The 115343-nt window shown below is 63.0% G+C and carries 99 protein-coding genes, 3 pseudogenes and 1 riboswitch (2 of these 103 cut by a window edge); of the genes and pseudogenes, 59 read left to right on the forward strand and 43 right to left on the reverse strand.

Going from position 1 to position 115343, the window contains the following annotated elements; translation table 11 throughout:
• Positions 1 to 41, reverse strand: the 5' portion of a protein-coding gene (locus P0D73_RS21785) for an LrgB family protein (protein ID WP_408180947.1). The gene continues 178 nt to the left of window position 1, outside the view; the window shows 41 of its 219 coding nt (coding positions 1-41); the start codon lies at positions 39 to 41; the stop codon falls past the left edge of the window.
• A gap of 101 nt (positions 42 to 142) precedes the next feature.
• On the opposite strand from P0D73_RS21785, the gene P0D73_RS21790 reads away from it, so the two are divergent.
• The 3 genes from P0D73_RS21790 to P0D73_RS21800 all read left to right on the forward strand — a co-directional run bounded on the left by P0D73_RS21790 (position 143) and on the right by P0D73_RS21800 (position 4351).
• Positions 143 to 1306: an epoxide hydrolase family protein gene (locus P0D73_RS21790; RefSeq protein WP_408180946.1), complete on the forward strand. Its 1164-nt coding sequence runs from the start codon at positions 143 to 145 to the stop codon at positions 1304 to 1306.
• Between the two features lie 263 nt (positions 1307 to 1569).
• Entirely contained in the window at positions 1570 to 2934 is a 1365-nt protein-coding gene (locus tag P0D73_RS21795) for a sigma-54 dependent transcriptional regulator (protein ID WP_408290729.1), read from the forward strand.
• A gap of 442 nt (positions 2935 to 3376) precedes the next feature.
• Positions 3377 to 4351, forward strand: a complete 975-nt coding sequence (locus P0D73_RS21800; protein WP_408180944.1) for a hypothetical protein — start codon at positions 3377 to 3379, stop codon at positions 4349 to 4351.
• A gap of 52 nt (positions 4352 to 4403) precedes the next feature.
• On the opposite strand, the gene P0D73_RS21805 is transcribed toward P0D73_RS21800, so the two are convergent.
• A complete protein-coding gene (locus tag P0D73_RS21805) occupies positions 4404 to 5489 on the reverse strand; it encodes a TIGR03118 family protein (RefSeq protein ID WP_408432818.1) in 1086 nt (361 codons plus the stop codon).
• 120 nt (positions 5490 to 5609) lie between these two features.
• Positions 5610 to 7013 (reverse strand): aminotransferase-like domain-containing protein, encoded by a 1404-nt coding sequence (locus P0D73_RS21810; RefSeq protein WP_408432820.1) that lies wholly within the window; start codon positions 7011 to 7013, stop codon positions 5610 to 5612.
• Between the two features lie 294 nt (positions 7014 to 7307).
• Here P0D73_RS21810 and P0D73_RS21815 point away from each other — a divergent pair, with 294 nt between their 5' ends.
• The 4 genes from P0D73_RS21815 to P0D73_RS21830 all read left to right on the forward strand — a co-directional run bounded on the left by P0D73_RS21815 (position 7308) and on the right by P0D73_RS21830 (position 12052).
• Complete coding sequence (locus tag P0D73_RS21815; RefSeq protein ID WP_132377305.1) at positions 7308 to 8738, forward strand: amino acid permease; 1431 nt, start codon at positions 7308 to 7310, stop codon at positions 8736 to 8738.
• Positions 8738 to 9967 carry an NAD(P)/FAD-dependent oxidoreductase gene (locus tag P0D73_RS21820; RefSeq protein WP_408432909.1) on the forward strand — a complete coding sequence of 410 codons (1230 nt, stop codon included), beginning with the start codon at positions 8738 to 8740 and terminating at the stop codon, positions 9965 to 9967. The genes P0D73_RS21815 and P0D73_RS21820 overlap by 1 nt, the downstream gene beginning before the upstream one ends.
• Before the next feature lie 137 nt (positions 9968 to 10104).
• Positions 10105 to 11256: a branched-chain amino acid ABC transporter substrate-binding protein gene (locus P0D73_RS21825; protein ID WP_132377304.1), complete on the forward strand. Its 1152-nt coding sequence runs from the start codon at positions 10105 to 10107 to the stop codon at positions 11254 to 11256.
• Positions 11257 to 11437: 181 nt separating this feature from the next.
• The gene (locus P0D73_RS21830) at positions 11438 to 12052 is read left to right on the forward strand and encodes an HAD family hydrolase (RefSeq protein ID WP_408432822.1); all 615 of its coding nucleotides are present in this window, start codon (positions 11438 to 11440) and stop codon (positions 12050 to 12052) included.
• Positions 12053 to 12075: 23 nt separating this feature from the next.
• Here P0D73_RS21830 and P0D73_RS21835 read toward each other — a convergent pair whose 3' ends face one another.
• Entirely contained in the window at positions 12076 to 12981 is a 906-nt protein-coding gene (locus P0D73_RS21835; RefSeq protein ID WP_408180938.1) for a LysR family transcriptional regulator, read from the reverse strand.
• Positions 12982 to 13141: 160 nt separating this feature from the next.
• Between P0D73_RS21835 and P0D73_RS21840 the strand changes: the two genes are divergently transcribed.
• The 6 genes from P0D73_RS21840 to P0D73_RS21865 all read left to right on the forward strand — a co-directional run bounded on the left by P0D73_RS21840 (position 13142) and on the right by P0D73_RS21865 (position 18737).
• The gene (locus P0D73_RS21840; RefSeq protein WP_132377301.1) at positions 13142 to 13477 is read left to right on the forward strand and encodes an ArsR/SmtB family transcription factor; all 336 of its coding nucleotides are present in this window, start codon (positions 13142 to 13144) and stop codon (positions 13475 to 13477) included.
• A complete protein-coding gene (locus P0D73_RS21845; protein WP_408432824.1) occupies positions 13474 to 13923 on the forward strand; it encodes an SRPBCC family protein in 450 nt (149 codons plus the stop codon). The genes P0D73_RS21840 and P0D73_RS21845 overlap by 4 nt, the downstream gene beginning before the upstream one ends.
• Positions 13924 to 13962: 39 nt before the next feature.
• Positions 13963 to 14601, forward strand: coding sequence for a glutathione S-transferase family protein (locus tag P0D73_RS21850; protein ID WP_408180936.1), 639 nt, complete (start codon positions 13963 to 13965; stop codon positions 14599 to 14601).
• Between the two features lie 9 nt (positions 14602 to 14610).
• The gene (locus P0D73_RS21855; protein ID WP_408180935.1) at positions 14611 to 14850 is read left to right on the forward strand and encodes a hypothetical protein; all 240 of its coding nucleotides are present in this window, start codon (positions 14611 to 14613) and stop codon (positions 14848 to 14850) included.
• 113 nt (positions 14851 to 14963) lie between these two features.
• Complete coding sequence (locus P0D73_RS21860; protein WP_408180934.1) at positions 14964 to 15962, forward strand: aldo/keto reductase; 999 nt, start codon at positions 14964 to 14966, stop codon at positions 15960 to 15962.
• A gap of 591 nt (positions 15963 to 16553) precedes the next feature.
• The gene (locus P0D73_RS21865; protein WP_408180933.1) at positions 16554 to 18737 is read left to right on the forward strand and encodes a M1 family metallopeptidase; all 2184 of its coding nucleotides are present in this window, start codon (positions 16554 to 16556) and stop codon (positions 18735 to 18737) included.
• 108 nt (positions 18738 to 18845) lie between these two features.
• Here P0D73_RS21865 and P0D73_RS21870 read toward each other — a convergent pair whose 3' ends face one another.
• Positions 18846 to 19592 (reverse strand): SDR family NAD(P)-dependent oxidoreductase, encoded by a 747-nt coding sequence (locus P0D73_RS21870; protein ID WP_408180203.1) that lies wholly within the window; start codon positions 19590 to 19592, stop codon positions 18846 to 18848.
• A 387-nt stretch (positions 19593 to 19979) separates the two neighbouring features.
• On the opposite strand from P0D73_RS21870, the gene P0D73_RS21875 reads away from it, so the two are divergent.
• The 4 genes from P0D73_RS21875 (at position 19980) to P0D73_RS21890 (ending at position 23885) form a co-directional block, all read left to right on the forward strand.
• Positions 19980 to 20924, forward strand: coding sequence for a metallophosphoesterase family protein (locus P0D73_RS21875; protein ID WP_408180202.1), 945 nt, complete (start codon positions 19980 to 19982; stop codon positions 20922 to 20924).
• A gap of 32 nt (positions 20925 to 20956) precedes the next feature.
• Positions 20957 to 21301 (forward strand): cupredoxin domain-containing protein, encoded by a 345-nt coding sequence (locus P0D73_RS21880; protein WP_408180201.1) that lies wholly within the window; start codon positions 20957 to 20959, stop codon positions 21299 to 21301.
• 750 nt (positions 21302 to 22051) lie between these two features.
• Positions 22052 to 22780: a hypothetical protein gene (locus P0D73_RS21885; protein WP_408432827.1), complete on the forward strand. Its 729-nt coding sequence runs from the start codon at positions 22052 to 22054 to the stop codon at positions 22778 to 22780.
• A gap of 40 nt (positions 22781 to 22820) precedes the next feature.
• Positions 22821 to 23885: a GGDEF domain-containing protein gene (locus tag P0D73_RS21890; RefSeq protein ID WP_408432829.1), complete on the forward strand. Its 1065-nt coding sequence runs from the start codon at positions 22821 to 22823 to the stop codon at positions 23883 to 23885.
• A gap of 9 nt (positions 23886 to 23894) precedes the next feature.
• On the opposite strand, the gene P0D73_RS21895 is transcribed toward P0D73_RS21890, so the two are convergent.
• Complete coding sequence (locus P0D73_RS21895; RefSeq protein WP_408432831.1) at positions 23895 to 24116, reverse strand: DUF1289 domain-containing protein; 222 nt, start codon at positions 24114 to 24116, stop codon at positions 23895 to 23897.
• Positions 24117 to 24345: 229 nt separating this feature from the next.
• On the opposite strand from P0D73_RS21895, the gene P0D73_RS21900 reads away from it, so the two are divergent.
• Positions 24346 to 25200 (forward strand): phytochelatin synthase family protein, encoded by an 855-nt coding sequence (locus tag P0D73_RS21900; protein WP_408432833.1) that lies wholly within the window; start codon positions 24346 to 24348, stop codon positions 25198 to 25200.
• Positions 25201 to 25239: 39 nt separating this feature from the next.
• Here the strand turns inward: P0D73_RS21900 and P0D73_RS21905 are convergent, their stop codons facing one another.
• Positions 25240 to 25902: a glutathione S-transferase family protein gene (locus P0D73_RS21905; RefSeq protein ID WP_408432835.1), complete on the reverse strand. Its 663-nt coding sequence runs from the start codon at positions 25900 to 25902 to the stop codon at positions 25240 to 25242.
• A 252-nt stretch (positions 25903 to 26154) separates the two neighbouring features.
• Between P0D73_RS21905 and P0D73_RS21910 the strand changes: the two genes are divergently transcribed.
• Positions 26155 to 28014, forward strand: coding sequence for an FAD-binding oxidoreductase (locus tag P0D73_RS21910; RefSeq protein WP_408432837.1), 1860 nt, complete (start codon positions 26155 to 26157; stop codon positions 28012 to 28014).
• A 71-nt stretch (positions 28015 to 28085) separates the two neighbouring features.
• Here the strand turns inward: P0D73_RS21910 and P0D73_RS21915 are convergent, their stop codons facing one another.
• The 3 genes from P0D73_RS21915 to glgA all read right to left on the reverse strand — a co-directional run bounded on the left by P0D73_RS21915 (position 28086) and on the right by glgA (position 31824).
• Positions 28086 to 29510, reverse strand: a complete 1425-nt coding sequence (locus P0D73_RS21915; RefSeq protein ID WP_408432839.1) for a DUF1254 domain-containing protein — start codon at positions 29508 to 29510, stop codon at positions 28086 to 28088.
• A gap of 262 nt (positions 29511 to 29772) precedes the next feature.
• Positions 29773 to 30162: a VOC family protein gene (locus P0D73_RS21920; protein ID WP_408432841.1), complete on the reverse strand. Its 390-nt coding sequence runs from the start codon at positions 30160 to 30162 to the stop codon at positions 29773 to 29775.
• Between the two features lie 72 nt (positions 30163 to 30234).
• Complete coding sequence (glgA, locus tag P0D73_RS21925; RefSeq protein ID WP_408285738.1) at positions 30235 to 31824, reverse strand: glycogen synthase GlgA; 1590 nt, start codon at positions 31822 to 31824, stop codon at positions 30235 to 30237.
• 590 nt (positions 31825 to 32414) lie between these two features.
• Between glgA and tssF the strand changes: the two genes are divergently transcribed.
• From tssF to P0D73_RS21945, 4 genes and pseudogenes are all read left to right on the forward strand, one after another.
• On the forward strand, positions 32415 to 34304 hold the full coding sequence (gene tssF, locus P0D73_RS21930; RefSeq protein ID WP_408180192.1) for a type VI secretion system baseplate subunit TssF: 1890 nt from the start codon (positions 32415 to 32417) through the stop codon (positions 34302 to 34304).
• Between the two features lie 175 nt (positions 34305 to 34479).
• A pseudogene (locus tag P0D73_RS21935) lies at positions 34480 to 36297 on the forward strand (type VI secretion system Vgr family protein); the annotation flags it as partial.
• A gap of 170 nt (positions 36298 to 36467) precedes the next feature.
• Positions 36468 to 36899 carry a DcrB-related protein gene (locus tag P0D73_RS21940; RefSeq protein ID WP_408432844.1) on the forward strand — a complete coding sequence of 144 codons (432 nt, stop codon included), beginning with the start codon at positions 36468 to 36470 and terminating at the stop codon, positions 36897 to 36899.
• Positions 36900 to 36986: 87 nt separating this feature from the next.
• Positions 36987 to 41135 (forward strand): glycohydrolase toxin TNT-related protein, encoded by a 4149-nt coding sequence (locus tag P0D73_RS21945; RefSeq protein WP_408432846.1) that lies wholly within the window; start codon positions 36987 to 36989, stop codon positions 41133 to 41135.
• Positions 41136 to 41431: 296 nt separating this feature from the next.
• Here the strand turns inward: P0D73_RS21945 and P0D73_RS21950 are convergent, their stop codons facing one another.
• Entirely contained in the window at positions 41432 to 41653 is a 222-nt protein-coding gene (locus P0D73_RS21950; RefSeq protein ID WP_408180189.1) for a SymE family type I addiction module toxin, read from the reverse strand.
• Between P0D73_RS21950 and P0D73_RS21955 the strand changes: the two genes are divergently transcribed.
• From P0D73_RS21955 to P0D73_RS21965, 3 genes and pseudogenes are all read left to right on the forward strand, one after another.
• On the forward strand, positions 41553 to 41786 hold the full coding sequence (locus P0D73_RS21955) for a tyrosine-type recombinase/integrase (RefSeq protein WP_408180188.1): 234 nt from the start codon (positions 41553 to 41555) through the stop codon (positions 41784 to 41786). The two genes, P0D73_RS21950 and P0D73_RS21955, sit on opposite strands and share 101 nt — an antisense overlap.
• A gap of 261 nt (positions 41787 to 42047) precedes the next feature.
• Positions 42048 to 42113, forward strand: a pseudogene (locus tag P0D73_RS21960) (hypothetical protein); the annotation flags it as partial.
• 316 nt (positions 42114 to 42429) lie between these two features.
• Complete coding sequence (locus P0D73_RS21965; RefSeq protein ID WP_408285747.1) at positions 42430 to 43068, forward strand: immunity 26/phosphotriesterase HocA family protein; 639 nt, start codon at positions 42430 to 42432, stop codon at positions 43066 to 43068.
• A gap of 59 nt (positions 43069 to 43127) precedes the next feature.
• Here the strand turns inward: P0D73_RS21965 and P0D73_RS21970 are convergent, their stop codons facing one another.
• The 3 genes from P0D73_RS21970 to P0D73_RS21980 all read right to left on the reverse strand — a co-directional run bounded on the left by P0D73_RS21970 (position 43128) and on the right by P0D73_RS21980 (position 45137).
• On the reverse strand, positions 43128 to 43346 hold the full coding sequence (locus P0D73_RS21970; protein WP_408180186.1) for a SymE family type I addiction module toxin: 219 nt from the start codon (positions 43344 to 43346) through the stop codon (positions 43128 to 43130).
• Positions 43347 to 43452: 106 nt separating this feature from the next.
• Positions 43453 to 44925: a sodium:solute symporter family protein gene (locus tag P0D73_RS21975; RefSeq protein ID WP_408432848.1), complete on the reverse strand. Its 1473-nt coding sequence runs from the start codon at positions 44923 to 44925 to the stop codon at positions 43453 to 43455.
• Entirely contained in the window at positions 44922 to 45137 is a 216-nt protein-coding gene (locus tag P0D73_RS21980; RefSeq protein ID WP_132377278.1) for a DUF3311 domain-containing protein, read from the reverse strand. Before P0D73_RS21980 ends, P0D73_RS21975 begins: the two co-directional genes overlap by 4 nt.
• Before the next feature lie 361 nt (positions 45138 to 45498).
• Between P0D73_RS21980 and P0D73_RS21985 the strand changes: the two genes are divergently transcribed.
• Both P0D73_RS21985 and P0D73_RS21990 read left to right on the forward strand, forming a co-directional pair.
• Positions 45499 to 46176, forward strand: coding sequence for a MarC family protein (locus P0D73_RS21985; protein ID WP_132377277.1), 678 nt, complete (start codon positions 45499 to 45501; stop codon positions 46174 to 46176).
• A gap of 122 nt (positions 46177 to 46298) precedes the next feature.
• On the forward strand, positions 46299 to 47132 hold the full coding sequence (locus P0D73_RS21990; RefSeq protein WP_408432850.1) for a class II glutamine amidotransferase: 834 nt from the start codon (positions 46299 to 46301) through the stop codon (positions 47130 to 47132).
• A gap of 27 nt (positions 47133 to 47159) precedes the next feature.
• On the opposite strand, the gene P0D73_RS21995 is transcribed toward P0D73_RS21990, so the two are convergent.
• Both P0D73_RS21995 and P0D73_RS22000 read right to left on the reverse strand, forming a co-directional pair.
• Positions 47160 to 48905, reverse strand: coding sequence for a cobaltochelatase CobT-related protein (locus P0D73_RS21995; RefSeq protein ID WP_408314589.1), 1746 nt, complete (start codon positions 48903 to 48905; stop codon positions 47160 to 47162).
• A 5-nt stretch (positions 48906 to 48910) separates the two neighbouring features.
• Positions 48911 to 50140, reverse strand: a complete 1230-nt coding sequence (locus tag P0D73_RS22000) for an AAA family ATPase (RefSeq protein ID WP_408432852.1) — start codon at positions 50138 to 50140, stop codon at positions 48911 to 48913.
• A 297-nt stretch (positions 50141 to 50437) separates the two neighbouring features.
• On the opposite strand from P0D73_RS22000, the gene P0D73_RS22005 reads away from it, so the two are divergent.
• Entirely contained in the window at positions 50438 to 51544 is a 1107-nt protein-coding gene (locus P0D73_RS22005; protein ID WP_494471457.1) for a porin, read from the forward strand.
• Positions 51545 to 51620: 76 nt separating this feature from the next.
• On the opposite strand, the gene P0D73_RS22010 is transcribed toward P0D73_RS22005, so the two are convergent.
• Positions 51621 to 53990, reverse strand: a complete 2370-nt coding sequence (locus tag P0D73_RS22010) for an FdhF/YdeP family oxidoreductase (protein ID WP_408432854.1) — start codon at positions 53988 to 53990, stop codon at positions 51621 to 51623.
• Between the two features lie 133 nt (positions 53991 to 54123).
• A complete protein-coding gene (locus P0D73_RS22015) occupies positions 54124 to 54321 on the reverse strand; it encodes a hypothetical protein (RefSeq protein ID WP_408180181.1) in 198 nt (65 codons plus the stop codon).
• A 195-nt stretch (positions 54322 to 54516) separates the two neighbouring features.
• Here P0D73_RS22015 and P0D73_RS22020 point away from each other — a divergent pair, with 195 nt between their 5' ends.
• Complete coding sequence (locus P0D73_RS22020; protein WP_132377273.1) at positions 54517 to 54762, forward strand: DUF6723 family protein; 246 nt, start codon at positions 54517 to 54519, stop codon at positions 54760 to 54762.
• Between the two features lie 41 nt (positions 54763 to 54803).
• Here P0D73_RS22020 and P0D73_RS22025 read toward each other — a convergent pair whose 3' ends face one another.
• A complete protein-coding gene (locus P0D73_RS22025; protein ID WP_132377272.1) occupies positions 54804 to 55040 on the reverse strand; it encodes a hypothetical protein in 237 nt (78 codons plus the stop codon).
• A 144-nt stretch (positions 55041 to 55184) separates the two neighbouring features.
• Between P0D73_RS22025 and P0D73_RS22030 the strand changes: the two genes are divergently transcribed.
• The 3 genes from P0D73_RS22030 (at position 55185) to tkt (ending at position 58757) form a co-directional block, all read left to right on the forward strand.
• Entirely contained in the window at positions 55185 to 55430 is a 246-nt protein-coding gene (locus P0D73_RS22030; protein WP_408432856.1) for a hypothetical protein, read from the forward strand.
• 436 nt (positions 55431 to 55866) lie between these two features.
• On the forward strand, positions 55867 to 56412 hold the full coding sequence (locus tag P0D73_RS22035; RefSeq protein WP_408432858.1) for a cupin domain-containing protein: 546 nt from the start codon (positions 55867 to 55869) through the stop codon (positions 56410 to 56412).
• Positions 56413 to 56672: 260 nt separating this feature from the next.
• Positions 56673 to 58757, forward strand: a complete 2085-nt coding sequence (tkt, locus tag P0D73_RS22040; protein ID WP_408285762.1) for a transketolase — start codon at positions 56673 to 56675, stop codon at positions 58755 to 58757.
• A 105-nt stretch (positions 58758 to 58862) separates the two neighbouring features.
• Here tkt and P0D73_RS22045 read toward each other — a convergent pair whose 3' ends face one another.
• The 5 genes from P0D73_RS22045 to P0D73_RS22065 form a co-directional block, all read right to left on the reverse strand.
• On the reverse strand, positions 58863 to 59948 hold the full coding sequence (locus tag P0D73_RS22045) for a hypothetical protein (protein WP_408285764.1): 1086 nt from the start codon (positions 59946 to 59948) through the stop codon (positions 58863 to 58865).
• Positions 59949 to 60166: 218 nt separating this feature from the next.
• Positions 60167 to 61270 carry a cell division protein ZapE gene (gene zapE, locus P0D73_RS22050; protein ID WP_408314530.1) on the reverse strand — a complete coding sequence of 368 codons (1104 nt, stop codon included), beginning with the start codon at positions 61268 to 61270 and terminating at the stop codon, positions 60167 to 60169.
• A gap of 120 nt (positions 61271 to 61390) precedes the next feature.
• Complete coding sequence (locus P0D73_RS22055) at positions 61391 to 63721, reverse strand: hybrid sensor histidine kinase/response regulator (RefSeq protein ID WP_408432860.1); 2331 nt, start codon at positions 63719 to 63721, stop codon at positions 61391 to 61393.
• Between the two features lie 4 nt (positions 63722 to 63725).
• Positions 63726 to 64529 (reverse strand): alpha/beta fold hydrolase, encoded by an 804-nt coding sequence (locus P0D73_RS22060; RefSeq protein WP_408432862.1) that lies wholly within the window; start codon positions 64527 to 64529, stop codon positions 63726 to 63728.
• 132 nt (positions 64530 to 64661) lie between these two features.
• A complete protein-coding gene (locus tag P0D73_RS22065) occupies positions 64662 to 65564 on the reverse strand; it encodes a YihY/virulence factor BrkB family protein (RefSeq protein WP_132377264.1) in 903 nt (300 codons plus the stop codon).
• A 277-nt stretch (positions 65565 to 65841) separates the two neighbouring features.
• On the opposite strand from P0D73_RS22065, the gene P0D73_RS22070 reads away from it, so the two are divergent.
• The 3 genes from P0D73_RS22070 (at position 65842) to P0D73_RS22080 (ending at position 69494) form a co-directional block, all read left to right on the forward strand.
• Complete coding sequence (locus P0D73_RS22070; protein WP_408432864.1) at positions 65842 to 66993, forward strand: ligase-associated DNA damage response exonuclease; 1152 nt, start codon at positions 65842 to 65844, stop codon at positions 66991 to 66993.
• Positions 66990 to 68666: an ATP-dependent DNA ligase gene (locus P0D73_RS22075; protein ID WP_408432866.1), complete on the forward strand. Its 1677-nt coding sequence runs from the start codon at positions 66990 to 66992 to the stop codon at positions 68664 to 68666. Before P0D73_RS22070 ends, P0D73_RS22075 begins: the two co-directional genes overlap by 4 nt.
• 369 nt (positions 68667 to 69035) lie before the next feature.
• The gene (locus P0D73_RS22080; protein WP_408226228.1) at positions 69036 to 69494 is read left to right on the forward strand and encodes a response regulator; all 459 of its coding nucleotides are present in this window, start codon (positions 69036 to 69038) and stop codon (positions 69492 to 69494) included.
• 215 nt (positions 69495 to 69709) lie between these two features.
• Here P0D73_RS22080 and P0D73_RS22085 read toward each other — a convergent pair whose 3' ends face one another.
• Positions 69710 to 70111 carry a PRC-barrel domain-containing protein gene (locus P0D73_RS22085; protein WP_408432868.1) on the reverse strand — a complete coding sequence of 134 codons (402 nt, stop codon included), beginning with the start codon at positions 70109 to 70111 and terminating at the stop codon, positions 69710 to 69712.
• A 269-nt stretch (positions 70112 to 70380) separates the two neighbouring features.
• Between P0D73_RS22085 and glgX the strand changes: the two genes are divergently transcribed.
• From glgX to P0D73_RS22100, 3 genes are all read left to right on the forward strand, one after another.
• Positions 70381 to 72591 (forward strand): glycogen debranching protein GlgX, encoded by a 2211-nt coding sequence (gene glgX, locus P0D73_RS22090; protein WP_408432870.1) that lies wholly within the window; start codon positions 70381 to 70383, stop codon positions 72589 to 72591.
• Positions 72592 to 72746: 155 nt separating this feature from the next.
• On the forward strand, positions 72747 to 72926 hold the full coding sequence (locus P0D73_RS22095; protein ID WP_132377259.1) for a DUF2934 domain-containing protein: 180 nt from the start codon (positions 72747 to 72749) through the stop codon (positions 72924 to 72926).
• Positions 72927 to 73055: 129 nt separating this feature from the next.
• Entirely contained in the window at positions 73056 to 75092 is a 2037-nt protein-coding gene (locus P0D73_RS22100) for an AI-2E family transporter (protein ID WP_408180168.1), read from the forward strand.
• A gap of 155 nt (positions 75093 to 75247) precedes the next feature.
• Here the strand turns inward: P0D73_RS22100 and P0D73_RS22105 are convergent, their stop codons facing one another.
• Complete coding sequence (locus P0D73_RS22105; protein WP_132377257.1) at positions 75248 to 75430, reverse strand: hypothetical protein; 183 nt, start codon at positions 75428 to 75430, stop codon at positions 75248 to 75250.
• 28 nt (positions 75431 to 75458) lie between these two features.
• Positions 75459 to 77024 (reverse strand): FAD-dependent oxidoreductase, encoded by a 1566-nt coding sequence (locus tag P0D73_RS22110; RefSeq protein ID WP_408180167.1) that lies wholly within the window; start codon positions 77022 to 77024, stop codon positions 75459 to 75461.
• 276 nt (positions 77025 to 77300) lie between these two features.
• Between P0D73_RS22110 and P0D73_RS22115 the strand changes: the two genes are divergently transcribed.
• The 4 genes and pseudogenes from P0D73_RS22115 (at position 77301) to P0D73_RS22130 (ending at position 85540) form a co-directional block, all read left to right on the forward strand.
• A complete protein-coding gene (locus P0D73_RS22115; protein WP_408285783.1) occupies positions 77301 to 79469 on the forward strand; it encodes a hybrid sensor histidine kinase/response regulator family protein in 2169 nt (722 codons plus the stop codon).
• A gap of 142 nt (positions 79470 to 79611) precedes the next feature.
• On the forward strand, positions 79612 to 79902 hold the full coding sequence (locus P0D73_RS22120) for a hypothetical protein (protein ID WP_132377254.1): 291 nt from the start codon (positions 79612 to 79614) through the stop codon (positions 79900 to 79902).
• Between the two features lie 251 nt (positions 79903 to 80153).
• Positions 80154 to 84352: pseudogene (locus P0D73_RS22125) on the forward strand (CheR family methyltransferase).
• Positions 84353 to 84517: 165 nt separating this feature from the next.
• Positions 84518 to 85540 (forward strand): alpha/beta hydrolase, encoded by a 1023-nt coding sequence (locus tag P0D73_RS22130; protein ID WP_408432873.1) that lies wholly within the window; start codon positions 84518 to 84520, stop codon positions 85538 to 85540.
• A 58-nt stretch (positions 85541 to 85598) separates the two neighbouring features.
• Here P0D73_RS22130 and P0D73_RS22135 read toward each other — a convergent pair whose 3' ends face one another.
• Positions 85599 to 86018 (reverse strand): secondary thiamine-phosphate synthase enzyme YjbQ, encoded by a 420-nt coding sequence (locus P0D73_RS22135; RefSeq protein ID WP_408432875.1) that lies wholly within the window; start codon positions 86016 to 86018, stop codon positions 85599 to 85601.
• Between the two features lie 57 nt (positions 86019 to 86075).
• Complete coding sequence (locus P0D73_RS22140; RefSeq protein WP_132377250.1) at positions 86076 to 86396, reverse strand: thioredoxin family protein; 321 nt, start codon at positions 86394 to 86396, stop codon at positions 86076 to 86078.
• A 248-nt stretch (positions 86397 to 86644) separates the two neighbouring features.
• Between P0D73_RS22140 and P0D73_RS22145 the strand changes: the two genes are divergently transcribed.
• The 5 genes from P0D73_RS22145 (at position 86645) to P0D73_RS22165 (ending at position 91219) form a co-directional block, all read left to right on the forward strand.
• Complete coding sequence (locus tag P0D73_RS22145; protein ID WP_408314547.1) at positions 86645 to 86941, forward strand: DUF2628 domain-containing protein; 297 nt, start codon at positions 86645 to 86647, stop codon at positions 86939 to 86941.
• A 144-nt stretch (positions 86942 to 87085) separates the two neighbouring features.
• Positions 87086 to 87598: a hypothetical protein gene (locus P0D73_RS22150; RefSeq protein WP_408432877.1), complete on the forward strand. Its 513-nt coding sequence runs from the start codon at positions 87086 to 87088 to the stop codon at positions 87596 to 87598.
• Between the two features lie 173 nt (positions 87599 to 87771).
• Positions 87772 to 89100, forward strand: coding sequence for a sugar efflux transporter (locus P0D73_RS22155; protein ID WP_408432879.1), 1329 nt, complete (start codon positions 87772 to 87774; stop codon positions 89098 to 89100).
• 373 nt (positions 89101 to 89473) lie between these two features.
• On the forward strand, positions 89474 to 90511 hold the full coding sequence (gnd, locus tag P0D73_RS22160; RefSeq protein WP_408180157.1) for a phosphogluconate dehydrogenase (NAD(+)-dependent, decarboxylating): 1038 nt from the start codon (positions 89474 to 89476) through the stop codon (positions 90509 to 90511).
• 15 nt (positions 90512 to 90526) lie between these two features.
• Positions 90527 to 91219, forward strand: coding sequence for an HAD family hydrolase (locus P0D73_RS22165; RefSeq protein WP_132377245.1), 693 nt, complete (start codon positions 90527 to 90529; stop codon positions 91217 to 91219).
• A gap of 82 nt (positions 91220 to 91301) precedes the next feature.
• Here the strand turns inward: P0D73_RS22165 and P0D73_RS22170 are convergent, their stop codons facing one another.
• Both P0D73_RS22170 and P0D73_RS22175 read right to left on the reverse strand, forming a co-directional pair.
• A complete protein-coding gene (locus tag P0D73_RS22170; protein ID WP_408432881.1) occupies positions 91302 to 91838 on the reverse strand; it encodes an ankyrin repeat domain-containing protein in 537 nt (178 codons plus the stop codon).
• A gap of 124 nt (positions 91839 to 91962) precedes the next feature.
• On the reverse strand, positions 91963 to 92088 hold the full coding sequence (locus P0D73_RS22175; RefSeq protein WP_279388615.1) for a hypothetical protein: 126 nt from the start codon (positions 92086 to 92088) through the stop codon (positions 91963 to 91965).
• Positions 92089 to 92485: 397 nt separating this feature from the next.
• Between P0D73_RS22175 and P0D73_RS22180 the strand changes: the two genes are divergently transcribed.
• Both P0D73_RS22180 and P0D73_RS22185 read left to right on the forward strand, forming a co-directional pair.
• Positions 92486 to 94879 carry a phosphoketolase family protein gene (locus tag P0D73_RS22180; protein ID WP_408432884.1) on the forward strand — a complete coding sequence of 798 codons (2394 nt, stop codon included), beginning with the start codon at positions 92486 to 92488 and terminating at the stop codon, positions 94877 to 94879.
• A gap of 13 nt (positions 94880 to 94892) precedes the next feature.
• The gene (locus P0D73_RS22185) at positions 94893 to 96053 is read left to right on the forward strand and encodes an acetate/propionate family kinase (protein WP_408432911.1); all 1161 of its coding nucleotides are present in this window, start codon (positions 94893 to 94895) and stop codon (positions 96051 to 96053) included.
• A gap of 3 nt (positions 96054 to 96056) precedes the next feature.
• On the opposite strand, the gene P0D73_RS22190 is transcribed toward P0D73_RS22185, so the two are convergent.
• Both P0D73_RS22190 and P0D73_RS22195 read right to left on the reverse strand, forming a co-directional pair.
• Positions 96057 to 96317, reverse strand: coding sequence for a BON domain-containing protein (locus tag P0D73_RS22190; RefSeq protein ID WP_408285802.1), 261 nt, complete (start codon positions 96315 to 96317; stop codon positions 96057 to 96059).
• Positions 96318 to 96438: 121 nt separating this feature from the next.
• Positions 96439 to 97650, reverse strand: a complete 1212-nt coding sequence (locus tag P0D73_RS22195; protein WP_408432886.1) for a D-amino acid dehydrogenase — start codon at positions 97648 to 97650, stop codon at positions 96439 to 96441.
• Between the two features lie 184 nt (positions 97651 to 97834).
• A riboswitch (glycine riboswitch) is annotated at positions 97835 to 97928 on the reverse strand.
• 209 nt (positions 97929 to 98137) lie between these two features.
• On the opposite strand from P0D73_RS22195, the gene P0D73_RS22200 reads away from it, so the two are divergent.
• Positions 98138 to 98770 carry a LysE family translocator gene (locus P0D73_RS22200; RefSeq protein ID WP_408285806.1) on the forward strand — a complete coding sequence of 211 codons (633 nt, stop codon included), beginning with the start codon at positions 98138 to 98140 and terminating at the stop codon, positions 98768 to 98770.
• Between the two features lie 30 nt (positions 98771 to 98800).
• On the opposite strand, the gene P0D73_RS22205 is transcribed toward P0D73_RS22200, so the two are convergent.
• Positions 98801 to 100030 (reverse strand): MFS transporter, encoded by a 1230-nt coding sequence (locus P0D73_RS22205; RefSeq protein WP_408180150.1) that lies wholly within the window; start codon positions 100028 to 100030, stop codon positions 98801 to 98803.
• Positions 100031 to 100313: 283 nt separating this feature from the next.
• Here P0D73_RS22205 and P0D73_RS22210 point away from each other — a divergent pair, with 283 nt between their 5' ends.
• The gene (locus P0D73_RS22210; protein ID WP_408255127.1) at positions 100314 to 100709 is read left to right on the forward strand and encodes a PaaI family thioesterase; all 396 of its coding nucleotides are present in this window, start codon (positions 100314 to 100316) and stop codon (positions 100707 to 100709) included.
• Between the two features lie 26 nt (positions 100710 to 100735).
• Here P0D73_RS22210 and P0D73_RS22215 read toward each other — a convergent pair whose 3' ends face one another.
• Together P0D73_RS22215 and P0D73_RS22220 are read right to left on the reverse strand one after the other, a co-directional pair.
• A complete protein-coding gene (locus P0D73_RS22215; protein ID WP_408314558.1) occupies positions 100736 to 101263 on the reverse strand; it encodes a GNAT family N-acetyltransferase in 528 nt (175 codons plus the stop codon).
• 8 nt (positions 101264 to 101271) lie between these two features.
• Positions 101272 to 101844 (reverse strand): helix-turn-helix domain-containing protein, encoded by a 573-nt coding sequence (locus P0D73_RS22220; protein ID WP_408314559.1) that lies wholly within the window; start codon positions 101842 to 101844, stop codon positions 101272 to 101274.
• Between the two features lie 370 nt (positions 101845 to 102214).
• Here P0D73_RS22220 and P0D73_RS22225 point away from each other — a divergent pair, with 370 nt between their 5' ends.
• Together P0D73_RS22225 and P0D73_RS22230 are read left to right on the forward strand one after the other, a co-directional pair.
• Positions 102215 to 102919, forward strand: coding sequence for a YceH family protein (locus P0D73_RS22225; RefSeq protein WP_132377236.1), 705 nt, complete (start codon positions 102215 to 102217; stop codon positions 102917 to 102919).
• A gap of 11 nt (positions 102920 to 102930) precedes the next feature.
• On the forward strand, positions 102931 to 103659 hold the full coding sequence (locus P0D73_RS22230) for a class I SAM-dependent methyltransferase (RefSeq protein WP_408432888.1): 729 nt from the start codon (positions 102931 to 102933) through the stop codon (positions 103657 to 103659).
• A 9-nt stretch (positions 103660 to 103668) separates the two neighbouring features.
• Here the strand turns inward: P0D73_RS22230 and P0D73_RS22235 are convergent, their stop codons facing one another.
• The 6 genes from P0D73_RS22235 to P0D73_RS22260 all read right to left on the reverse strand — a co-directional run bounded on the left by P0D73_RS22235 (position 103669) and on the right by P0D73_RS22260 (position 110062).
• Positions 103669 to 104187, reverse strand: coding sequence for an SLATT domain-containing protein (locus P0D73_RS22235; protein ID WP_132377235.1), 519 nt, complete (start codon positions 104185 to 104187; stop codon positions 103669 to 103671).
• Positions 104188 to 104292: 105 nt separating this feature from the next.
• On the reverse strand, positions 104293 to 105570 hold the full coding sequence (locus P0D73_RS22240; RefSeq protein WP_408432890.1) for an acyl-CoA dehydrogenase family protein: 1278 nt from the start codon (positions 105568 to 105570) through the stop codon (positions 104293 to 104295).
• 142 nt (positions 105571 to 105712) lie between these two features.
• A complete protein-coding gene (locus P0D73_RS22245; protein WP_408432892.1) occupies positions 105713 to 106618 on the reverse strand; it encodes an ABC transporter permease in 906 nt (301 codons plus the stop codon).
• Between the two features lie 2 nt (positions 106619 to 106620).
• Positions 106621 to 107535 (reverse strand): ABC transporter permease, encoded by a 915-nt coding sequence (locus P0D73_RS22250; RefSeq protein ID WP_408180144.1) that lies wholly within the window; start codon positions 107533 to 107535, stop codon positions 106621 to 106623.
• 95 nt (positions 107536 to 107630) lie between these two features.
• Positions 107631 to 108926: an ABC transporter substrate-binding protein gene (locus P0D73_RS22255; RefSeq protein WP_408432894.1), complete on the reverse strand. Its 1296-nt coding sequence runs from the start codon at positions 108924 to 108926 to the stop codon at positions 107631 to 107633.
• Between the two features lie 77 nt (positions 108927 to 109003).
• Positions 109004 to 110062: an ABC transporter ATP-binding protein gene (locus P0D73_RS22260; protein WP_408432896.1), complete on the reverse strand. Its 1059-nt coding sequence runs from the start codon at positions 110060 to 110062 to the stop codon at positions 109004 to 109006.
• Between the two features lie 14 nt (positions 110063 to 110076).
• On the opposite strand from P0D73_RS22260, the gene P0D73_RS22265 reads away from it, so the two are divergent.
• The 4 genes from P0D73_RS22265 (at position 110077) to P0D73_RS22280 (ending at position 112708) form a co-directional block, all read left to right on the forward strand.
• Positions 110077 to 110235 carry a hypothetical protein gene (locus P0D73_RS22265; RefSeq protein WP_165923919.1) on the forward strand — a complete coding sequence of 53 codons (159 nt, stop codon included), beginning with the start codon at positions 110077 to 110079 and terminating at the stop codon, positions 110233 to 110235.
• A 176-nt stretch (positions 110236 to 110411) separates the two neighbouring features.
• Positions 110412 to 111377: a polysaccharide deacetylase family protein gene (locus tag P0D73_RS22270; protein ID WP_408432898.1), complete on the forward strand. Its 966-nt coding sequence runs from the start codon at positions 110412 to 110414 to the stop codon at positions 111375 to 111377.
• The gene (locus P0D73_RS22275) at positions 111374 to 112108 is read left to right on the forward strand and encodes a GntR family transcriptional regulator (protein ID WP_408432900.1); all 735 of its coding nucleotides are present in this window, start codon (positions 111374 to 111376) and stop codon (positions 112106 to 112108) included. The genes P0D73_RS22270 and P0D73_RS22275 overlap by 4 nt, the downstream gene beginning before the upstream one ends.
• A gap of 9 nt (positions 112109 to 112117) precedes the next feature.
• On the forward strand, positions 112118 to 112708 hold the full coding sequence (locus P0D73_RS22280; RefSeq protein ID WP_408180139.1) for a flavin reductase family protein: 591 nt from the start codon (positions 112118 to 112120) through the stop codon (positions 112706 to 112708).
• Positions 112709 to 112727: 19 nt separating this feature from the next.
• Here the strand turns inward: P0D73_RS22280 and P0D73_RS22285 are convergent, their stop codons facing one another.
• A complete protein-coding gene (locus P0D73_RS22285) occupies positions 112728 to 114314 on the reverse strand; it encodes a gamma-glutamyltransferase family protein (RefSeq protein ID WP_408432903.1) in 1587 nt (528 codons plus the stop codon).
• A gap of 552 nt (positions 114315 to 114866) precedes the next feature.
• Here P0D73_RS22285 and atzF point away from each other — a divergent pair.
• Positions 114867 to 115343: the 5' end (the start) of an allophanate hydrolase gene (gene atzF, locus P0D73_RS22290; protein WP_408432913.1), read on the forward strand. Its footprint extends 1326 nt past the window's final position; only the first 477 of its 1803 coding nucleotides appear in the window; it begins with the start codon at positions 114867 to 114869; the stop codon falls past the right edge of the window.

Consider the following 115343-nt stretch of genomic DNA (forward strand, 5'->3'; position numbering starts at 1 on the left):
TCTTCAGAACGCGGAACAGAAAATGCGCCGTTGTGTACCATGCAGATTGCCTCGTGCTTGTTCGCTGCCTGAGCTGAGCGTGGACTTTGCTGTTAGAGGTAGCTGCGCACGTCAACCAACACCCCGTACCGGACAAGTTGCCATGCAGACACAACCGTTTCAGATTGCAATTGCCGATCACGATATCGATGATCTTCGCCGCCGTATTCGCGCGACCCGCTGGGCACCGGCGACGCCGTCGCCGGCCTGGCAACAGGGCGCCGATTCCGCGTGGCTGCGCGAGTTGGCGTCGTATTGGGCCGAACATTTCGACTGGCGCGCGGCCGAGCGCGGCTTGAATCAGCAGCCGCAATTTCTCGCCGATGTACAGGGGCAGCGCGTGCATTTCGTCCATCGGCGTGGCGTAGGCCCGGCGCCTTATCCGCTCGTGATCACGCATGGCTGGCCCGGATCGTTCTTCGAGTTCCACGCTTTGCTGGACCGCTTGTGCGACCCGGCCGCATCCGGTGGCGATCCTGCCGATGCGTTCGATGTCGTCGTGCCGTCGCTGCCTGGCTTCGCGTTTTCGCAGGCGCCCGCGCAGCCCGGCATGTCCGCGTTTCAGGTGGCGGATCTGTGGGCCTCGCTGATGCAAGGCCTAGGTTATGAGCGCTTCGGCGCGCAAGGCGGCGACCTCGGCGCCGGTGTGTCGATCGCGCTCGCCGCGCGGCATCCGCAAGCCGTGGACGGCATTCATCTCAACTTCCTGCCGAGCTCGTATGAGCCGGCCATCGGCGCGGCGCAGAAACCGCTCACGCCGGCCGAGGAAAATTTCCTGCGGGAGAAGAACGAGTGGGCCGCGCTCGAAGGCGGTTATGCGCACATGCACACCACCAAGCCGCAGACGCTCGCGGCGTCGCTCAACGATTCGCCGGTGGGATTGGCTGCATGGATCGGCGAGAAATTTCGGGCGTGGAGCGATTGCGAAGGCGACGTGGAGCGTGTGTTTTCGAAAGACGAACTGCTCACCAACATTTCGCTCTACTGGTACACGCAGTGCATTGGCCCAGCGATCCAGATGTACTGGGAAAACCGCTTGCAACCGATGCGTTTTGCCGAAGGACAACGCGTCGCGCCACCCGTCGGCTTCGCGCACTTCCCGAAGGAGATCAATCACCCGCCGCGCAGTTGGCTCGAAAGAACCTTTGATGTCTTGCAATGGACCGACATGCCGTCCGGTGGACATTTTGCCGCGATGGAAAAGCCCGATCTGCTCGCCGCCGAAATTCGCCAGTTCTTTCGGCCGCTGCGGCAACCGCGGCGCTAGTTCAACGCGGCCGCGACGTTTGGCGTCGGGAATCTAGTCGACGGCGCGAAGCTCGGCGAGTCCGCGAGTCCGCGTGTCGCCATGAGACAAGACATTGCATTGTTCGTCATCTCGATCAACCATTAAATTTGGTCAGGCCGTGTTTTCAGCTTCGTGTCAGCACGTATGATTGGGCGGTGGCACGGATCACCCGCACAACAAGCGGCGACGCGCTCTTCGCCATACGGTTCAGGGCAGGTGCTGAGGGACAAGCAAAAAAGACGATGCAGAAAACGAAGGCCATTACGCGGCGCGTCATCTATCTCACACGCGATCCCGTGCCAGGATTGCTGGCGAGCTTTCGGGAACGCGAGTGGGACGTCGAGGTCATCGGCTCGGTGCGCGAGGTTCGGCAAATCGCGCATGACGGCGCGCTGGCCGGCGGTCTCGTCGATCTGTCGAGCGTGTTCGAACCACGTCAGCTTGCCGCGCTGCAAGCGTGTCTCGCCATGCCGAACATCGGCTGGGTGGCGATGGCGGCCGCCCCACACCTCGACGACGCAAGCACACGCCGGTTGGTGCGCGACTACTGTTTCGACTACGTGACGCTCCCCGCTGCGAATGAGCGGATCGTCGACACCGTGGGCCACGCTTGCGGCATGATTTCGCTCGGCGAGCCGGCCTTTGTCGACACGTCCACCGCTGAAGGCGAGATGATCGGCACGTGCGACGCGATGTTCGCGTTGTACCGCTCGATCCGCAAAGTTGCGACCAACAACGCGCCGGTTTTCATCTCCGGCGAATCCGGCACCGGCAAGGAACTGACCGCGGCGGCGATCCACGCGCGTTCGCCGCGCCGTGACGCACCGTTCGTCGCCATCAATTGCGGCGCGATTCCGGCGCAGTTGTTGCAGTCCGAGTTGTTCGGCTACGAGCGCGGCGCATTCACCGGCGCGAATCAACGCCGGGTCGGTCGCGTCGAAGCGGCGAATGGCGGCACGCTGTTTCTCGACGAAATCGGCGATCTGCCGTTCGAGAGTCAGTCGAGCCTGCTGCGGTTTCTGCAGGAGAGCACCATCAATCGTTTGGGCGGCAGTGGCTCGATCGATGTCGACGTACGCATCATCTCCGCAACTCATGTGGATATGGAAGCGGCGATCGAAGACGGCTGCTTTCGCGCGGACCTGTACCACCGCCTGTGCGTACTGAGGATCGACGAGCCGCCGCTACGCGCGCGCGGCAAGGACATCGAATTGCTCGCGCTATACACGCTCGACCGTTACCGCAAGGACGCGACCCGCCGCGTCTACGGCTTTGCACCGGACGCGATCACGGCGATGCATCGCTATGACTGGCCTGGCAACGTGCGGGAACTGATCAACCGGGTTCGGCGCGCCATCGTGATGTCGGAGGCACGCACCATTACGGCGGACGACCTGGAACTATCGAGCTATACCACGGCCGTACCCGTGACGCTCGCTCAGGCACGCGAAACCGCCGAGCGGCAGGCGATCGAACTCGCACTGCTACGTCATCGCGGCCGCCCCGGCGATGCCGCGCGCGAACTCAGCATCTCACGCACCACGCTTTACCGTCTGCTCACATCACATGGCATGCGTTACGGAGATGAACCGGATGCGGCGGAATAACGCTGTCGTCTGTCGTAAAGTTGCGAGCGCCCGGGTACGCAAATGACGTGTCTGCCAATCGTCAGCACATCGACGGAATCGCTCACAAGTAAGTTCTTCGCTGCCTTAATAACGCATCCGCAATTATTGCGCGATGCCGATGGTCCACATGAACCTGCGACACTCACCACGTCATGTCTCTCTGCGTTTTGGCGGAAAGGCAATGCAAGGACGTGAAACGATAGACCATACCTGATGCCTGCGCCCCGGTTCATCCGACTCCATCGCCGCAGATCAGCGTGCCCGGCTCGAATGTGACGCCACGATGGCACGAGTCGCAATTTCAAATGCCGCGCACCTTGTGGGGGCTTCCGTGCCCCAGGCAAGAACATGTGGATCCACCTCCGACAGTAACGGCAGCGCTCAAAAGGCGATCTGTCGCTCACGCGTGCCGAGGAGCAATGTGAATCTTTTTCCGTGCACTCTCGTTTATGTCGATGTCGATGCGAAACCGGGGCCCAACTCGACGAGTCGCGATCCGCTCTCGTATGTGAGCCAGGCGATCTGCCTGAATAACAGCTTGCGGCGCGTGGGCATGCCGACCTTAACCATCATGACTAACGCGCCGGACCTGGTCGCGCGCCGGCTCGCGGGCATGCCGACCGAGCATCGTCCGGCAGTGACGCCTCTCGCCGCAACGATCGAGCTGCCGAAGAACATGCCGTTCTACGCCGCGCATTTCAAACTCGATCTGATGGACCAGGTGGCGGAGACCTTGCCCGCCGACACGATGATGTTGTTGCTCGACGCCGATATGGTGGCGCTGCTGCCGCTCGATCACGATCTGATCGAACGATGCGCGCAAGCCGGCCTCGGCGTATTCGATATTTCGGATCAGGTGTTTCCGGCCTACGGCAGCGAACGCGTGGTCGCGGATCTGGAGATCGTTGCGGACCAGCGCTTGATGAATCCGCGCTGGTACGGCGGCGAATTTCTACTCGCGACACCCGCTTCGCTGCGCCGTCTGGTGCCGCGCGCGCGAGCCAGTTACGCGCGCTATCTCAGCGAAAGCGAGCACCTGAGGCATCACGGCGACGAAGCGTTCATCTCGGCCGCGCTCAATGCGCTCAGCGACGAAGGACAGGTGCTGATCGAAGTCGGCGCGTATCAGGCGGTAGGGCGCCATTGGCCCGGCAACAACTATCGCGACTTGCGCTGGTTCCGCTGCTGTTCGTTCGTTCATTTGCCTGGCGGCAAGGCACTGCTCGAAAGAGAAGCGCGTTTCGACGATTTCGCGCCGGATCGTTTCTGGCGCCACATGCGCGTGGCGCACCTGCGTGGGCGCGTGCGCCACGCGGTCAAGCGGATCGCGAGGATGCTGAGCGCGGAGCGGCTCGCGATGCTGTCCGCGTGTGCGCTGCGCGGCGTGAAGAGCTAGCCGCGTCAGTCACATACGCATTACGGTGAGCGCCGCACCGCGCCTCCGCTCGTCACATTTTCACGTCGATACGACCATAGACGCCGTTCGCTTCGTCATTCGGCCCTGCGGCGAAAAACAGCGTGTTCACCGGCTGATTGCTGAGTCCATTGCCGAACGCGATCCCCCACAGGCCGTCCTGCACGAACGAAGTGTTGTCGGGCAGATTGATGGCGCCGAGCGACTGGCCGCTCGCCCGATCGAAGGCGTTGATCGTGCCGTCACCGAAGTTGCCGATCAGCACGTCGCCGCTGAACCGTCCAAAATTGGCCGGCGCCTGCGTGACGCCCCACGGCGCATTCAGCACGCCCCCCGAGGCAAAACGCTGCAGGAGGTTGCCCGCGGTATCGAAGACATCGACGAAGCCGAGGCCGGCGCCGTCGACGTTGTCGTGCGCCTCCGCATCCTGTTTCGCGTAGGTCACGAAGAGCTTCGCGCCGATTGCCTGAATGCCGAACGGCGCAAAGCCTGCCGGAAGCGACGTGTCCTGAAACTTGCCCGGTGTTGAAACCTTCGCGAAGTTCTTGTCGAAGACGTCGACTCTGTTGTTGTGAAAGTCGGTGGCGTAGAGGAAGTTGGCGCCGCCGTTGCTGGCCAGCGCAAGGCCCTTGTAGACCGCGGCGCTGCTGCCGCTGTCGAATACGACGAAGGCGGTGGTGGGCGCAACGGCCGGCGCCCACGCGGTAATCGTGCCGCCTTCGCCGGCAAAGATGAATGCGCCTACGCCCGATTTGCCGCCTTGGGTCACGACGAAGTCCGTCGTGCCGTTGAACACGATGCCGGTCGGATTCGCCGGCCCGTTGACTCCATTCGGAATGCTGACGACAAGCGATTGTGGCGTGCCGTTGCCGTCATAGAGTGTCGCCAGCGAGGTGGCGTTGTCCGCTACCCAGACGAAACCCTTCGGATTGAACGCAACGCCCCACGCGTTTTTCAGATTCGGGTCCGTATGCGCCGCCGCGACCGCGCCGTCCGATACGAGTGCCGTCGACGTAAACGATTGGTTATTGACCGAATCGGAACCGCCGCACGCTGCGATAAGACCCACCAATGCTGCGCCGCCCACGACGATGCCCAATGACTTAAGCACAGATTTCATGGCCGCACCTCTCTGAGAGACCAATGATCATTGCGCCTATTGAACGCGTGGCGTGGCGGCTTTATTCCTTCGGCAAAGATGTTTTTTCGACCCGTGTCGGGCGGTCAGTTGGGCGGCGCGTCATATCGTGCCGAACAGCGCGCGCGGACGATCCTTGAGCGTGCCGGTCAACAGCCGCAGCGCGCTCACGAGCTGATCGCGGCTGGTCGCACAGGCGAGGTTGATCCGCACCCCGTGCTCGATCTCCGACCGGTCCACCGCAAACGCCGACGACGGCATCACCACGACGCCACGCGCCTTCGCATTGGCCGCGAAGTCGTCAGCGCGCCACGGCGGCGGCAACTTGAGCCACACGAACATGCAGGCCGGATCGGTCTGCAGCAACTCCTGCGGCAACAGCTCGCGCGCGAGGTCCTGGCGCGCGCGAACCTCGGCGAGCTGCGCGTCCATGATGTGGCGCGCGGTGCCGTCCTCGATCCAGATCGACGCGATCAGCATCGACATCGGCGCGGGCATCCATGCCGTCGTGCGGACGGCTTCCGCGCATAGCGCGGCGCTGTCAGGCGGGCTCAGCAGATAGCCGAGCCGCAGGCCGGGGGCGAGGATCTTCGAGGTCGCCGCGAGGTGGAAGGTGAGTTCCGGACACAGGCTCGCGATCGTCGGCAGACGTTGCGAGACGAGCGGACCGTACACGTCGTCCTCGATGATCGCCACGCTGTGCCGGCGTGCAATATCGACGAGCGCCATGCGGCGTTCGAGACTCATGGTCGTGACAGTCGGGTTCTGCAGATTCGGCACCGTGAAAATCGCCTTCACGGGCATGCGCCGGCAGGCGCGTTCCACTTCGTCGGTCAGCAGGCCTTCGCGATCGCTAGGAATACCGACGATCTCGAACTGGAACACCGGCGCCAGCGCCTTGAGGCCGTAGTAGGTGAGCTGATCGGCGAGAATCACGCCGTCGGTGCCGATCAGGCTGTTCAGCACCGCATACAAGCCATGCTGCGCGCCGCTCGTGACGACCACGTGATCAGCCGACGGCACAAAGCCGGGCGCGGCCATCCAGCGCGCGCCGGCCACGCGCGCCCACGCGGGCCCTTGCGGCGGCTGGTACTCCTGTAATTGCGGGTAGCGCGGATCGCGCGGCAATTCGGCCAGCGTGCGAGCGAGGCAGTTCAGGAACTCGCCCGTGGCCGGACGGTTGACGGTCAGATCGATCGCCGCGTTGCTCATGGCCTGCGCCGGCTCCACGCTCGGCATCGCGCCGCCGGTCACGAGCGAGCCGCGCCGTTTGCTGCCGATCACCAGCCCGCGCAGCTGCAGCTCCTTGTACGCCCGCGAAACCGTCGACACGTTGATGCCCAGTTCGGTGGCGAGTTGCCGCTGCGGCGGCAGGCGGCTGCCGGGCGGATAGATACCGCTGCGAATCTCGTTCTCGATCGAACTGGACACCTCGATATAGGTGGAGCGTTTCGCCTGCTCCGGGGCGCCAGGGGCGGAGCGGGCGGCGTCTTTGTCAGAAGCCATAAGATCAGGTGTCTCCATACAAAACCGGCTTTGTCCGCAATTGTGCGGAGGTTTGCCGATTCTATACCAGACATGCCTGACTGCAAGCCTTCAACCGATTACTCACGCGGCCACGGGGCGCTGGCAAGGAGCGCTCCCGCAACGATCCAGGGAAAGTGCCAGGGCCACACAATGTGCGTTTTAATTGCACACAAAAAAATATTGTGTGATTCTAGATGTCATGTTTTGTCTGGTGGCGTGAATCAGGAGATGCCGCCGGACTGTGTCCAGCAATCTGTCAGCAGGAGTTGTCCGATGAGCTTTCCCCAGTCCTCCGCACCCGACACCACGCCGAAACTCGGCGCCGCGCTGCGTCAGCGGCACGTCACGATGATCGCGCTCGGCGGCATTATCGGCGCGGGCCTTTTCGTCGGCAGCAGCGCGACGCTCGCCACCGTCGGACCCGCCGCGTGCGTGTCGTATCTCGTGGCCGGCATCGTCGTGCTGATGGTCATGCGCATGCTCGGCGAAATGGCGCTGGCGGTGCCCGGCGTCGGCTCGTTCACCGAATACGCGCGCATCGGCCTCGGCAATTGGGCAGGTTTCACCAGCGGCTGGCTGTACTGGTACTTCTGGGTGATCGTCGTCGCGGTCGAGGCCGTGGCGGGCGCGGCGATCCTGCAGCGGTGGATTCCCGCACCGGTGTGGATGATCGGCCTCGTGCTGCTGTCGGTGATGACGTTGATCAATCTGCTGTCGGTGAAATCGTATGGCGAATTCGAGTTCTGGTTCGCATCGATCAAGGTCGCGGCGATCATCGTCTTTATCGCCATCGGCGCGGCCTATGTGTTCGGCTTCGGCCATACCGGCAGCGCCGTGGCGAACCTGAGCAGCAATCGCGGCTTCATGCCGTTTGGCGCCATGTCGATTTTCGCGGCCGTGCCGACAGTGATTTTCGCGGTGGGCGGCGCGGAGATCGCCACCATCGCCGCCGCCGAATCGGATGATCCGGCCAAAAGCGTTGCGGCCATGACGCGCTCGGTGATTCTGCGAGTCATCACGTTCTATGTCGGGTCGATGTTCCTGATCGCATGCATCGTGCCGTGGGGCAGCATCGTCACCGGACACTCGCCGTTCGTCGCCGCGCTCGAAACGATGCGGATTCCCGGCTCGGCCGACATCATGAACGCCATCGTGCTGGTCGCCGTGCTCTCGGCGCTGAATTCGGGCTTGTATGTGTCCTCGCGGATTCTGTTCCGGCTCGCCGAACGCGGCGACGCGCCGAAGTCGCTGCTGAAGCTGACCCCGCACAAAGTGCCGCGCCTCGCCGTGCTGCTGAGCAGTGTCGTCGGCTATGTGGCGATCGTTGCGGCCATTGTGTCGCCGCAGGGCGTGTTCCTGTTCCTCGTGAACGCGTCGGGCGCCGTGATGCTGTTCGTCTATCTCGCGACGGCGCTTGCGCAAATCCGCATCCGCCGGCGCATCGAGGCCACCGAACCGCAACGGCTCACGCTGAAAATGTGGCTGTTTCCGGGGCTCTCGTATGCGGTGGTGGCGGCGATCGTCGGCGTGCTCGTCGCGATGGGCTCCGATCCGTCGCTGCGCCCGCAATTGATGGCGAGCGCGGCGAGTCTCGCGGTGGCGTCGGCGGCTTATATGCTGGTAGCGAAACGCCAGCAGAGCGGCGGCACCGCGACGGGCTATCGGTCGCAGATCGGCCAGGAAGCATTTGAAGGGCGCAAATGATGCCGGAGATTGCCATCATCGGTGCGGGATTCATCGGCCTCGCGAGCGCTGCGTCGTTGATGCGCGACGGCCATCGGGTCACGCTGTTCGATCCGGCCGGCGTGGGGCAGGGCGCGTCGTTCGGCAATGCCGGCACCTTCGCGCACTATGCGTGCATTCCGGTCAACAACCCGTCCGTGTTCCGAGATTTACCGCGTTTTCTGCTGTCGAACCAAAGCCCGTTCAGATTGCGTTGGGGATATCTGCCGCATCTCGCGCCGTGGCTCGTGCGCTTCATGATGAGCTCGCTGCCGCGCCGCTACGAAACGAGCGCGGGTGCGCTCGCCGCGCTGCTGGATTGCGCGCAGGACGGCTACGCGCCGCTGCTTGCCAATGCGGAGCTGGCACGTTTCGTCCGGCCGCGCGAGTGTCTCTATCTGTATTCGAACGCGGCTTCGTTCGATGCCGCGCGTCCCGCGCTCGATCTGCGGAAAAAACTGGGCGTGGCTTTCGATGTGCTCGACGGCGCCGCGATTCGCGCCCTTGAACCGGGACTGGCGCCGATCTTCGAGCGCGGCGTGCTGTTCAGCAATAGCTGGCACTTTTCCGACCCGCAAGGCTTTCTGCAGACGCTTTACGAGCAACTCGCCGCGCAGGGGCTGAAGCTCGAACGCTCGACTGTCGATGCGGTGCAACCCGGCGCGGATGGCGCGAGCCTGAGCGTCGGCGGTGTGGCGCGGCGTTTCGATCACGTGGTGGTGGCGACCGGCGCGCGTTCGGCCCATTTCGCCAGCCAGTGCGGCGACCCGGTTCCGCTCGACACGGAGCGCGGCTATCACGTGCGCTTTCCCGGCGCGCAGCACCTGGTGTCGCGGCCGGTCGGCTGGGCCGAGCGCGGTTTCTACATGACGCCGATGAGCGACGGCTTGCGCGTGGCGGGCACGGTCGAACTCGCCGGCTTCGGCGACACGCGCAACCGCTCGCTGCTCGACCTGCTGACGTTTTCATCGAAACGGGCGTTGCCCGCACTCGACACACCAGATAGCAACTGGCTCGGCTTTCGCCCCACATTGCCCGACGGCGTGCCGGTGCTCGCACGCTCACGCGCGAGCGAGCGCGTGATCTACGCATTCGGCCATCAGCATCTGGGTTTGACGCTGGCGGGCGTGAGCGGACGCATCGTCGCCGATCTGATCGCGCGGCGTGCGCCGCCGCTCGATCTCGCGCCCTACGCGGCCACGCGCTTTTGATTGCAGCAGAGGACAGGTTCGGAGTCGTTTTATTCAGGCTTTACAGCAAGCATCGCAGAGCGGTTTCGACGCGTCGCGCATCGGATCGGCCCACCTGCACACACACGCGCGACGTCACATCTCGCAAGGAGCGCATCATGAATCGCCGCTATTGGCTGTTGAGTGCCACTGTCTGTGCACTCGCCACGTATATGCCGTTTTCGTGGGCCGCCGACCCCCAGATCGTCAAGATCGGTTTCGTCGGACCGTTGACGGGGCCGGTTGCCCGCGTCGGCAAGGACTTGCAGTACGGCGCGCAGCTGGCGCTCGATGAAGAGAACGCGAAGAACCCGGTGATCGGCGGCAAGCCGGTCAAGTTCGTGCTCGACGTGCAGGACGATCAGGCCGATCCGCGCGTGGCGATTCAGGTCGCGCAGAAGCTGGTCGACGACGGCGTGGTCGGCGTGATCGGCCATTACAACTCGGGCTGCAGCATTCCGGCGTCGACGGTGTATCACCAGGCGAACGTGGCGATGATCACGCCGGGCTCGACCAATCCGCAATTGACCAAGCAAGGCTTCAAGAACGTGTTTCGTACGATGGGCCACGACGGCATAGGCGGCGTCGTGGCGGGGCATTTCGTGGTGGAGCAGATGAAGGCGAAGCGCATTGCCATCATCGACGATCGCACCGCTTTCGGGCAAGGGCTGGCCGATGCGTTCGAGAAGGGCGTCAAGGAAGCGAACGGCAACATCGTCGATCGGGAATTCACCAACGACAAAGCGATCGATTTTCGCGCCATTCTGACCACGCTCAAGAGCAAGAACGTCGACCTGATTTTCTTCGGCGGGCTGGATGAGCAAGGCGCGATGCTGGTCAAGCAAATGCGGTCGCTCGGCATGTCCGCGCAGCTGTTCGGTGCCGGCGCGCTGAAGAGCAACGCGTTCCTGCAGATCGCCGGCACGGCGGGCAACGGGACGCAGGATCTCGAGCCGGGCCCGGCGCTCGACAAGCTGCCTGCCGCGCAGGCGTTCGGCAAGCGCTACAAGGCGCGCTTCAATCAGGATGTCGAACTGTACGCGCCGTTTTCCTATGACGCCGCGCTCGCCATGCTGAAAGCGATTCACGCCGCCGACTCGCTCGATCGCGCGAAGATCGTCGACAGTCTCGCCAAGGTCACGGTCACGGGCGTCACCGGCAATATCACCTTCGATCCGTACGGCGATCTGATCAAGCCGCCGTACACCTTGTTCCAGGTCGAGCAAGGCCAATGGAAAAGCGTCAAGACGGTGGGCGGCAGCGGCGCATGATGGCAGGTCTGGAAGCAAGCCATATTTCACCGCTTGGCTGAGGTCTGAGAAAAAACCGTGACGCCGGCTGTTGCCGGCAGTCGCGGTTTTGTCGAGGCACAATGGAAACAGGCAACCGTTCGGTGTCATCGCGCCGCGCGGTTGCTTCATTTCTGAAAGCTTTCGACGCGAGGCCGACAGCATGACCGCATCCATCACGCTGGTTCTGTTCGACATGGAAGGTGTTCTGACCCATTACGACCGCGCCGCACGGGTCGATCATCTGGCGGCCACCGCGGGGTGCTCGCCAGACATTGTGCGTCACGCGATCTGGGGATCGGGCCTCGAAGCGCGTGCGGACGCAGGCCAGATCAGCGATGACGAGTATCTGCGCGAGTTGGGCATGTTACTGAACTACCCGGTCAGCCGCGACGACTGGTTGGCTGCGCGCCACGCGTCGATTACGCCGAACCAGGAAGCGCTCGCGCTTGCCGCCAAAGTCGCCGAGCGGCACCGTATCGCGGTGCTGACGAACAATTGCCGCTTGTTGACCGATCACATCGCTTATCTGAATCCGCCTGTCGCGCGGCTGTTCGGCACGCACGTTTACTCGTCGGCGGCGTTTGGTGCCGCGAAACCGGCGGCGCAAACGTATCTTCGCTGTCTGGAGCAACTCGGCGTGCCCGCGGCCCAAACGCTTTTCGTCGACGATACGGCGGCCAACGTGAACGGCGCGGTCGATGCGGGACTGCAAGGGCACCTGTTCGTCAGCGTCGCCGCTTTGTCGGACGAATTGCAGCGTCGCGGGTTGACATAGCGGCTGTGACGGTTTTCAAGTCGCTAATCGCTGAAGTCCGGATTCTGCTGCACCAGTTCGTGCACCCACTCGCTGAACACCCGCACGGACATGCTCAAACGACGGTGCGGATAAAGAATCGAGAGCGGCAACGGCGCGCAATGGCAGTCGCGCAAAATCTCACGCAGCGCGCCGGATTCGAGCGCCTTCGCCACCATGAAGCGCGGCGTCTGGATCAGGCCCAAGCCTTCCACTGCCGACGCAACATAGACCAGGCCTTCGTTGACCGCGAGTTTGCCCTCGATCGGTCTTTTGATGAGGATGCCGTCCGCTTCGAACTCCATCGGATAGACGCGCCCCGTGCGCGCGGAAAAATAATTCACGGCGTGATGCCGGTCGAGATCGTCGGGCGTGGCGGGCTCGCCCATCTGTTCGAGATAGGCGGGCGCGGCGCAAATCGTCATGCGCACGCTGCCGAGCGAGCGTGCCACGAGGTTCGAATCGTCGAGCACGCCGATGCGGATCACGCAATCCACGCCTTCCTGCACGAGATCCACGTTGCGGTCCGCCAGTCCCAGCTTCACCGTGATGTCGGGATAGCGCGCGTTGAAATCGCGCATCACCGGAACCAGCACGTGAGCCGCGAATGTGGCGGACGTGTCGACGCGGACCGTGCCGCGCGGACTCTGGCGTTTGCTCGATAACGCCGACTCGGCGTCGGAGACCTCGGCGAGAATGCGTGCGCAGTATTCGTAGTAGAGCGCGCCGTCGTCGGTGACCTGCACGCGGCGCGTCGTGCGGTTCAGCAGCCGCACGCCCAGGTGGCTCTCCAGATTCTGCACGACCGTCGACACGGAGGCGCGTGGCATTTCCAGCGAATCGGCCGCTTTCGAGAAACTGGACGCGTCGACGACGCGCTTGAACACTGCCATGCCTTGAAGAAGGTCCATACGGTGCTGTCCTCTGGAAGCTGAGCGAAGACCTACTCGCGAATCGTTGGAATGATAGCCGCGGCGCGTTGATGTCGGACAGTGCAAACCGGCCTACGGGTTCACGGAGTCGGCCGCAAAAAACCTTGACTCCCGGAACTCACGGCCTATAGTTCACCATATGGCAAAGTCTCCAGTCAGTCAACTCGATCGCACGTTTTCCGCCCTCGTGGATCCCACGCGGCGGGCCATCCTCGCGCGTCTGGAGCGTGAGCCTGGTCTGTCGGTCACGGAAATCGCGCGTCCGTTGCCGCTCAAACTGCCCGCCGTCATGAAGCACCTCGACGTGCTGAGCGACGCGGGTCTGGTGGCGCGCACGAAAAGCGGCCGAACCGTCTCGGTCGAACTGGTTGCCGGCCCGATGGAAGAAGCGATGGCGTGGTTGCGACGCTACGAACGCTTCTGGTCCGCGAGTCTCGACCGGCTCGCCGATTTTGTTGAGAGGAACGACGAATGAACGAAAAGCCGAGCCTGACCATCGTGCGGCGCATCAAGGCGCCACCTGCAAGAGTCTACGCAGCATGGACGCGGCCCGAGTTGATGGCGCGCTGGTGGGGACCGGACGCCGGGCCGGTGCTGAGCGCCGAAGCCGATCCGCGCGTGGGCGGCCGCTTTCGTGTGGTGTTTCAGACACTGGATGGCGAAACGCACGACTGCCGCGGCGAGTACCAGGAGGTCGAAGCGGAGCGCAAGCTCGTCTTCACGTGGGAGTGGGTCACGCTGCCTGAGCGCCGGTCGCTGGTGACGATCCGGTTTCGTCCGATCGAAGAGGGCACCGAACTGCATTTCAATCATGCGCAGTTCTTCGACGAAGCTGCACGCGATGGTCATCAAGCCGGCTGGACCGGTGCATTCGAGAAGCTGGACGCACTGCTTGCCGAGCTGGAAAACGAAGCCGAATGAAGCACATTCCACCGAAGTCAACACATACCGAGGTCGACCATGAAGCTTTACTATGCTGAAACGCTGTCTCCCAGAAAATCCTGTGCGCTAGCCAAATATTTAGGCTTGCCAATCGACTACGCCTTTGTCGATCTGGGCAAAGGCGAGCAAACCCGGCCGGACTATCTGGCGATCAATCCGAACGGCAAGGTGCCTTGTCTCGTCGACGGCGAGAAGATCATCTGGGAGGCCGACGCGATCCTGTGCCATCTTGCGCAGCGCGCGGAATCCCCGCTTTGGCCGCGGGGCGCGCAGCAGCAGATCGAAATCGTGCGCTGGTTCAGCTGGAATAGCCAGCATCTGCTCCGGCATGCCGGCGCGCTTTACTTCGAGTACCTGATCAAACCGTGGGTCGGACTCGGCGAGCCCGACCCCGCGAAGGTCGCCGAAGCGCAAGGTTTTTTCCGCAAGCATGCTGCCGTGCTCAACCAGCATCTGAAGGGACGCAAGTGGCTGCTGGGTGACGACATGTCGGTGGCGGATTTCTCGGTCGGCATCGCGCTGCCGTATGCGAAAAGCGCGGCAATGCCGGTTGAAGAGTTTCCGGAAGTGGTGCGCTGGCACGATCAGTTGAACGCGATCGACGCATGGCGCGACCCGTTTCCCGCGCGGCAGGAACGCGCCACGGCGAACGCCTGAGGAGGAGCCATGTGCTGCGCGATAGTTGCACTCTCGATGACCTTGCTGGCCAGTTGGCGCGGCGTGTCGGGCTCGCTCGTCGGCCGCGCCGGGCGGCTGCGCGGGATCGCGATCGCGGTTATCGCGATCGGCGCGGCGGCGGGGTCCGCGACGGCTGCGGATCAGTTCGCGGCGGCGGATGGCGGACAACAATCGTCGTTGATCGCGCGGCTGGCTAGCATGCCGATTTGCGGGCACTTTATCCGCTAATGGCGCGTGACGTGTGATCGCCGAAGCAGGGCGCTCTGGGTGGCTTCAACGTGCTGTGCCGATTTGCCGTATCGTACAGAGTCACTGTACTGCGCGCGAATCGAGGGCACGTCATGGCACTTTCGTCGAAAACCGCTGTAGGGCTTTCCGGCAGACGCCGTTTTCTGCGCACGGCACGCGGCACCGCAATCGGCTTGTCAGCGTCGCTCGCTTTGCCGCGATTGACGGCGGGTCAAACCCCAACGCCGTCTGAGTCACAAACCGAATCCGCCAGCACGCCGCTGCCACGCATGGCGCAACGCGTGATTCCCGCCACGGGCGAACGCTTGCCCGTGGTCGGCTGCGGCACCTGGCGGACCTTCGATGTCGGCAACGATCCCGCCGGCCGCGCGCAACTCGCTGACGTGCTGCGCATCCTGTTCGAAGCCGGTGGTTCGGTGATCGATTCATCGCCGATGTACGGCTCGTCGGAAGCCGTCGCCGGCGCGCTGCTCACGCAACTGAACGCGCACAACAAGGCCTTCGTCGCCACCAAGGTCTGGACCGACGGACGCGAGGCGGGCATCGCGCAGATGGAAGAATCGCTGCGCCGCTTTCAGCAGCCGCGTATCGATCTGATGCAGGTTCACAACCTGCTCGACTGGCGCACGCAACTCGCCACGCTGCGCGACTGGAAAGCGCGCGGCCGGATTCGCTATATCGGCATCACGCACTACACGTCGAGTGCTTTCGACGAAGTCGCCGCCGTCATGCGCAGCGACAAGCCCGACTTCGTGCAGATCAACTACGCAGCCGACGACCGCGCCGCCGAGTCGCGCATCTTGCCGCTCGCGGCGGAGTTGGGCATCGGCGTCGTGATCAACCAGCCCTTCGGCGGCGGCGGCCTGCTGGCACGCGTCGGCAAAACGCCGCTGCCTGCGTGGGTTAAGGAAATCGGCTGCACGAGTTGGGCGCAGGTTCTTTTGAAGTTCGTGCTCGCGCAGCCGGCGGTGACGGTGGTGATTCCAGGCACGGGGCGTCCGCAATACATGGCGGACAACGTTCGGGCCGGTTCTGGCCCATTACCCGACAAGGCGATGTGCGCACGAATCGTGGCAGCGGTGAATGGCTAGCCGATCATTTGCGTATTAATCGCGCTAATTGCTTTGTGAACTCTCCAGCTAGTTCAAATTAATGCCTCCCTCGTCGTTAATCGTTCGCGCCATTGCGCTATAGCACAATACTGTGCAAAGAAAAATAAAGTTTCCCGTAGTCGAGAACGATATTGCGATTTCTAGAGGATTAACTCAGTCCCATTACTGAAGTTATTCGGTTTGCATACGAAAAACACAAGTCAAAGAAAGATTGTGAAAGGAAGTTGACACGGGAACGTTTGCCAAACTAGGCTACGCACTGTCGTCAAAAACTGACCTCGGTTTAATCCACCTGCCCGGAGACGCAGGTAAGCCGCCGCTTTGCCGGTCAGCCGGACGATCGAATGAAGGCCGGAAAATATGGCCCAAGCTGTCGTTGTGAAAGCATTGTAATAAACGTGTGTCGCAATTCTAAAATCAGCCACAAGTGCTGAGGCGCCAACACGTCCCTATATTCTCGCTAGCAATTCGGTGCTAGTGCGGGAGACCTTTTTCGCTGAAAAAAAGAGAAAACCAGCATAAGCACTCAACGCACTTTCTTTTGCCGATATTGTCAGTCGAGGATTAATCATGCGTATAAATTTCCGATTGCAGATGCAGTGCCTCGCACTAGCCGGAATTGCGGTTCTGGCGGGATGCGGCGGCAGCGACGGCTCGTCTTCCTTGACGAGCAAATCCGGGCAGGCGCCCGCGGCCGCACCGGCCGCCTCCGAAGTGGCGCTGGCCCCGCCCGCCGCGCCGGTCGTGGCGGACACATCGATCAACAAGACGGTGCCGCCGGTCGAGTTGCCCGACACGGTCACACCGGTCAACTACAAGCTATGGTTCCGGCCGAACCCCGCGCTGTCTTCGTTCGACGGCCGCGCCGACGTGCAGATCAAGGTGCAGAAAGCCGTCAACGCGATCACGATCGCCGGGCACCGGGTCAAGTTCACCAACGGCACGATCACGCTTCAGCCGGGCAATATCCCGCTGATCGCCACGCCGCAGGACGACGGCGACTTCTATCAGCTGCGCCCCGTGAGCGGGCAGATCGCCGCCGGCAATTACTCGCTGCACATGGAGTGGAGCGGCATCATCAACTTCAAGACCTATGACGATCCGGTCGCAAAGACCGGCGGCAGTTGCGGCGACGATCCCTATCCGGGCTGCTCCGCGGCCGAAGGGGTGTTCCGCGTCGATCTGAAGTCGACCGACGGCACGACCAGCGGCGCGATCCTCACGCAAGGCGAATCGAACCTGGCGCGTCAATGGTTCCCGGGTTGGGACGAGCCGGCTTTCCGGCCCACCTACGAGGTGAGTGCGGAAGTCCCGCAGAACTGGAACGTCGTCTCGAACGCGGCCGAGAAACCGGCGGTGAACGTGGATAGCGGCTACAAGCTCGTGTCGTTCGAGAAGACACCGCCCATGCCGTCGTATCTGCTGTTCTTCGGCGGCGGTCAGTTCGACATTCTCGAAGACGACTTTTCGAGCCCGCTGCCCGACGGAAAAGGGCTGCATCTGCGCATCTTCACGCCGCCCGGCATGCGTGACTGGGCCAAGCCGGCCATGCAACAGACCAAGCAGGCGCTCGATTACTACTACCGCTACACCGGCATTCCGTTGCCGCTCACCAAGTTCGACACCATCGCGGCCAACGACGCGTTCAAGGAGCAGAAGGACCTGAACTTCGGCGGCATGGAGAACTGGGGCGCGATTCTCGAATTCGCCGACGACATTCTGCCGGCGCCCGGCACGACCATGTCCGACTACGGCGTGACGGTGCTCACGCACGAAGCCGCGCACCAATGGTTCGGCGACCTCGTCACGCTCGACTGGTGGGACGACGTCTGGCTGAACGAGTCGTTTGCGACGTTCTTCGAGAACAAGACCAAGGTGCGCTTCTTCCCGGACCGCTTCAGCTGGGTCGACGACGTGAAGAACAAGTACGCCGTGATCAATGCGGACCTGAAGTCCACCTCGTTCCCGGTGCAGCCGAACTTCAACGGCTGGGCGTCGAACGACTTCGTGCTGAGCGCGAGCGCCTTCACGTACGACAAGGGAGGTCACGTGCTCAAGATGCTGGAGAACTACCTCGGCGAAGAAGTGATGCGCAAGGGTCTGCAGTCGTATCTCGCCGACTATTCGTTCGGCAACGTCACGCCCAAGCGTCTGTGGGACGAACTGGCGAAGGCGAGCGGCCAGCCGATGGTGGCGATCGGTGACAGTTTCGTGCGGCAAACAGGCGTGCCGCTGATCTCGCTCGACACGCAGTGCGATCTGACGACCAATCAGACCGTGGTCACCCTGAAACAGTCGCCGTTCCCGAACCAGAATCAGTATCCGGGCACGCAGTGGACCATTCCGTTGACGCTCGCGTACGGCGACGGTCTGACTTCACGCAAGACGCTGGCGATGAAGGACACGCAAACGCAGGTGCGTCTGAACGGCTGTTCCGCGGTGCTCGCCGATCCGAGCGGTCTCGACTATTACGTGACCAACTACAGCAACAACGCGTGGAGCCAGTTGCTCGCGCAGGGGAACGCGCTGAAGGATCCGGTTCTGCTGACCAGTCTGCAACTCGAGGCGAAGCTGTTGGTGAACAACGGTCTCGCGGACCCGTCGCGCGTCACCAGCATCGGTTCGCTGAGTCCGGCGGCCACACCGCTTGCGCGTCAGTTGCTGATGACCGTGCCGACGACGCAATCGCAGCGTCCGACGATCCGCTATCAGGGTAAGTTCAAAGTGAAGCCGCAGGCGCAGCAAGGCCAATAAGCGGCAGTGTTGGGTATTGGGTAGTTCAGCGGCCCGCATCGCGCTGCAGCGATGCGGGCCGCTGTTTCAATGGCACTTCACGTGCCGCAGTGGAGCGAGGCGCCGCAATCAGCCGGCGGTCTTGCCGCCGTCGACGGTCACGATCTGCCCCGTGACGAACGACGCCGCATCCGATGCCAGGAACACGATGGCGCGCGCCACGTCGTCCGGCTTGCCGATGCGGCCGAGCGGCACCTTCGCGGCGAGCGCGGCCTTGTTCTCCGGCGTGCCGGTGAAGCGGTCGAGCATGCCGGTGTCGGTCGGCCCCGGCGCAACGGCGTTGACCCGCACGCCGGTGGACGCCACTTCGAGCGCCGCCGACTTGGTCATGCCTTCCACCGCATGCTTGCTGCCCGCGTACACGGAAGCGAAGGCCGCGCCTTCATGGCCGTAAGTCGACGAAACGTTCACCACGCTGCCGCTCTTTTGCGCCGACATCACGCGCAGTTCGTGCTTCATGCTGAGCAGCGTGCCCAGCACGTTGGTGTCGAACGTCGCGGTGTAGCTCTCGACGGTCTGGCTGGTGATGGCACCAGGCTGGCCTTCGGTGCCGGCGTTGTTCACGGCGGCGTCGATGCGGCCGAAGCGCGCGACGGTCTGGTCGACGAGGCTCGCGACTTCCTCGTCGCGGCGCACGTCGGCCGGGATGAAGTGTGCGTCCGCGCCGAGTTCGCGCAGTTCTTTTTCGAGCGCCTTGCCTTCGGCCTCGCGACGGCCGGAGACGACGAGACGGGCGCCCGTTTCGGCGAAAGCAAGGGCCGTGGCGCGGCCGATCCCGGTGAGTGCGCCGGTGATCAGAATGACGGGGTGGCTCATATTTAACTCCTGGAGGGTATGTCTTTGCGGTATGAGAGCGAAGCAGGCGGCGTCCGGTTAAACGGGTTGCGATCTGCTTAAAATCATTGCCTTGAGTGCAATTTAGTGGTTTCCCGGTCGGAGTAAAAAGACTTTATAAGCTGGCTGGCATGCCTGACGGGCATGGAGAAGGCATTTGCGCAATGCAGGCGCTCGACGCAGGCCGGCCGTTCGGCGGCAGCGACCTGAGTCCCTCTGCCGATCCGCCAACGTCCCAAGACGATTCATCTGCCGATTGATCGAAGCTGGAATAAAACCGGCGCCGGCTCAGTCATGCCTGACGAACCGACTCGCGAGGGCCGCCGGATGATCCACGGCTCGGCTGCGACTCTTTATCGTGAGGTCAACATGTCGTCACATCAATCATTCGACGCGTCGCGGCGCGGCGCACTGAAGTGTCTTGCATTCGGTGGCTTGGGCACCGTGTTCGTTCTCGCCGGCGGCATTCTCACGCCGGTGGAACTGGCACTCGCCGCCGACCCGAAATCATCCGCCGCTACGGGCGGTGTGCCGCTTTTCCTGCAAATCAGCGACTCGCATATCGGCTTTAACAAGGAAGCCAATCCGGACGTGGCGGGCACGCTGAAGCAGACCATCGAGTACGTCAATGCGATGCCGGTCAAGCCCGCGCTGACCATCCATACCGGCGATATCACGCATCTGTCCAAGCCCGCGGAGTTCGATCTCGCGGCCCAGTTGATGTCTGGCCTGAACATCACGGAACTGCACACGGTGCCCGGCGAGCACGACGTGACAGACGGTCCCGGAACCGAATACTTCAGCCGCTTCGGCAAGGCCTCGGACAACAAGGGCTATTACAGCTTCGACCATCAGGGCGTGCATTTCGTCGGCCTGGTCAACGTGATGCATTTCAAGCCGAACGGCCTGGGCGGCCTCGGCGACGAACAACTCGAGTGGCTCGAAAACGATTTGAAAGGGCGCTCGTCCAGCACGCCGATCGTCGTGTTCGCGCACATGCCGATGTGGACGATCTACGAGCCGTGGGGCTGGGGCACCGGCGACGCGGGCCAGGCGATGAGCTACCTGAAACGCTTCGGCTCGGTAACGGTACTGAACGGCCATATTCATCAGATCGTGTCGAAAGTGGAGGGCAACATCACCTTCCACACGGCGCGCTCGACGGCTTATCCGCAGCCGACCGCCGGCAACGGCACGGGCCCCGGACCGTTGACGGTGGCGAGCGACCAGCTGCCGAAAATGCTCGGCGTGACCAGCATCAAGATTGCGCGGCATCCGCTGAAAGCCACACTCAACGACACGACGCTGGTCTGATAGCCAGCACTTTTTATCGCAGGAGATCAGTTATGCAAACTAAAAATATTCGCCGCGTATGGTTGGCATTGGCCGCAAGTTCGGCGTTGCTCGCGGCATCGTCCGGGTTTTCCTTGGCGCGGGCGGAGACGCCGAACGCGGTCGTCATCAAGAACTTCATGTTCTCGCCGATGGAACTCACGGTCAAAGCCGGCTCGACCGTGACCTGGAAGAATCTGGACGGCGAACCGCACACCGTCGTGAACGACGCGGGCATGTTTCGCTCCGCGGCACTCGATCAGAACGACACGTACCAGTTCAAGTTCGACAAGCCGGGCGTGTACAAGGTGTTTTGCGGCATCCACCCGAATATGAAGGAGACCATTACCGTGCAGTGAGCGTCGTAGGAGACCAATGTATAGACTGCGGCCAGGGCGCTCACGCATTGCATGCAGCTTCGCTGCGTGTCTTGCCTGTGACGCCTTCGGCGCACGCAACACGGAGCTGATGCCGGGACGCTTGATCGGCAGCGCCCCCGGCGGCATGGCGGCGACGCTCGACGCCATGCGTTTATAGGCGTCGCTGCGTGCCGCCAAAATCGACGGGTAGAGCGCAAGCCGGAGCATGGCCGATCCGGCCAGTGAAACGGCGGTTCTGGACAGCCGCTCGGGGCGATAAAGTAACCCACACGTATGCTGCTATGCGCTGCGCGATTCGCCCGGCGCACAGCGCCCTTTCAGGGCAACGGCTACCGCCGCCAGGCCGGTGACCAGGAACGCCACTTGCGTTTAAAACGCAGCCCCGAAGCACAAAAAAACCTGCCGTGCTTGGGCGTGGTTGTTGCATGACTGACGGCCACCTGCAGCCACTTGCGCGATACCCGCTACTCACGCCCTGTACGGCTCGCCCCGTTGCCCTGCGAAGCTTTCCCGCATAGCGCGCGACTACACGCGGCGTGGAACGTTTTACCTGTTTCTTCCGCGCAAAACTGCCTCGCAAAGACGACGTTTAAAGCGCAGCATTGCCGTGTTGTGGTTGTTCGCGCGATGAGCGGGTTTCAGTCTTCGAACGGCTTTGCATGGACCTGCAAAATCGTGTGAATAAAGTCGGCCCACAGGGCAGACGTAAGGATTCCGGAGAGTATTGCGATGTACAACGATACAGACTCGCCAAAATCGGTGCTCGATGGCCAGGATGCCGGTGGCCAGCCGAGCGGTCTGTCACTTTCCGCCACGCCGCCGAGGTTCGGACGCCTCGCCATGTGCGTGGCCGCGGCCAGCGCGCTCGCCATCGGTGTGATGGGTACGGTGGCGTATAGCGTCTGGTTCAATCACGATCAGCAGGCGTACGCCGAAGCCATGGCCGGCGCGCGGCGAGCGCTCGGCAACAGCGCGTCGGCGAGTGCTGCTGCGATGGCGAAAAGCGCGGGCGTGACGGCGTTGCCGGCAGCGGCCGTGCTGGCGAAGTCGCCGCAACCGTCGCCAGCAACGGCCGCGAGCGGCGTGACGGTCGCTGCATCGGCAGCCGGCGCGGATCCGGAAGCGGGCGGGCAGTTCGCGTCCTGGTCAGGCCAGGTCAAGGCATCGAAGGCGCGGCCTGACGTCGTTGCGGATGCGGCACCCGGCACGCCCGCATCTGCCGCTACGCCGCCTACGTCGGCCCGCCGTTCGGCAGGCTCAGCCACTCCGCCGACTCAGCAACTCGCCGCGTCGCGTCCGGGTAAAGATGCCCGGGCCGCGCCACAGGAGCGCCGCGGCGCCTCCGAGACCGCGCGGCATAAGAACAGTCTGTTCGCCCGCATGGGGCTCTTCTTTCGTCGTGTGAGTTACCGGCAGCATGGCAACGCAAATCGGCAAGACCTCTACTCCCATCCGTGAGCGGCGCCGAGCCGAGCGCGCCGGATCAAAAGGCGCCTTCATGAGCCGCTTCAGGCGGGCTCCCGCCATGCTGGCGAGCGCGTCATTGCTGTGTCTGCTGGTCGGCCTTCTCTATCTCGCCTTGCAGATCAGGACGATCTTCTCCGATCAGTTGAAGCAGGAATACGCCGGGCTCGTGCTCGAAGCGGCGGAGCGCGCGGAAAGTGCTCGCGCGATGGTCGGCGTGTGGCAGCTACACTCCGGCGACGGTCAAGCGCAAACGCAGGGTTACCGCCATGCACGCATCGAACTCGCCGATCGTCTGAACTCGCTCGCGGCATTGGTGAATGCCAGTCCGTCCGCTGCGCCGCGGGTGCCGGCGTCGGCATTGACGCCCGATGCCAGCCTGACTGGAACCGATGCGTTGCTTGCCACGATCCCGCCGTATTGGCGCGCCCAGCGCGATGCCGATGGCGCCGACGTGCGCCTGCGCATTGCCCATGTCGCGAACGTGTTGATTGCGCTGGCCGCGCTGCTGTTCGGCATGCTGCTCACCGCGCTCGGCATGTACGCGAAACGCAATCGTCAACTGGCGGGCGAGTCGCACGAGTTCGAGTACGCCGCGTTGCACGATCCCATGACCGGCTTGCCGAACCGGCGCAAGCTGTTCGCCACGCTCGACGAGGCGGCGGCGAATCTGCAAGCCGGTCCCACGGATCGCAACATCGCCGTGCTGTATGTGGATCTGGACGGCTTCAAGCAGGTCAACGACACGCTCGGGCACCGCGTCGGCGACGAATTCCTGATTGCGGTGTCGCACGCATTTCGCGAATCGGTGCGTAAGGTGGATGTTGTCGCGCGCATCGGCGGCGACGAATTTGCGGTGCTGGTTCGAGAGTATTCGACGGCGTATGAACTCGCCGAGATTGCTCAGCGGCTCATCGCGTGTGTGGTCGAGACCGACGAGCAGATGGGTGTCGGCGTGGTGCGCGCGAGCATCGGCATTGCCAGCTATCCGGATCTCGTCAGCGATTACCAGCGCCTCGTCGCCGCGGCGGACGACGCGATGTATCGCGTCAAGCGCGGCGGCAAGAACGGTTACGCGTTTGCGGTGCAGGCTGATTGAGCGGAGCGCTCAGGACGTTTGTGTCTCTTGTGCCGCTTGCATCGCTTGCGCTTGCGTTTCCGTTCTCAGCATCACTTCCCGACCTGGCCGTTCATTGATGACCGCGAGACGCACGTCATCGCTCATGGTCTTCCAACCGCGAATTTCGTCGCGCGTACGCAGGCAGCCGAGGCAGAAGCCGGTTTTGCCGTCGAGTTTGCAAATGTCGATGCAGGGTGACTGGATTGTCATGTTCAGACCAGCGCTTCCGTTGGATTGACTTCGACGGTGATGTGCGAGAGTCGGTTAAAAAATGCTGCAGCATTGTAGGGAAGAAGTGCGCTTCGCGGGTCGAAGCTCGCGCACTGTCGCGCACGCTGAACTTTGTTTCGTGTTACAAAATCGAGGCTTGCCAGTAAGCGCTGTTTCATGCGCCGGCACAGCGGCCGTCATTCCGGGTTCATCCACAGCGGAAAGATTCATGTCCAGATATTCGTTGATGCGCGCCGTCGGGCGCTTGAGCCAGCCTGAGTGGATCGTCGCCTTCGTGGCTGCGGCACTGGCCGCGTGTGCGCCGGTGCCGCCGGCCAGCAGTCAGGTGACCGTTCCGCCTGCCGTAATTCAGCCCGCTGTTCAGCCCGCCAGCCGCGCCGACGCCCAAGCCACTGCACGCCCGGCGGACGGCCCGCTGCCGGTGCCGCCGAACCTCGTCGCGTTGGCGCAGCCGGCCGGCCAGAAACGGCTGACGAGCTCCGCGTCCAATCAGTCGTACTGGCCCCTCTCGCAGTATTTCGAAACCCAGCGCAACGAAGCCTATTGCTCCGTCGCGACCTCGGTCATGGCGCTCAACGCATTGGGCATCCGCCGGCCCGAGTCGACGCAGTACCCCGACTTCCCGTTTTTCTCGCAGGAGGATTTCTTTCACGGCATCGATCCGCAGGTGGCCAACGCCGCGCGGGTCTCGCACGAGGGCATGACGCTCGACCAGCTCAGCACGGCGCTGAATGCCTTTCCGGTCGAAGTCAGGAAATACCACGCGGCGGACCTGTCGCTCGGCCAGTTTCGCGACCTCGTGCGCGCGACCACGGGCCACAGCGACCGCTTCGTGCTGTTGAATTTCAGGCGGGTGGAAATCGGCGAGACGGGCGGCGGACACTGGTCGCCGCTCGCCGCTTACGACTCGGCGAGCGACAGCGCGTTGCTGCTCGACGTGGCGCGCTACAAATATCCGGCCGTCTGGGTGCCGCTCGCGCAGTTGTACGCGGGGGCGCTGGCGGTGGATAGCGTGAGCGGGCTTTCACGCGGCATCGTGATCATCGGCAAGCGGCCGAATTGATGTCTGCTTGCCGAGGCGGCCACGACATTCAAACGCGGGTCAATCTTCCTCGTTACGCCATTCGGTCAGTCCTTCGCGCGCATTCAATTCGATGAACGAAGGCAGCGCACGTAGCTTTCGAATATAGCGGGCAAGATTTGGCCAGCCGAGAGCGGGGCGCGGCATATTGCGGGTCCAGCGCATCAACATGACGGCCATGAAGTCGGCCGTGCTGAGCTTGTCGCCGATCAGATAATCATGGCTTTCGCCGAGATGGCCATCGAGCTTGTCCCACGCTGCGTCGAGCCGACGGCATGCGAGCGCGCGAACCGCTTCGGCGCCGGAGGGGTCGCCATCGGAGTCCGCATAAAACCAGTCGCGCATGGCGGGCAGAATCGTGTTGGCGAGATAGACCATCATTTCGAGCCACGCGGCGCGATCGACGGAATTCGGCTCGGGGGCAAGCGCGGCTTCGGGATGCCGCTCGGCCAGCAGCATCAGCAACGCGGCCGACTCGTGGCGCGGCGCGCCGTCGATCATCAGCGTCGGCACCCGTCCCGCAGGATTGAGCCGCAGATACGCCGGGTCGTGCTGCTGGCCCACGTCGATGTCGATCAACTGGGATTCGAACGAGATGCCCAGTTCTATCAGCATCCAGTGAACGGCCATGCTCGCCGCGCCGGGCGAATAGTAAAGCACGTAAGGTGTGGAATCGCTGCGCATAGTGGGTTGATGTCCGGTGTCGATCCGGCGGACAGTCTACCGCCGTTCCTGACAGATGCCCATGCGCAAACGCCGAAGGAACGCGCAGTCTCGTAGTGGCGCGCTCGCGTTTTCGCGACTAACATCCCTTCACTCATTTTTTGTCGACTGATAGAGGCGGCGACCCGCACGCGATTATTCGCGCGATGCGCTCGCGCGAGCCCTGTGCGGGCACTCAGGCACGCGGTCATGTTTGCGGAGGTGAAGCAACGTATGTGCGCACTGGACCGTCGGACCTTGCTCAAGGGCGTGCTGGCCACGCCATGGTTGAATGCAGCCCTGGCATCGCCGGCACACGCAAAGCCTTCGCGAGCAAGTTCCAACGACGCGACGACCACACCGACACTGCACCGCGTGCGGCCCGGCGACCCAGCGTGGCCTTCGGCGAACGCCTGGCAGGACCTCGACCGGGCCGTAGGCGCCCGCTTGAGCCTGGTTGAATCGCCGCTGGCAGCCTGCGCGGAATCTCCAACGAGCGCCGCGTGCCTCGACCTGTTCCGGCGTTTGAAAAATCCCTACTACATCGGCGATACGCCCGCGCTGACGCAGAGCGCCGGATGGCTTGACGCGTGGACATCCGCGCCGAGCGTGTATGTAGTGGCGGCGGCCAACGCGCAGGACGTCGCGAGGACGGTCGACTTCGCCAGGCGGCATCGTCTGCGGCTGGTGGTGAAGGGCGGCGGCCACAGCTATCAGGGCACATCCAACGCGGCCGACTCGCTGTTGATCTGGACCAGGTCCATGCGTGACATCGCGTTGCACGATGCTTTCGTGCCGGCGGGTTGCGAAGGACGAGTCGAGCCGGAAGCCGCGGTGACGGTCGGCGCCGGTTCTCTGTGGGGCCATGTCTACGACGCCGTGAGTACCCGAGGCGGCCGCTACGTGCAAGGCGGCGGCTGTCTGACGGTGGGCGTCGCCGGTCTCGTGCAGGGCGGCGGCTTCGGCAACTTTTCGAAGAAGTTCGGCACCGCCGCGGCCGGTCTTCTGGAAGCCGAAGTCGTGACCGCCGACGGCGTGGTGCGAATCGCCAACGCGTGCCGGCACCCGGACCTCTTCTGGGGCTTGAAGGGCGGCGGTGGCGGCAGTTTCGGCGTCGTCACGCGGCTGACGTTGCGCACGCACGCATTGCCCGACACCGTCGGCGTCGTGCGCGCGACGGTGAAGGCCTCATCCGACGCGGCGTTCCGCGCATTGATCGGCGAGTTCATGGCCTTCTATGCCGATAACCTGATGAACGAACACTGGGGCGAAACGGTCGCCTTTCATGGCGACAATACGTTGGGCATTTCAATGCTGTACCAGGGACTGAGCCGCGATGACGCGTCGCGCGTCTGGCAACCTTTTTTCGACTGGATCGCGAACGGCGAGCACGGCTGCGAGACGAGCCCGCCACAGATTCTTGCCGTGGCGGCGCGCCACTTCTGGGACGCCGCGTTCATCATGCAGCATCTGCCCGGCGTGCTCGTCGCGGACGACCGTCCGGGCGCGCCGGCGGACAACGTGTTCTGGGCGGATAACGTCGTCGAAGCGGGCCAGTATCTTTATGGCTACACCTCGACATGGCTGCCGGCTGCGTTGCTGAGTGCGGCGCAACGCGGCCGTCTCGCCGACACGCTATTCGCAGGCACGCGGCAGTGGACGGTCAACTTGCACTTCAACAAAGGGCTGGCGGGCGCACCGGACGACGCCTTGAACGCCACGCGCGATACGGCGATGAACCCCGCGGTACTCGACGCCTTCGCGCTCGCGATCATCGCGGCCGAGGGACCACCGGCCTTTCCCGGCATCGAAGGGCACGAGCCGGACGAGCAGAAAGGGCGGCGTTACGCTGAGCGCATCAAGCAGGCCACGCGGACGCTGCGCGAAATCGTCGCTGTGCCGGGGGCGTACTTTTCCGAAAGCGATTTCTTCGAAGACGACTGGCAGCAGGCGTACTGGGGCAGCAACTATGCGCGGCTGGCTGCCGTGAAGAACCGGTACGATCCCCATGGCCTGTTCTTCGTTCATCACGGTGTGAATTCAGAAGCGTGGAGCGCGGATGGATGGACGAAGGTGAAGAACGGGCCTGGCTGAGCCAGATAGCGACATGGCCGACCCAGCAGCGTGAGCCACTCACGGCTCACGCCACGCACGCTTGATTCCAACTACTTCACCCGCTTGACCACCGGCGTCTTCCACTTGCCATCCAGCAGCACTGGTTTCGGCCAGTAGAACCGCATGGTGATCATGAACGGTCCTTCCGGCGCCGGCAGCCAGTTGGCCTCCCTGGCTTTGCCCGGCGAATTCGCCTGGATGTAGATCGTCAAACCGCCATCGCGATCCTTCTTCAGTTGCGGCAGCATCGGCGAATTGATCAGATACCGGTCGATCGGATTCTTCACGAGCAACTGACTCGGCAGCGCATACATGGTCACCGACCAGAACGCATTCACAGGCGGCAACTGTCCTTTCGGAAAGCGCAGCACATAGCGACGCTGGCTGCCGTCGAGCGGCTGTCCGGTCGAATCCTTGTCGAGCACCGGATACAGCGCTTCCTCACGCGAGTTCGCGCCGATTCCGACCTGGGTGCCGGTGGCGCGCGCCACGTAGTCGTTCTTCAGATACTCGCGCGAGCCGAACAGCGTATCGGTCTTGCCGCCGAGCGACGCGCGCTTGTCGTCGATTGCCTTCTGGCCATCCTGCATGCCGGCCTGAAATGCCGCTTTCTGCTCCGGCGAGAGCGCGTTCGCATCGAACCGTTTGCCGGGCACCACGCCGATCTGCGCGAGGCGGTTGCGCAATCCGGCCTCGCTCGGATTGACCGGCGCGAACTGCAACACGAACGCGAGTTGATTGAAGAATTCGAGCGATGTTCGCGCGGCGGCCGGTGCGATCGGCTTGACCCACTGCACCGGCGGCGCGGTCGGTGCCGGCGTGCTTCCGGTGTATGCCGACAGCGTTTGCACCTTGTAGCCCGCCTGAATTTTCTTGACGTTATCGAGGTCGTCGGGGTTGAACAACTGCGTGCGTCCGACCACGTTCACGAGATCAGTCTCGGAGCGGATCACCTGAGTGATGCCGTTCGGTGTCTGGCCGTTCCAGCGCGGGCCCGCGATCAGGAATTTGCCGCCGTTGTTGCCCGTGGTGCGGCTGCCGATATACGCGAAGTTGAACGTATAGAGATCCATCAACTGGAACACGAAGTAGCGCTTCGCGTCCATCGGCGGGACCGTGATGACCACCGGTTCTGCGCGCAGATCGAGGCCGGCGAACGAATAGGGCGTGTCGGAGTTGGGCGTGACGAAGGCGGTGTCGTCCGGCGTGAAGACACGCGAGATGTTCAGGATGGAATTGAACGGGCCTTTGTATTGCGGGTTGGTGGTGTCCACCGAAAACGCATACATGACAGCGTACGAATTGACCATCGGGGTGCCGTAGATATACGCGTCTTTGGCAATCGAGCGGATGTCGGCGCGGTTGGCGCTGATGGGTGCGACGGGGGCTTTGGAGAAGTCGTTGGTAGGCGGCGTATGGCAGGCGGTGAGTACGATGGCCAGTAGCGCGGCAGCGATGGTTCGTGTTCTGTGCATTGCGACCCTCGGGAATGAGCCGTGGACGACGGCAGCGTGATCGTTCGTTCATACCGCGCGTTCAAAACAGCGCGGCACTACAGGCACAACAGGAAACCGGACTCGCGGTGCAAGCTTCTGCACGCCGCAGCTTGCCTAACGTCGGTGTTAGCTGTCAAGCAGCTTTCTGCAAAGCGGATGGTGGAGGGAACGGGATGCGCGAGAAGCTATGACGCCATGCGTGATCGCGCGTCAGCATGCGGGTGTCGGGCCAGCGGCGCGTTTATACCCAAGCCGCATTCTGCAAAACGATCCGATACCCATCCGGATCTTCGAACGTTTTGCCTTGACGGTCCCAGTAAGGATTCTCCGATTCGCACGCCGGCACGCCGAGCGCTTCGAGCCGTTCGACGGCCGCGCTCCATGCATCGCGTTCGGGAAGATAGAGCACGAGAAGGTGCTCGGTGGTCGGCGCCCGTTCGACGGTCACGCCGTGCTGGTGCGTAAACTCGATGTGCCAGGGGCAGCCCCGTTGTCCGACGATGATGCCATCGAAGCCTTCGTGATTCTCGAAGCTCGCCAGCACTTCGAAGCCCAATCCCCGTGTATAGAAATCAGCGACCTTGTGCAGATCGTTAGTAGGACGGGCGACTCGGAGAACGGGCGGCTGCATGGGCAACTCCACGGCACGTTGGAATGCCGTATAGCATAGCGCGCCAAAGCACGCCCGAGTGCCTCATGCGCTTCACGCGCTACGCGCCATCTCCCCGACGCCCGCGTTGAACTCTTCCCTGCGCGTACCTGCCGAGGCGGCCGTACGCGCCCGAACCGGGGTCTTGCGAACCCGCGTATCGCGCAGCGCCGGACGTGCATCGACCAGATCCGCATACAACGCGAGATAGTTCTTGGTCGACGCATCCCAACCGAAATCGCGGCTCATCGCATTCCTCTGCAATACGTGCCACGACGACGGCTGCACGAACGCAGCCAATGCGCGGCCGAGCGCGTGCATCACCTCGTCCGGACTTTCGCCGTCGAACAGGAAGCCCGTTGCTCGCCGCTCACCACGAGGATCGTGCGGCACATAGTCGACGATCGTATCGGCCAGGCCACCGACACGCGAGGCCACCGGAATCGTGCCATAGCGCATCGCATAGAGTTGGGTGAGTCCGCAGGGTTCGAAGCGGCTGCCATGCAGCAGAATGTCCGCGCCCGCGTGCAGCATGTGCGCGCGCCGCTCGTCGTAGCCGATCTGCACGCCGACGCGTCCCGGCCATGCGGCCGCGACGTCGCGCAGCGCCTGTTCGAGACCGTGCTCGCCCTGGCCGAGAATCGCGAACTGCAGCCGCGGATGCCGTTCGAGCAGCGCCGGCAACGTATGCACGACGACATCGGCGAGCTTCTGTTCGGTCAGGCGGCTGCCGATGGCGACCAGCGGTGCGAACGGATCGCGCGTCAGACCGAAGGCCTGTTGCAGTTCGCGCTTGCAGGCCTGCTTGCCGGCGGTGTCGTCGACGGAATAGGGGCGCGCGATCTGGTTGTCGGTGGCCGGGTTCCAGGCGGCGGTATCGATGCCGTTGACGATGCCCGACAGCTTGCCGGCCTGCGCCTGCAACACGCCTTCCATGCCATGGCCGAAGTGCGGCGTCAGGATCTCGCGCGCATAGCGTTGGCTCACCGTCGTGACGCGATCCGAATGGACGATGCCCGCTTTCATCATGCTCAGCGAGCCGTAGAACTCGATGCTGCGTTCATCGGAGAGCGCGGGCGCCAGCAATTCGGGCGGCACACCGATCCAGCCGCCCATGGCAAGCGGATGATTGCCCTGGAACGCCAGGTTGTGAATCGTGAAGACGCTTTTGGCGGCGACGCCCGCGAGCCGCAGATAGAGCGGCGTCAATCCTGCATGCCAATCGTGCGCATGCACGATGTCGGGGCGCTTCACGTTGCGCACGCCGCGCGCCACTCGCGCGGCCGCCGCCGCGAGCGAGGCGAAGCGGGTGAGATTGTCGAGATAGTCGCGCCCTTGCGGATCGCGATAGAGGCCTTCGCGCGCGAACAGGTGATCCATCTGCAGAAGCAGCACCGGCACGCCGGTGTCGGGCATCTGGCCGCGCAGCAGCCGGGCGTCGCCGCCGGGCAGGCCGGTCATGCGCGCGACCGGCGCGACGTCGGCCGCGCGTTCGAGCGCCGCCGGATAAGCGGGCATCAGGATCGAGACATCGACGCCGGCGTCGCGCAGAGCGGCGGCGTATGCGCTGACCATGTCGCCGAGGCCGCCGGATTTGGCGAGCGGCAGGGCTTCGGAAGCGACAAGAAGAACGTTAAGCGGCAAAGTGGCCCCCAAGGACGGGTTTTGTGCACTTGCACAGTGCGGTGGGATTCGCGGACGCGTCAGTTCAGCAAGGGGTGTGCCTGAGGTCCGTGGTTTAGCAAGGACCACGAGGAGGGTTTGTGTTGCAGTGCGGGTGAGCGATTGTTTGGCCTGGAAGGCCTATTTATTTGTCTTGACGTTTCTCTCCTGGAAAGCGTTTTTGCATCCGTGTGTAGATTTGACATTCGACAGTTAAACATCGGATGCGTCGCTTGGCGTCGCTTCATCGTTGCACATCTTGACAATTCATCAGATGAATATCGGTTAGCCTTGTTGTTCTGTCTCGGGGCACACGTGGGTCTGGAAAGGTGACCAGGATGGCCATATCGATGCGGCCACTGGGCGAGGGTTTTGAACGGAAAGGCGGAATGAACAGCGACAAAAGACGGGCAAAGATTCTGGGCGACATCGCCAATCGCAGCGGCGAGAGACTTAAGAGCCAAGCGGGCTCGTCGTCCATATCCAACCGTGCCGCCTGGCGTGACCACAGAATGTGTCACGGCGAAACGCTCGTGCGCACTTGCCCCCGGACTTGATGAAACGGAGCCAAAGTGGACCCACGACTGCTGGAGTACTACACGAGTGAACTGCTCTACATGCGTGAGCTGGCAGGCGAATTCGCGCAGGCCCATCCCAAGATTGCCCGGCGCCTGGGCATGCAGGCGGGTGAGATTGGCGACCCATACGTCGAGCGGCTGATCGAATCGTTCTGTTTCATGTCCGCACGCATGCAGTTGCGGCTCGATGCTGAATTTCCCCGCCTCACGGAACGGTTGCTCGAAGTCGTCTATCCGAACTACGCTGCACCCACGCCATCCATGGCGGTTGCCCGACTGTTTCCGGGCAGTGACGAAGGCAATCTTGCCGAAGGTTTGCACATCGCACGCGGTGCGTCGTTCATCAGTGGTGTGCTCGATGGCGAGAATACGCCTTGCCAGTTCCGCAGCAGCCAGGACGTGACGCTGTATCCGCTTGAGATCACCGGCGCGCGTCTGACCGGCATCCCGCCAGACATTCCCTCGCTCGATCGTTACGTGCGCCACGGCGCCGAGGTTCGGGGCGCTCTACGGCTGCGCCTGCGCACCACGAATTCCATACCGATCGCCAGCCTCCAGGGACTGAACCGCCTGCCGGTTTATCTGGCGGGCGACGAGCGGACTGCGTCACACCTGTTCGAACTGCTGCACGCAGCTGGACTCGCATCGATCATCGGCGAGCCAGGACAGTTCGGCACGCCCGGCAGTGTCTTTCACGCGGTGAGCGACAAGGCGGTGGTTCATGAGGGGCTTGATGCCGGACAAGGGCTGTTGCCACTCGTTGCGCCGAAGTTTCACGGACACAACCTGCTGCACGAGTTTGCGGCATGCCCGTCGCGTTTCTACTTTTTTACACTGACCGGCCTCAATGCAGGCCTGCGCCAGGTGCGCGGATGCGAAGCGGAAATTGTCGTGCTGCTGGAGCGCTCACCCGGTGCGTTGGCGGAGCAGGTGGATGCCTCGCAATTTGCGCTGTTCTGCACGCCGGTCGTCAACCTGTTCAGGAACAGGTCCGATCCGGCGGAAGTGCACGGCACAGGCGCTGAATTCCAACTGGTGCCTGACCAGCTCGCGCCGCAGGACTATGAAGTGTTCTCGGTCGAGGCATTGTATGGTCAGGTCCGCGAGACATCGGAGCCACTTGAGTTCCGTCCGCTGTATCAGGCGCTGACCAACGACGAGGGCAATCACAGGCGGTTTTTTACGCTGCGTCGCGAGCGCCAGCAGACGTCAGACTCGTTGCGCCGTTACGGGACGCGCACGCTGTACATCGGCACGGAGGCTTTCGTTTCACTAGTGGACCAGGACGAGCGGCCCTATGAACAGCGCATGCGTTACCTCTCGATTGACGCGTGGCTAACCAACCGTGACCTGCCCAACCTGATCCCGTGCAACGGCGTTAGCGATCTCACGCTGGTGCAATCCTCACCGGTTCAGCACGTGGGCCTGATCCGCGCGCCCAGTGTCCCCCGCGCACCGTATGCAGAGCGTGAGGCGGCCTGGTCGCTGATCCGCCAACTGAACTTCAACTACCTCACGCTGGGAGCACGACCTGACGAGGCGTCGGGCGGGGGCCTGCGTGATCTGCTGCGACTGTTCCTCGCCGCGGACGACACGGCCTACCGGCAGCAGATCGGGAGTCTGGTGGCAGTCGGGAGCCGGCCGGTGACACGCAAGCTTCCACCGTCCAACGATCTCGTGTTCGGGCGCGGCATCGCGTGCACGCTGACCGTTGACGAGTCCGGTCTGGGCGGCGTCAGCCCCTATCTGTTCGGCCTGATCCTTGAACACTATCTGGCGCGACACGTATCGGGCCATTCGTTTACTCAGACCGAACTGCATTCGGTGCAGCGCGGCCGCGTCGCGGGGTGGCCGGTGCGCATGGGCACGCGTGGGGTGACCTGAACAATCGTGCAATTCAGGGATAGGCAGTGAGAAGCAGTGTCTTGATTTGGATCAAAATAATTAGGATGGCTACAAAAATGCGAGAATCGATGAAAAGGCGCGTGATGATGTGCGGTAAGGGCGACGTGTCTGACGCAGCCTGTGGCGAGCCGGTCGCACGGCAAGGAAGCTGCATATGCTGAACTTTGTGACGCCACGTACGCTGACGGTCAGCGGGGCGGCGCTGCCGACGTTGACCGATGGCGAGCCGGCATTGCAGCTACGCGCTATCGCGGGCGAAGAAGCCCTGTCGACAATCTATGAATACGAGCTGAGCCTCGTCACGCCGGTCGATCCGCTGCTGCCGGACAGCACGGCTGCCAACTTCGACCTGAAGGCGATGATTGGCAAGGAGCTGACTGTCACCATCCAGCTCGATGGCATGGGAACATTCGTGCCGGGCGTCGCCGGCGGTGGCGCTGCGAATCTCGGTGCCGGGATACGTGAGATTAGCGGCATTGTTACGGCGGCGAGTCTGGTGAGTCAGTTGAACCGCCAGTACCTCTACCGGTTGAAACTGCAGCCGTGGATCGTGCTTGCCGAGCGGCGCACCGATTACCGGATTTTCCAGAATAAGACGGTGGTCGAGATCATTGACGAGGTGCTCAAGGCGAATTATCTCTACGGCTATGTCAAGCGTCTGGGCGGCAAGTATTCGAAGCTGGTCTATCAGGTCCAGTACGGTGAGTCGGACTTCGCCTTTATTCAGCGCCTGATGGCTGAGCACGGCATCTACTGGTTTTACGAGCACTCCAGGGAGGTGCACCGGATGGTGCTCGTCGACAATCTCGGTGCGCACAAACCCGTGGAGAGCGTCGCGTATCAGACGCTGTGGTACTACCCACCGGGGCACAAGGTCGATCGCGAGCACATCGAACACTTCGATACGACCGAAAGCATCCAGTCGGGCATCTGGACCACCGACGATTTCGACTTCACGCAGCCGGGTGCGAAGCTGGCGGTGGAAAATGCGCTGCCGCGGGACACCTCGCATAACCAGCTGACGGTTTATGAGTGGCCGGGCGACTATGCCGACCCGATGCAGGGCGCACGGTTCGCACGGGTACGCATGGAAGAAATCCGCGCCCAAGGCGAGCGTGCTACGGGCAAGGGCCATCTGCGCAACGTGGTGTGCGGCACGACCTTTACGCTCGCGGGCTACCCCCAGGAGGCGGCGAACCGCGAATACCTCGTGATCCGCGCGAAGGTGATAGCGGAAGAAACCGGCGATCAAACCGGCGCGGGCCAATACAGCATCAACACGACGTTCGAGGTGCAGCCGGCGACCACGATGTTCCGCGCGCCGCGCACGGTGGACAAGCCGCGTAGGACGGGTCCGCAGACGGCGATCGTGACAGGACCTCCCGGGCAGGAAATCTGGACTGACAAGTACGGCAGGGTGAAGCTCAAGTTTCACTGGGACCATTCGCCCGTGAACGACCAGAACTCATCGTGCTGGGTGCGCGTGTCGTATCCGTGGGCGGGGAGCAGCTTCGGCGGAGTGAACATACCGCGCGTGGGTCAGGAAGTGATCGTCGATTTCGAGAATGGCGATCCTGACCGGCCGATCGTGACGGGGCGGGTTTTTAATGCGGCTTCCATGCCGCCGTGGACGCTGCCGGGCAGTGCGACACAAAGCGGGATCATCAGCCGCTCGATGAAGGGTGGCAAATCGAATTACAGCGGTATTCGCTTTGACGATACGCAGGGTTCGGAAGAGTTCATGTTGCAGGCCGAGAAGGACATGAACAGCACCATCAAGAATAACGAGACGCATGTGGTCGGTGCGGACCGAACGAAGATCGTCAAGGGACAGGAAGTGACAACCGTGAAGGGCGACCGGACACAGACCGTCAACGGACAGCACACGGAGACCATCAAGCATGACATCTCTCAGACCTCGACGGAGGGGAATATCAGCGTGACGTCTGAGAAAGGCACGGTGACGATCTCCGCGAAAACGCAGATCAAACTGGTTGTCGAGGGGACGACCGTCGTCCTGACCCCGGAGCTGCTCAGTCTGATCTCAAAGACGATCGACAGCAAATCCACGGGCGAGACGAATATGAAAGGCAGCAAGATAAATCTTAACTGCTAACTTCCAACCCGCCTCCCGAACAGACGATGACAGTGCAATACGCGATGGATGAAGGCAGCATCACCCTGCCTGCTGGCTACACCGACCGAACGGTCAATATCTTTGTGCAGGAGCCGCTGACGGATGGTCTTTCCAACCTTCAGGTGGCGCGTGACACCGCCCGGCACGATGAAACCCTTGATGAATATGTCGACCGCCAGATCGGCTTGCTGAAACGGAAGATCAAGGGCTTGTCTATCAAGTCGCGCGAGACAGTCGTGCTTGCCGGTTGCGAGGCAGACGGCATCGAGATTGAGACCCGTTACAACAGCAATGGCAAGTCTGTTTATCAGCGGCAATGCGCGATTCTCCTCGCCGATGGCAAGGCGCTTATCTTCACTGCGACCAACACGGTTCCCTTCACTTCAGCTCAGTTAGCGATCTGGCGGCGAATGATCGATACGTTCATACCGACCTGATCGACTGTCGATGCCGTTCAGCAGGTCAATCCTGTGCCGCGCCGCGCAAGGCGCCCCGCTTTCGGAACCCGGGTCAAGAGGAAGAGCATGTTTGAAGCAGCACGTGTTGGAGACGAGATACAGCACACGTCAGCCCTGGCTGGCTTCCTGATCGGCGCGATCCTTGGGGCAGCGCTGATTTTTGCCGTGGCAATGCTGACGTTCGCGTGCCCATTTCTTGTCGGCTTTATTGCGGGCTTTCTGGCTAGCATGATTGCCGAACAGATTGTTGATATCGCCACCAGAATAGGAAGCATGTTCGCCAGTCCAACTGGCACGATTGCAGCGGGTTCGCCCAATGTGTTCGTCAACGGGCGCGCGGCCGTTCCCGCCCAGATAGGCGTCGCCATGTGCGGCCAGGATACGCCGCACGAACCGGTGGCCTGCGGTTCCAGCACCGTCTTTATCAATCAGCACGTTGCGGCGCGTAAAGGCGACGAGATTCAATGCGGCGCGACGATTGCAAAGGGATCGAAGAGCGTATTTTTTGGCAGCGACAAGGCTTGTGAAATAGCCGTTGCCAGCGAAATACCGCCGTGGGCAGTCAATCTGAAAAACGGCCTGTTCATGGTTGCGGGCGTTGCAGGCGGGCTGGCTGGCGCGCTGAAGAACGGCATGAAGGCAACGGCGCCATGCGCTTTGAAATTCATCGCCGGCCAGGTGGCGGGAATCTACGTTGGCTCAAAAGTCATGGAGGGGCTGTCCGGGTTGTTTGGTCACCCGGTTCACGTCCCGACCGGCCAGAAAGTTCTCACCAACGAACTGGATTTCAGCATGCCAGGTCTGCTGCCGCTCTTCGGTTCGCGCTCGTATTCCAGCGCGATTGACACGGGTGGCATGCTGGGCCGTGGCTGGCAGCATAACTGGGACATTCACCTGAAACGCAGTAGCCGTGGTCTCGAATACGTGGGATTTCAGGGGCGTGAAGTCGGCTTTGACGATCTCCCGACCGGTCAGTACCAGTACAACCCGTTTGAGCAACTCTATCTGTCTCATGCGCTGGATGGCCGCTATATCCTGAACGGCCTGGACGATACCTTTTACGGATTCAGCGCGGAACCGCTGAAAGGGCGCCACGTGCTGGAGCGCATCGAGGACAAGTTCGGACACTTTATCGAATTCCGTCGCGATGAACACGGCGCGCTGGTCGAAGTGCGCAGCGACGCGGATGTCATTCTTGAATTGCAGCATCACGACGGCCGTCTGACGGGTGTCGACCGGATCGACGGTGCGAGGCGCAATCTCGTGCGTTACTGCTATGACGGCAATGGGCAGTTGATCCGCGTGCGTGGCCGGACCGACGAACTGGAGCGTCAGTTCGCCTATACCGACGGATTGATGACCCGGCATGTGAACGCGCTCGGCTTCACCTGTGATTATCGCTATGCGCAGTACGACGACGGGTGGCGGGTGGTTGAACACAGCACCGGTTCCGGTGAGCAGTACGCCTTTACCTATGACATTGAGTCAGGGCAGGCGCGCGTTAGCAGCGAAGACCAGGGTACGCAGGTTTGGAAGTACGACGCGGATCATCTGGTGACGCAATGGACCGACTATCTAGGCGCGTGTTACCAGTTCGAGTATGACGGGCACCAGCAACTGGTGCGCGTCGAATCTCCCGATGAGCGTGTGCAGCGCCTGGGTTACGACGCACTGGGTCGCGTAACCGACACGGTGGACGCCACGGGACGGGTCTGGCAAAGCACGTATCACCTGAAAACGCTGCGAATGGCGAGCGACACGCTTCCTGATGGCAGCGTCTGGCAATGGAAGCATACGGAACAGGGCTTACCCGTTGAGCGGATCGATGCCTTGGGGCAGGTCGCGCGGTTCGAACACGACCGGCAAGGGCTGCTCACGAGTTACACCGACGAACGCGGCGGCACGAGCAGGTTCACCTACGATGAGCGCTACGGTTTGCTCCTGAGCCGCACGGACTGCTCCGGTTCGACCACGCGCTACGTGTGGAATGAGGAGGGCGAGCTGGTCCGCCAGACCGATGCACTCGGACAGGTGACTCAACTGCTACGGAACGCGGGCGGAGCGGTCGGAACCGTCGTTCATGCCGACGGCACACGTGAGACTTTCGAGTACAACGCGCTCGGGCAAATCAGCCGGCACAGTAATGCTTTGGGGCACGTGTCCCGGTGGGACTACAGCCCGCGCGGGCAACCAGACCGTTTTACGGACCGGTTGGGGCGCAGCCTTGAATATTGCTACGATCCGCACGGGCAGCTGGTCAGGCTGACCAACGCGAACGGGGCGAGTTACAGCTTCGCTTACGACGCCATGGGGCGCATGACCCATGAAGTCCGGCTGAACGGCGTGCGGCGCGAATTGCACTACAACCTGAATGGCGAAGCGATCGCACAGACGATGTCGGGCCGACAGGGCGAATCGGAGTCGATCGGCCTCGAGCGGGATGCGGCTGGCCGACTGGTGTCCAAACACGGCCGATGTTCGGTCACCCGCTACAGCCATGACCTGCTCGATCGCGTGACGGCCGTTCACAGGCAGCCGGGTGCCGCCGGCATGGCGCTGGGTATCCTCGCCAGCGAGCTGACCTTTGAGTACGATGCGCTAGGCCGGTTGGTGGCGGAAACCGCGGACGGCCAGCGTTCGGAGTCGCGCCATGACGCGCTCGGCAACGTGACCGAACGCCATCTTCCTCTGGGCCAGAGAATCTCGATGCTGCACTATGGCTCGGGGCACGTCCACCAGATCAGTCTGGACGGCGAAACGCTCAGCGATATCGAACGCGATGCGCTGCACCGCGAAGTGCAACGCACGCAGGGGCCTCGCATATGCCGGACGGCTTACGATCCGCGCGGGCGGACGGTGTCGCGGCTGAGCGAGCGGTCCGGACGGCAGGGCATGATGGGCAGCGAGCCGCGCGGGTCGGCCTATGAGTACGATCTTGCCGGCAACCTGCATCAGGTGACCCGACATGGCGGCGGGCGGCACGGGCGCAGCGTCGTCCACTACGCGTACGACGTGATGGGTCGGATGACGGGTTGTCACGACGAGGAGGGGCTACACGAAAGTTACATCTACGACGCCGCGGACAACCTGATCGACGCGACGCGCGACCGGACGGCCAGCCGGATTCTGGACGATCTGCTGGGCCGTTTCCGGGGGACCGGCTACAGTTACGACGGCTTTGGCCAGCTCACGCGCCGGGTGCAGGACGGCATGGTCCAGGACTTCGTCTACGACGACGAGGGGCGAATGGTTCGCGCTTCGGGTCAGGGTCGGCATGGCGGGCACAGCACGGCCTATCACTATGACGCGATCGGTCGACGAACGGCCAAGGTCACGCGCCGCATGGCAGCGGATGGCAGCCCGCTCACCGACGAGACGCGCTTTGTGTGGGAAGGCATGCGTATGGTGCAGGTGCTGCGCGATGAGACGGTGCGCACCTATGTCTACTCACCGGATTCGCCCTACCGGCCGATGGCGCGGGTGGATCAGCCTGTCGTCAGCGTTGACGGAAAGTGTCGTGCCGGTGGTCGGCGCATGGTCTGGCATCACCACGCGCACGACAACGGTCAGGTGTACGACGTCACCAGCGGGAGCGGCGATGTGGTGTGGGAGCCCCGCTTCTCTGGCTTTGGGGAATTCAGAGGGGCTGAGTGGCGCGATGACAGGGTCTTCGATGAGCCGCTACGGTTCGCCGGCCAGTATGCTGACGAGGAGACCGGGCTGCATTACAACACGTTCCGGTACTATGATCCGGGAACGGGGCGGTTTGTCAGTCAGGATCCGATTGGGCTTGCGGGGGGATTGAATCTTTATCGGTATGCAACGAATCCAATCTCGTGGATTGATCCGTGGGGGTTGAGTAACGCAATCGTTTCTTACTGGCCGCCTAATGATGGAGCATTTGGTCCGGTTAGTAAGATTACGTTGGAACCTGGTACGCTTATAGATCGTTACGGTTATTCGGGAGGCAGCTACACATCTCCAGTTGGAACTCCATACCCTATGAGAGCCTTGCCGCCAGGGTCGGATTTGAAACCGTATAATATCTATGAGGTGATCAAGCCAATAGAGAATGTTGAATCAAGCAAGATTGCACCATGGTTTGGTGAGCTTGGTTTGGGGAAACAATATAAATTGCCAGAATCTGTGCAAAGTCTGCTTGATTCTGGTCATTTGCGCGAAGTGAAAAATGGGATAGGTAAAGGTTGTGGATAAAAACGAGCTTGTTAAATTGCTTTTATCGTCCAATTTTCCGAATGACAGTTATTCGGTTGATGAAGTTTTAGATGAATCGCTTTGTTTGATTTACGAAGGGTCTATTTGGAAAGTGTTTTATAGCGAGCGTGGTCATCGGACTGAGGAGCAATCATATGTGGATGAAGCCGAGGCATGTGAGGTTTTTTTTAAGAGGCTGAAGCACATGTTGGGGCACTAGCTGTCACATGAGCGTGACTGGCCAATTTGGCGAATCCAAGTTCGGTGGCAAGGGCTGCGTGTGCAGCCCTTGCCATTCATTTGGCGGTAATGGTCAGCCGTCCCTGTTCGACTGCAATTCGGACGCGCTGCCCTGCTTCAAATCCGGCGTGCTCGATCCATCGTCTGGCGAGCTTCATCCACGGATAAAGCGACGGGATGGTGGGACTTCTCCCGTTGCGCCGGTGGCGCCGCGACTGCTGGATTGCCGCGTCGTACTTGGCGCACATCGTGATGCGGATGATGGAGGGCGCCGGCATTCACAAGACAGGCTCGTGTCACATGGCCACGCACATGCTGAACAACGGAACCGATACGCGGTTCATTCAGGCAATGCTGGGGCATACGTTGCTGCCAAGCACACAGATCTACACGGTGGCGTCGGTGGAGTAGCTCCAACGGGTCCACGCGGTAACACACCCGTCGCGGGTCGATGGCGTGATGCATGAGCCGGAGATTGAGGACGACGCCGAAGTGGCCGGTACGGTTTCGCTGTTAGCGGCTATCGACGCTGAAGCGGCTGAGGACGCGTCAGAAAAAAGTGAGTGACGAAAAAGGCACTAGCAAGGGGCTGAGTGGCGCGATGACAGGGTCTTCGATGAGCCGCTACGATTCGCCGGCCAGTATGCTGACGAGGAGACCGGGCTACATTGCAACACGTTCCGGTACTATGATCCGGGAACGGGGCGGTTTGTCAGTCAGGATCCGATTGGGCTTGCGGGGGGATTGAATCTTTATCGGTATGCGCCCAATCCGGTTAGCTGGATCGATCCGTGGGGATGGGTCGGTGAAACAACGCCAGGATATAATGTTTATAGTCTTTACGATATGGATATACATGGCAATCCAATTGGCGATCCATACTATATCGGAATTACCAATGATCTTGAGAGGCGAGCTGCCGGGCACTTAGAAACTGGTCGCCTATCAGGGCAGTCAGGAATGATTCCTCTTGATGAAGGTGTAACGTATGGGCAAGCACGTGGATACGAGCAAGCATACATTGAGCATTACGGGACAAAGACCGGAGTGATCGGTGAGTCGATATCTTCCACTAACAGGGGAAATAAAGTGGCATCTTTCGATCAGAATAATTCTACCCGGCCTGCTGCAAGGCAGCAGTATTTCGAAGAGCACTATAATTCAAAATCAAGATCGCTTAAGCCCGGCGCTGCAAAGGGAGGCTGTTGAAATGGTCAACTTAAAGATTCATGGTTGGGGGAAAAAAGAGCGAACCATGATTCGCTTTATCAATTCTGGGGATATTTTTTGTTTTAAGTTGAACAATGGGAAATATGGATTTGGACGAATTATCTCAAAGGTGAGTATTGGACACACGGCGGAGATTTTTAATTTTGTATCGTCCTCTCCTGATATATCCGCCGACATGCTTGAAGTGACTGCGCTAGTATTTCCTCCAGTTGTTCTGGATTCGTATAGTTTATTTGATAAGAGAATATCTGGAGATTGGCAGATTATAGGGCATCAAGATGGTTATTCATCTGTTGGCCATGCGGGTGTCTTCTTCTCTTATGGTGTCGGCGATTCATGCAAGCGCGTGGACATTAATGGTAATGTGCAAAGTATCGCGTCCGCAGATAAGAATAACTATCCTCCGTACACTCCCAAGAATGATAACCATATCCAAGCAATGATTCATAATGCTCAAACTTGAAAGAATGGTTAGTTATCGTCGCTGAATAGAACAAAGGGCCGCTGACGCGGCCCTTTGTTCTATTCAGCGGTAATAGTCAGCCGTCCCTGTTCGACAATGATCTTTACGCGCTGGCCAGCCTGAAATCCCGCCTGCTCGATCGATCGTCCTGCGAGCTTCATCCAGGGATAAAGCGGCGGGATGGTGGGCTTCGCCAGTTGCGCCGGTAGCGCATCATCTGGATCCTCACGTAGATGGCGTCGAGCCGGCAACTTAGAAAAAACAAACGCAAACGGCACGGGTCGTTATCCCGTGCCGTATTTGAATGACTAAAGAGCCCACTATCCAGCTAATCAGTCTGTGAAGCCTCAATCACGAGCCTACACAACCTGCCCCAACTACAGCTCAATTCACCGACGCATGCGTCTGCTCGACCGGCCGCGCCTGCGTCACCGCGCTCACCGCCGCGAAGACGATGATATTCACTGCCAACGCGAGGAAGCCGATGTTGATGTCCTTCAACGCATCGGGCAGGAACGGCATCAACTGACCGATGCTCAAGTGCATGGTGGTCGTTACGGCCACCACCGCAACGCCGGCCAGAATCCCGCAAAACGCGCCTTGCTTGGTCGCGCGGTTATGCGGACGCAGACTGCAGATCACCGCCGGAAAAAGCTGGGTCACGAAGCTATAACCCATCAGCAGCAACGCAACGATCGTTTCGCCGCCTTGCAGCGTGAAACCGACCGCGACAAGCGCCACGACCGGCACGAGGAATCGCGCGAGCTTCGCCACCGTGGCATCCGATGCCTTGCGGCTCACCATGCCGCGATACACGTCGTTGGCGAGCAGCGTCGACGCGGACGTCAGGATCATCGAGCCCGGCACCAGCGCGGTCAGTATGCCGGCCGCACCGATCACGCCGACAAACCACGGGTCGAAGGTCTGCAACGACAGGCGGAACAGCGACAGGTCGATGTCGACGCCCTTCAGACCCGGCACCTTCAGCGTCGCCGCGAAGCCCACGAAGAACACGAACAGCAGAATCAGCTGATACAGCGGCAGCACCATCGCGTTGCGACGGAAAATGCGTTCGTCCTTCGCGGTGAAAATCGAACCGAAGGTATGCGGCCACATGAAGAAGCCCAGCGCCGTCAGCAGCACGGTCGACTGGAACCACGTCACGCTCGAGCCCTTGGCCGGGAAAGTCAGGAAGCCGGGGCGCGCGGCGTCGATCGCGCGGAACATGTCGCTGAAGCCGCCGTAGTAGTGCAGCGGCAGATAGATGCCGAGGAACAGCACGATCGCGAGAATCAGCAGATCCTTCACCACCGAATTCCACGCCGAGCCGCGCACGCCGGAGACGATCACGTAGGCGGTCACGACGCAGGCGCCGATCCACACGGCCGCCGTCGACGAAATCGCGCCGTACGAGGCCGTTGCGACGATAATGCCGAGCCCCTTCAGTTGCAGCACGAGGTAGGGAATCAGTGCTGCCACGCCGACCAGCGCGACAAGCGTGCCGAGCGCCGGGCTTTCATACTTGCGCGCGAAGAAGTGCGGCTGCGAGACGAGGCGGTGATTCTTCGCGTAACGCCAGATTGGCGGCAGCATCCAGTACGAGAGGATGTACGCAAGCGTGCCGTACGCCAGGATGTAATAGACCGGCGCGCCCTTGCCATAAGCAAAGCCGCTGCCGCCGAGGAAGGTGAAGGTCGTGTAGATTTCACCGGCCATCAACAGGAACACGAAGGCGGTGCCGAAGCTGCGGCCGCCCACGGTCCATTGTTCGAGACTCATGTCGTGGCCGCGCTTGGCGCGCACGCCCAGGTAGAGCGCAAACAGCGTAATCGCAGCAATGATGATGAGTGCGCTCATGAACTAGCCTCCTCGCCATCGGCGGCGAGCTGACGGTTGGACGGATCCAGACGGTAGACGATCGCCATGATGATCGAACTGAGCACCACCCACATGACGATCCAGGCCAGCACGAACGGCATGCCGAGCATCAGCGGCTCGACACGATTCACAAACGGAACACCGAGCAGAATGCCGATGAACGGCAGCGCGGCAAGTACACGAAGCAACATGGGGGCAACTCCTCGAACCGGTAAGTACGTCTCGTTGAAAGTGCGGCTTCGCTGGGGACTGTATGCCGGATGCTTTGGTCCCGTAAAGCAGGTCAAAAAAGTGTAGGCTTTCTGAAAGTTGCGGACGCATCTTTATGGGGTCGGTTGCTGCGCTGCAAGACGGGCTGCATAGTGAGGCGCGCCGCGGCACGCGCGCTCGTGGCTGGCTTTTTTACGGTTTCCCTGGCGCGCCGCGATATCATCTCGCCACGCAGCGCGAGCATCATCTGGAGCGCCGGAGAGAGTCCGGTTTCATCAACATGGCGCGGCATGCCGGGTGCGCAGTGGAGCCACCCGAGCCGCCGCTCGACACGGAACGCATATGGTCGAAAGTCTGATCTCGGACATTCTGTTTGGCTTTACCGGGCTGATCAGCATCATCAACCCAATCGGCATTGCTTTCGTTTTCCTGGACCGGACTGCTTCGTTGACCACGGAGGAGCGCACCGCGCTGGCCCGCAAAATCGCCATCAACGTGATGTGCGTGCTGCTGGTGGCGTTTTTCATCGGCACGCCGATCCTGCATTTCTTCGGCATCTCCATGCAGGCGCTGCGCATCGGCGGCGGGCTCGCCGTCGCGGTGGGCGGCTGGCAGATGCTCAATGCGCCCGACACGCAACCGGCCGAGCAGCCGGCGGTCAAGCGGGTGGACGCGGACAATGCGATGTCGAAGGCGTTTTTCCCATTCACCATTCCGCTGACCACCGGGCCGGGCTCGATCGCCACGGCTGTCGCGCTGACCGCGAACCGCACGCATAAGCTCTCCGAGTTTGTGATTTCGAGCATCGCGTCGGTGGTGATCTCGCTGGCGGTGGCCGTGACGGTTTATCTGATCTATAGCCGCGCGGTGGTGTTCGCGAAGTACCTCGGCGTGGAGGGCACCAAGGTCGCGATGCGTGTATCTTCTTTTCTGCTGCTGTGCATCGGTGTGCAGATCATGCTGACCGGCTTCTCCGAATTCCTGATTCCGATCGCGACGATGCAGCCGGTAGTGAAGTAGATGTGTACCCGGCGGCACGCCGCGCCGGGGCGCTGAAGCACCAACTCTGGTCGACCACAGCAAGTGCATGGGACCAGAGTAAGGCGCTAAAGCGCCAACTCTGGTCGACAGGAGAAAACCTCATGTGCCGCTGGCTCGCTTATACAGGTAACCCGATTCAGCTCGAAACGGTGCTGTTCAACGCCAAACACTCCCTGATCGACCAGAGCCTGCATTCGCGGCTCGGCCAGACCACGACCAACGGCGATGGCTTCGGCATCGGCTGGTACGGCCAGCCGACCGATATTCCGTTTCGCTACCGCTGCATTCAACCGGCGTGGAGCGACCGCAATTTGCGCGAAGCGGCGCGGGCGATCCGCGCGCCGCTGTTCGTCGCGCACATACGCGCGGCGACGGATACGCCTTCGCAGGAAACCAACTGTCATCCGTTCCGCTATGGCCGCTGGCTCTTCGCGCATAACGGCCTGATACGCAACTATCCGGCCGTGCGCCGCGATCTGATGGTGGCGATCGACCCCGATCTGTTTCCGTCCATTGAAGGCTCGACCGATTCCGAGGTGATGTTTTTCCTCGCGCTGACCTTCGGCCTGGAAGTGGCGCCGGTCACCGCGCTCGAGCGGATGGTGGCCTTCGTCGAGGACACCGGCCGCAAGCATGGCGTGGACGAACCGCTGAACATGACCGTGTGCGCCACCGACGGCGAGCAGATCGTCGCAGTGCGCTATTCGAGCGAAGGGCAGTCGCGCTCGCTCTTTCACAGCAGCTCGTTTCAGCAACTGCACGCGTTGTATCCCGACGATCGACGCATCGAGGCGGCAGGCGAGAATGCGTTTCTGGTGCTGTCCGAACCGCTCGCCGACCTGCCGGGCTGGTGGCAGGAGATTCCGGAGAGCACGGCGGTGGTGGCGCGCGGCGGTGAAATCGAACGGTATCCGTTCAAGCCGCAGTCGGCGTGAGCGCTGTGAGCCGCGTGAGCGCCGGCATCAACGCGTGAGCAGCATCGAGCTCAACACGGAAAACACCGTCGACGGCAGTTCGGCGAGGCGGCTGACCACCACATTGTGCGGATAGAAGTCCTCGACCGCGTCCGTCAGCACGCCGATCCCTACCAGCTCGATGCCGCGCTTGCCGATGGCCGCGACGCGTTCGCGCAGATCGCTGCGCAAAACCTGCGGATCGCCGTCGCCGGTCGACGGGTAGCCGTCGGAGAACATCATCAGGATGCGCCGTTCGGCCTGATGGTCGGCAAGCCGCGTCGCGGCCCACGCCAGCGCCTCGCCGTCCGGATTCTCGTGGCCGCAGTCGATCGCGGCGATCCCGCTCAGGTCCGTCGCGCCGAAGCGCTTATAGACCTTCAGATCGAGCCGTTCCACGAAGCGGTTATAGCGTCGTAAATCCGCGCCGGCGGCGCGTTGACGCTCGTAGAGCTGCTTCATGGGCGCGGATTCGACCGAGCAATAACCGAGCACTTCGCAATCGAACGACAACTGCGTCAGCGCATCGCACAAGGCGGCCGCGCACTGGCGCGCGAGTTCGATCTTGCGGCCGGCCATCGAGCCGCTGCGGTCGATCAGCAGCGTCACGGCGACGTCGCGTCCTTTGGCGGGCCGCTGCGTGCGAAACGGCGTGCGATAACCGGGCGAGGTCGCGAGCTTCGCCAGCGCGGTGCGATCGATCTCGCCGCGCTCCTGCTCGCGGCGCCAGCGCGTGCGCTCGTCGGCGCTCAGCGCGCGTTCGAGCTTTTCCTTCAGCGGCGCGGTGTCCGCGCGAGCCTGCGCCCGCAACTCGCGCCAGGCGGCGCTGTCGCCCTGGCCCGTGAGATCGCGGATGTCGTCGAATTCGGTGGCGAGCGGAATCGACAGCCGGGCTTGTGATGCAGCCGCAGTGACGTTACCTGCTTCGCCTTCCGAACGCGCGGACGGTTGCTGCGCGTCCGCCAGCGATTGACCCATGCCGACCGCGTTGTCCGCCTGCGCGCCACCGCTTCGATCGGACGGCGGCGAGTTCGCGCTGTCCTGGTCGGGGAGCACGGTGTCGTCGTCTTCGAGCGGCACGGATGACGAAGCGGCCGTTTCCGTATCGATGTCCTCGACCGGATCCGCCGTGAACGCCATGCTGTTCACCTCACCCGCCGACAACGCGCGCACGCGCGCCACGAGCGCCTGCGCCGCCGCGATGCTCTGCGCGGTCGAGCGGCTCGCGCGCGCTTCGTGCAGCAGATCCTCCGCGGCATGCAAGGCGGCGAGCAGCGAATGGCTCGCTTCGGTCCGGGTGGGCGGTTCATCCCACAACGCGCGTTCGACCAGCCAGACCAGCCGGTCGCGCCAGTGCAGCTTCGGCCAGCGCTGCCGCACGCGCTCGGTCGCATGCAGGCGCAGCTTGCCGATGAACCAGCGCGCGCCCGGATATTCGTCGAGCAACTGTCCACACACGCGGCGGTCTTCGATCACCTGCGCGAGATTCGCGGCGACGCCCGAGGGCAGCGCATCGAGTTGCGCGAGCGACGCATGCTTGGCGCGCGCGACCAGCAGATCCAGATAGCCGATCAGCACATCGCGCTCGACTTCGCCATTCAACTCATATTCGGGAATCACAATGCGGCCGGGCTCCACGCGCGGACCGTCCGGACTGAACGCGACCGTCACGCCGTATTGCCCGGTCAGCACGCGGGCCACCTTGCTGAGCGTGGATTCGAAGGCGAAGCCGCGCGTGTCGCGCGTTGCGTGCATCGCGCTCACGCTTCAGGCGCCGGCGCGATGTGATGGCGAACGATGCCGCGAATCAACGCGGCGTCTTCCGGGCTCACCTTCGCGTAGATGGCCGGCCCGGCGGCGCGTTCGGGGTCGCCCGTGCGCAGCATCAGTTCGGCCCAGTCGAGCAGGCGCCGGGTCGAGAACGCGCTCGAGAGATCTTCGCGAGCGAACGCCGCGCGGCAGTCGGCGGCGATCGTGGCGAGCGTGGTGGCGAGCGCGCGCGTCATGTGCGGGGCGAGGGTGGCGATCAGCACGTCGGCTTCTTCGGCGGGCGTCAGATAGTCGAGCAGATACACGCGCCAGCGGTCCAGAAACGCCTCGTTCATCAGATTGGCGCCCTGATACAGATGCCGGAACTGACTCATCGCGCCGACCGCATTGGCTGTCGCGAACAACCGGAAGGCCGGATGCGGCGCGACGATCTCGTTGCCCTTTTCCTTCAGCACGAGGCGGCCGTGCGGTTCGAGCACGGCGGTGAGGGCGGCGAGAATCGACGGTTCGGCAAAATCGATTTCATCGACGATCAGCCAGAGCCCCTCGCGCATGGCCGTGGGCAGCACGCCGTCGACCCACAGCGTCTCGCCGCCCTTGACGGTCCAGAAGCCGACGAAGTCGCCAACCGTGGTCTGCCCGTTCATGTTCGAGCGCAGCACCCCGTGACGCGACCGCGCCGCGACCTGTTCGATCAGGCTGGTCTTGCCGGCGCCGGTGTGGCCGATCAGCATCACGCGCCGGTTCTCGACAATGTCCTCGACGATGTCGTTAAAGCGCTCGGAGAACAGATAGGCCGGATTGAGGCGTGGCACGAGCGGATTGTCGAAGCCGCAAGGCACCTCCACATGACCGATGCGCACGGTCGCGCCGGTGCCTTCCAACTGCCGATGTTTCGCCGCCGAAGCTCGCGCCGCGACGCGCTGCAATTCCGGCATGAAGGCGACGCGGCCGGCCGCGGACTGCTCGCTTGCGGCGTCGTCCGTATCGATGGCGAAGCCTTCGCGGCGCCATTTCTTCAGCTTCGCACGCAGATTTTCCGCGTCCACCACGAGATCGATATCGACCGCGCCAGGGCCGCTGCCATTGTCGACACCATGTTCGAGCCGATAATTTTCCGGCCGGTCGGCCACGCTCACGCGCCACCATTCGGCGCCGTGTTCCGTTGCGCGTTGGTAAAGGCCAAGGTTTTCGTCTTCGGTCAGTTCGGGCGAGTTCATGGCGAAAGTTGAATAGTCAATAACGAATCGTGCATTGCAATTTGGCTGGGGCCGAATGAGCGACTATCTTATCTTGAGCGGCTTTCGATCTTCCCATTCCATTGGCAACCGGGCCTTGTCGAGCCCAGGCCGGGCAAATATTTATTGCGTCAAGCGAATAGGTCGTGGAGCGCGTATCGCCTATAGTTCGACGGACCCAGCGCTGTAGTTTACAAACGTCTTTCTCGCGGATCGTGTTTGAAGCATCCGCAGTCCTCTTTGCCCTACATCGCGACACAAAAAATTGACGGCAAAACAATGAGACTACATACAAAATTAATGGCGGCGCTCGCCGTGGCAAGTCCGCTGGCATATGGTCAAACCAGCGTGAGCTTGTATGGCCGCCTCGACGCCGGTCTGGAATACCTGAACCACATCAACAATGGCGCGGGCGGCAGTTCGAGCCGCTGGAGCGCTGAAGGCGGCGACTGGGGCACCAGCATGCTCGGCCTCAAAGGCAACGAAGATCTGGGCGGCGGACTCAATGCGATCTTCAACCTCGAAACCGGTTTGCAGGTCATGAACGGCACGACGAGCGGCGGGCGGCTCTGGTCGCGGCGCGCGTTCGTCGGATTGAAGAGCGAGCAGTGGGGCACCTTGCAGGCTGGCCGTAATCTGTTTATCGACAGCGACGGCGTTTGGGAATTCGATCCGTTCGTGCAGCAGGCGTTTTCGTCGGCCTCGCTCGTGCGTGGGCGCAACTGGCAGCAAACCAGCAACAACGTCGAGTATCACAGCCCGGTGTTCTGGGGTTTCGATGTGCAGGCGCAATATGCGTTCGGCAATCAGGCGGGCGCTTTCAACAGCGGCGCGGCCGGCGAGTTCGGCCGCTCGGACGGCATCATGCTGAGCTACCACTCGCCGCTGTTCGACGTGCGCGGCATTTACGACGAACTGCGCGACAACAACGGCCGATTCAGCAACATCTTCCAGGCATCGCGCGAATATTTCGCCGGCGTCAACGTGCATTTCGACGCGGTGAAGATCCAGGGCGCCTACACGCATTACTCGGCGCCCGATTCGCCGGTCGGCGTCGCCGACTCGGCCGATCACTACTGGCTCGGCGCCACCTACAACTTCCTGCCGCGCTGGGCCATGACGGCGGGCGGGTTCTACGTGAAGGTCGGCGACGGCTCGGGCGATGCCGCCCACGACCCGTCCGGCCACGCAATGATGTATGTGCTCGGCACCACCTACAACCTGTCGAAACGCACCTTCCTGTACGGCACCGTGGGCTACGTGCGCAATGGCAGCAACTCGAATTTCTCGCTCGAAGCATCGCCGCGCGATGCGAGCAACAATACGAGTCCGCTCGTGGGTGAATCGCAAACCGGTGCTTATGTGGGCATGCTGCATCAGTTCTGATGCAGCATAGGCGGCTGGCAGTTTGGCATCGCAGAAAGGGCGCTCTGATTCAGGCCGGCGCGCCCTTTCTGCATTCTCACGCCGCCAAATCCTCGCTCGCCGCCGACTTGCGCAGCCGCACCGGAATCGACTTCGACGCCGGCACCTGACTCGATTCCGCGTGATGCGAGAGCGGAATCAGGCGATTGCATTCCGGGTAGTAGCCCATGATGCAACCCAGCGGAATGTCGAACGCGTGGACATGCATGCCGTCCACTTCGCGCGTCACGTCGTCGTTCGAGACGGTGGAGATGCACACCGCGTCGCCTTCCGAAAAGCGGAGCCGCGTCATGTCGTCCTGATGCATGAGCAGTACGCTGCGGCTGCCACGCACGCCGCGAAAGCGGTCGTCGAGACCGTACACGGTGGTGTTGAACTGACTGTCGCCGCGCGCCGTCATCAGGCGCAGTACGTCTGGACCTCGCGACGGCATGTCCGCGTCTTCGTCGAGCGTCTCGGGCACGATGAAATTCGCCTTGCCGCTTGCCGTATTCCATTTGCGCTCGCAAGCGGCGAGTGGCCGGTGAAACCCGCCTGGTTGCCTGAAGCGCTGGTTAAAGTCCTTGAACTGATCCGGATAGGTGCGCTCGATTGCATCGCGCGCCAGCGAGTAGTCGTCCACCCACGCATCCCAGTCGATCTTCGGATTGCGCGGCAGCAGAGCTTTTGCAAGGCCCGCGACGATCGCGGGTTCCGACAGCAGCATGTCGCCGGCCGGCTCGGCGAGTCCGTGCGAGCCATGCACGCAGGCCGTGCTGTCCTCCACGCTGACCCATTGCTCGCCGCTCGCCTGGCGGTCGATCTCGATGCGCCCGAGGCATGGCAGCAAATACGCGACCTCGCCGTGCAGCAGATGACTCCGGTTGAGTTTGGTGGCGATCTGCACCGTGAGCCGCAGCCGCTGCCACGCGGGGTCCATCACATGATGATCGGGAATCGCCACCTGAAAATTACCGCCCAGGCCGATGAAGGCTTTGACCTTGCCGTCGAGCACGCCGCGGCAGGCTTCGACCGTGGTCATGCCTTTGTCGCGCGGCGGCTCGAAGCCGTAGAGTTCTTTCAGCTTGTCGAGCGGCGCGAGTTCAGGCTTTTCCGTGATGCCGACCGTGCGCTGCCCCTGCACGTTCGAGTGACCGCGAATCGGGCAGATGCCCGCGCCCGGCCGGCCGATATTGCCGCGCAGAAGCAGCAGGTTCGACAGCATCTGCACGTTGTGCACGCCGCTGCGATGCTGCGTGATGCCCATGCCGTACAGCACCATCGCGGCATTCGCTTTCGCGTAGACACGTGCCGCGCTTTCGAGCGCGCCGCGGCTGAGTTGCGAGTGGTGTTCGATCTCTTCCCATGAAGTGGCGCGCATCGCGTCGGCGAAGGCTTCGAAGCCATGTGTATGTTCGGCGATGAAAGCCGCGTCGAGCACCCGCGGCTCACCGTTGCGTTGCGCGTCGTCGTCCCATTCGATCAGCAGCTTGCAAAGTCCGGCAATCGCCGCCGCATCGCCGCCAATCTTCACCTGATGATATTGCGTGCTGATCCGCGTATCGGCCGGGGTAAGCATGTCGAGCGGCGACTGCGGGTTCGCAAATGTGACGAGCCCGCGTTCCTTGAGCGGATTGAACGTGATGATTTCCACGCCGCGTTTGCGCGCATCCTGCAACTGATGCAGCATGCGCGGCGCGTTGGTGCCGGTGTTGTGGCCGAAGAACAGCATGCAGTCGGTATGCGTGAAGTCTTCGAGTTGCACGGTCCCGACCGGAACGCCGATCGACTTCGGCAAGCCGACCGAGGTGCTTTCGTGACACATGTTCGAACTGTCCGGCAGGTTGTTGGTGCCGTACACGCGCGCCATCAGCGCATACATGTAGGACGTTTCGAGCGACGCCCGGCCCGATGCATAGAACACCGCTTCATTCGGATCGAGCGCTTGCAGTTCGCTCGCGATTTCGGCGAACGCATGTTCCCAGGTGGTCTGCACGTAGCGGTCGGTCGCCGGATCCCAGCGCATCGGCGCGGTCAGCCGCCCGCGCGACTCGAGTTCCAGACCGCTCCATGAGCGCAATTCGCTCAGCGTATGGCCGGCGAAAAAGTCCGTATGGATATGTTTGCTGGTGATTTCCCACGCGGTCGCCTTTGCGCCGTTTTCACAGAACTCGAAGAGATGCGGGTCCGCGGGTTTGGCCCATGAACAGCTCACGCAGGCGAAGCCGTCGGGCTTGTTCTGCTGCGAGAGAATGCGGCTGCCGTTCAACGTCACGTGTTCCTGCACGAGGATCGACGCGACCGCTTTCACCGAGCCCCAGCCGCCCGCGGCGTTGCGGTACTCCTTGATGGGCGCGCTATCGGGTGTGCCGGGGGTGCCTTTCGTTGCGCTCTGCGGCGCGGTTTCGACAATGTGATCGGTGCTCATGTTGACTCCTGGCGGGTTGCCGGTCCCCGAGCGCCGGCTTACCCGAAGAGTCCGCAATTACCGGACCACTGGTTTAATTTGCGCTTACAAGCATTCCGCCCAGCCCTCGCTTTGCAACGCCACTTGGATAGGATCATGCGGCGCTGACTGGCGGCGGCCTGGCAGGCGGATCGCCTTCGGGCGCACGATCCGGATCATTCGGCGGCACGTCGTCGGGCGGCGGCGACGGATCGGGATCGCTGGTCGGGCGCGGGGCGTCGGGGTCGACTTCCGGTGGCATCGGCGTATGCAGATGCAGACTCGGCATGCAACGCGTGCTCGTCATAGTCATCGTGGTCTCCGTGATGTGAATGCCTGTCGAGCGCAACCGGCATGCCACCGGCCCCATTCGCCGAGAATCTGGGCCCGTGGCGTGTGGAACAGCTATTGCTCGACCACAGCATGCGCGTGGCGCCACAGCGGCGGAACGCGCCGCGATATCGCACCGGACATGACGCACAGAAGTGCAGGGACAAGGGAAAGACAAATGGCGCGACATAAGGCCGACGTTGCTGACGATGACTTCGAGATTTACGCCAGCTATCACGGAACAGGCGACGGCCGTTACGTAGGTGGACTGAAGGTTGTCAGAAAAGCGGACAGAAGAATTCTGTTTCCATTCGATGGCGCGCCCGAAATCGGGCCCTACGCGACCGCCGACGAGGCGCGCCGCGCCGCGATCGACTATGGCCGTGAGATCGTGGCAGCGGATCGCGCGAGCCCAGAGAACTGACGGATGGCGGCGCACTCGCGCCGCCGGAAGCAGGGATTGCCTTATGGCATGCCGCCGAGCGACGGAGAAATCGTGCTGCCACGACCTGGGTCGTCGGGATGTTCGTCAGGCAGCGTCGGCCGCGCCGAGAGCGGTGGATGCGTGCGATAGCAACTGTCGATCGAGGTATCGGCGAGGCAGCGCTGGAATGAGTCCGCGTCGTTCTTTTGCGCGAAGGTGTACAGGGTGCGTTCGACTTGTACTTCAGTATCGGATACGCGAATCGTCGTCATTGTCATGAGGTTCTCCTTTTTACAAATGTCGGTCCAGACCTCCACCGCACCTGCCGCAACGGCTGTGCCCAGCTTGCCGTTGGCGTGCTGACGGAGAGGGACCGGATGTTGCTGCATCGAAGACATATCCGAAATCAGAAGGAGGGCGGCATGCAGACCGAACCGCAGGACACCAACCCGCAGGACACCAACCCGCAGAACCAGCTCGACGCGCTAGTTACAGACGAAGTGAAACAGCGCAACAAGCCGAGTGGCACGCACTATGTCGAACCCAGCGCGCTCGGTATCGAGCCCGTCGAACAGACCGGCGTGGACAAGGCGACCAATCCGCCGCGCTCGAACGAGCGCCCGGCTCAAACCACCGAAGTCCCGCTCGGCACCGGCTCCCATGCCTAGCCGCCCGGAGGCGGCGGACGTGAATCGCAGCGCAAGCAATGATGCGGCGTATGCTGGTTCCGGAGTACAAGCCGGAAATCCGAGGGAGAGATGCATGCAGCAGGAAAACGAACCGCTGAACCCCGGCGACGAAGCCTCGGCGGATGCGCCTGGCGTCGGCGGCGGCTGACCAGCGGTGACGGGCATGCGCGGCACTCGACCCTCGCGGCCGGTGCCACGCAGACTGAGATAAACAACTAAGCGACCAATACTTCATATGTTTGCGAAATTCGTCCATCGTCACGGCAGCGCGCACAGAATTGCCCAAAAAGAAGCGCGCGCGAAAGCAGGCGCGCTTTATGCGGCGCTGAAAAGATCGCCCGAGCCGGCTGGCGCGTTGTCTTCAACGCCGGCTGCAGGGGAGCACAGCGATCTTCAGGACGCAAAGGAGCAAACCATGTTCAACGATTCAAAGCATGGAATCGACGCCGCCAAGACCGAGTACGAAGCCTTCATGCTCAAGCCGCACGACTGGGTGCCGAACAACCGCACATTGCCGGTCGTGATTTACAGGCGCGCCCTCATGCCGGATAGCGGCGACCTCGCGGCCGCGTTCGAAATCCTCTTCGAACGCAATGCGTGGCCGCCGCAGTGGCGCGACGGCATTTTCGACTACCACCATTTCCACGCCACCGCGCACGAAATACTGGGCGTGACGGACGGCTCCGCGCAAGTGATCATCGGCGGACCGGGCGGCAAGGTGGTGACGCTATCCGCCGGCGACGCGATCCTGCTGCCGGCCGGGACTGGCCATTGCCTGCAATCGTTCGCCCGGCATTTTCGGGTCGTGGCCGGCTATCCGGAGGGCCAGCAGTGGGACATCCGCCGGGAGGCGCTCACGCCGGACGAACTCGCGGCGATGGAGGCGTTGCCTTTTCCGCCGCTGGATCCGATTGACGGCAAACATGGTCCACTAGTCGAGCATTGGCTGCGCGCGGCTTGATACTGGCGCACGCCGTTTCTTCCCCCTTGTCCGCGCCGATCGGAACGGGCTCGCGTCCCAAGCCCTCTGAAAGACTCGCTCCCCGCAGCGAATCCATCTGATGCCGCGTGTAACGCTCCGTGCAGATTTGCGCGCATCGGCGCATCATCGTTGAGCCTCGCAGCGGTTCCTCATGCGTTCTTCCACGTAACACGGTTCGCCGGGTGCGCCGACACAGTGCGTCCCGGCTTTCTCTTCAACCGCCGAACAAGGAGTGTCCCATGCAAAACGATCCCGCCCTCGATCAGCTGTGCATCAACACGATCCGCACGCTGTCGATGGACGCTGTGCAAAAGGCCAATTCCGGTCACCCCGGCACGCCGATGGCACTGGCACCCGTTGCCTATCATCTGTGGCAAAACCATCTTCGTTACGACCCGGACGAGCCGTTGTGGCCGAACCGCGATCGCTTCGTGCTCTCGGTGGGACATGCGTCGATGCTGCTGTATTCGCTGCTGCATCTGGCCAACGTGAAGGCGGTGGACGAGGAGGGCAAACCGACCGGCGCGCCCGCCGTCTCGCTCAACGACATAGAGCATTTCCGCCAGATTGACAGCAATACGCCGGGGCACCCCGAGTACCGCATGACCACCGGCGTCGAGACCACCACCGGGCCGCTCGGCCAAGGGCTCGGCAACAGCGTCGGCATGGCGATGGCGGGGCGCTGGTGCGAGAGCCACTTCAACAAGCCGGATGCGCCGCTCTTCGACCATCGCGTCTACGCGTTGTGCGGCGACGGCGACATGATGGAAGGCATCTCGCACGAGGCGGCTTCGCTCGCCGGGCATCTGAAGCTGTCCAATCTGATCTGGATCTACGACAGCAACCGCGTGACGATCGAGGGCCATACCGACCTCGCATACAGCGACGACGTGGAAAGCCGGTTCCACGGTTACAACTGGCATACGCTGCGTGTGAACGACGCCAACGACGCCGCCGCGCTCGAAGCCGCTTTAGTCGAAGCGAAAAGCATCACCGACAGGCCGACTCTGATCGTGGTGCACAGCATCATCGGCTGGGGCTCGCCGCATAAGCAGGACACTTCGTCGGCGCATGGCGAAGCGCTCGGCGTCGAAGAAGTGGCGCTCACCAAGAAGGCGTACGGCTGGCCGGAGGACAAGTTCTTCTATGTGCCGGATGGCGTGCATGAGCGCTTCGCGGCGGGCATCGGCGCACGCGGCAAGGCGGCACGCGAGCAATGGCAGGCGCAGTACGACGCGTACACCAAAAAGTACCCGGAACTCGCGCGTGAATTCGCGCAGATGGAAGCGCACGAATTGCCGGCGGGCTGGGACAGCGACATCCCCACGTTCGACGCGGATCCGAAGGGCGTCGCGTCACGCGATTCGTCGGGCAAGGTGCTCAACGCGATTGCCGCGCGCGTGCCGTGGATGATCGGCGGCGCGGCGGATCTCTCGCCGTCCACCAAAACCAACCTGAAATTCGAAGGCGCGGGCAGCTTCGAGCACGATAGCTATGGCGGCTGCAATCTGCACTTCGGCATCCGCGAACACGCGATGGGTGCGGCGGTGAATGGCCTCGCGCTGTCGAATCTGCGGCCGTTCGGCTCCACGTTCCTGATCTTCAGCGACTACATGAAGCCGCCGATCCGCCTCTCGGCGATCATGGAAGTGCCGTCCATCTTCGTGTTCACGCACGATTCGATCGGCGTGGGCGAAGACGGCCCGACCCATCAGCCGATCGAGCAACTGGCCTCGCTGCGCGGCGTGCCGGGGCTCACCGTGCTGCGTCCGGGCGATGCCAACGAAGTCGCCGAGGTTTGGCGGGTGGCGCTGTCGGATCCGCGGCGGCCGTCATGCATCGTCGTGTCGCGTCAGGCGCTGCCCACGTTGGACCGCAGCCGCTATGCCGCCGCCAGCGGCACGCGGAAGGGCGCTTATGTACTCGCCGATGCGCCCGATGGACAGAAGCCGCAAGTGATCCTGATGGCGACGGGCAGCGAACTCTCGATCTGCGTCGACGCGTACGAGAAGCTCAAGGGCGAGGGGATCGCGGCGCGCGTGGTGTCGATGCCGTCGTGGGACATCTTCGAGCGCCAGGACGAGGCGTATCAGGACTCGGTGCTGCCACCGGACGTCGATGCGCGTGTCGCTGTCGAACAGGCTGCCTCGCTCGGCTGGGACCGCTATGTGGGCCGTCTCGGTGCGCAGGTGGTGATGCATACGTTCGGCGCGTCCGCGCCGCTCGCTGATCTGAAGAAGAAGTTCGGCTTCACGCCGGAGCGGGTGTACGAAGCGGCGAAGCAGCAGATCGCGCGGGTGCAGTCCAAGCGCAGTCAGGAGTAAAGGCACGGATAGGTCCGCCGCGGTAAAGAGCCGGTGGCTTGATAAGAGCCGCCGGCTTTTTTATCCGCCGCCGCGAACTCGCGGGCCGCCGCCGCTATCGCGCGATCAATTCGCCGGAATCGTCACCACCGGCGCCTTGCTGCTCGTATCGGCTTCGGCTAGCGCCATCAGATTCTGCACGACTGTAAAGGCATATTTCGAATCGAAGTCGTTGCGATCGACCCAATACGTCGACGGTCCATACGCGATCATCACGTAGGCATTCTCAGGCGGTGTTTTGCCGGAGTGCACGATGATGGTCGGCCTGGTCTCGCCGCCGATCAGGCCGACGGTCGGCTTGGTCGAGCCATCGCTGATACGCTCGACCGGCACCTGCACCTGGGCACCGAGGTCGGAAAGGATGCCAAGCACCGAGCGCGTCACCATCGGTATCTTGTCGCCCTTTTGCGATGCCGACGACGGCCCGTAGACAATCTCATAGGTCCGCGTATTCGACGACAGATGCAGCAGTTTGCGCACGCGGGCAAGATCGGCCGCCGTGGCCGGCGACTCGCCGCTGGTGGTCGCACCCATGACCAGATACACGCCCATCGCTCCGCTTTTGCCGTCCGCCTGGCGCGACTCGACGTTTAGTTCGCCGGCCAGTTGCAGACGCCGCAGCGCTTGCAGCAACTCGAAGAAACCCGGCGCACCCGCGCTGTTTTCGCCGCCGAGCGCATTGCCGTTCTGCAAGCCGCCCACCGATTGCGCGGTGATGCGCAACAGCAGATCGATCGGAATGCCGCCTTCGGCAAGCGGCAAAACCAGCGACGGCGCAAGCGGGCGGATGTACGCCGAGGCGAAGGCTTCACCCGTGGTTGGCGTGAAGGTGAAAGTCGGGTGATTCGAATATGAGGCGCTCCCCGTTGCGAGCGCGTAGTTCGGCTGGCTGCCCGAGCCGACGTTGGCCGTGGCGCCCGCGGTGGCATCGAACGTATAGGCGGCGATGATGCTGCTGACCGTCAGGAACGCGGGCGCGTCGCCGTAACGCAACCCGACCACGGCGGCGAGAATCTCGCGTTTCTTCGCATCGCCGAGGGCGCGCGCATAGTCGACCTGATCGGCTTTGAGGCGGGATGGTCCGATGTGGACGCAGGCGGAAGTGACGCAGGCCGCGCACAATGCCGCGGCGACAGAAGCGGTTCTGATCATAAGGACGGGAAGAGCGGAACGCTATCCCCTGAAGAATGGGCCCGCAACGGCGGTAGCAGGTCCTATTCCCGAATGGCGGCACGGAGGCGGCCATCCGCCGTTTCATCCTATGAATAGCGGGTTTTCCTCTCGACGATGGCGATTCAAAGAGGGTGCGCAGGATTTGCGATCGTTTTGCAAGATTTGCAGAATACGCACGTAAGTAGCTGCCCGGCAGCTTAAGAGGAACCGTCCATTGCATCTGCCGGCGTGTCCGCCGAATCCTCGTCCATCCCGTCGAGCGTGTTGCGATAAGCGCGCGATTGCATTTCGGCGAGCCGGCTCAGCGTGCGCGACAGATCGTGCGCGCCTACCAGGCCGCTGAGCGCCGCTTCGATCGGTTCGTCCGAGGCGATGAACAGCGCACGCTTGCGGTCGTAGAGAATATCGACCAGCCAGATCAGCCGTTGTAGCGTGTGGGATTGGCTCAGCCATTCGGTGCGCAGATTGTCGAGAATCAGACCGTGCCATTGCTCGGCGAGATCCAGATAGTCGAGATGCGAGCGGCTCGCCACGCACAGATTCTCGAAGTCCGCCCACAGTAATGCCGCGCCCGCCGCGCGTGCGGCAAGCGGGCGGCCGGCCGCGCTCACCGTAACCGGATCCAGCGTTTCGCTGCCTTCATAACGCACGAAAATCTGGCGCATGGTTTCACGATTGGCGGCATCGAGCGGCGCGAAGAAATGCGGCACTTGTGCTTCTTCACCGCCGAAACGGTAGTCGCGCGCGCCGTCGAAATGAATCACGGTGAAGCAGCGTTTGATCTGGTCGATGGTCGGCAGAAAGCGCTCGTGAAACTCCGGGTCGGATAGCAGGCCATCCGGCGCGTAGTTCGAGGTGAGCACGATGTGTGTGCCGAGACCGATTGCGGTATCGAGAAAGCGGCCCATCAGGAACGCGTCGGCGATGTCGTGTACGTGGAATTCGTCGAAGCACAGCAACTCGACTCCATCGAGCCATTGCCGCGAGACCGAGCCAAGCCGGTCGTCGCCGCGCGGCTCGCTCACGAGCCGCCGGTTCATCTCACGCAGAAATTCGTGAAAGTGCAGACGCCGCTTGCGGCAGGTCGCCAACTCGAACACCGTGTCGACCACCAGGCTCTTGCCGCGCCCAGGCAGTCCGTGGCAATACACGCCTCGATGCGCCGCTGGCGAGTTGGACCGCGCGCGCCGGCCATTCGCGCCGAGCAGTGCAACGAGCGCGGCGATCGCTTCGCGCTGGCTCGCATCGGGCGCGATGCCACGCGCGGCCAAGGTGCGTGTGACTTGAGCGCCGTCAAGCATGAGCAAGCTTGCCGGTGCGTGGCGAAACGGGTTCGCAAGAGATGGCGGTGAATGCGGCAGCGGTGTCGATGGGCATAAAGGGGCGGCGGGCGGAAATCGCGTCAGTTTAACAAGGCGCGCTCATACCCGCTGCCGGCTCAACACCCGTTGCAACTCGCCCGGATCGACCGGCTTCGTGAAGTGATGGTCGAAGCCGGCGGCCACGGCCGTCTGCTTGTCCTGCTGTTGGCCCCAGCCGGTCACGGCGATCAGCACAATGCCGGCGTCCTGGTAATCGTGGCGAATGCGCCGCGCCACTTCATAGCCGTTCAGAAGCGGCAAGCCGATGTCGAGAATCACCGCCTGCGGCGCGAACGCGCCGATCAGTTCAAGACCGGCGATGCCGTCGCCGGCCGTGCGCACTTCGTGGCCTTCGAGTTCGAGCACCATCGCGAGACTGTCGGCGGCGTCCGCATTATCGTCGACGATCACGACGCGCAAACCCGCCGCGTGCGGCGTCTCGGTCGGCGCACTGTCGGACGGCAACGAAGCGGATTTGGTCAGCGGCAGGCGGATCACGAACTCGCTGCCTTTGCCGGGGCCGTCGCTGAAGGCCGCGACTGTGCCGCCATGCAGTTCCGCGAGGCCGCGCACCAGCGCGAGGCCGATGCCGAGGCCGCCTTGCGAGCGGTCCAGCGCGGGCGCGAGTTGCGAGAACATTTCGAACACGCTGTCCAGATGCTCGCCCGGAATGCCGATGCCGGAATCGCGCACGACGATTACCGCTTCATCGCCCTCGCGTTCCGCAGCGAGCGAAATGCTGCCGCCAGGCGGCGTGTACTTGGCGGCGTTGTTCAGCAGATTCAGGATCATCTGCGACAGGCGCGTGGGATCGGCAACCAGATAAAGCGGCTCGCGTGGCAGCGTCACGCTCAGATGATGCGACGACGCCTGCACGGTCGGCCGCGCCGCTTCCATGGCCGATTGCATTGCGCGCGCCAGTTCGAGACGTTGCTTGCGCAACTCGAGCTTGCCCTGAGTGATGCGCGAGACTTCCAGCAGATCGTCGACCAGATGTGTCATATGTTGCAGTTGCCGGTCGAACACGTCGCGCGACCAGTTCAATTGTGGATCGGCGAATTCCTTGAGACGCAGAATCTCGAGCACGTTGCGCATCGGCGCCAGCGGATTGCGCAGTTCGTGCGCGAGCGTGGCGAGAAATTCGTTCTTGCGGCGATCGGCCTTCGAGAGTTCGAGATTCAGCCGCGTGAGTTGCTGCTCGGCGCGCCGTCGCTCGGTAATGTCGCGGTTGATGCTGACCGCCCCGTAAATATCGCCGCGTGCGTTCGCGAGCGGCTTGACCACGGTTTCGCACACGCCGCGCGAACCGTCGCGCCGCACGAACGGCAACTCGCCGCGCCACGTGCCTTCGGCGGCGAGCGCCGCGAGCGCTTCCCGGCGGATGCTCAGCGCTTCTTCCGGCGGCAGGAAGAGCGCGACCGGCTTGCCGAGAATCTCGCGCATGCGATAACCCAGCATGCGTTCGCCGCCCACGTTGAAGTCGGTGATATTGCCGCGCAGGTCGGTGATCACGATCGCATCGCTCAGGTGCTCGAAGATCGCGGCCTGGCGTAACAGGACCGTCTGCGCTTCCTTGCGTTCGGTAATGTCGATGCCGAGGCCGTAGATCATTAGCGGCTCGCCGTGGCGGTCATACGTGGCGCGCCCGCGGCCTTCCATCCAGCACCAGTCGCCGCTCGCATGCAGAAAGCGGAATTCGGCGACGTAGTCGTCACCGGCTTCCACCGCATGGTCCACTGCCTCGTTCAGCGCAACCAGATCGCCCGGATGAATCAGTTCGAAAAAGCCGCCGGGCGTGTTGGCGAAGCGGCCTTCGGCATAACCCGCGAGCGCTTCCAGTTCGCGGCTCCACCAGAACTTGCCCGAATTCGGTTCGTGCGACCACGCGCCCATGCGCGCGCCGCGCATGGCGAGACTCAACACGTCGCGGCTTTCCTGCAACTCCCGCTGCGCGAGCTGATGCGCGGCCACGGACGCCTCGGCATTGCGCCGCGCGAGCAGCAGCTCCTGCTCGTACTTATGACGGTCGGCGACGATCAGCACCGCCACTTCGAGATACGTCACGTCGCCGTGCCGGCGGCGCACCGCGTTGAGCAGCATCGGCACCATGTGGCCGTCGCGATGCATCATGTTCAGCTTGACCTCGGCCACCGAACCCTGCATTTGCAGGAGCGGCGCCCAATGCGTCTGATAGAACACCTTGCCGCCGGCGCTCAGCAGATCCTGGATTTGCTTCGCCCCGGCAAGCTCCGCGGTCTCATAGCCGAGCCAGCCGCAGAAGGTCGCGTTCACGCGCAGGATGCGTCCGTTGGCATCGGTGACGAGCAGGCCGCAGGCGGCGTGCTCGAATAGTGCGTCGGCTGAGGGCAGCGGGCGGTCCGTGCTTTGCATCGTGCTACAGGCTCATCGGCCCGAGAAAGGCGTTCATCGCGTCCGCGCTTGCGCTCGGTGAGCTGAGGTGTGGACAATGGCCGACGTTCTCGATGAGATGCAGCGTGCTGCCAGGCATCATGCGGTGCAGATATTCGCCGACCGCGCACGGCGCGATGATGTCGTCGCTACATTGCAGAATCAGCGTGGGCGTGGTCGCGCGCGACAGTATCGCGCGATGGTCGGAGAGAAACGTGACGCGCGCGAATTGCCGCGCGATCTCAGGATCGGTGCGGCAGAAACTGTTGGTCAGTTCGACGCCGAGCTCCGGCTGCTCCGGTGCGCCCATGATGGCCGGCGCCATCGTGCTCGACCAGCCGAGGTAGTTGCTTTCGAGGGTGCGCAGCAAGTCTTCGATATCGTCGCGCGAGAAGCCGCCGACGTAGTCGCCGTCGTTCACATAACAGGGCGACGGGCCCACCATGATGAGCGCGGAGAAGAGTTGCGGCGCCTTGAGACTCGCGATCAGGCCGATCATCGCGCTGACGGAGTGGCCGACGAACACCACCGGGCCCTCGGCGACTTCGCGGATGATCTCGATCAGGTCGGCGGCGTAGCCGTACAGCGAGTCGTACTTGTCGATGTCGTAGGCGCTCAGATCCGACGAGCCGCTGCCGACGTGATCGAACAGCACGGTCCGGTATTCGTCATGAAACGACGGTGCGAGGTAGCGCCACATGGTTTGATCGCAACCGAAGCCGTGCGCCAGCACCATGGTCCGCTTGCCGTTGCCGGAAATCTGTATGTTGTTGCGCAGGGTGATGCTCATTGTCGGGTCCTGAAGCCTGCCGGGTGGAGGCGGTTACGCCAGGCGTGCGCCTCGGCCGGTATTCAGGAGAATGTTACCCCAGTCTTGCCATTCGCCATGTTGCCCGAGGCGTAGGGCGCATCGCGGCGAGGCTCAATCGGTCTTGATTTCCGGTTGCGGCGCCTGAAGCGGCTCGCTTCCGAATCGTTCGTATTGCGAAATCACCTGGGCTCCCAGCAGCAGCAAGGTCGCCAGCCACTCCAGGCTGAACAGGATCACGATGGCCATGGTCAGCGATCCGTACACCAGGCTCACCTGCGAGAGAGTCGCGAAATACCAGACCAGCACGTGCCGCGTAATCTCCCATAGCACCGCGGCGACCACGCCGCCGAACAGCGCATGTTTGAGCGAAGGGCGCCCGACCGGCATCACCATATAGATCGAGGTCAGCACGAACACCTCGCCCGCGAGGCCGAGCAGATACAGCACGACGCGCGAGAGTCCCTGCAACGAAACATGCAGGCCGAATAGTTCGATGCCTTCGGCGCCGATCGCCTCGAGACCGCTCGACACGAAGGTGACGATCAGCAGGCCGACGCCGAGACACAGAATGTAGCAATACGGCAGCATCGCCGAGAGCAGGAAGTGACGCCGCCGTACCACCACGCGGTGGACGAAAATCAGCGACATCGCGTTTTCGAGCACGGTGAAGGCCAGCGAACTGAAGAAGATCATCGTCAGCAACAAGACCCAGCCGATCACCGCGCGATGTGCGAGAAAATTGGCCAGTTCGCGCACCAGCGCATTTGACTGGCCCGGCACCAGCCATTGCAATAGATGCGCGAGCGCCGCGAGCAAAGTATGTTGGGGCACGAAGCGCGACAGGGCGATCACGATCAGGATCATGAGCGGCACGATCGAAAGCAACGCGTAATACGCGACCGCGCCCGCGAGCAGCAAGCCCTGGTTGGCGCGAAATGCCTTCAAGGTTTGCAGCGCGAATGTACCGGGATGTTTCGCCACATATAACGCGTGGTCGTCGATGATGGATTGCATGTGACCTCACAGCGCGCGTGGCTGGCCTGCCGGAATGCCGGTTTTGCCGACGCGCTTGCCTTGTTGCTCATGCATACTTAAGCAAGAATGCAGCCACGCTGGCGTTGCCGTTTCTTGCTGTCACGCCGATTCGCCAATGCGCGCCAGGAATGCAGTTTGCTTGGCGGCTGTATCGACGTTGCGTCGACATGCTTCAACACGTATGAAAACGGCGATTGTCATATAGACATCTATCATTCGCAGACACGACGTGCCATCTTTCCCATCGGAATCACCATTGACTATAGCCTCTGACGAAGCAGATCTCGCGGACCTGGTGGTGGCGCGGCCCGAGGGGTTGTATTGCCCGCCCGGCGACTTCTATATCGACCCGTGGCGCCCCGTGGAACGTGCGGTGATTACGCATGCGCATTCCGATCACGCGCGCTTCGGACATCGGCACTATCTCGCGTCGCAAGCGGGGGCGACCGTGCTGCTGTCGCGTTTGCCCGGCGTATCACTGCAAACCCTGGCGTACGGCGAGCGGCTCGATCTCAACGGCACGACGGTGTCGCTGCATCCCGCTGGGCATGTACTCGGCTCGGCGCAACTGCGGATCGAACACCGCGGGCGCGTATGGGTGGCATCGGGTGACTACAAGCTCGACCCCGACCCGACCTGCGATGCCTTCGAACCGGTGCGCTGCAATACCTTCATAACCGAGTCGACTTTCGGCCTGCCGATCTATCGATGGGACCCGCCGCAAACCGTGTTCGACGGTGTCGATTCGTGGTGGCGGCATAACGCGGCCGAAGGACGCGCATCGGTGCTGTTCTGCTATTCGTTCGGCAAGGCGCAGCGCGTGCTGGCGAGCGTCGATGCCGGCATTGGGCCGATCTTCTGTCACGGCGCCGTGGAGCCGCTCAATCGCGCGTATCGGGAGGCCGGCGTGCGCTTGCCGCCGGTGCGTCTCGTGAGCGAGATCCCGCTCAAGGACAAGGTGGCGTTCCGGCAGGCGTTGATCGTGGCGCCGCCGTCCGCGCAGGGCAGCGCATGGCTCAAGCGCTTCGGCGACTATAGCGACGCGTTCGCGTCGGGCTGGATGCGTCTGCGTGGCGCGCGCCGCAGGCGTGGCGTCGACCGTGGCTTCGTGCTGTCGGATCACGCCGATTGGCCCAGCCTGCAAACGGCCATTCAGGCGACGGGCGCTGAACGCGTGATCGTCACGCATGGCTCGGTCGAGCCGATGGTGCGCTGGTTGCGTGAGCAAGGCCTCGAGGCCGGCGCGTTTGAAACACAATATGGCGACGATACCGTCGAGGCCGACGCCGCGGGCGCGGATGAAACAGCCACGACGGGCAGCGTGCCGCACGAGTTCGATGAGGCCGCCGAGCAAGACGCCGCCACTGACGACACGGCCAACGCCGCCGACCCGTCGAGCCGCGCATGAAACGCTTCGCCGCCCTCTACACCGCGCTCGACGCGACCACGTCCACGCACGACAAACTCGAAGCGCTCACGAGCTACTTCGCCGTGGCCGAGCCGGAAGATGCGGCGTGGGCCTCGTATTTTCTCGCCGGCGGCAAACCGCGCCAGTCGGTACCGACGCGTCTACTGACGGAGATTGCCCGCGAGCGCGCCGGTTTGCCCGCCTGGTTATTCGAGGAGTCCTATCACGCGGTGGGTGACCTCGCCGAAACCATCGCCCATATCCTGCCGCCCGCGCAACGCAGTTCCGAATTGGGCCTCACGCAATGGATCGAGCAACGCGTGCTGACTTTGCGTGGCGTCGCGCCGGAAGAGTTGCGCACGCGTTTGATCGGCTACTGGGACGAACTCGACTGGGGCGGCCGTTTCCTGCTGACCAAACTGATCGGCGGCGGGTTTCGGGTCGGCGTCGCGCGGCAACTGGTGGTGAGGGCGCTGGCGGAAGTAGCGGGCGTCGATCATAAACGGATCGCGCAACGCATGGTCGGTTGGACCGACTCGCAACAGAAGCCCGATGCCGCGCGCTATCTGCGTTTGATCGCGCCCGAAGCGACAGGTGACGAGACGCAGTCCGGCGATCACCCGCAGGAGAGCGATCTCGGCCTGCCGTATCCGTTCTTTCTCGCGCATCCATTGCAGGCCGATCCGGCGACGCTCGGCGATCCGTCGCAGTGGCAGATCGAATGGAAGTGGGACGGCATTCGCGCGCAACTGGTCAAACGTGGTGGACGTGTCTGGTTGTGGTCACGCGGTGAGGATCTGATCACGGATCGATTCCCCGAGGTGGCGGCTTTAGGCGAAGCGTTACCGGACGGTTGCGTGATCGACGGAGAGATTCTCGCGTGGGAGCCGGGCGCGATGGCCCCCTTGCCGTTCGCGCGCCTGCAACCACGGATTGCCCGTAAAACGCTGACTAAAAAAATCCTTGCCGATTCGCCCGCCACACTGCTTGCCTACGATCTGCTCGAAGCGCACGGCAAGGATCTGCGCATGACGCCGCTCGCCGAGCGGCGGTCGCAACTGGATGCGCTGGCCATTTCCATCGACAGCACGCTCGCGCGCGATCTGCTGCGTGTGTCGCCGCTAGTGCGCGCCGCGGACTGGCAGGCGCTCGCGGCGTTACGCGACGAGAGCCGATCACGCGGTGTGGAAGGGCTGATGGTCAAGCAACGCGAATCGATGTATGGCGTGGGCCGCACCAAGGCATCTGGCACATGGTGGAAATGGAAGATCGATCCGTATGCAGTCGATGCCGTGCTGCTTTATGCGCAACGCGGCCACGGCCGCCGCGCCAGTCTCTACACCGATTTCACCTTCGCGGTGTGGGACGAAGCGAACGGCGTGCGCACGCTGGTGCCGTTCGCGAAGGCTTATTCCGGACTAACCGACGAAGAGATGCGTCAGGTGGATGCCATCGTTCGCAAGACCACGATCGAAAAGTTCGGCCCTGTGCGCAGTGTGACGCCCACCCTGGTATTCGAAATCGGCTTCGAGGGCATTCAGGCAAGTCCGCGTCATAAATCCGGCGTGGCGGTGCGCTTTCCGCGCATGCTGCGCTGGCGCACGGACAAACATATCGACGACGCCGATACGCTGGCCATGCTCAAGGGCTTCATCGATGATCGTGCGGGATAACCCGCTGAGTACAAATCCCTAAAAGGGTGCCGGGTTTTTCTCGACAGGATTCCTGCGTTATCGATGATAGCCTCAAGGCGTGCCATCCAGCGCACGCGGCAAGGGCGGCCTGCGCGACGCGAGTGCGTCTCGCCGACGCGTGAACGTCCGTTCTCAATGCCTCAACGCACTTAAATCAACCAGCGGCGTTTTATTGCGTGAGCTATGGTGAGGTAAGGCGTACGCTGCGGCGCTGCAAGCGCGGTGCGACGCGAACAGAAACCATCGTCTGGAGAACGATGAGCTTTGTCTGCGCGTCAGGAGCGAATCTTGCGCGCGTGTTCCGAAGTGCCCGCGAGTGGCGCACGGAAAAAAGCCAAGGAGAAGATGGTGACGTTCGACGACCGGATGGACGATAACGAAGACGTCGTAGTGTGGCGGCCTATCCAGTATGCGATGGCGTCGCACCGGCGCGTCCTCGTGGTGGACGATTACCGGGAAGCGGCAGAGGCATTGCAGATGTTGCTGACTGCTGACGGCTTCGAGTGCCGCGCGCTTGAGGATCCCTTTGCTGTCTGCGCGATGGCCCATGAATGGCAGCCGTTTGCGGTGGTGCTGGACATCAAGATGCCGGGCCTGGATGGCCTGGAACTGGCTCGCCGCCTGCGCGCCCATCCTTCGACTTCGCATATGTTGCTGGTGGCGTGCACCGCATTCGCCTCGCGCGACGACCGGGCACGTGCCAAGGCCGCCGGTTTCGATGCGCATTGCGCGAAGCCGTTGACGCCCGAGCGTCTGTTGCGTGTGCTCGAATCGGCTGCGGCGCTGCATGCGGCCGGACCGCCGTAAGGGCTGCGTGCGCTTTGAAAGAAATTCTCCATGCGGCAACTATGGAATTCGCGGCAGATTGAAGCAGATGCAGAGTGTCAAGGGGCACTCAGATTATTTAGGTTAATTGAATATATCGCCGTGACGGGCCGTTGACCTGTTACAGATAACAGCGCAACTAACCGGTCTGCAAGGGCAGTCCCTTGCAACCGGTCGACCGGATCAGAGACCCGCGCTTAGTCCGGCGCGTACTTGAACTCAGGCAGCGCCTCGAGCGACTTTTTGGTGGCTTCAGGCAGCACCACACGCCGGTTATTGATCTGTAAGTCGTTGAACGGCACGGCGACCAGATGTTTGCCCATGCCGAGGAATCCGCCTACCGACAGGATCGCGTACGTGCTGCGGTCTCCGCTTGGCGAGACGATCAGATCGTCCAGCGTGCCGATAGTGTCCTTGTTCTTGTTATAGACATCGGCGCCGCTCAACTTCGACGCGCGGTAGCCGCTCGCGAGTTGCACCACGTCCGTCCGTTTTTCCGTAATTGCCTGAGGCGCGCCCTGAGCGTGCGCATTGCCGTACGACGCGAGCGTGGCGAGGAGCAGGGCGGTGGCGGCCAGTGAATTGTGTATTCGTTGCATGATGATTGTTCTCCCTGATGACATGTCCGGCGCTTCTTGTGCCGCGCCGCTTCATTGAGTCAGCTTTCACCTTGCTTGCTGCAAAAGTTGTGCCGCGCAGCGCCAATACCTACGTCAATCCTCTCAGGTCCGGAACTTGCTAAATCAGCGGGCTTGCTGTTTGATGTTCCGATGATGCATTCCATGCGGACGGAAATCCCTGCATCGACGGATCCTCTGCCTACACTAAAACACGCGCGTCAGCGCCTCTTGCTTCCATAGGACCCACTATGTCATCCCAGGCCAACTACTCGACGCGCATCTCGGAAGGCACGCCTTTTCCGCTTGGCGCGACATGGAACGGAAGCGGTGTCAACTTCGCGCTGTTCTCGGCGCACGCCACCAAGGTCGAACTGTGTCTGTTCGATGAAACCGGCGCAAACGAAATCGAACGCATCGAACTGCCGGAATACACCGACGAGGTGTGGCACGTGTACGTGCCGAACCTCAAGCCGGGCGCGGTTTACGGCTATCGCGTGCACGGCCCTTATGAACCGGAGAAGGGCCATCGTTTCAATCCGAACAAGCTGCTGCTCGATCCGTATGCGAAGGCGCATATCGGCGAACTCAAATGGGCGCCGGAAATCTTCGGCTATACGCTGGGTTCCGAAGAGGGCGACTTGTCTTTCGACGAGCGCGACAGCGCGCCCTTCGTGCCCAAGTGCAAGGTGGTCGACGCCAATTTTTCGTGGAGTCATCCCGAACGCAACGCGCTGCCGTGGGAGCGCGTGATTTTTTATGAAACCCATGTGCGCGGATTTACCAAACAACATCCGGAAGTACCGGAAAATCTGCGCGGTACTTTTGCTGGGCTCGGTCAGCAGGTCGTGCTCGACTACATCAGAAACCTGGGCGTGACGTCGGTTGAACTGATGCCGATCCAGACCTTCGTCAACGACAGCTATCTGCTCGACAAAGGCCTCACCAACTACTGGGGCTACAACACGATCGGCTTCTTCGCCGCCGATCCGCGCTTCTTCGCGTCGTCGATTGATTCAGTGGGCGAGTTCAAGGAGATGGTGGACCGTTTTCACAACAACAATCTCGAAGTCATTCTCGACGTGGTCTACAACCACACTGCCGAAGGCAACGAACGTGGCCCGACGATCTCGTTCAAAGGCATCGACAACGCGTCGTACTATCGGCTGATGCCCGACGAGCCGCGCTATTACATCAACGATACCGGCACCGGCAACACGCTGAACCTGTCGCATCCGCGCGTGCTGCAAATGGTGACCGACAGCCTGCGTTACTGGGTGACGGAAATGAAGGTGGACGGTTTCCGTTTCGACCTCGCCACGATTCTCGGGCGCGAATTGCATGGTTTCGACGAAGGCGGCGGTTTCCTCGACAGTTGCCGGCAGGACCCGGTGCTCTCGAGCGTGCGGCTGGTGGCCGAGCCGTGGGACTGCGGCCCCGGTGGCTATCAGGTCGGCGGCTTTCCGCCCGGCTGGGCCGAGTGGAACGACCGCTTTCGCGACACGGTGCGAGAATACTGGAAGGGCGACGAAGGCAAGGTCGCCGATCTCGCCACGCGTCTCACCGGTTCGGGCGACAAGTTCAATCATCGCGGCCGCCGCCCATGGGCGAGCGTGAACTTCATCGCCGCGCACGACGGCTTCACGCTCAACGATCTGGTCTCGTACAACGACAAACACAACGACGCCAACGGCGAGGACAACAACGACGGCCACTCGGACAACAAGTCCTGGAACATGGGCGTGGAAGGTCCGACCGACGACGCGGAGATTCGTCAGCAGCGCGAGCGCCAGAAACGCAATCTGCTCGCCACGCTGCTGCTCTCGCAAGGCACGCCGATGATTCTCGCGGGCGACGAATTCGGCCGCACGCAGAAGGGCAATAACAACGCCTATTGCCAGGACAACGAGATCAGTTGGGTCGATTGGGAGGCCATCGATGACGACGGCCGCGCGCTCATCGAATTCGTCAAGAATCTGACCACGTTGCGCCACCGCCTGCCGGTATTGCGGCGTGGCCGCTTTATCATCGGTGAATACAACGAGGCGCTGGACGTGACTGACGCACGCTGGCTCTCGCCGGACGGCACGGATCTCTTGCAGGAGCAGTGGGACGATCCGTCGATGCGCTGCTTCGGCCTCGTGATCGACGGCCGCGCGCAGGCGAGCGGCATTCGCCGTCCGGCCTCGGATGCGACTCTGCTGCTGGTGCTGAATGCGCATCACGATGTCGTCAACTTCACGTTGCCCGATATTCCCGAGGGCGACCAGTGGACCTGCCTGCTCGATACCAACATGCCGGTGCGCTCCGAGTTGCCGCTCTTCAGTGCCGGCGACGCGTATCAGGTGACGGCACGCTCGTTGTTGCTGTTCGCGCTCGACGCACCGAACCGCGCGACGCAGCGTGTTTTCGACCGCCTCGAAGAGCAGCTCACTACCGACGAAAGCGAACCCTCCGCCTAAGCCTGACACACCAAGGCGTAAAACGCCGTCGAGCTTGCGCTGCCGGGTATAGCGCTTGCTCGATTGCAAGGGACTGCGCGCCATGCCGCTCTTTTTGCGGCGGACGCGCAGCGCAGCCGACATCGGCCCACGCCAGGTTTAACCGAGGTGATCAAATGGAACAGGAACAAACCTCTGTAGAGGAACAGATCCGCATGCGCGCTTATTACCTGTGGGAGCAGGCAGACGATCCGAAAGGCACGCCTGACGAGTACTGGGACCAGGCACGCGCCGAGATAGAAAAGGAAGCACCGCCGGTAGAAAGTGGCCCGATCGCTGACGAGCCTTTGAAGTAAGTGCGCTATCGCAATGGGACTTCGACGATGGTCCGATAGTCCTATTGACCGGCATATTGGCCAACAAGATTGTCACGCCTCACAAGACACAAGAACGGCAACCGAACGTAACCGGACAGATTCGCGCAAATGAAGGACATACCCCAACCGCGCGGCGTGAGGCCGGCCGCCCGCATTCAAGCGCCCGCCACGGCCTTCGGCCTGGACAGCCTGATCGCGCTTGCGGTGGGCGTCACGGTGGTCGCTTGCCTTTACTTTGCGAGCGCCGTGCTGATTCCGATTACGCTCGCCATCCTGCTCAGCTTTCTCGTCGCGCCACTCGCCGATGCGCTGACGCGTTTGCGGCTCGGTCACGTAGCGTCCGTGTTCGCCGCGGTGGTGATCTCGGTGTCGGTGATCGGGATGCTCGGCGCGGTGATCGCCACGCAACTGACCGATCTCGCGGCCGGCATGCCACGCTATCAGGCGACCATCGAGCAGAAGATGGAAACGGCGCACAGCCTGACCATCGGCAAACTGAACCGGTTTGCCAGCGCGGCAGGCCAGGCGCTGCAACGCGCGACGGTCGAACCGCCGCAACCCGCACCGCAGGCTGGCCCGGCGTCTCGCGGCAGCGCGCACACCACGGCCAGTGAACCCGCCGCCGTGCCCGTCGAAGTGCGCGAGCCGGTGCCGACGCCGTTCGAACTCGCGAGACGCGTGCTGTCGCCGGCTATCAGCCCGCTCGAAACGGCGTTTATCGTTTTCGTCGTGATGGTGGTGATCCTGCTGCAACGCGACGATCTGCGCGACCGCGCAATCCGTCTGTTCGGCTCGCGCGATCTGCACCGCACGACCACGGTGATGGATGAAGCCGCGCGCCGTCTGAGCCGTTACTTCGTGTCGCAACTCGGCCTGAATGCGGGCGTCGGCGTGGTGATCGGCACGGGGCTTTTTATGATCGGTGTGCCGAGTCCGATTCTATGGGGCATTCTCGCGGCGTTGCTGCGGCTCGTGCCTTACGTCGGCATCTGGATCTCGGCGACCTTGGCCACCGCGCTCGCCGCCGCCGTGAGTCCGGGGTGGGCGATGGCGATCTGGTCGCTGGCGCTATTCGCCACTGTGGAGTTGCTGGTGGGGCAGATCGTCGAGCCGCTGCTGTATGGACGCAGCACGGGGCTCTCGCCGTTTTCGGTGGTGGTGGCGGCGATTTTCTGGAGCTGGATCTGGGGGCCGATAGGACTGATTCTGTCGACACCGTTGACGCTTTGCCTGCTCGTGCTCGGCCGGCATGTGCGGCGCCTGGAATTTCTCGATGTGCTGCTGGGCGACCAGCCGGCGCTCACGCCCATCGAAAACTTCTACCAACGTGCGTTGGCGGGCGACCCGGACGAGGCGATCGAGCAAGCCGAAGTGCTGCTGCGTGAGCGCTCATTGTCCGCGTACTACGATGAGGTTGCGATCAAGGGCTTGCAGCTCGCGGCCAACGACGTCGAGCGCGGCAGCGTCACGGCAACGCAGCTTGCACGCATCGAGGCGACGACGAACGACCTCGTGGACGGCCTCGACGGCTACGACGACCGCGAGCCGGTCACGTCCGCGGCGGAAGAAAACTGGAGCGCGGTGGGACCGTTGGCACCTTCTTCAGCGTCCGGGACTTCCGACGATGCACAAGCTCAACCCGCGAATACGCGGCTCGTTTCTCCAGGCAATTCGAAAGAAGAACGTGCAACAGACACGTCGCCGCTCGCAGCCAACAACCGTGTGCTGTGCATTCCCGGACGCGGTCCGCTCGACGCATTGGCGACAACGATCCTGTTGCAGTTGCTCGGCAAGCACGGCTTTACGTCACGCGCGTTGCCGCATGAGGCCGCATCGCGCGCGTCGATCGATCAACTCGACGCGGACGATGTCGGCATCGTCTGCATTCTCTACTTGCAGATCGACGGCATTCCGTCGCATCTGCGCTATCTGGTCAGGCGCATTCGCGCACGATTGCCAAATGTGTCGATCGTGGTCGGACTGTGGGCGGCGGAGGATACGGAGAAGTGGAGCGCGGATCTGCAAAGCGCGATGGGTGCGGAGTGTTATGCCACCTCATTGCAGGAAATCGTCGCTGCTTGCCGGCGTGTCGAGACGGCCAGAACCCAGACCGAGGAAGAACTGCCGCTCGTGGTCAATAGCTAGCGTGCCACGAATCCCTGCACGTCACCCGCCTTGACACGTCATCAAAGCGAAGGTGATGAGGATCGGGAGTGTCGGTCAGAGGGGTTGCACTTGCAGAAGTGGAGAAAACCGCCCGTCGGCAGCGCGTCGGGCGGCTCACGTTAGGTCAGTAAGGCCTAATGCCTGGCCGGTTTCTTTGCGGCCGACTTGTCTTTCGAAGCGGCGTCCTTGTCGGGGACGATCTTCGTGGTGCCGCCGGTGGAAGGCGGATCGCTCGCGGGAAAGCTATCCTCGACCTGCTTGTCGATCTGCTTTTCGCTCTTGTTCGAGTGCGGGTGCTTTTCCTTGTGTTCTGTCATCGCGTTTTCTCCTTCAGGTTACGGGTGTTCATTTCGTGGCGCACGATGCGCCGCCGACGATTGCCATTGCATCCGCGCGCGACACGCCGCCTCTCATCGCATCGATCAGGCGCGCGGTCTGCGCTTCGCGTTCGCAGGCGAGCACAGCGACCACCATGTCGTTCTTCACGTACAGCGAGACGAATTGCTGCTTATCGAGTTCGCCGTCGGTCACGATCTCGTCCCACTCGTTCGCATGGCCGAGATATTCGAAGTTCTTGCCGAAGTGATAGGTCCAGAAATAAGGCACACCGGCGTAGCGATGCCGCGCGCCGCACATGTTTTGCGCGGCAATGCGCGCATGCTGCTGCGCGACGCGCCAATGTTCGATGCGCAACGGTTCCTGATCTTCATGCAACGGAAACACGGCGATATCGCCCGCTGCATAGAGGCCAGGCGCAGCTTGCATGCCCGCGTTGACGAGCACGCCGCCGTCTTTTTGCAGCGGCAGTCCTTCGATGAAACCGGTGGCCGGTGCGACGCCCGTGCCTAACAGCACGATGTCGGCGGCGATATGCTCGCCGTTTTCGAGCATCACCTGATGCACGTTGCCTTCTTCGCCTTCGAGGGACGTGACCTTTGCTTCGAAATGGAACACCACGCCATTGCGCTCGTGAAGCGCGCGGAACATGGCGCCCGCGCGCTCACCGAACTGCCTCGCGAACGGCACTTTCTCCGGCGAAATCACGGTCACTTGCGTGCCACGTTTGCGCAGCGAGGAAGCCGTTTCGAGTCCGATGAAGCTGCTGCCGAGAATGACGACCTGAGTTTGACCGGCATCGTCGCCGATAGCGTCGACGAGCGTGGCGGCATCGTCGAGACTGCGCAGCACGTGCACGCCGCCGAGTTCCACACCGGGAATCGGTGGAAGCTTCGGCACGCTGCCCGTGGCGAGCAAGGCGGTGTCGTAAGTCAGTTCGCCGCCGCTTTCGAAATGAATCGTGCGGGCGGGCACATCGAGCCGCGCGACCTTGCCGACAATCCGCTCGACATCGTGCCGCTCGAGCCAGTCCGGCGCGAGTAGCGGCGGCACATCGGCAGGCGCCATTTCACCAGACGGGACAAATTTACTCAGCGAAGTGCGGTCGTACGGCGCATGCGGCTCATCGCCCACGAGCGTGATACGGCCGCCAAAGTCACATTCGCGCAGCGTGGCGCAAGCGGCTGCGCCTGCCGCGCCCGCACCGATCACCACGTAATGCGGTTCTTTCGCGCTGGCATTGCGCGTCGGCTGGGGGAGTTTTTCCGGCGTGACCATCACGTCGTCGCCTGTCACGACCACGGGATAGCGGTCGAGCGCGACGAGCGCGGGCGGTTCGAGCACGTTGCCGGTGGCGACGTCGAACGTCCCTTTGTGCCACGGGCAGATGATCCGGCCGTGGCATAGCGCACCTTCTTCGAGTGGCGCACCGGCGTGCGGGCAATCGGCGGAATAGGCATGCACGGTATCGCCGTCGCGCACCAGCAGAATCTTTTCGTCGTTCACCACGACACGTTCAGCGCGGTCGGTTCGCAATTGCGAGAGCTGAGCGACGCATCGGGCAGTCGTGGGCATGGCCGGTTCCTCGCGGATGGTGGCATGAGCAATGGCAGCGCAGGCGGCGTGCGACGCGCATCAGCACGCCGCGGTGCAACACGCCTTTCAGGCCGCCGAACGCCAATGGTTCAGCAATCCATGTGCCCGAATGCGCGCGCCTGCACGAGCGCTGCTTCGTCGCCCGTCACGCTTTGGAGAACGGCCGAAGTGCGGTAAATTCCGGAAAAGGAAATAGCGCACGAACATGCTCCGAGCATGCCGTGCCGTGGCGTCCCTGACCTGTATTGACCTTTCATGGAGATCGTGACCGTGCAGCGTGCGGAACGTGCCGCAGTCGATTTCCCCATGCCGTCGCGCAATTTCGCGGCGACGCGGCGCATGCTGCTGATCGTCCTCGCCGTTTCGGTCGTCTTTCCTCTGATCTGCCTTGCCGGCTACGGCTATTTCGATTACCAGCGCCGGATCGCCGATTCGAACGACATGATCGACCGCCTCGCGCGCGTCGCCGAGGAACAGGCCGTCAAGGTGCTGGACCTGAACCAGCAGATGTCCTCGCGCATCGTGGAACTGCTCGGCAATGACGACGACGCGCAGATTCGCGCGCGCGAAGCGATGTTGCACAACCGTCTGCGCGGCATCGGCGGCGACTTTTCGCAGGTCGCGTCGATCTATCTGCTTGGCGCGAAGGGCGATCTGCTGGTGTCGAGCCGCACGTTTCCCGCGCCCGTCATGTCGATCGCGCAGCGCGAGGATTTCACGAGCGCGAGAGCGATGCGCCCGCATCCGTATTTTTCGCTGCCGATGTTCGGCCCACTCTCGCAGACCGATGTGTTCACCACCGCGACGGGCCGTTCGGGCGCCGACGGCCAGTTCCTCGGCGTGGTCACGGTGGCGCTGCGCAACGAGTACTTCTCGCGCTTCTATCGTGAACTGACCAACGGCGATTCGTCGCTGGCGCTGGGCCTGTACCGGCAGGACGGCAATTTGCTGGTGCGCTATCCGCCGTGGCCGGCGGGCGCGAAGCCCAGCCCGCGGAGCAAATTCACTCAGGCGTTGCGCGACAAACAGCTGTCCGGCCACGTCCGTCTGAATTCCACGGTGGATGGTGTGGAGCGCCTGCTGGCGTTTCGCCGTGTCGGCGACTATCCGCTCTATGTGATGAGCGCCTACGCGACGTCGTCGATCGGCGAAGCATGGCGGCGGCACTTCATCATGATCGCGGCACTCACGGCCGTGCCCTGCATCGCCATCTGGCTGCTGGTGTTCTACTCGCTGCGCCAACTGGAAGGCGAGCGCCGCGCGTGGGAACGTTGGCAGGGCGAAGTGGCGATGCGTCTGTCAGCCGAAGCCTCGAGCCGGCAACTGCAGCGCATGGGCGCGCTCGGCAATCTCGTCGCCAACGTCGCGCACGATTTCAACAATCTGCTGATGGTGGTCGCCGCCAACACGGAGCTCGCGCGGCTCAAGCGCTTTAACAACGTGGAGAAGGAAGTGCTGGCGGTGGAGCGCGCCACCGCCACCGCCGAATCGCTCACGCGGCGTCTCCTGAGCGTGGCGCGCAAGCAGCCGCTCAAACAGCAGCCGCTCGATCTCGCCACGTGGATGCCCGGCGCCGCCCCGCTGATCGACGCCGCGCTCGGCGACAACGTCGAGCTGGTCTTGAACATGGTCGATAAGGTCTGGCAGGTGCTGGCCGATCCGACCGACCTCGAATTCGCGATCATGAACCTGGCCGTGAACGCGCGCGACGCGATGCCGCGTGGCGGACGCTTCGTGATTCGCTGCCAGAACAACCGGCTGGTCGGCAGCGATACCTTGCTGCCCGACGGCGAATACGTGCTGATCGCCTGTTCCGACGACGGCGAGGGCATGCCCGAGGCCGTCGCGCGGCGCGCCTTCGAGCCGCTCTTCACCACCAAGCTGCGCGGTTCGGGCACGGGCCTCGGCCTCGCGCAGGTGCTTTCCATGTGCGAACAGGCAGGTGGCACGGCGAAGATCGACAGCGTGCCGGGCAGCGGTACGACGGTCAGGTTGTATTTGCCGCGATATCGCGAACGCCAGAAGGCGTCCGTGGTTCAAGCCGAGACGGTGCAAGCGCCGGTGCCCGCGCCGAGCGGCGTCGTGCTGCTGGTGGAAGACAACGAAGATGTCGCGGCGGGCGTGGCGGCGGTGCTGGAGACCTTCGGCTGCGAGGTGCGCCATGAACCGACCGCCGACCAGGCGCTCGATGTGCTGACAGGCGGCGCGCGCTTCGAGCTCGTGCTGTCCGACATCCAGATGCCGGGCAAGCTCAACGGCATCGACCTCGCGGAGAAGGTGCGCAGTGCGTGGCCGTCACAGAAGATCGCCTTGATGACCGGCTACGCCGACGAACTCGAACGCGCGCGGCGGCTGGGCGTGGCGATACTCGCCAAGCCGTTCAATATCGACGAATTGCACGCTCTGGTGGCGTGTGAACCGTAAGGCTCGCCATTCGCGGCGCACGCCTGGCATGTTCGAAGTGTTTCATGACTCGCGGCACACCCCTTGCTGAGGGGAAGACGAGGTATGCGTATTTGGCTGAACCGGCCGGCGCAACCCACTTCTTTTCGCACAGGAGAAAGTCATGCACCTCAGAAACAAGACTCGCAGCGCAGTCCTTATCTCGGCCTTGCTCGCCGCTTCCTCAATTGCGATGGCGCAAGGCAGCGGGGGTGGCGGTCCGGCCGGCAATGACCCGAGTGGCGGCACCAATGCCGGCGCGACCCGTGAGGGTGGCGACATGCAGGCATCGGGCGCGATGGCGCATTCGAAGTCGACTAAGAAACATCACATGAAGTCGTCGAAGGCGAAGCCGGCTACCGACTCGACCAATATGCCGGGCGCGGACGCGAGCAGCGATACGAAGGGGCAGTAAGGTAGAGAAGCACAGTGGGCAAAGCTGAACGAGGATTCCGGAGCGCTTGCTGCTGCGGGCGCCTCCCATCCCAACCGATGACACGAAACTCCCGCACCCAGCCTCGGCAGGCGCGCTTCGCACGGGCGCCGAAGCCGGGCTGGCTTTGCAATGCGGTGCAACACACGCGACAATATGAGTTGATACAGCACAGGCCCGTGCCACGACGAGACGAGGTCGGCTGAGACGCAGCGCAGCGCACAAGGATGAGTATGGCTGGCAGTAAAGCAGGAGCGTCTCAAACGAACACGCAGAGCGTTGCGCAAACGAGCACGCAGTCAGGCACACAGACGAACTCCGATACCGCAGGGAGCACGGCGGCCGCTTCAGGCTCGCTGGACTTTCCTGTAGTCGGCATTGGCGCATCCGCGGGTGGCGTGCAGGCGCTGCTGCGTTTCTTCGAGAACGCGCCGGCCGATATCGGCATGGCGTTCGTGGTGGTGCTGCACCTGTCGCCCGACCATGCAAGCAGCGCCGACCAGGTGTTGCAGCACGCCACCCGCATGCCGGTGCGTCAGGTTCAGCAGCCGGTCCAGGTGGAAAAGAACCACGTCTATGTGATTTCGCCGTCACACGATCTCTCGCTCGACCACGGCCATCTCACGCCCGTTGAAGCCGATCGTCCGCGTGGCCGGCCGATCGCCATCGACCTGTTTTTTCGTAGCCTCGCCGACGCGCACCGCGAGCGGGCGATCGCCATCGTGCTCTCGGGCACGGGCGCGGACGGCGCGACCGGCATCGGGCGAATCAAGGAACAGGGTGGCGTGACGATTGCGCAGGACCCGGCCGACGCCGAGTACCCGGAGATGCCGCAGAACGCGATGGCCACCGGCATGGTCGACCTCACGTTGCCGGCGGCCGACATGCCGCGCAAACTCCGCGAGCTGGCCGAAAACGCGCGCGCCATCCGCCTGCCGTCCGCGGACGACGAACCGGAAACGCTCGCCGTCAAACCGCCCGATGCGGCTTCGATCGCCGAACGGGCCTTGCTCGGCGTGCTCGCCACCTTGCGCGCACGCACCGGCCACGATTTCCAGCACTACAAGCGCGCCACGATTCTGCGGCGCATTGAACGTCGTTTGCAGGTCAACGGCATTCCCGATCTGCAAGCCTACCAGGACTACGTTCTCACGCATCCCGACGAGACGCCGGCGCTGCTCAAGGACATGCTGATCGGCGTGACCAATTTCTTCCGCGACCGGGAGACCTTCGAAGTCGTCGAGCGCGAGATCGTGCCGAAGCTGTTCCAGAAGAAGTCCGCGGACGATCCGGTGCGTGCCTGGGTCGCCGGCTGCGCGACCGGCGAAGAAGCCTATTCGCTGGCCATGCTGCTCGCCGATCATCCGGAGCGGCATGAAGGCATTCAGGCACAGCTGTTCGCGACCGACATCGACGAACGCGCGATTTCATTCGCGCGCGCGGGGCTGTATCCCGAATCGATCACTGCGGACGTGCCCACCCAACGGCTGCGCCAGTTCTTCACGGCCGAGCGCGCACACTTTCGCGTCACCAAGGCGATCCGCGAAAAGGTGCTGTTCGCCGTGCATAACGTGCTGCGCGATCCGCCGTTTTCCCGCGTCGACCTGGTGTCGTGCCGCAATCTGTTGATCTATCTGGACCGCAGCGTACAAACCCAGGTGCTGCAGATGTTTCACTTCTCCCTGCAGCCCGGCGGCTATCTGCTGCTCGGCAGTTCGGAATCCGCCGAGGCGGCCGGCGATCTGTTCACGGCGGTCGACAAGAAAAACCGGATCTATCGCGCCAACGTCGTGGCCAGCACGGTTCGCCCGCCGATCAGCATGCCGGTCGTTGCACAAGGCGGCGCGGCCAGTGTCGCCAACGTCGGGCCCGCGGCGCCGCTACCGCAGTCGCTGCCGTTTTCGGCCTTGCATCACCGGATCCTGGAGTCGTACGCACCGCCGAGCGTGGTGGTCGATACGGACGCGAACATCCTGCATATGTCCGAGCACGCGGGCCAGTTTCTGCGCTTCGTGCGGGGCGAGCCGTCGTACAACCTGATCATGCTGGTCCACCCGGATTTGCGTCTGCAACTGCGTGCGACCTTGTTTCAGGCATTGCGCGGCAACCGCGAAGCGGCCACTCCGCCGATCGATTTCACGCCCGGCAAGCAGGTGCGGATCGTCGTGCGCCCTTATCGGCGCACGGAAGATTCACCGGAATTCGCGCTGGTGCTGTTCGAGGAAGTTGCGGCCGGCGCCGCCGCGCAACCGTCGAAGCAGCCCGCCGGTCCGGCGGCGCAGGATTCGCTGCTGGTGCATCTCGAGGATGAACTGCATCGCACGAAACAGGAGTTGCGCTCCACGGTCGAGCAGTCGGAGGCGTCGACGGAAGAGCTGAAGCGTCGAACGAGGAATTGCAGGCGATCAATGAAGAGTTGCGCGCGGCCACCGAAGAACTCGAGACCAGCAAGGAAGAACTACAGTCGCTGAACGAGGAGTTGTTCACCGTCAACGCGGAATTGCAGACCAAGATCGAGGAGACCGGCAAGGCCAAGGACGACTTGCAGAACGTGATCGCCTCGACCGGCATTGCCACCCTGTTCGTCGATCGCGAGATGCGGATCAAGCGGTATACGCCGGCTGCAACGGATCTGTTCAACGTGATTCCGTCCGACCTCGGCCGCCCGCTGCACGACATCACGCACCGGCTCCACTATCCGCAACTGAACGACGACACGCTCACTGTGTTCGAGTCGCTGCAACTGATCGAGCGCGAGATTCGCGGCACCGACGGGGGCTATTTCCTCACGCGCCTCTCGCCGTATCGCACCACGGACGATCACATCGACGGCGCGGTGTTGACCATCGTCGATATCACAGCGTTGCGGCGCGCGGAGCAACTCGTGCGCGTCGGCGAGGAGCGCCTGCATCTCGCCGCGCAAAGCACCAACGACTTCGCGATCATCGTGCAGGACATGGATGGCCGCGTGGTGACGTGGAACAAGGGCGCGGAACGCATCTTCGGTTACAGCGAGAGCGAGATGGCCGGGCAGACGCTCGACCGTGTCTATCTGCCGGAAGATCGCGAAGCCGGCGAACCCGCGAACGAACGGCGGCGCGCGCAGACCGACGGTCGTTGCGAGGACGAACGCTGGTACATCCACAGAAACGGTACGCGGCTCTATTGCAGCGGCGTGATCACACCGATGGCGTCGGACACCTTCAGCGGTTTCGCGAAGATCGTGCGCGATCTGACGCAGCGCAAAGGCACCGAGGCGCTCGAGCAGCGCAAGATTTCGTTGGAGCGCTCGGTGCGGCAGAAGATGGAAGCGGCCAGCCGTCTGAAGGACGAATTCCTCGCGGTGCTCTCGCACGAATTGAAGAACCCGCTGAACCTGATTCATGTAAAAGCGGACATGCTGGACCGCGCGCCGTCCACCCAAGGCCTGCCGGTAGTGCGCGATGCGGCCGATGCGATCCGCCGTTCGGTGATCAGCCTCGCAAAGATCATCGACGACCTGCTCGACCTGTCGCGCGTGCGCACCGGCAAACTGGCGCTGGAGCGCTCGCGGGTGGATATCGCGGCGATCACGGCGTCGGTGGCGAGCGCGATCGAAGCCGATGCGCTGTCGCATCAGGTCGAGGTGAACGTGGAGGGTGCGGCCGAACCGTTTCTTATCGACGCCGACGCCGTGCGCTTCGAGCAGATTCTGTGGAACCTCGTCAGCAATGCGGTGAAATTCACGCCGCAGGGCGGAAGCGTGACGATCAGGCTCGCGCATGAGGACGGCTTCGCGTGTGTCGAGGTGCGCGACACCGGGCGCGGCATCGAACCGGCCTTCCTGCCGCACGTGTTCGATATGTTCAGCCAGGCCGAAGGCGCGCACCGGCGGCATAGCGGCGGTCTGGGCATCGGGCTCGCGCTCGTCAAGCAACTTGCCGAAATGCATGGCGGGCATGTGCAGGCGGAGTCCGCGGGTGCGGGCAAGGGTGCGCGTTTTCGCGTCTGGCTGCCCGCCGATAGCGCCGCAGTGCAAGCCGAACCCCGCGAAAGCCAGGGCGACGTCAGTCTGCTCAAGGGCATGCGGATTCTGCTGGTCGACGACGCGGTCGAAAGCCTGCAGGCGTTCCAGAGCCTGCTCGAAATGGAAGGCGCGCAAGTGTGGCCGCAAACCAATGGCGCGGGCGCGCTGGAGGTTGCCGCGCATCAACAGTTCGACCTGATCCTCTCGGATATCGGCATGCCGGGCATGGACGGCTATGAGCTGATCGCGGCGTTGCGCAAACTGCCGGCCACGGCGTCGGTGCCCGCGCTCGCGCTCACCGGCTTTGGCCGCCCGCAGGATGCCACGCGTGCGATTCGCGCGGGCTATGACGCGCATCTCGGCAAGCCGGTTTCGCTGCAGGCGCTGCTCGATAAGATTGCGCGCGCAACCACTCCGAACCGTTGAGGGTTCGATCTGATTTTCGTCTTGGCGCGGGCTTTGAACAGACTGCGCGACTTGCCGTCGACGGGTATAGCGCTTGCTGAAATTGACTGCATGCACGGTTGTCGAGCGCCAGTCCTGAAAGCCTCCGATGAGTCCGTGCCCTTCATTTTCTGCAGGAGCATGGACATGACACTCGGCGATACGATCAAAGGCATGGTCGGCATGGATCCAACGGGACATGCCGATCCCGACATGAAAGCGGTACTCGACGCGCTCAAGAGTCTAGACCCGAAGCCCATCGAAGATTGCACGGTCGAGGAGGCGAGGCACCAGCCCACGCCCGCCGACGCCGTCAAAAAACTGATGCAGAACCCCGCGTTCAGCGCGCGGCCTGCGCTGGAACTGGAGGCGGTGCGCACGCAAAACATCATGATTCCAGGCGCGGCCGGCAGCAATCCCGCGCGGGTCTACACGCCGCAAGGCGAGGGACCGTTCCCGCTGATTCTGTATTTTCACGGCGGCGGCTGGGTGATCGCCGACCTCGATATCTACGATGCCACGCCGCGTTCCATGGCCGCCCAGAGCCGGGCGATCGTGGTGTCCGCGCACTACCGGCAGGCGCCGGAGCACCGGCTGCCGGCCGCTCACGACGACGCGTTCGCCGCATGGGGCTGGCTGATCGGGAATGCAATGAGCGTCGGCGGCGACCCGGACAAGATCGCGATCATGGGCGAGAGCGCCGGCGCCAATCTGGCGATCAACGTATCGATCCGCGCGCGCAACACGGGCATCCGCATGCCGATGCATCAGGCGCTCATCTATCCGGTGGCGAGCAACAACATCGTGTCGATCTCTTATGAAGAGAATCGCAATGCCAAGCCCTTGAACAAGCCGATGATGCTGTGGTTCATACATAACGTTATCAACAGCGAGAGCGATCTCACCAGTCCGTTGATCGACGTGGTGAGCGCGGATCTGTCACGCTTGCCGCCGGCTGTGATAGTGACCGCGGGCATCGATCCGCTGCGCTCGGACGGTGAGAAGCTCGCGCAGAAACTGCACAGCGCGGGCGTGCCCGTCGAGCATCGCAACTATCGGGGCGCGACGCACGAGTTCTTCGGCATGGCAGCGGTGGTGCAGGCGGCGCGCGACGCGCAGGCCTTCGTGTCGCTCGCGCAGCGCCAGGCGTTCGGCGGGGCGCCGCTTTGAGGCGGTGAGCGGTCCGTTTGGTTCTCTATCGAACTTTCGAGTGCAATGGAGCGCGCCGTCATTCGCCGATCAGATGCAGCACGACGTCCCGATGCTGCGTGTGACGGCGATGTTCGAACAGATACAACCCTTGCCAGGTGCCGAGCACCATCCGCCCATGTTCGACCGGCACCGATAATTGCACTTGCGTGAGCGCGGTGCGCAAATGGGCCGGCATGTCGTCCGGGCCTTCGGCGTCGTGTTCGTAACGCTCGGCGTCTTCGGGCGCGAGGCTCGCGAAGTAGCGCTCCAGGTCGCGCTGTACCGAAGGGTCGGCGTTTTCCTGAATCAGCAATGAAGCCGACGTATGGCGGCAAAACAGCGTCAGCAGCCCTGTGTCGATGCCCTGCGCGGCAACGAAGCGGCGCGCTTCGTCAGTGAATTCGACGAGGCCGCGGCTGCGGGCCTTCACGCTCAGGTGGTGGATGGCTTGTCGCATGATAGTTGTCGGGTGGAGATGGCGCGGCGCATGAGGCGCAGCGTGCGCCGCTAGACCTCAGAGCGACGTCAGCACGTCCGCGATTTCCGCGGCGTTGGCCGGACGGACCACGCGCGCGACTTCCGTGCCGTCGCGCATCAGGATCAGCGTGGGCCAGAGCTTGACTTTGAACGAGCGGCCGAGCGGGCGGCCCGGGCCGTCTTCGATCTTCAGATGCCTGAGGCCGTCGTGCGGTTCGAGGGCTTGCGCAATCGACGCCTGCGCGCCCTGGCAGTAGCCGCACCAGTCCGTGCCAAATTCGACGAGGGTGGCGCCCGCCAGGGCGTCGAGTTGGGCTCGCGAGGGGGCTTTGGAAGAATAGGCTGTCTGGGTTGCCATGCTTGCTCCGGAGCGGTTTAACCTGTGCAGGCAGGGGCTTGGGCCGCCGTGGCGCCCCTGCGGGTGGAATTGCCAAGAGTAGCAGCTATCCCCGGGATCGTCAGTGAGCCTGGCTTCCGCCGATGCGCGGCCCGGCGCGCGGCGGCGTAAATTTCACGCGAACTCATATTCTTGCCGCCATGGCGTGTTAAACATTCGTCCGGTGCTGCCGGCAGGCGGCGAATCATCAAAGGCAGGAAGGGAAAGAAATGGACGAAAGGATTTATCTGCGGTACCCCGGCAAGGAAGAAACCGTCGCGGTGGCTACCGGTTTCAGTTGGGGTGCGTGTCTGCTGGGCTTCGTCTGGGCCTTGTCGAAGAAGATGTGGTTTGCTGCTTTCGTCATGCTGGCGATCAACTTGCTGCTCTTCTGCTCGGGTCTATGGGGCGAAACCGCCGACCTGATCGGACTCGTGCTGTCGGTGCTGTTCGGCATCGCTTGCGGTATGTATGGCAATCAGTGGCACCGCTGGACGCTCGAAAAACGCGGTTACGTCGTGCAGTAATGCGCGCTGCAAGGCGTGGTCGGGAGTTGCATCGCGGGAGCGGATATTGCTAGCCTCACGCCGCACGTGCATGCACCGAAGCGAAACAAAGACAACGAAGCGCGCGCCGTCGAACCGATTCCCAACGTGTCATGGAGGCATCCCATGCCAAATGCAGTTGCTCCACGCCGTTCCGCCGTGTTGTTCAACCTGCTGCGCCGCAACCTGGCCGGGGCCGCGCTGGCCGTGTCGCTCGGCGTCGCGCCGCTTGCGCATGGCGCCGACCCGAGCGCTGCGCCGGGTGCGGGCATGCCAAGCGCCTCCGGTGCTTCGAGCGCCACGGCACCGCCAACAGCCGCCGCATCCGCGCCCGACGACACCTTTCTGCTCACCATCTTCCTGCGGCACGACGAGTCCAAGCCGCTGCCGAAGATCAACGACCAGTTGCGCGCACAAGGATTCTTCAAGACCTTTCCGCCGCCCGGCATCGAAGTGGTGTCGTGGTACGTGATGATGGGCATCGGCCAGGTGGTCACGCTGCGCGTGCCGGCGAGCCGCCTGCGCGAGGTGAACCGGGCGATCGAAACCACCGCGTGGGGCGGCTATCGCACCGAGTTTTATCCGACCTACGACTACAAGGCGCAAGCGCAGCAGATGCGCGCGGCGGACGGCAAGTAGCGTGCTCCACGCCGTCGGTGGCGCGGCAACGGTGCGGTCTGCAATTTTGGGATGCGGTGGCGCGGGTTTACGCGCCCGCGAGCTAAGCCGATAATGCCCCGGTCGTTCCGGCCACGAAGTGTGCGGCGTGCATAGCGCGTCGCAGGCTCGCTTTCCCTGACCCACCGCCCCTCGTGTTAAAAACCTCACGTTTTTTCGACCTGCTGCGCATTCCCGGCTTCAAGCCGCTCGCCGCCGCGACGCTCATGCTCGGTGTGGCGATGTCGTTCACCGCTCCCTATCTCTCCCTGTTCGGCGTCGAGCGCGCCGGCATGACGCCGTTCAGGCTCGGCGTCTTCATGACGCTGATCGCGGCGAGCGGGGTGCTCGCCAGCACCTTCGCGGGCCGCTGGAGCGACGCGAGCGGGCGGCACCGGCCCTTGCTGCTGGCCGCGCTGATCGCGGCGGCGCTCGGCTATCTGTGCTTATGCGTCGTGCGTGATTACCGGCTGCTGCTGGTGGTCGGGATCGTCTTCATCGGCGCGGGCGGCTCGGCCATTTCGATGGTGTTCTCGTTCAGCCGTGCGGCCTTGCCAGTAGCGGACCCCGCGGAGCGCGTGTTCGCCAGCGCGACCTTGCGGACCATTCTGTCGGCGGCTTGGGTGTTCGGGCCGTCGGTGGGTGCGCTGGTGCTTGCCGCCAGCAGCTTTTACGGGCTCTTCCTGTTCGCCGCCGCCAGTTTCGGCGCCTGCGCGACGATCGTATGGCGCATGCGGGAGCCGCGGGGCCACCTGGGCGATCACACGGTGGAAGACACGGCGTCGGAGCCGTCGGCTTCGATCACCGTGCCGCCGCTGACCGCGCCCGGCGAAGATGCGCATGAGGACTTGCCGGGCGTCGCCTCGGCCAACGACATCGGCCGCGCGGTCGCCGCGCTCACCTTGCTCGGCCTCGCCGCGAACGCGACCATGATCGTGCTCCCGCTCTACATCGTGCATGGGCTGAACGGCACGCATCTGGATGTGTCGGTCATGCTCGGCCTCGGCGCCTTGATGGAGATTCCGATGATGCTCGCGCTCGGCGCGAAGTCGTCGGCGCTGCACAAGCCGAACTGGCTGGCCGCCTGCGCCGCGGTGCACGCGGTGTATTTCGTCGGCATGTCGCTGGCGGGGAATGTCCACGTGCTGATCCCGATGCAGATGCTCAACGCATTCGTGGTCGCCGTGACCTCGTGCCTCGGCATGACCTATGTGCAGGATCTGATGCCGCAGTCGCCGGGCCGCGCCACCGCGCTGTTCTTCAATGCGGCACGCGTCGGCTCGATTCTCTCGGGCGTGTTGTCGGGCTTGCTGGTGCAGGCGTTCAGCTATCGCGGCACGTTTCTGTTCTGCGGCCTGCTGGCGCTGTGCGCGCTGGTGCTGTTCGCCGTGCCGGGCTATCGCTATCCGTTGATGTGGAACGCCGTGAAGCGTTTTGCGCGTTCGCAATACGGCAAACTCCAGGCACGACAGCGACAGCGCTAGACGCGCCGGCTTCAAGGGCAAACACGAACTGCAAGAAAGCGGTCAGCCGAATCGAAGCCTGCGCGGGCGCCATGCCGCGCAACCCTGACGCGAGCGCACGCTGCGCAGGAACTTTACGCCGCGCAAAACCTCTGCAAAAAGGCGTATCGTCTTTCGATGCATGGGCGATGCCCGCTTCGCTGCAAGAGCGAATCAGGGCTGCTACCGTGTGTCCGGCGCACGCGAAGAAAGACCACTACAGTAAGTGTGGCCACGTGCGATTCCTGACGCCGCCACTGAAGCGCTCAGCGAAAACGCAACATAGCCGCGGTAGAACGAAGCAAAACGTCGAAGCAAATCCAGCAGCGCAACAAGGCACTTTCCGGAGCGAGATATGCAGCTAGGCATGATTGGATTGGGGCGCATGGGCGCCGACATGGTGCGGCGCCTGACGAACGGCGGTCAGCACTGTATCGCCTTCGACGTGCAACCGGCGGCGGTGGAGAGGCTGAAACAGGACGGCGTAGCGGGCGCGGCGTCGCTGGAAGACCTCGTCGCGCAACTCGAGAAGCCGCGCGCCGTGTGGCTGATGGTGCCCGCCGCCGTGGTCGACATGACGCTGGAGAAACTCGTGCCGTTGCTGGAGCCGGGCGACATCGTGATCGACGGCGGCAACTCCTATTACCACGACGACATCCGCCGCAGCGCCGAACTGGCCGAGCGCAAACTTCACTATGTGGACGTCGGCACCAGCGGCGGCGTGGCGGGCCGCGAGCGCGGCTACTGTCTGATGATCGGCGGCGAGCCTGAGGTCGTGAAGCGGCTCGAACCGATTTTCGCGACGCTCGCGCCGGGTGCCGGCTCAGAGCCGGCCACGCCGGGCCGTGTCGCCGGCTCGAGCACCGCGGATCAAGGCTTCCTGCATTGCGGGCCGCAGGGCGCGGGGCACTTCGTCAAGATGGTCCACAACGGCATCGAGTACGGCATGATGGCCGCGTACGCCGAGGGTCTGAACATTCTGCATCACGCCGACGCCGGCAAGCAGGCGCGCGAGGCTGACGCCGAAACCTCGCCGCTGCGCCGACCCGAGCTGTACCAGTACGATCTGAATCTCGCCGACGTCACCGAAGTCTGGCGGCGCGGCAGCGTGATCAGTTCATGGCTGCTCGATCTGATCGCCGGGTCGCTCGTTAGCGATGTCGAGCTGAAAAACTACGCAGGACGCGTATCCGATTCAGGCGAGGGGCGCTGGACCGTGGCGGCCGCCATCGACGAAGGCGTGCCTACGCCGGTGCTGAGCGCGGCGCTGTTCGCGCGTTTCAGTTCGCGCGGCGAGGCGGATTTCGCGAACCGGGTGCTCTCGGCCATGCGGAAGGATTTCGGTGGCCACGCCGAGAAATCGGCCACGCCGTCCGATAAGCCGAAAAGCTGATTCCAGGGAGCCGCGATGCAAGCCACCACCTCCACGCCGCACGACGTCGTGTTTCTGTTCGACTGCGACAACACCTTGCTGGACAACGATCATGTGCTCTCGGATCTGCGCGCGCACATGATGCGCGAGTTCGGCGCGGAGAACAGCGCGCGGTACTGGGAAATCTTCGAGAACCTGCGCACCGAGCTCGGCTATGCCGACTACCTGGGCGCGCTGCAGCGCTATCGCTCGGAGCATCCGCGGGACACGCGGCTGTTGTTGATGTCGTCGTTCCTGATCGACTATCCGTTTGCGAACCGCCTGTATCCGGGCGCGCTGGATGCGCTCCGGCATGTGGGCGAGCGCGGTCCCACGGTGATTCTCTCCGACGGCGACGTGGTGTTCCAACCGCGCAAGATCTCCCGTTCTGGGCTATGGGACGAGGTCGAAGGGCGCGTGCTGATCTACATCCATAAAGAGTTGATGCTCGATCAGGTGATGGAGTGCTATCCCGCGCGCCACTATGTCATGGTCGACGACAAGCTGCGCATTCTCACAGCCATGAAAAAGGCATGGGGCGCGAAACTGACGACGGTGTTTCCCCGCCAGGGGCACTATGCATTCGATCCGAAAGAGATCTCCAGCAATCCGCCGGCGGATGTGACGGTGGAGCGGATCGGCGAGTTGGCGGAGATCGACGTGGAGTCGTTGTTGGCTGAGAAACGCTAGAGGGTTCGCGGCGCTGGCGCGTCTCCATGTATGTGTCATGCACATGGAGAGCAACAGCGCCGCGGGCCAATACCGGTTCGCTCTATGAACCGAGTTCTTTCAGGCGCGCTTGCGCATCGCCGGCGCCCATGCGGGCCGCCGCATCCAGTGCCGTCACGCCGTTCGCATCGCGGGCCTTCGGGTCCGCGCCATGCGCTATCAGCAATTCCATGATCGCCGTGCGATTGAACATCGCCGCAATCATCAACGCGGTGCGTCCGTCCGGCGACGCCCCTTCGACATCCGCACCATGCGCGAGCAAGGTTTCGATCACGGTGTCGAAGCCCTTGAACGCCGCGCCTGCAATTGGCGTCTGTCCATTGTCGTTACGCAGATCGGGATCGGCGCCGTGTTCGAGCAGCGTGCGCACGGCGTCCGCGTGACCGTGGTAGCTGGCGAGCATGACGAGGCTGTCACCTTTGTCGTTGCGCAGATTCGGCGGCACGCCTTTTTCGATCACCGCCGCGAGCATGGCGGCATCGCCGCTCCGCGCGAGGTCGAAAACCTGGTGCGCCAGTTCGAGCAACTCCGGGTCGATCGGCTGGCCGGAGGGCGGGGAGGTATCAGCGTGGTCCGTCAATGGAATCTCCTTGCAATCAGGCTGGGCGCCCCAGGTCTCGGGAAGGCGGGAGACCACACGTGAAGGCGCCGGGAAGATTGCTCAGGATACACATTTTGCGCCGGCGACGCCCGCGCAGCGGCACTCAGGCATGGCCGAACAGCTTGACCAGCAAGCCGAACACGCCGACCAGAATGGCGACACCCGCGAACAGGAACACCAATGTCAGAACAAGGATCAACGGCGCTTTGAGGCGACTGGGTGTCGGCATGATGGAATGTTTGGTAAGGGGCGAGCAAGGTGGTACGCGCCAGATGCGGTCCGCCGTCGCGCATGAAGCATGAGCAGCTTAAAGGCATTCGCTTAATACGCGCTTAAAGTCTAACGCATGCGTCATGAGGCGGAATGTGATCACAGTCGCGCAGTCGCAGATGGATCAAGCTTTGGACGATTGCGTCGAACCATGCGGCCCGCTTCCTGTCACACTGACGATCACCAGACAAGGGCGCAAAGGCCCGCTGCCACGGGCCTTTGCCCTTACGCTTTCGTTGTGTCATCCGCATGACAGCATGGCCGGTACCGCTGATTTCTTTCGCGCCGGCCGCCTCACGAATCATCGTTGCCGCATCCGCCAACCTGCCTGACAGTCCTTTCCAAGGAGTGACACCATGGCTGAAGCAACCTCTCATCCCACGCCGCCGCAAACATTAGACGCCGACACGTTGCGCAACATGGACCGCTACTGGCGAGCCTGCAACTACCTGTCGGCCGGCATGATCTATCTGCGCGACAATCCGCTGCTGCGCGAACCACTGAAGCCCGAACACATCAAGAACCGCCTGCTGGGCCACTGGGGTTCGGACCCGGGGCAGAGTTTCCTGCTCGTGCATCTGAACCGGCTCATCAAAAAGCTCGATCTGGACATGATCTACGTGGCCGGTCCCGGTCATGGCGCGCCGGCCACGCTGGCTCATTGCTATCTGGAAGGGCACTACTCGGAAATCTACCCCGACCGCAGCGAAGACGAAGCCGGCATGCAGCGCTTTTTCCGGCAGTTTTCGTTTCCCGGCGGCATCGGTTCGCATTGCACACCCGAGACGCCCGGCTCGATTCACGAAGGCGGCGAACTCGGCTATAGCCTCTCGCACGGCTACGGCGCCGCGTTCGACAATCCCGATCTGATCGTCGCCGTGATGATCGGCGATGGCGAAGCGGAAACCGGCCCGCTCGCCACCTCCTGGCACTCGAACAAATTCCTCAATCCGATCCGCGACGGCGCGGTGTTGCCGGTGCTGCATCTGAACGGCTACAAGATCGCCAATCCGACCATTCTCGCGCGCATTCCCCGCGAGGAACTCGAAGCTTTGCTGACCGGCTACGGCCACAAACCGTATTTCGTCGAAGGCGACGATCCCGCCGTCATGCATCAGCAGATGGCCGTAACGCTCGAACAGTGCATCGGCGAAATCCGCGCGATCCAGCAGCGTGCGCGTGAAAGCAACGACGCGTCGCGGCCGCGCTGGCCGATGATCGTGCTGCGTTCGCCCAAAGGCTGGACTGGCCCGAAGGAAGTCGACGGACACAAGGTGGAAGGTTCGTGGCGCGCGCATCAGGTGCCCGTGCTCGATCCGGTGACCAACGGCAAGAGCCTGAAGCTGGTGGAAAGCTGGCTGCGCAGTTACGAGCCCGAGACGCTGTTCGACGAAGCAGGGCGCCTCGTGAAAGAACTGCGCGAACTCGCGCCCGTGGGCGCGCGCCGCATCAGCGCCAATCCGCATGCAAACGGCGGCTTGCTCTGCAAGACACTCGACATGCCGCCGTTTCGCGATTATGCGGTGGCGGTCAAAAAGCCGGGCGGCTCGTACACGTCGCCGACCGAGGTGCTCGGCAAGTTCCTGCGCGACGTGATGCGCAACAACATGACGAACTTCCGCGTGTTCGGCCCCGACGAGACCGCGAGCAACAAACTGACCGCGATCTATGAAGCGTCGGAAAAAACCTGGCTCGCGCAAACCGAGCCGAGCGACGCAGACGGCGGCGACCTCGCGGTAGACGGCCGCGTGATGGAAATGCTCAGCGAACACACGCTCGAAGGCTGGTTCGAAGGCTATGTGCTGACCGGCCGCCACGGTTTGTTCGCCACGTATGAAGCCTTCGTCCACGTGATCGACTCCATGTTCAACCAGCACGCCAAGTGGCTGGAGAAAGCCAAGCGCGATCTCGGCTGGCGGCAGCCGGTGCCATCGATCAATCTGCTGATCACGTCGCTCGTGTGGCGTCAGGATCACAACGGCTTCACGCACCAGGACCCCGGCTTTCTCGATGTCGTCACGAATAAAAGCCCGGACGTGGTGCGTATTTATCTGCCGCCGGACGCGAACTGCCTGTTGAGCGTCGCCGATCATTGCCTGCGTTCGCGCGACTACGTCAACGTGATCGTCGCCGACAAGCAGCCGCACCTGCAGTATCTCGACATGGACTCGGCGGTCACGCATTGCACCAAGGGCATCGGCATCTGGGACTGGGCGTCGACGGATCAGGGCGTCGAGCCGGATGTGGTGATGGCCTGCGCGGGCGACATCGCGACCATGGAGGCGCTCGCCGCCGTGCAGATTCTGAAGGAGCAGTTCGCCGACCTGAAGATCCGCTTTGTCAACGTGGTCGATCTGTTCCGCCTGATGCCCGAGCATGCGCATCCGCACGGTTTGTCCAACCGCGATTTCGATTCGCTGTTCACCGCGACCAAGCCGGTGATTTTCAACTTCCACTCGTATGCGTCGCTGGTTCACAAGCTGACCTATAACCGCACGAATCACGACAACCTGCATGTGCACGGCTATCACGAGAAGGGCAACATCAACACGCCGCTCGAACTGGCGATCATCAACCAGGTCGACCGCTTTTCGCTGGCGATCGACGTGATCGACCGCGTGCCGAAGCTGCGCGGTGTCGGCGACCATGCGAAGGAATGGTTGCGTGGCCAGATCATCGAACATCTGGCTTATGCACATTCCGAAGGCATCGATAAGGAAGAAATCCGCAACTGGACGTGGAAAGGCTGAGCGAGGCATGACCATGCACACTGAAAACAGCGCTGACGATCGAACGATTCTGGTGTTGAACAGCGGTTCGTCGTCGCTGAAGTTCGGGCTGTTCAAGCACGCGGGCGATGACGAATCCCTGTTGCTGGAAGGCAGTGCGGAAGGCATCGGGCGTGACGACGGCAGTTTGCGGATCAAGGCGCCCGACGGCCGGGTGCTGGTGCAGCAGGAGCGCGTACTCGAATCGCAGATCGATGCGTTGCAAAAGCTCGCCCATGTGCTCACGGAGCAGCACCATGCGCGGCCTTCGGCAGTGGGGCATCGGGTGGTGCATGGCGGACCCCATCTGCGCGCGCATCAGCGCATTACCGCCGACGTGCGCCGTCAATTGCATGATGCCGTGCACTTCGCGCCGCTGCATATTCCGCCTGCGCTTGCGTTGATCGACGAGGCCGAGAAGATTTTCGACGACGCGCCGCATTTCGCCTGTTTCGACACGGCGTTTCACGCGACACTGCCGCCGCGCGCGGCACACCTTGCGTTGCCGCGCCGCTATGCGGAAGCCGGTGTGATGCGCTATGGCTTTCACGGTCTCTCGTACGAATCGCTGGTGACGCGGCTCGGCGCCGACTTGCCGGCGCGCGCCGTGTTCGCGCATCTCGGCAACGGTTCGAGCGTGTGCGCGTTGCGCGACGGCCAATCGATCGATACGTCGATGGGTTTGACGCCGACCGGCGGCGTGCCGATGGGCACACGCAGCGGCGATCTCGACCCAGGCGTGCTGCTGTATCTGATGCGCGTGGAGAAGCTCGACGCCGGCGCATTGGAGACGCTGCTGAATCGCCAGAGCGGCCTCGCCGGTTACGCGGATGGCGAAAGCGATATGCAAGCTCTGGAAAAACGCGCAGCAGCGGGCGATGCCAATGCGTCACTCGCGCTCGATGCGTTCGCGACCGCCGTGCGCAAGACGATCGGCGGCTATGCGGCGTTGCTGGGCGGAATCGATTTGCTGGTGTTTACCGGCGGCATCGGCGAGCACAGCGGAGAGATTCGCAGGCGCGTGTGCGACGGGCTGGCTTTCATGGGGCTAACGGAAAGCGATCCGGCGGGCAAGGTGAGGGCGATTCACACCGAAGAGGAAAAGCAGATCGCGCGGCATTGCCGCATGCTGCTGCGGCAAACGCAGACCGGCTGACCTTCACCTTGCCTTGACGACGGTGTGATCCGACACGCCCGTTACGCCGAACAGGCGTGTCACGTCTTCGAGCGCCGCGGTGCGTTGCTGATCGCGTTGCAGTTCGCCGCGCAGCGTAATGCGGCCGCGCGAGACGTGGACTTTCACGGCGTGTTCGGGGACCGCGGCGTCCCAGGCGAGACGCCGGGTCGCCTCCGCGGCGATCTGCGCGTCGCTCAGGCGTGCGCTGTCTGCCTTGTGGTTCGCTGCACGGGTGTAGGGCATGGAGTTCTCCGCGGCACTGATGCGTATGGGGAGAACACTAGCAGAAGTGGCGAATTTTGCATTCGGCGGCGGCAGTGGTGACATCGCGCTACCGCCGCCTGCAAAACCCTGTCAGCAAGCGCTACTGAATCGCGCCCGCCAACACCTGCGCCGTCGCGGCCGACAACGTCCAGCCCAGATGTCCATGCCCGGTGTTGTAGAACACGCCGCGCCGTTTGCCGCGGCCCACCTTGGGCAACATGCTCGGCAGCACCGGCCGCAAGCCCGCCCACGGAATCACACGCGAGGTCGACACCTCGGGGAAATAACGCCGCGTCCAGTCCACCAGCGGCGCGATCCGGTCCGAACGGATATCGCGGTTGAAGCCGTTGATCTCCGCCGTGCCGGCCACGCGAAAACGATCCACGCCGAGCCGGCTCGTGACGATCTTCGCGCTGTCGTCGAGCAGGCTCACCCACGGCGCGCGCTGCTGGCCGAGTTCGTCTTCGAGACAGACGGTGATCGAATAGCCTTTGACAGGGTAGATGTTCACGTGATCGCCCAGCATCGACGCGAAATCGCGGCTCTTCACGCCCGCGCACACGACGATCCGCTCGAACGCGAACCGCTGCGACTCGCCTTCGAGGTCGACCGTCAGCGTAAAGCGGCCCTCGGCGGGCTGCTCGATCGACGTGATCTGCGCGTCGTAATGAAACTCGACGCCGTGCCGCACACACGCCTGAGCGAGGCCGCGCGTGAACTTGTGAATATCGCCGGTCGAATCGGACGGTGTGAAAAAGCCGCCGTAAAAATCGCCGTGCAGCGTGGGCTCGATGCCATGCAGCTCGCTCGCCGTCACCGGATTGCGGTCGAGCCCGCCTTCGCGCAGCAGTTCGTTCACCTTGCTCGCGGCGTCGAATTCCTTGCGGGTCTTGTAGATGTGCAGAATGCCGCGCCGCTCCAGATCGAAGTCGATGCCTTCGGTCTCGGCGATCGAAAACAGATGTTCGCGCGCGGCAATCGCGAGCCGCACGGTTTCAACCGTGTTCGTCCGGTAGTGTGGAATCTCGCGCAGGAATTCGCCCATCCACGAGTACTTGTGCCAGGTGGGCGTGGGGTTGAGCAGCAAGGGGGCGTCGCGCGTGAGCATCCAGCGCAGGCCTTTCATGACGGTGGCCGCGCTGTTCCAGACTTCGGCATTGCTGGCGGACAACTGGCCGCCGTTGGCGAACGAAGTCTCCATCGCCGCATAGCGATGGCGCTCGAAGACGGTAACGTGGTGGCCGCGCTGAGCGAGGGCGTGAGCGGTCGTGACGCCGGTAATGCCGGCGCCGATAATGGCGATTCGTGACATGACATGGTCCAGAGTAGTTGAGCATCACCGGTGTCGATTTCGTGTCGAAACCGGCGTCGATGCCCCATCTGTCCATGTACCTGAGAGTTTCTTCCCCGCGGCAGCCGGGCCCGATGCGAGCCGTGTGCGGGGAATCCCCTTCGGTGGGCGCACAGGGTAGTCCAGTGCGCCGCTCTCCAGATGTTCCTGCTGCGCGGTCCTTTTGCCTGAGAGTTTCCGGGGCGGTTGCTCCGTCGGCGTCGTCACGAACGTCTGACGATCTCTCCCGCGCTGCATTGCAGAACGGCTCGACAATACCGTTCAAAAAATTTCACCGCAAGTCTTTCCTGCGATGCACTGCGCAAGCGGCGGTCTGAAACTGCTTGAGTGGAGATGAAGGCGGGGCATGCGTCGCTACGAATTTTCGGGCCCGTATATCGCGCCGGAATGGCCGGCATCGGCTATATTTGGCGGCACCGCCCAACCTTCATTTGCAGAGGAGAATGACGTGCCCGCTTTCCCAACGCTGCTCGCCTTCGGTCTGGTCTCGCTCGGCATGGTGCTCACGCCGGGGCCGAACATGATCTATCTGATCTCGCGATCGCTCTGCCAGGGGCGGCGCGCAGGCCTCGTTTCGCTCGGTGGTGTCGCGCTCGGCTACGTGTTCTACATGTTCTGCGCCGCGTTCGGCATCACGGCGCTGCTGTTGACGGTGCCGTACGCGTACGACGCGTTGCGCTTCGGCGGCGCGCTCTATCTGCTGTATCTGGCGTGGCAGGCGGTCAAGCCGGGCGGCCGTTCGCCGTTCCAGGTCCGCGATCTGCCGCACGACAGCCGCCGCAAGCTGTTCACAATGGGCCTCGTCACCAACCTCGCGAATCCGAAGATCGCGGTGATGTATCTGTCGCTGCTGCCGCAATTCATTTCGCCGGGGCACGGCAGCGTGCTTGCGCAGTCCATTGCGCTTGGCTGCGTGCAGATCGTCATCAGCGTGACGGTCAATGCGCTGATCGCGAGCATGGCGGGTTCGATCGCCGTGTTTCTCGCCGGCCGTCCGATGTGGCTGCTGATGCAGCGCTGGCTGATGGGCACCGTGCTCGCCGGACTCGCGGTACGCATCGCGTTCGATTCGCGTCGTTGATTCGCTTGAGACGCGCTATCCGTTGCCGGATCAGCCAGACCCGGCACCCGAGCCTCTGAACACCCAGCCGTTGAACAGCGCCCCGCAGAGCATCAACGCGCTGGTGATGAGGAACACCGCCTGCATGCCGAAATGCGCGCCGGCAAAGCCGCCCGCGAGCGGCCCCGCCACCTGGCCCGCGTAATTCGCCGAAGTCGCATAACCGAGAATGTAGCCGGCCGAGCGGTCGGGCACGTTGTGGCGGATCACGCTCGTGATCGACGGCAGCAGGCCGGCCAGCGCCAAGCCCATCAGAAAGCGCAGCGCCACCAGTTGCCAGCCGCTCGTGACGAACGCCTGCGGCACCAGCAAGGCCGCGCACACGGCGAGACACACCACGATCACCCTGGGCGCGCCGATGCGGTCGGCCAGACGCCCCACACGCGAAGCCGCCAGCACGCTGCCCAACGCCGACGCCGACATCACGAAGCCGGACACCAGCGTGACGTGCCTTGCGTCGTGCACCAGTTGGGCGACGTACACGGTGATGATCGGCTCGATCGACATGTTGGCGAACATCAGCAAGCCGGAGGTGAACAGCATTGCCAGCACCGGCCGCAGGTCGGGCACGCTGGCCCAGCCGGTCGCCGCGTCCGCTGCGTGCGCCTTGCCGCCCTTGCGCTCGACCGGTTGCTCCTTGACGAGCAGCGTGGTCGCGATGAACGCGCAGAAGATCATCGCGCCGGCAATGAAAAACGTGTTGCGGATACCGATCAGCGGCGGCAGCGCGCCGCCCACCAGCGGGCCGACGAGACTGCCCGCCATCACGCCCGAAGCCAGCGTGCCGAGCGCCCATCCGGTGCGTGAGCGCGGCGTCTGCGTGGCGATCATCACGGTCGCACCCGATGCATAGCCGCCGACGAGACCCGCCAGAAACCGCAGCCCCACCAGTTGCCAGACATTTTGCGCGAGCCCGAGCAAGGACATCACGATGGCCATGCCGAGGCTCGCGCGAATCAGGATCAGCTTGCGTCCGTAGCGGTCGGCCATGCGTCCCCACAGCGGCGACACCAGCGCGGCGGCGAGGAACGTCGCACCGAACGCGACGCCGGACCACTGCACGGCGGCCGCGGCCGAATGGACGCCGAGCTGTTGCACATAGAGCGGCAGGAAGGGCAGCAGCAACGTCATCGCGACGATGGTCGTGAACGAGCCGAACAGGCAGACATAGAGATTGCGCTGCCAGTGCGGCGCGCCGTCGGTGGAAGTGGCTGAACTCATCGAGGCAGGATGGGAGGCGGGCGAATGACGTCGGGCCGCGGGCGCGGCGAAAAACCGATTGTGCCTGAGAGCGGGCAATCGGGCCGGTGAAGCGGGCAGGGGCGCGGCCGATCAATGGGTCATCGAGCGATGCAGCGAGCGCAAGCCGAAAACAGTTAGCCGGCGCAGTCTGGTGCCGTCTCGGACAATTGCCGGTCGTGAATCCTGGTATGCTGACTGTTCATCATTGGCCGCGCACCACGCGCGCCCCCGCATTTCTTATCTCGAACACAAAGGTACGCCCATGTCCGACTTTCCCATCGACAATCCGTTTCTCGAATCGCTCGGCGTTCGTCTCACGCAATGGCGCGATGGCTACGCCGAACTGCTGATGCCGATCGATGCGAGCAAGCTCAATCGGCAGGGCGTGCTGCAAGGCGGCGCGATCGCGACGCTGCTCGATGCGGCGGCGGGCTACGCCGGACTCTTTGCGGCAAGCGGCGAGCCGGCACGGCATGCTTTCACGCTGTCGCTGACCACCAATTACCTCGACAAGGGACTCGGCGAATCGGTCACCGCGAAGGGTTTTCTGGAGCGCGCGGGCCGTTCGATTTTCTTCTCGCGCGGCGAGGCCTGGGTGGACGGCAAGCTGCTGATTGCCAGCGCGCAGGGCACGTTCAAGTATTCACGGACGACTTGAGCCGTAGCGACCAGTCTGCACGCTCGTCATAGCGCCTTGTACATGATGGTGGTCGCATCGTACTCGTGGCTATGCGTGCCGCGCGCATAGCCCGGGATCACGCCGGCCGTCCGATAACCCAGGCCGGTATAAAGCGGCTCGGCGTGGTCGCCGGTGCGGGTGTCGAGCGTGAGCAGGCTGCGCTGCAACCCATGCGCATGGCGTTCGAGTTCGGTCATCAGCGCCCTCGCGATGCCCTGACGGCGGAACGCGGGATGGACCAGCAGCTTGCGCACCTCGGCGCGATGCCGCTGATTCGGCATCGTGTCGTAGTCGAGTTGCACGGTGCCCGCGATCGTCTCCCCTTGACGCGCGACCAACAGCACCAGCCCGCCGGCACGCAGCGAAGACAGCACTTTGCCGTTCCAGAACGCTTCACTCTCGTCGACGGCACACGGCATGACGAAGCCGACGCTGGCGCCGTCATGCACACAGGCGCGCAGCAGTGCGCCGAGTTCGGGAAGATGGCGCACGAGGTCGTCGGCGGTGAATTGGGTGATGGTGGTCTTGCTCATGCTCTGGCTCACACGATGAAGAGAATGTAGCGGGCCGCGCTATGCGCGGGCGTCACGAAAGCGCTGGGCCCGAACAGTTGATAGCGCAGGCAGTCGCCCGGTTGCAGATCGTGGCTCTGGCCGTCGACGGTGATCTGCAACTGCCCTTCGAGCAGGATCAGATGATGTTCGAGACCGGGCCGCGGCGACGCGTCGTAGGTGATGCGCACGCCCGCGTCGAGTTCGCATTCCAGCGCTTCGCCGCTCAGCGCCTGCGCGGGCGGCGACACGGAGCGCCGCCGGAAGCCGATGCTGGCGTCGGTCCAGAGCGGCTGGGCGTCGCGCGGCACGAGCGGCGCAAAGTCTTCTTCGACCATATGCATGAGGCGCGACATCGGCAGGCCGTACGCGACGCAGAGCTTGCCGAGCACGCTCGCCGTCGGGCTCACGGCGGCGTTTTCGAGGCGTGACAGCGTCGCGCGGCTGACGCCGCTGAGTTTGGCGAGCTCGTCGAGCGACCAGTTGCGTTCGGCGCGCAGCGCACGTAGCCGCTGCGCGATGCGGCGGTCGATGGCGTTGTCGTCGGAGAGTGTGTTTTCCATATTAGGGAAATTATCTCTAATATGGAAAATCGTCAACAACGAAAAAATGCACGGGCCCGGCGGCTCCGCTTACGCGTGCCGGTTCATGCGCAGCGCCGACGTGTCGTAAAGGGACGAGCGAACGCGCTCGATCAACGCGCCTTTCACGCTTGCAGCGGGTGTGGCGACACGCTCGAGAGCATCCACAGATAACGCCCGCTCGACTCATGCCACCGGAGCTTCACGCGCGCCTTTCCGTAGCGGAGATTCATACACCTGCGCGGCCTGGGCCGTTTATCATAGTGCCCACAAACCAGAAAGCGCCGCCCGGCTGTGCAGCGGTAAAGCACATCATTTACGAGACCCGGCGGCTCATGCCGCGACATCATCTATGAACTCCACTCCCGACGCTTTTTCCCGTCCTTCGATCCGCGCGTTGACCTTGCTTGAAGGACGCGTGCTCGGCGTGCTCGTCGAAAAGCAGCACACGGTGCCGGACAGCTATCCGCTCTCGCTCAACGCGCTGACTTTAGGCTGCAACCAGAAAACCGGCCGCACGCCGGTGATGAACGCCACGGAAGCCGAGGTGCTGACCGCCGTCGACGGATTGAAACGGCTCAGCCTCGTGATGGAAGGCAGCAGCAGCCGCGTGCCGCGTTTCGAACACAACATGAATCGCGTGTTGGGGCTGCCGAGCCAGTCGGCGGCGTTGCTCACCACCTTGCTGCTGCGCGGTCCGCAAACCGCGGCCGAATTGCGCCTGAACAGCGCGCGTCTGCATGGCTTCGCGGATATCTCGTCGGTCGAGGCATTTCTCGACGAACTCGCGGCCAACGACCCGCCACGCGTCGTGAAACTTGCCCGCGTGCCGGGCGAGCGCGAAAACCGCTGGACGCATCTGCTGTGCGGTGAAGTGAGCGCAAGCGAGTTGGCGCAGCCGGGTGAGGAAGACGATTCGGTGCCGCTGTCCGCATTCGAAGCGGTCAAGGCCGAACAGAAGCGTCTCGCGGATGAAGTCAGCCGGCTGCAGGCCGTAGTCCGCCGCATGGCAGCGGAGTTGGGGATCGACGCCAGCGACCTCACCGCAGGCGAATAAAGCCGTCAACCATGACGCAAAACATTTACGACGATCCGGCCTTTTTCGAGAACTACAGCCAATTGGGCCGCTCGCAACAGGGGCTCGCCGGCGCGCCCGAATGGCCGGCTTTGCGCGCGCTGCTGCCGCCCATGCACGGCTTGCGGGTGGTCGATCTCGGCTGCGGCTATGGCTGGTTCTGCCGCTGGGCGCGTGAGGCGGGCGCAGTCTCGGTGCTCGGCGTCGACGTATCGGAGAAGATGCTCGAACGCGCCCGCGCGGGTTCGAGCGATGCGGCTCTCACGTATGCGCGCGCCGATCTCGAACAGCTCGACTTGTCGCCGGCAGCCTTCGATCTCGCGTATAGCTCGCTCGCGTTTCACTACATCGAAAATCTGCGCGGCTTGCTCGACCACGTGCATCGCGCGCTGGTGCCGGGCGGGCGGCTGGTGTTCTCGATTGAGCATCCGATCTTCATGGCGCCACAGCAGCCCGGCTGGTCAATCGACGCGAATGGCCGCAAACAGTGGCCGATCGACAGTTATCAACTGGAAGGCCCGCGCGTCAGCAACTGGCTGGCCGAGGGCGTCGTCAAGCAGCACCGCACCATCGGCACGCTGCTCAATCATCTGATCGGCGCGGGCTTCACGATTGCCCATGTCGACGAGTGGGGACCAACGGAGGCGGACCTCGCCGCGCGCCCCGAACTCGCGGAAGAACGCGAACGCCCGATGATAATGCTGGTGTCCGCCACGCGTTGAATTCACGCATTAGTTGTCGCGGTTGCGCTGCCGATCCGCGGACAGCGTCCGCTGCGTGCGATAGAAAACGCGCGGCGGCACGTTAGGCGAATCTTCGGCGAGCCGGTCGAGCTCGTCGCGGATCGCGGTGAGGTAGTGGCCGTCACGCGCATCGGCATCGCCCGCGAAAATCGCTTCGAGCCTGCGGCGCACCGCGCCATAGCGCGCGCCGGCCGCACGATGCTTTTCGGCGCGCTCCGCGTAGCGCAGGAACGTTTGCAGCGCGGCCGAGACCGCGGCCGTCACGCTCACGAAGCCGATGAAAATCCTGAGTCCCGGCGAAACCGCGGACAAATTCAGCGATGCGAACACCGCCGTGCCGACGAAAGCGGTGAGGGCGGTCACCAGCCAGCCGACCTGGCGGTCGCGCGCCGACAGCAGGTCGGCCATGTCGTAATGGCTCATCTGGGATTCGCGCGCGCGCCGGATCCATTTCAGCAGAAGCTGGTTCTCGTCGACCGGCGGCTCGTAGGCAGGCAGATTCTTCATGTTGCTCGTCAGGGCTGTTCGGTTGCGCAAGCTTAGCGCATGCATCTGACGATACTGTGCCACATGAAGCCGGCGACCCGCGTTCCGGTCGCGCGATGATGGTCTTTATGCCGGTGCCGCGGCCAGTTCCGTCGCCGATGCCGCTTGCCGCGCCACACCGAAGCGCTCGCTATGCGCCTTGCCGTTCAGGTAAAAATCACCGATCGCGGCCTCGCGAATGATCACGGGATTGTGCGACGCCAGCACGCGAGCATTGCGCCAGTAGCGATCGAAGCGACGCGCCTCGCTGGTCGCTGACGCCCCGCCCACTTCGAACAGTAGCGTTGCGGCTTGGAGCGTCTGCTCGATGGCGATCTGTTGCGCCTGGAAGGTCTGGATGTCCAGGTTGATGTATGTCTGTTCGCTGGTGCGGCCTTCCTGTCGCGCGACCGAGACATCGTCGATGGCGCGCGCGAGCGACGCGCTGATGCTCTGCGTCGAGTAAGCCAGGCTCGCGAGACGGCCGACCACGCGATGCACGAGCGGATTGTCACGCGGACTCGATTCGCCCGGAACACCGAACGTGCGGGTCTTGGCTTGCGTGAACGCGACCGCATCGCGCAACGCCGCGCGGCTGATCCCCGCGAGATTCGCGACATGCAGCGCCTGGTAGTAAGCCGTGAGCAGGCTGTTGCGACGCGGCTCGGAGGCGTTATAGCGACGGTAGAGGTTGTCGTGCGAAACCGGCACATGCGTGAAGCGCGCCGTGCCGCTACCCGTAAGCCGTTGCCCGAAACCATCCCAATCGTCGATGCGTTCGAGGCCCGGCGTGTCGGCTTTGACGAGCACACGCACGTCGCTCTGGCCGTCGTGCGCGGTGACATCCACCCAGTCCGCGTAGAGCGTGCCTGTGGTGTAGTACTTCTCGCCGTCCAGATGCCATGCGCTGTTGGTTTGCGTGAGACGCACGCTGTTGTTGGTGACGCTGGTGCGCTCGGACACCGCGCCACCGACGATCTGACCTTGCGCAATCCGCGTGAGCCAGCGGTCGCGCAGCGATTCGTCGTCTTGTTCCAGCAGCGACTCGATAAAGCCACCATGCACGCGCAGGATTTGCGGCAGATTCGAATCCGCCTCGCCCAGGCGCGTCACCAGCGCGAAGAACTGCGCGAGCGAGATGCCTTCACCGCCGTATTGCCTCGGCACGCGCAGTTTGGTGTAGCCCGCTTCGCGCAGCCACTCGACGGGCGCATAAGCGAGTTCGCGATGCTGCTCGCGTTCGACTGCGCCCTCGGCGATACGCGCGAAAACCGGCGCGAAGCGACGGGTCAGCGGGTCGTCGCCGAAAAGTTGCGCGGCGTCGGCGATGCTGTGATCGGGATTCGTTGATTGAACTGGGGACATGGGTTCTCCGAAACGGGGTGCGCGTGAGGCGCAATCAGAGAACGGTAAGGGACGCGGCAGGGTGCTAGCAACCAAGTATTTGGCCGATTCTTAGCAGCAGGAGTGAAATGGTCCAGGCGCTTGCCACGGCAAGGCGCGCGGCTTATTTCAATCCTGCCACTGCGCGCCTGCGCGCCAGCAATCGCACGGCAAGCAGACACACGCCCATCACGGTCAACGACAACACCGTCGTCATGGTGCCCAGCGCGTAGATCACCGGCGTGGTCACCGACGTGGTGAGGCCCTGCAACTCCAGCGGCAAAGTGTTCTGATCGCCGATCGCCTGGGAAGTGCGGGCAATCTCGTCCCATGAGAGCGTGAAGCCGAACATGGCGACGCCCACTACCGACGGACCGATGATAGGCAGCACCACGTGCCGGAAACTCTGCCACGGCGTTGCGCCCAGATCGCGCGATGCTTCTTCGTAAGCCGGATTGAAGCGGTTGAACACCGCGAACATGACCAGCAAACCGAACGGCAGCGTCCATGTCAGATGTGCGCCGAGTGCGGACGTGAAGAGGCCCATCGAAGTGGTGTAACTGTCAGCGAAAGACTGATAACCCCACGCGGAGGCGAAGTACTTCACGCCGTTATCCAGCAGACGGAACGTCAGGCCGATGCCGAGCGAAACGATAATGGACGGCATGATCAGACTGGCCACGGAGACATACAACACCGCTGTATCGCCGCGAAATTTTCGGCGAAACGCGAGGCCCGCCGCGACGGAAAACAGCACCGTCAGCACCGTGACGGTCAACGCGAGCCGCACGGAACGCCCGAACGCGCCCCAGATGTCGACATCGCCCACACCGTCGCGCAGCATCGCGAACCAGTGCAGCGACACACCTCGCATCGGAAACGTGAGGCCGCCCTCGGGGCCCTGAAACGACAGAATGAAAATGGTGATCACCGGTCCGTACAGAAACAGCACGAACAGGCCGAACAGCAGCGCGAGCCAGTAGAAACTCGCCGGACGGCGCTCCCGATGTTTGACGCGAATGGCCTGCATCTTCATAGCTCCTTGCGAATGTCGACGACCCGCGTCAAACCCCACACGATCATCAGCACCACGGCGAGCAGCATGATCGCGTTGGCGGCTGCTGCGGGAAATTGCAGGTAGCCGGTTTGCACCTGAATGATCTTGCCCACCGACGCGATCTGCTGGCCGCCCATCACGCCGACGGTCAGGAAATCGCCCATCACGATTGTGATGACGAAGATCGAACCGATCACGATGCCGGTTTTCGACAGCGGCAGGACCACATCGCGCACCACTTGCCAGCCGCTCGCACCGGCATCGCGCGCGGCTTCGAGGAGCGAGCGGTCGATACGCATCATCGCGTTGAAGATCGGCACGATCATGAAGAACGTGTAGAGGTGAACGAAAGCGAGCACCACCGAAAAGTTCGAATACAGCAGCCATTCCAGCGGCTGATCGATCATGTGCGCGCCGAGCAGGGCCTGATTCACGAGACCGTTGCGCCCGAGCAGCGGCATCCACGAAATCATGCGGATCACGTTCGAAGTCCAGAACGGAATCGTGCAGACGAGGAACAGCACGGTCTGCATGCTCGTGGTGCGCACATGGAACGCGAGGAAGTAGGCGATCGAAAACCCCAGCAGCAAGGTCACCGCCCACACGATCGCGCAGAACTTGAGCGTCGACCAGTACGTCTTGAAGGTGACACAGACATCCGTCAGCGACGAACAGCCGTTGAAGATCGCCGCGTAGTTCTTCAACGTAAATGCAGGAATGATCTGGTATTCGTTGAAGTCCCAGAAACTGACGATCAGCGTGATGACCAGCGGCACGATGAAAAACAGCAGGAAGGTCAGCGAGAGCGGCGTCGCCTGTAACCACGCCGGCGCTCGGCGGTGTTTGACGGGCTCGTCCTGCGCGTGGGAGGGAAGGTCGATCGTTGCCATGGGCATGTTTCTAAGGAATGACTATGCGTTAATTCGGACAGGTGGTGACAGCCGGCGTGTCGCGTGCCGGCTGTCATATCGAACCACGGCGCCGATCAAGCCGCGATGAACTCGTTCCACTTCTGGACCATGTAGATGTTCTCGTCCATCACCGCGTTCCAGCAGGCAATCGCGCCCATGCGCTGGTTGTACGAACCGCCGTCACGCACGGTGCCGGTCTTTTCGAGCAACTGGCCGTCCGGCGCCTTGATGTCCTGCGCGGCCGGTTTGCCCTCGATCCAGTAGTCCCACTCGTAGGGCTGCATGTGCGTCTTCGCGGTCTCCAGCACGCCCGAGTAGTAGCCCTGACGCATCAGGTACGCACCCGCCCAGCCGTCCTGGAACCAGTTGACGAACTCGTAGGCGGCGTCGAGCTTCTTGCCTTGCAACGAGCGCGGGAAACCGAAGCCCGACGCCCACGAGCGATAACCTTCCTTGAGCGGCTGGAATTTACAGGCGACACCCATGGTGCGGACTTTCGTCACGGCAGGCGACCACATCGACTGGATCACCACTTCGCCCGAGGCCATCAGGTTCACGCTCTCGTTGAAGTCCTTCCAGAATGCGCGGAACTGGCCGGCGCGCTTTGCTTCGATCAGGATCTTGATGGTCTGGTCGATCTCGGCCTTGGTCATGTTGCCTTTGTCGCCGTATTTCATGTGACCCATCGCCTCGATCGCCATGGCCGAGTCCATGATGCCGATCGCGGGGATGTTCAACAGTGCGGCCTTGCCCTTGAACTGCGGATTGAGCAGCTCCGCCCAACTGTCGACGGGCCGCTTGATCAGGTCGGGCCGAATGCCGAGCGTGTCCGCGTTGTATGTCGTGGGAATCAGCGTCATCCATTCCGTGGGCGTGGCGGAGAATTCCGTGGAACGCGGGCCGGTGAGAAACATGACCTTCTTCGGCGCGGTGCCTTGATCGCCGATCTTCTTGCCGTTGACTTCGCCGCGCGTGAGCACCGGCGTGATCTTGTCGGCGAGCTTGATTCGCTTTGCGTCCATGCCGGCCAGCGTGCCCGCCGGAATCAGCTTCTTGAGCGCGAAGTATTCGGTGTCGACGATGTCGAACGAGTTCGGCTGGGTGATGATGCGTTTGGCGACGTCGTCGGTGGTTACCGGCACGTATTGAATCTCGATGCCGGTGTCTTCCTTGAATTTCTTCGCGATGTCGGCGCTCTGGTTGACCGCCGTGCCGAGGTAGCGCAACGTGATTTTCTCCTGCGCGTGCACGTACGGAAAACCGGCAATGCCGGCCGCCGCCACCGCGCCCTTGATGAACGTGCGGCGCGACAGGCCTTTTTCCTTCCCATCCGTTGCGGCCGCTGCCGGGCTTTCGTTCGCTTCACTCATTGCTTTCTCCTCAGTTGACGTTCGTTTGACGTTCGTTGATGTCGCTTATCGCCTGGCTGATGCGCGAAATTCAATACTCAGGCTGCGAGCGGATGCGCGTCCCGCTCCTCCCACCAGACCACCACGCGCGCGTCGGGACCGAGCCGCGCCGGGTCGTAATCGCCGTCGCTCACGAGCGAGACCAGTTCGGGCGAGCCGTCGAGCGGATCGAGCGTCACGCGTAGATGCGTGCCCTGATACTCGGCTTCACGCACTGTGCAAGGCACGCCGCCGATGCGCGTCAAGCCGTTGTCGCCGCTCGCGGTCTGCACCGGCGTAATGCCATGCGGCACGACGCGCAGATGATCGGCGCGCACGGTAAAAGACCGGCCATTGGTATTGAAGACGTTGTGGCCGCCGAGAAAGCGCGCGACGAATTCGGTACGCGGACGATTGAACACTTCGTGCGGTGTGCCGCTCTGCTCGATACGGCCATGGCTCATCACCACGACGAGATCGGCCAGCGCCATCGCTTCTTCCTGCGAATGCGTAACGTGCACGAAGGTAATGCCGAGTTCCTTCTGCCAGCGCTTGAGTTCGGCGCGCATTTGCACGCGCAGGAACGGGTCGAGCGCGGAGAGCGGTTCGTCGAGCAACAGGCAGCCCGGCTGATTCAGCAGTGCGCGGGCGAGCGCGACACGTTGCTGCTGGCCGCCGGATAGCTGCGCCGGTTTGCGTTCGCCATACGCCGACATGGCGACCAGTTCGAGCAACTCAGCGGCGCGCTTGCGCCGTACGTCTTTGGCGATGCCGCGCATCTTCAGGCTGAACGCGACGTTGTCGAGCGCGCTCAGATGCGGAAACAGCGCGTAGTTCTGGAACACCATGGCCGTGCCGCGAGCAGCGGGCTCGGCGCGCGTGACGTTGCGGCCGGCAATCAGAATGTCACCTTCGGTGACCGATTCATGCCCGGCGATCATGCGCAAGGTCGAGGTCTTGCCGCATCCCGACGGCCCGAGCAGGCAGCAGTACTGGCCGCCGGCGATGCGCAGATCGATCGCGTCGACGGCGAGCGAGTCGCCATATTGCTTCGACACGTGCACCAGTTCGATGTCGGCGGCTTTGGTTTCGAGCACCGTTGAAGCAGGCTGAATCATGAAGAGGTGTCCTCGTGAACGACGAAAAAGCGGCGAAGAAGCGGCGAAGAAGCGACGCAGAGCAAGGCGCACGAAAACCAATGCCGCGCCTGATCGACGCCAAGCAAATGCAAGACATGTGCCATCGTTCGCATCGCGAGGTTGACGAATTGCCGACGCGCCGGTGTGCTTAACGTCTACGAGTTGGCTCACATATTGCAAACGATCCGCAGCGTCGATCGTTAGCGATTTCAACGATTCTTTTTGCGCGATCACGGTGCGTGCCGCGTCCGTCGCGGGGCATGAACTGGCCATTCCGGTTCATGCGCTGCCGCGGCCCGGCGCTTTTCCTCACCCACTGCTTCTTCAAATGAACGACACACGGAACATGCCCGCTGCAGAGAACCGCGCGCGTCAATTGCTCGCCACGCATGGCCGCTTCGCGTACCGCCCGATCACCGACAGCGACGCGTACCGCTGGCCTGGCGGCAGCGGCCTCGCGGTTTACCTGGGCTTCAACATCGAGCACTTTGCCTTTGGGGAAGGGCTCGGCGCCGCGCTCGGTCCGGTCTCGCCGCAGCCGGATGTGCTGAACCATAGCTGGCGGGAGTACGGCAATCGCGTCGGTGCGTGGCGCTGCATCGAACTGTTCGATCAACTTGAGTTGCCCGCGGGCACGCTCATCAACACCGCGCTCTACGATCATTGCCCGGAGTTGATCGCGGCCTGCGCGGCGCGCGGCGACGAACTGATCGGCCACGGCCACACGAACGCGCATCGCCAGAGCGATCTCGACGAAACCAGCGAGCGTGAGCTGCTTCTGCATTGCCGCGAACGGATCGCGGAAGTGTCCGGCACAGCGCCGCACGGCTGGCTTTCGCCGTGGATTTCGGAGTCGCACTTGACGCCTGATCTGCTCGCCGAGACCGGCTATCGCTATACGCTGAACTGGTGTCACGACGATCGTCCCGTGCGAATGGCCACGCGCGGTGCACCGCTGTGGTCGATCCCATATCCGCAGGAACTCAATGATCTGCCGATGATGGTGGGCCGCCATATGGATGGCCGTGCCTTCGCCGATATGATCATCGACCAGTTCGACGAGATGCTCGAACAGGCCAATCGCGGCGCGCAGCCGCAGGCACTCGTGATGGGCATCGCACTGCACCCGTATCTGGTCGGGCAGCCGTATCGCTTGCGGCATCTGCGCCGCGCGCTCGAACATATCGCCGCGGCACGCGCCCGAGGCGACGCGTGGATCACCACGCCGGGCGCGATTGCGAATTATATGGACGTGCTGGAGCGGGACGGTATCGTGCGCCCGGCCATTGCGTGAGCCCGAAAGCCGGCGTGGCCACCGCAAAGAAAGTCGTGAAAGACGACGCGGATCAAGACGCACGCATCTACCAGTCGATTTTCGACGGCGTGCTGAATCATCGTCTGACGCCGGGCACGAAGCTGCCAGAGCCCGAGTTGTGCCAGTTGTTCGGCGTGGGCCGCGCGGTGGTGCGACGCGTGTTGGAAAAGCTCGCGTATGACGGCATCGTCGTGTTGCGGCCGAACAAGGGCGCAGTGATCGCCGAACCCACGCCCGAGGAAACGCGCGAGATCTTCGAAGCAAGGCGCTCCGTCGAACGGATGCTGGTCGAGCTGGCCGTGCAGCGCGCGAACGCCCAAGACATCAAGACATTGCGTCAACAGCTCGCGAGCGAACATGAAGCGATGCATCGCTTCGACCAGCCTTCGTGGGCGACGCTCGCCAGCGGTTTTCATATGCGCATCGCCGCGCTGGCGCGCAACTCGATTCTGCAAAACTATCTGAAGGAACTGGTCTCGCGCTGCTCGCTGATCGTCGGCGTGTATGAACCGCCGGGGCATGCGCCGTGCGAACACGCGGAGCATGCGGCAATCGTCGATTGCATCGAGGCGCGCGATGCAGCGGGCGCGATCGCGCATATGGAGGCGCATCTGCGCGACCTCGAAGAACGCATCGAAACCTCGCGGATGCGCGGCGAAAAAAGCCTCGGCCAGTTGCTCGGCATCACCGCATCAGCGACTCCCAACTAGGCGGCGGACATGGAAATCGACTTCGAAGCGATCACCGAATACCAACGTTACAAGTTGATGGCGAGCCTGATCGTGCCGCGTCCGATCGCACTCGTCACCACGCTCGGCGCGGACGGCACGATCAACGCCGCGCCGTTCTCGATGTTCAATATGCTCGGCGAGGAGCCGCCGATCGTAATGATCAGCGTCAACCGCGTGGCCGACGGCACGCTGAAGGACACGGCGGTAAATATCGTGCGCACCGGCGAGTTCGTGGTGCATCTCGCGGACGAAGCCATTGCCGGGAAAATGCACCGCTGCGGAGAACGGTTACCGCCGAATGTGAGCGAGCTTGCCGAGGTCGGCTTGACACCGGTGCCGAGCTCGCATGTCAAGCCGCCGCGCATCGCCGAAGCGCCGGTCGCGTTCGAGTGCACGACATGGGAGACGCTGGAGACGACGAGCCGGCAGATTTTCATTGGACGCGTGCACCGGCTGCACGCGCGGGACGAGTTGATCGACACGCAAACGTGGCGCGTGCGCTTGCAACACTATTTCCCGGTGGGCCGTTTCGGCGCGAGCGACTATGTGACGACGCGGGATCGCTTCACGTTAGAGTGACGCGTTGCCGCCCATCGCATCAAACAGCGAGCGCCCGGCCATCGCTGCGAGGATCGTGCGCGCCCGTCGCCGACCCGTCCGCCTCGATGCGAATCACGCCGGGATGCCCCGCCAACGGACTTTGCGCATCGATCGCGCTCACTTCATGTCCGCGTGCGGCGAGCGCAGCGAAGACGTCAGCGCCGGCGTCCGCTTCGAGTTTCAATGCATCGCGCGTGTCGGAGAAGGTCTTGCCGAGCAGAAAACGCGGGCGCGCGAGGGCGCTCAGCGGGTCCATGCCGTAGTCGATCAGCCGCGTGAGAATCGCGGCCAGCGTTTGCGGCTGACCGTCCGCGCCTTGCGTGCCGAACAGCAGTTGCGGACGGCCGTCCTTCACATACATGCCGGGGTTGAGCGTATGGAACGGCCGCTTGCCCGGCTGCACGGCGTTGTGATGCGCGGGATTCGTGTTGAACGACGCTCCGCGGTTGTGCCACAGAATACCGGTGTCGCCCGCCACCACGCCGCTGCCCCAGTCGAAGTAAACCGTTTGCAGCACGCTCACGCTGCGGCCTTCGCGATCCGTCGCGCCGATGAATACCGTGTCTCCCGGACGGAACACATGCGGCCATGCGCGTGCTTTGCGTTGATGAATCGAGCGGGCATGGGCGTCGAGCGTGGCGGGCGAGAGCATCTCTTCGACCGGCACGATGTTGAACTCGGGATCGCAGACGAAGCGGTCACGATCCACGAACGCGCATTTAACGGCTTCCACCAGCAGGTGATAGTAATCGGCGCTGCCTTCCGGAATCGATCCAAGATCGAAGCGCTGCAGCGTGCCCATGATCTGCAAGGTCGTCACGCCTTGCGTGGGCGGCTGCAGGCTCACCAGTTCGCCGCCGCGATAAGCGACACGCAGCGGCGCTTCGTTGCGCGCATGCGTGCGGGCGAGGTCGCTGGCAGTGAGTGGCGAACCGGCTTGCCGGAGACCATCGGCAATTCGCTCAGCGAGGTCGCCTTCATAGAATTCGCGCGCGCCGAAACGCGCAATGCGCTCGATGCTTTTCGCCAGCGCCGGTTGCACGAAGCGCTCGTCGATCGCGGGAATAGGGCCATGCGGCGCGAAAGTTGCCGCGAAACCGGGCAACGCCTGCAATTCGTCGGCGCGCATGGTTTGCCAGAAATGCTGTGACGGCGTGACGGGGAAGCCGTCAGCGGCAAGCTCGTGCGCTCGGTCGAACAGCGACGACCACGACTGCATGCCGCCCCAAACGCTTTGGCTGATTTCGTAAGCCTGATTCCATGTATCGACGGTCGCGGCGGTGGTGATCGCGGACGCGGGACCGCGCAACGGGATCGCGCCGTTGAACGCCGGCAGTTGCGCCGCGGCCTGGCCGATGCCCGATAACGTGCGCAACGTGCCTTGCCGGTCGCCGATCACCCAGAAGGCGTCGCCGCCAAGGCCCGTGAAGTGCGGGTACGTCACGCACAGCGCCGCGCCGATCGCGATGGCGGCTTCGATGGCATTGCCGCCCGCGCGCAAGACATCGCGGCCGGCCTCGCTGGCTAACGCATGAGGACTGGTGACCATGCCGCCGTGGGTGCCGGCGGGATTTGGATTGTGCATCGAAGCTCCGCTACTGAAGGTTCGCCGGAAGGTGCCGCGAGTATAGACCGCCAATTGTTAGATGATGTGAGCCGCGAATCGCACGTGGGCCAGCGCGCTTTGCAAACGCTAAACACATTGCGCGATGTCTGCGCGCCTGGCGATTCGGCCCGCGCGGCGAACCGCGTTGATTCGTCGGATTCGTTGCGCTCGCGTGCCGCGAATGCTTCGGTCATACGCGTAAGCGGCAAGATCACGAAACGAGGCGCGCGAAAAGGTGCGTGCGTTCATCATGGCCGTCGCGTCGCAGCCGGCGTTCCCGATGCGCGCGTCGGCGCGAATCCAGGGCGCGTGAGCCCCGAGTTGGTGAGCGCTGCACCATCGGCAGCGCGGCGCGGCGTCGTTTCAAGCGCGGCACGGCCACTGTGACTGAAGCAGTGAAGCGCCGTCCGGCTCGGCTTTGAACCGATTTTCCGCGATCAAATAAGCAACTGGCATAGCTCCTGCTAATTTGAGTCCAAACTTGTATTCAAGATTGAACTCAAGGAAAAACAGGTGCCCATTTCCTCACCCATGACGGTCAAAGGTCTACTCGCGGCATACGCCGCGGGCAGCCTCACGCCGACCGAAGCCGTGACCTCGGCGCTAGCGCAGATCGATGCCATCGACCGGCCGGAAGTCTGGATTCTGCGCGTGCCGACAGCCGACGTGCAGGCCCGCGCGAAAGCGCTCGAAGCGTTATACGAAGCGCAGGGCAGCGCCGTGTTCGAACAGATGCCGCTGTTCGGCGTGCCGTTCGCGGTCAAGGACAACATCGACGTAACCGGCCTGCCGACCACGGCCGCTTGCGACTCCTTCGGCTATACGCCGGACACATCGGCCTTCGCCGTGCAGCGGCTCATCGACGCCGGCGCCATCCTGATCGGCAAGACCAATCTCGATCAGTTCGCCACCGGCCTGGTCGGCACGCGTTCGCCGTATGGCGCCGTGCGGCACACTGAGTCGCCCCTGCGCGTGTCGGGTGGTTCGAGTGCGGGCTCCGCGGTCGCG

It is taken from the genome of Paraburkholderia sp. RL18-101-BIB-B, assembly GCF_046026985.1.
In the GTDB taxonomy this organism is placed as follows: Bacteria; Pseudomonadota; Gammaproteobacteria; order Burkholderiales; family Burkholderiaceae; genus Paraburkholderia.

Coding starts and splice junctions, on each gene's coding strand:
- P0D73_RS21790 (WP_408180946.1), top strand. CDS start 143: ATGCAGACACAACCGTTTCAGATTGCAATTGCCGATCACGATATCGAT.
- P0D73_RS21795 (WP_408290729.1), top strand. CDS start 1,570: ATGCAGAAAACGAAGGCCATTACGCGGCGCGTCATCTATCTCACACGC.
- P0D73_RS21805 (WP_408432818.1), bottom strand. CDS start 5,489: ATGAAATCTGTGCTTAAGTCATTGGGCATCGTCGTGGGCGGCGCAGCA.
- P0D73_RS21810 (WP_408432820.1), bottom strand. CDS start 7,013: ATGGCTTCTGACAAAGACGCCGCCCGCTCCGCCCCTGGCGCCCCGGAG.
- P0D73_RS21815 (WP_132377305.1), top strand. CDS start 7,308: ATGAGCTTTCCCCAGTCCTCCGCACCCGACACCACGCCGAAACTCGGC.
- P0D73_RS21820 (WP_408432909.1), top strand. CDS start 8,738: ATGCCGGAGATTGCCATCATCGGTGCGGGATTCATCGGCCTCGCGAGC.
- P0D73_RS21825 (WP_132377304.1), top strand. CDS start 10,105: ATGAATCGCCGCTATTGGCTGTTGAGTGCCACTGTCTGTGCACTCGCC.
- P0D73_RS21830 (WP_408432822.1), top strand. CDS start 11,438: ATGACCGCATCCATCACGCTGGTTCTGTTCGACATGGAAGGTGTTCTG.
- P0D73_RS21835 (WP_408180938.1), bottom strand. CDS start 12,981: ATGGACCTTCTTCAAGGCATGGCAGTGTTCAAGCGCGTCGTCGACGCG.
- P0D73_RS21840 (WP_132377301.1), top strand. CDS start 13,142: ATGGCAAAGTCTCCAGTCAGTCAACTCGATCGCACGTTTTCCGCCCTC.
- P0D73_RS21845 (WP_408432824.1), top strand. CDS start 13,474: ATGAACGAAAAGCCGAGCCTGACCATCGTGCGGCGCATCAAGGCGCCA.
- P0D73_RS21850 (WP_408180936.1), top strand. CDS start 13,963: ATGAAGCTTTACTATGCTGAAACGCTGTCTCCCAGAAAATCCTGTGCG.
- P0D73_RS21855 (WP_408180935.1), top strand. CDS start 14,611: ATGTGCTGCGCGATAGTTGCACTCTCGATGACCTTGCTGGCCAGTTGG.
- P0D73_RS21860 (WP_408180934.1), top strand. CDS start 14,964: ATGGCACTTTCGTCGAAAACCGCTGTAGGGCTTTCCGGCAGACGCCGT.
- P0D73_RS21865 (WP_408180933.1), top strand. CDS start 16,554: ATGCGTATAAATTTCCGATTGCAGATGCAGTGCCTCGCACTAGCCGGA.
- P0D73_RS21870 (WP_408180203.1), bottom strand. CDS start 19,592: ATGAGCCACCCCGTCATTCTGATCACCGGCGCACTCACCGGGATCGGC.
- P0D73_RS21875 (WP_408180202.1), top strand. CDS start 19,980: ATGTCGTCACATCAATCATTCGACGCGTCGCGGCGCGGCGCACTGAAG.
- P0D73_RS21880 (WP_408180201.1), top strand. CDS start 20,957: ATGCAAACTAAAAATATTCGCCGCGTATGGTTGGCATTGGCCGCAAGT.
- P0D73_RS21885 (WP_408432827.1), top strand. CDS start 22,052: ATGTACAACGATACAGACTCGCCAAAATCGGTGCTCGATGGCCAGGAT.
- P0D73_RS21890 (WP_408432829.1), top strand. CDS start 22,821: ATGAGCCGCTTCAGGCGGGCTCCCGCCATGCTGGCGAGCGCGTCATTG.
- P0D73_RS21895 (WP_408432831.1), bottom strand. CDS start 24,116: ATGACAATCCAGTCACCCTGCATCGACATTTGCAAACTCGACGGCAAA.
- P0D73_RS21900 (WP_408432833.1), top strand. CDS start 24,346: ATGTCCAGATATTCGTTGATGCGCGCCGTCGGGCGCTTGAGCCAGCCT.
- P0D73_RS21905 (WP_408432835.1), bottom strand. CDS start 25,902: ATGCGCAGCGATTCCACACCTTACGTGCTTTACTATTCGCCCGGCGCG.
- P0D73_RS21910 (WP_408432837.1), top strand. CDS start 26,155: ATGTGCGCACTGGACCGTCGGACCTTGCTCAAGGGCGTGCTGGCCACG.
- P0D73_RS21915 (WP_408432839.1), bottom strand. CDS start 29,510: ATGCACAGAACACGAACCATCGCTGCCGCGCTACTGGCCATCGTACTC.
- P0D73_RS21920 (WP_408432841.1), bottom strand. CDS start 30,162: ATGCAGCCGCCCGTTCTCCGAGTCGCCCGTCCTACTAACGATCTGCAC.
- P0D73_RS21940 (WP_408432844.1), top strand. CDS start 36,468: ATGACAGTGCAATACGCGATGGATGAAGGCAGCATCACCCTGCCTGCT.
- P0D73_RS21945 (WP_408432846.1), top strand. CDS start 36,987: ATGTTTGAAGCAGCACGTGTTGGAGACGAGATACAGCACACGTCAGCC.
- P0D73_RS21955 (WP_408180188.1), top strand. CDS start 41,553: ATGGTGGGACTTCTCCCGTTGCGCCGGTGGCGCCGCGACTGCTGGATT.
- P0D73_RS21950 (WP_408180189.1), bottom strand. CDS start 41,653: ATGCCGGCGCCCTCCATCATCCGCATCACGATGTGCGCCAAGTACGAC.
- P0D73_RS21975 (WP_408432848.1), bottom strand. CDS start 44,925: ATGAGCGCACTCATCATCATTGCTGCGATTACGCTGTTTGCGCTCTAC.
- P0D73_RS21980 (WP_132377278.1), bottom strand. CDS start 45,137: ATGTTGCTTCGTGTACTTGCCGCGCTGCCGTTCATCGGCATTCTGCTC.
- P0D73_RS21985 (WP_132377277.1), top strand. CDS start 45,499: ATGGTCGAAAGTCTGATCTCGGACATTCTGTTTGGCTTTACCGGGCTG.
- P0D73_RS21990 (WP_408432850.1), top strand. CDS start 46,299: ATGTGCCGCTGGCTCGCTTATACAGGTAACCCGATTCAGCTCGAAACG.
- P0D73_RS21995 (WP_408314589.1), bottom strand. CDS start 48,905: ATGCACGCAACGCGCGACACGCGCGGCTTCGCCTTCGAATCCACGCTC.
- P0D73_RS22000 (WP_408432852.1), bottom strand. CDS start 50,140: ATGAACTCGCCCGAACTGACCGAAGACGAAAACCTTGGCCTTTACCAA.
- P0D73_RS22005 (WP_494471457.1), top strand. CDS start 50,438: ATGAGACTACATACAAAATTAATGGCGGCGCTCGCCGTGGCAAGTCCG.
- P0D73_RS22010 (WP_408432854.1), bottom strand. CDS start 53,990: ATGAGCACCGATCACATTGTCGAAACCGCGCCGCAGAGCGCAACGAAA.
- P0D73_RS22015 (WP_408180181.1), bottom strand. CDS start 54,321: ATGACTATGACGAGCACGCGTTGCATGCCGAGTCTGCATCTGCATACG.
- P0D73_RS22020 (WP_132377273.1), top strand. CDS start 54,517: ATGGCGCGACATAAGGCCGACGTTGCTGACGATGACTTCGAGATTTAC.
- P0D73_RS22025 (WP_132377272.1), bottom strand. CDS start 55,040: ATGACAATGACGACGATTCGCGTATCCGATACTGAAGTACAAGTCGAA.
- P0D73_RS22030 (WP_408432856.1), top strand. CDS start 55,185: ATGCAGACCGAACCGCAGGACACCAACCCGCAGGACACCAACCCGCAG.
- P0D73_RS22035 (WP_408432858.1), top strand. CDS start 55,867: ATGTTCAACGATTCAAAGCATGGAATCGACGCCGCCAAGACCGAGTAC.
- tkt (WP_408285762.1), top strand. CDS start 56,673: ATGCAAAACGATCCCGCCCTCGATCAGCTGTGCATCAACACGATCCGC.
- P0D73_RS22045 (WP_408285764.1), bottom strand. CDS start 59,948: ATGATCAGAACCGCTTCTGTCGCCGCGGCATTGTGCGCGGCCTGCGTC.
- zapE (WP_408314530.1), bottom strand. CDS start 61,270: ATGCTTGACGGCGCTCAAGTCACACGCACCTTGGCCGCGCGTGGCATC.
- P0D73_RS22055 (WP_408432860.1), bottom strand. CDS start 63,721: ATGCAAAGCACGGACCGCCCGCTGCCCTCAGCCGACGCACTATTCGAG.
- P0D73_RS22060 (WP_408432862.1), bottom strand. CDS start 64,529: ATGAGCATCACCCTGCGCAACAACATACAGATTTCCGGCAACGGCAAG.
- P0D73_RS22065 (WP_132377264.1), bottom strand. CDS start 65,564: ATGCAATCCATCATCGACGACCACGCGTTATATGTGGCGAAACATCCC.
- P0D73_RS22075 (WP_408432866.1), top strand. CDS start 66,990: ATGAAACGCTTCGCCGCCCTCTACACCGCGCTCGACGCGACCACGTCC.
- P0D73_RS22085 (WP_408432868.1), bottom strand. CDS start 70,111: ATGCAACGAATACACAATTCACTGGCCGCCACCGCCCTGCTCCTCGCC.
- glgX (WP_408432870.1), top strand. CDS start 70,381: ATGTCATCCCAGGCCAACTACTCGACGCGCATCTCGGAAGGCACGCCT.
- P0D73_RS22095 (WP_132377259.1), top strand. CDS start 72,747: ATGGAACAGGAACAAACCTCTGTAGAGGAACAGATCCGCATGCGCGCT.
- P0D73_RS22100 (WP_408180168.1), top strand. CDS start 73,056: ATGAAGGACATACCCCAACCGCGCGGCGTGAGGCCGGCCGCCCGCATT.
- P0D73_RS22105 (WP_132377257.1), bottom strand. CDS start 75,430: ATGACAGAACACAAGGAAAAGCACCCGCACTCGAACAAGAGCGAAAAG.
- P0D73_RS22110 (WP_408180167.1), bottom strand. CDS start 77,024: ATGCCCACGACTGCCCGATGCGTCGCTCAGCTCTCGCAATTGCGAACC.
- P0D73_RS22115 (WP_408285783.1), top strand. CDS start 77,301: ATGGAGATCGTGACCGTGCAGCGTGCGGAACGTGCCGCAGTCGATTTC.
- P0D73_RS22120 (WP_132377254.1), top strand. CDS start 79,612: ATGCACCTCAGAAACAAGACTCGCAGCGCAGTCCTTATCTCGGCCTTG.
- P0D73_RS22130 (WP_408432873.1), top strand. CDS start 84,518: ATGACACTCGGCGATACGATCAAAGGCATGGTCGGCATGGATCCAACG.
- P0D73_RS22135 (WP_408432875.1), bottom strand. CDS start 86,018: ATGCGACAAGCCATCCACCACCTGAGCGTGAAGGCCCGCAGCCGCGGC.
- P0D73_RS22140 (WP_132377250.1), bottom strand. CDS start 86,396: ATGGCAACCCAGACAGCCTATTCTTCCAAAGCCCCCTCGCGAGCCCAA.
- P0D73_RS22145 (WP_408314547.1), top strand. CDS start 86,645: ATGGACGAAAGGATTTATCTGCGGTACCCCGGCAAGGAAGAAACCGTC.
- P0D73_RS22150 (WP_408432877.1), top strand. CDS start 87,086: ATGCCAAATGCAGTTGCTCCACGCCGTTCCGCCGTGTTGTTCAACCTG.
- gnd (WP_408180157.1), top strand. CDS start 89,474: ATGCAGCTAGGCATGATTGGATTGGGGCGCATGGGCGCCGACATGGTG.
- P0D73_RS22165 (WP_132377245.1), top strand. CDS start 90,527: ATGCAAGCCACCACCTCCACGCCGCACGACGTCGTGTTTCTGTTCGAC.
- P0D73_RS22175 (WP_279388615.1), bottom strand. CDS start 92,088: ATGCCGACACCCAGTCGCCTCAAAGCGCCGTTGATCCTTGTTCTGACA.
- P0D73_RS22180 (WP_408432884.1), top strand. CDS start 92,486: ATGGCTGAAGCAACCTCTCATCCCACGCCGCCGCAAACATTAGACGCC.
- P0D73_RS22185 (WP_408432911.1), top strand. CDS start 94,893: ATGCACACTGAAAACAGCGCTGACGATCGAACGATTCTGGTGTTGAAC.
- P0D73_RS22190 (WP_408285802.1), bottom strand. CDS start 96,317: ATGCCCTACACCCGTGCAGCGAACCACAAGGCAGACAGCGCACGCCTG.
- P0D73_RS22195 (WP_408432886.1), bottom strand. CDS start 97,650: ATGTCACGAATCGCCATTATCGGCGCCGGCATTACCGGCGTCACGACC.
- P0D73_RS22205 (WP_408180150.1), bottom strand. CDS start 100,030: ATGAGTTCAGCCACTTCCACCGACGGCGCGCCGCACTGGCAGCGCAAT.
- P0D73_RS22210 (WP_408255127.1), top strand. CDS start 100,314: ATGTCCGACTTTCCCATCGACAATCCGTTTCTCGAATCGCTCGGCGTT.
- P0D73_RS22215 (WP_408314558.1), bottom strand. CDS start 101,263: ATGAGCAAGACCACCATCACCCAATTCACCGCCGACGACCTCGTGCGC.
- P0D73_RS22220 (WP_408314559.1), bottom strand. CDS start 101,844: ATGGAAAACACACTCTCCGACGACAACGCCATCGACCGCCGCATCGCG.
- P0D73_RS22225 (WP_132377236.1), top strand. CDS start 102,215: ATGAACTCCACTCCCGACGCTTTTTCCCGTCCTTCGATCCGCGCGTTG.
- P0D73_RS22230 (WP_408432888.1), top strand. CDS start 102,931: ATGACGCAAAACATTTACGACGATCCGGCCTTTTTCGAGAACTACAGC.
- P0D73_RS22235 (WP_132377235.1), bottom strand. CDS start 104,187: ATGAAGAATCTGCCTGCCTACGAGCCGCCGGTCGACGAGAACCAGCTT.
- P0D73_RS22240 (WP_408432890.1), bottom strand. CDS start 105,570: ATGTCCCCAGTTCAATCAACGAATCCCGATCACAGCATCGCCGACGCC.
- P0D73_RS22245 (WP_408432892.1), bottom strand. CDS start 106,618: ATGCAGGCCATTCGCGTCAAACATCGGGAGCGCCGTCCGGCGAGTTTC.
- P0D73_RS22250 (WP_408180144.1), bottom strand. CDS start 107,535: ATGGCAACGATCGACCTTCCCTCCCACGCGCAGGACGAGCCCGTCAAA.
- P0D73_RS22255 (WP_408432894.1), bottom strand. CDS start 108,926: ATGAGTGAAGCGAACGAAAGCCCGGCAGCGGCCGCAACGGATGGGAAG.
- P0D73_RS22260 (WP_408432896.1), bottom strand. CDS start 110,062: ATGATTCAGCCTGCTTCAACGGTGCTCGAAACCAAAGCCGCCGACATC.
- P0D73_RS22270 (WP_408432898.1), top strand. CDS start 110,412: ATGAACGACACACGGAACATGCCCGCTGCAGAGAACCGCGCGCGTCAA.
- P0D73_RS22280 (WP_408180139.1), top strand. CDS start 112,118: ATGGAAATCGACTTCGAAGCGATCACCGAATACCAACGTTACAAGTTG.
- P0D73_RS22285 (WP_408432903.1), bottom strand. CDS start 114,314: ATGCACAATCCAAATCCCGCCGGCACCCACGGCGGCATGGTCACCAGT.